This is a genomic window from Cohnella hashimotonis, assembly GCF_030014955.1.
GTDB lineage: Bacteria > Bacillota > Bacilli > Paenibacillales > Paenibacillaceae > Cohnella > Cohnella hashimotonis.
The window spans coordinates 5,530,875-5,646,217 of record NZ_JAGRPV010000001.1; the positions used below are offsets into that span (position 1 = coordinate 5,530,875).

Consider the following 115,343-nt stretch of genomic DNA (forward strand, 5'->3'; position numbering starts at 1 on the left):
CCGCCGAGCACGTTCGCGGGCCAACCCGAGTCGGCTGCCGCGGCCTTCGGCGTCATACCTGCCGGCCAACCTGCGCCAAGCAGTCCAAGCAGCATCGTGAAAGCTAATACAAGTGCGGTTTGCTTTTTCAACTTCCCGTAAATCGTCACTACACTTCATCCCTTTCGATCCGAATTTGTACGATTCCGTTTTTAATCCCAATTACTGTAAGCGCTTGCTGCCTTTCATCGCCTAAAGGACGGCTCTCCGCAGAGAGCCGCCATCGATACTAAACGCTTACGGATGCGATCAAATCCCGAATCGGAATCGTCTTGCGCTCGAGCCTCGACTGCTCGGCGGCGAATGCCATCATATGGCTCTGCACCGATACGTCGGCCGAAGACAAGCTGGCTCCATTCCCCTCCCCTCGTACGAGCCGCGTGAAGTCGCGCATGATGCCCAGATCGCCGCCGCCGTGGTTCAGCCCGGTCGATTCCAGATCGATCGTCTCTACGCGTCCCGTTTTAAAATCGGAAATCTCAATGGCGTTCTTGGCCATGTGCGCGCGCAATTGTCCGCGGGTGCCCATAATCTTGAGCGTGCGGCCCCCGTCCGTCGTGAAGGCGGTCATCGTGAACGTCGCCGTGATGCCGTTCGCGAATTCCATCGCGACGACCTGATGGTCGACGACGTCGTTGTCGCAGCGGTAGACGCATCTGCCGTAGGGACCGGTGCGCAGTGCCTCCAGCACGCCTTCCTCGCTCGTATCGTGGCTGATCGCCCCGCGAAGAATCCGCTCCGAAACCTTGTCCTCGTTGTTCAGGTAGATATCCGGCGCGTAGTACGGGCACTCGTCGCTGACCGGGCAGCCGTCCAGGCAGCGGTACGGCGCGCCTGGCGGCGCGTTTTCCGCCTTGAAGTGCCTGAGCCCGCCGAAGGAAGACAGCGTGTCGCAGTCCGCGCCGGCCAGCCACACCAGAATGTCGAGATCGTGGCAGCTTTTGGCGAGGATCATCGGGTTGGACTCGTCGGCTCTGCGCCAGCTGCCTCTGACGAAGCTGTGCGCCTGATGCCAGTACCCGACGTTTTCGATGAGGTCGATCGTGACAGGCTCGCCGATCCGCCCTTCGTCCAGCAGCCGTTTGACGGTCGAAAAGAAAGGCGTGTAACGAAGGACGTGACAGATGGCGAATACCCGGTCCGTGCGCTTGGCGTACTGGCCGAGCCTTGCGCATTCGCCCGGGTCGTTCGACATCGGCTTTTCGAGCAGCACGTGGTAGCCGAGCTCGAGCGACTTGACGGCGGGCTCGTAGTGCATCCGGTCCTGCGTGCAGATGAGGACCGCATCCGCGACGGGAGGCCCGGCGAGCAGCGCCTCCCAGCTGTCGAAGCGCCTGGACGGATCGATGCCGTGCTGGTCGGCGAACGCCTCGCGCCGGATCGGGTCGGGCTCCGCCACGGCGATAATCCGCAGCTCCCCGGGCTGATCCAGCGCGTACTGGGCGTACTCTCTGCCTCTTCCTCCGGCGCCGATGACGGCGGCCGTTACGGTTTTCATGATGTCCGGCTCCTTTTGACGCATCGATCAGCCCTTGACGGAGCCGATCATGGCGCCTTGCTCGAAGTGCTTCTGAATAAACGGATAGATGATCAGGACGGGCAAGCAGCCGAGCAGGATGATGCCGTATTTCAACGATTCGAGAATGACCTTGTGACCGTCCTTGGTCGTTGCCTCCAGCACATCGCCCGCTTGCCCGACGACGACGAGATTGCGAATGACGAGCTGCAGCGGGAACAGGTTCGGTTCGCGGATGAGCAGCAGCGCGCTCTGAAAGTCGTTCCAGATCGCAACCGTGTAGAACATGCCGATCGTCAGCAGCACCGGCTTGGACAGCGGCATCACGATGTGCGTCAGCACCGTGAAGTCCGACAAGCCGTCGATGCGGCCCGACTCCTCGACCTCGACGGGCATCCCGGAGAAAAACGTCCGCATGATGATAAGCCAGACGGTAACGACCGCGTTGGGCAGCACCATCGCCCAGATCGTGTCTATGAGTCCGTAGGAGCGCGCGACCAGGTAGAACGGAATCATTCCCCCGTGAAACATCATCGTGAACACGATGTACAGCATGATCGGCTTGTAGAAAACGAGGCCCCGGCGCGAGAGCGCATAGGCGCTAGTAATCGTCAGAGCCATCGATATAAAGAGACCCAGTACGACATAGCCGATCGAATTGCGGTAGCCGATCCACAGCCGCTTGTCTTCGAACACAGCCTGCAAGGCGTTGAACTGCAGACCTTTCGGAAAGAAGCTGATCTCGTTGCGGACGACATATTCCGGCGAGCTGATCGCGACGGAAGCCATATGCAGGAACGGGAACAGCATGGCGATCGCGACGAACAGCAGCAGCAAAAAGTTGACGACGTCGAATACGCCGATTTTCCCTGTTCTTACCATAGGCTCGTTTCCCCCACTTTGCGGCTTGCGGCATTCGTTAAATAGACGAGCAGCATGGTAACGAGACCCAGGGACAAATTAATCGCCGTCGCGTAGCTCATGCCGCCGCCGAGAATGCCGATCCGGTAGACGTAGGTCGTGATGATATCCGCGGTGTCCATATTGCCCGCATTGCCGATCAAAAACGCCTTGTCGAACGGAATATTGATAATGCCGCTGATGCTCATGATGAACATGATGACAATCGCCGGGATGATGCCGGGTATCGTCACGTGTACCGTCTGCTTCCAACGGTTCGCGCCGTCCATCCGGGCCGCTTCGTACAGCTGCGGATCGATGGCAGCCAGCGCGGCGAGGAAGATGATCGTACCGTAACCCGTCATCTGCCAGATATCCGACGCGATATAGATCGTCCGGAACCATTCGGGCCGCTGCAGGAAGTTGATCGGCTCGTAGCCGAGGGACTGAATGGCTTTGTTGATCCAGCCGGTGCTCGGGGACAGCAGCATAATCATAACGCTGGACAGTACGACGCTCGAGAGGAAATACGGCAGGTAACTGACGGACTGCACGAATCTCCTGAACTTCTTCCAGCGCATCTCGTAGAACAAAACGGCCAGCGCGATCGGCGCCGGGAAGGCGAAAATAAACTTATATAAACCCAATAAGAGCGTGTTGCGGACAATAAGCCAGGCGTCGGGATTGCTGAGAAACATCCGGTAATGCTTGAGCCCGACCCATGGGCTGTGCCAGACGCCCTTGAACAGGTTGTAGTCCATGAAGGAGACTACGATCCCGAACATCGGGACGTAGTGGAACAAAAGATAGTAAAGCAGCGTGGGTAACAAAAGCAGCAAGTAGACTTTATTGCGCTTGATGCGGTAAAAAACCGATTGCTTCATGACGCTACTCCTTCCCGGAAAAGCACGGGGCCGTGCACTGCACGTCTACGCACGGCCCCGCGGCTTGCTATCGTTGCTTACTTCGTATTCGCGAGCTGACGATCGAGCGCCGTCTGGTAAGTCGTGCGGACCTTCTCGAGATCATGCTTGCCGAGCTCCTTGATGAAGGCGTCCCACTCGGTGAGCGGTCGGTCGCCGTTGATGAACTTCGTGACTTCTCCCGTCCAGAACTTCCACAGCTGGTCGTTCGACGTCGAGAGCGCGGCCGCTTCGTCGGCGGTCAGGTTCGGACGGCTGTAGGCGACGGGGAACCGGTACTTCGGCGCCTCGACGTATGCGTACTGCTCTTCCGGCTTGACCAGCGAGAGCCAGGCGTTGAAGTCGAACCAGCCGTAGGTCGCGGCGGTCTGGATGCCGGAGATGACGCGCAGGTCGTTCGCTTCCTTGTAGTTATCGTTGAACTTGCGCTTGCCGTCCACGACCGTATACGTCTCGCCTTCCTTGCCCCAGCTCTGGATGTCCTTGCCCTTCTCGGAGAAAATGTAGTCCAGATAGCGGAAGGCCGCATCCATGTTCTTGGACGTAGAGGCGACTGCGAGGCCGTAGCCCTCTTGACCGCCCTTCGGCAGGTAAGGCTTGTCGCCGGCGCCGATCGGAGGCGCCATGAACTGCAGATGGCCGTCGGTCAGCTGGCTGTTCATGATCTCGATCTGGCCGATGAACTGTACGGTGACGAACGCCTTGTTGGTCGACATGAACTGCGTCCAAGCCTTGTAGTCCATCGTCAGCCAGTCCGGCGGGATGAGCTTTTCCTTCACAAACTTGTTGAGCCACTCGACCATCGTCTTGGCGTTCGGGTCTTCGAGACCGAACTTCATCTTGGTCGGATCGGCCGGATCCTGATAGAACTCCGGATAGATGTCGAAGGAAGGGCCGAACGTATCGAGCGTGCTCAGGCCGTGGCGGAACAGGAACGGATAGCTGTCGGGATAAATTTCCTTGAGCTTCTTGGCCACCGTGTACAGCTCGTCCCATGTCTTCGGAACCTCGAGATTGTTCTTCTTGAAGATGTCGTCGCGGTAGAACCAGACCATCTGGCTGCCTTCGCCCGCGCCGTCGTTAATAATGCTGTAAATCTCGCCGTTCGGCGACACCACGCGGGACATGACGTCCGGATGGCTGTCGAGGAACGCCTTGACGTTCGGCATCTGATCCAAATGCTTGGACAGATCTTCGAAGGCGCCTTGCGAGCCGAACTTCTGAACGTCGTTCGGGAATACGGACAGTACGTCGGGCATGTCGCCCGAAGAGACCGCCAAGGCCAGCGATTCCGGACCGGTCGCGAGCACCTGCTCGACGTCGATGTTGGTCTCTTCCTTGACCCACTTCCATACGCCCCAGTCCGGCTTGGGCGGCCAGGCTGTGTTGTTCTCGGTGAAGATGCGAATCTTCGCCGGCTCCGGCAGCGCAGCCGACGCGCTCGCCGATCCGCTCGCCGTTGCCGAGGCGGACTGGCTCGCTCCGCTTGCGTCAGATGAGCTTGCGGCCGGCTCATTGTTATTGTTGTTGCCGCATCCGCTTACGGTCAGCGCGACCGCCGCCGCGGCCGCCCATGTCCATTTCAACGATTTCATTCCGACACCCCGTCCTTTTCATAATGTAATCCTAAGTTGTCCTGCGATATGGCCTTGCGCGTTTGGCTCGCCGTTCGTTCCGGCTCCGGCATGTGCTCCGGCCGTCCTTGGGCTTGCTCTCATCGTAGGCGCTCCGGCCCGCCCGGTAAATAATCGGTTGTCTTTAAAAATTGTACTTTTTTCGAGGCATATTAAAAAAGTATTAACTTTCCGTAAAACAGGCAAAAAACAGGCTGCAAACAGGCAAAAACGGCGGCAGGACGGGCTTATTCCCGCTTCCTGCCGCCGTCCGCTTCATTCCTCCGCAGCGCCTTGCATACTCTTCCGGTAATCGCTGGGCCGAAGACCCGTATACTTCTTGAACATCCGGTTGAACGACGCGATGTTGCGATAGCCGACAGCCTCCGCCACTTCCTGGATCTTGGAACGGCCGTTTACGAGCATGGCTGCCGCTTCTTTGATTCGCGTCTCGTTCACGTACTCGACGAAGTTTTTGCCGGTCTTGTCCTTGAAGTAAGTCGACAGGTAGCCGCTGCTGAGGTTCAGCTTTTCCGCAAGCGCATCGAGATAGATTTCCTCCGACAGATGCTCGTTCACGAAGTCCATGACGAAAGTGGTCACCGTATCCTTGCGGTCCTTTTTGCCGTCGATCTCCGCCGCAGCCCGGCGTATCCAATCGAGCAGCAGAAGCTCCAGCGCCTCCACGGTGACGCATCCCTCGATGAGCTGCTCCGCATTTTTCAGGATCGCGTCCGCGGCCGGCGCGCCGAGCTGATCGGCTGCCGCGCTTCGGATTCGCTCCGTCACCGTCTCGGCGAATCCCAGCCAAGCGGCAGCCGTCAGCTCCCGGTCGCGCTGCTTCGCGAAGAAACGCTCCATGAGCCGCTCCAGCACCTCTCCGTTGCCTTCTCGCAGGTTCGCCCTGAACTCGGCCTCCTCTTCTTGAGTAAAGGCGATCTCGGCGTGCCTGCTCGAAGAGGAAAAGACGATCTGCGTCTCGTCGACGAGGCCGCGATCGTCGATCCGCTCCCGCACCTCCTTGAAGGCGGCGCTGATCTGATCGGAGCGATCGTAGATCGAAGTGACCGCGATCGTGATCGTGCCGCTGTCCCTGTCCTGATCGAACACCGTCTTCATCTCGCGCAGCAGCTCTTGCAGCGTCTCCAGCCGGTCGATGAACACCAGACTTAGAATCTGGTTGTATTCCACCTGGTTCGTCAGCGCGTCGGGGAACACGCGGTTCAGCTTGTCCTCGATAAATACCTTCATATAATAAAGCCAGCTGCTGAAAGTTCCGTCGTCCCAGCTCGCCCCCTTCTTCTCGACGACCTGGAACAGGACGAACACAAACGGCTTGTCCGTAAACTCGAGCTTCGCGGCTTCGCGGCCGCTCCCCCGGATGTCCCTGAGCAAATGGATGAACGCCCACTGCTTCATCAGCTTGTTTTTATCCTGCAGCTGGCTGCCGATCAAGTCGAACTCCCGGATACTCGACCGGTAAGGCTCCTCGTCGTTCGCGCCCCGGATCGAGTCGACCAGCTTTTTGAACGGATTGTTGATGCGGGCGGCCAGCAGCAGCGCCATGACGAGGCTGAGCAGCACAACCGCGACGACGAGCACGACGAGCGTCAGATTAAGACGCGTCTGGGAAGCGATCTGCGCGACGGGCAGCCGATGCATGTACGTCCTTCCGCTGATGCTTGTCCTGAAAAAATGATAGCGGTTGTCCATGACGAACTCGTTCCCGGTCCGCGACTTGAGACTGGCGAGCGCAGGAAATTCGCCGATGTCCGAGCGCTCGAAGATCGTCTGTCCCTCGAAATCATAGATGATGAAGTCGTCGTTCAGCGACTGGTGAAACGCCTCGTACATCCGGTTCGCGTCAAGAAAGACCGCCATATAAAAATCGCGGTTATCCGCGCGCTTGAAGATGATGGGGATATAATCGCCTACGACCTCCTGCCTGCCGGTAAATACGTCGGAATAAAAGCGGTCCGCAGGAAACGTCCGGTTGGTGTAGTTCTCTTCGAATTGCCGGTCCCAAAAGGACTTGGGATATTGATCTCCGGCCATGAACACGTCAAAAAGATTGTCCGGCGTCGTGCTCGCCGACTTGTCGATGACGAAGTTATGGGACTTGGAGTAGAATACGATGTCGGCGATATACAAATTCGAGTTCGACACTTGCGTCTGGATATCGGTAACGATCGCGCCAAAGTCCGAATAGCGCGGTTCGCGCTGCAGCTTCTGGACGCGGTCGCTGAACATGAAGAGGTACATTTGCTTGCGGATAATGTCGAAATGCTTCTCGTAATTCTCCATCGTGGTGTCCAGCATCAGCGTATTGTACTTGACGATTTCTTCGCGGACATTGCTCTTGGAGACGGACAGCGCGTACGCGGTCAGAGATACGAGGAGAATGATGATACTCAAGAAACCCGCCATCAGGCGAAGGAAGAGCGTTGTCGAGAAATTGCGAAAATAACGCAGCGGCTGGAGCTTCATGATGATCATCCTGTCTGTTTGGTCTGATCGCCCGGGCGTCTTGAAAACGCTGCCGCGGGAGCTGCCAATAATTATGTCCATCGTAACGGATTCAGCTGCCAAGCGATGTCATTTGCACGAACGAGTTGGGATAAAGTTGCGTTGATGTCGCGTTGCTAATGCCAACGACCTATGTCCATCATAATAGCCCGAGGCATTTCGAGACAAATCTTTTTTATGTCTTTATACGATTTCGTGAAGAAAGCGCAATAAAACGACAGCGGCCCGTCCGCTCTCGCCGGCATTCAATCGATAATTGATAAATAAGAAGGGAAGGATGGGAAGGACTGGTTGTGTGTCGCCTGTCGCAGGAGTTCCCGCTTGAAGGAAAAGCGTTGAAGGGGAACTCCGCGGGGCCTTGAGGCCGATTGCCGAGGTTTACGCTTTTTGTCCTGCGTATTCTTTGTTCGCCGTATCGAGCATCGTCTTCCAGTCGGCGAACTTGGTCTCCCTGGCTACATGCCGCTCCCACAGCTCTTCATGAATGTTCTTGATATCCTCGTGGGAGTAAACCTGGAAGTTGCCCTTCTCGAGAAACGCGGGGAACGATTCGAAGTTCGTGTACTTGCTCATGAACGCATCGTTGAACAGCTTATCCAGCGAGACATGGTTCGGATCCTCTTGGAACGTACGTTGGCCCTGCAAGTCTTTCAGCAATTCTTCCATGGACATTGGTTTTTGCTTTTTCAAACGACCACTCCTAATTTTTGACGATACTCCATTATTGCCGTATTCCGCCAAAGTTACAAGTGAGTAACGCTGAACCTTTCGGGATAGACGGCCTAGGGCAAGCTCATATTCAGCAAAGTCTACTGTATAGTCCCGCTCCAGCAGCCACTCTTTTTGCTGTGTCTCGCAAACCCGCCTCCTCCTAAGTTAAGAAAACCGTCGGGGCAATCGCCCGGACGGTCCGCAAAGCGCCTGCCGGTTGCTCATCCGGGAACAGTTTCGACTTGTTGGCCGATGCATCTCAGCTTGCTCTCTCTCCAGGGCTGAAGTACCTGCAAATATACATCTTTTTCCGTCTAAATTCACTCTCACTGGCTGGTTAAAAATAGATGTACAGATTTTAATCCGAATCAGTCATCGGCCGTTCTGCGATACGCTCTGGGGGAATGGCCGAAGGCGGCTTTGAACGCCCGTTCGAAATGGGGCAGCGTATTGAAGCCGGATGCGAAGCAAATCTCGGTGACGGGCAGCCGCGACACCTTGAGCAAAGCGCTTGCGAACTGAAGCCGCAGATCCTGGAGGAAGCGTTGGTACGTCATGCCGGTCAGCTCCCTGAAGCGGCGACTGAAATAGTTGGGAGACAAATGGGCTTGCGCAGCGGTCGCCTCGAGCGTCAGCGGCTCGCGGAAGTGAATCTGCATATAGGAGACGGCTTGTCTGACGGCCCGGTCGCAGCCATGGTCCTGCGACGGGCGGATCGGCTCGGAGGGAACGCGCCGGATCAGCTCGACCAGGATCCGCTCGATCGTCCCTTGGACGATCAGGCTGGCGCCCGGACGCTGCCCTTGGCGCAGCTCCGCCTCGATACGTTCGAACTCGGCGCGAATACGGACGGCATCCGCTTCTTCGAAGTGAACGACGAGGCTGTCCGTGCGAGGGGCCAACAACAGGGCTCGAAGCTCGTCGCGCAGCGCCTCGTCGGAGAAGATGAGATTGTAGTGGACGCAGGGCGGGCCGGATGGTTTGTTAATCGCGTGAAAGTCCGCCGGCGTCAGCAAAAACAGCGTGCCGGGCCGCAGCGGGGCCGACCGGCCGTTCAGCACATGCTCGCCCGCGCCGGAGACGACGAAGCCGAGCTCGAAAAACTCGTGCCAATGCACGTCGACGTCTCCCGACAACTCGTGCACATACAGACGGAACGGAAGCGCCCGGTGCATGTAATCGCGATTCGTGAGCCGATCGGGCTCGCGGGTTCGATGGACGGTCATGCCGGACGCCTCCGTTTTCTGGCGCAAGCCCGCCTGAATGCGGCTCGCCGCCTGTCTCATACGTCTTGACGCCGTATCGTTCTTAACGTCTTATACGTTGACGAACGGGCTGCCGGCGACATCCTTGCCGCGGGCGAGCCAGATCTTGAAGCCCGGATTGCGCTCCGGATAGACGCGGGCTTCGGTGGAAAAGTAGCGCATCGTATAGCCGCACCGTCTATACGGGCTCGTGTTGGGTTCGGCGCCGTGGATGATGCGCGAATCGTGGAGCGAGCACTCCCCCGGCTCCAACTCGAAGTAGACCGCCTTACTTTCGTCGATCTGACCCTTGATTTGCGTCGGGAACAAGTTGCGTCCGGTATCGATGTCCTCGTACTCGGAGAACCCGCCACGGTGGGTACCCGGAATGACGCGCATGCAGCCGTTTTCCCGGTTGCTCCGGTCGATCGCGAGCCACACGGTCACGATCTTGTCGTAGGAGCTGAGCCGTCCTTCCCAGTAAGCGGAGTCTTCATGCCATGGCGTGGCCCGCCCAACGTGCGGGTCCTTGCAGATAAAGTGGCTGGACCATAGCCCGATATTCGGACCGACGATCGGCTCGACCAAATCCAGCACCTCGTCGCTCATCAAAAACGAGAGCAGGCGTTCGTCGCGAAAGTGCGGCGTATCGAGCTCGTCGGACAGCTTCGAGCCCTTCTGCGCGAGCTGATCCTCGAAGATCTCCGTCAGCTCCGCCATGCGTGCCGGGGAGAACAGCGGCTTCTTATGCAAATAATAACCTTCGTTGCGATAAAACGCGACTTCGTTGTCGTTCAATACGGACTGCGTCATGAGCGTATTCCTCCTCGGTTCTGGTCGTTGCAGTACCGATTATAGAGTGCTTCGCCATATCCGTACTCGTCGTAAGATAACCAAAAGTATGCTTATCTTATGATGCGCCCAAAATCCGGACCTAAGCCTGCAGCATTTGCTCCGCCCACCGCCGCATTCTGGCCGCATACGGCGCGAGCTCGTGCTCGGTCGCCAGCTCGTTCAGCAGCGCCGTGACGAGGAAGCGCCGCGGCTCCTCCTTCTCCCCTTCTTCCCGGAGCAGCCCGACAATCTGCTCCAGCTCCCGCTTGCGCGCGTTGGGCACGCTCAGCTCGCGGATGGTGGAGGTCGCTTGCTCGATGACCTGAGCGCCGCATCGCTCGATCGCTTCCCGCAGCGACTCCGGCTGCTCGGACTCGAACTCCTTCATGAGGTCGGCCGAGAGCATCGGCTCCGCCTTCCGCGCGAGCAAGCCCGCAACCAGATCGTCCATCCGGTCGGCAAAGTACGCTGCCAGCGCGGAGATCGAGAGCGGCTTGGCAGACGTCTTCATCAGGTGCAGATATTCCTTCGCCATCGCGTTCAGCATCATGACCGCATCCCAGATATGCGGCTCGAGCTTCTCTCCGTAGCGACGCTGCAGCACGCCGCGATTAAAGTTGAGCAGCCTGGCGCGCTTGCGAAAGAGAAGCGGGCCGAGCTTGTCGCCCGAGATCGGCGGCTTCTCCTTGAGCGAATTGGCCACGAACAAGCCGTGATTGTAAAAGTAGTCGAGCTGATGGCGGATCTCCTCGACGAACAGCTCGCGCGGCGACAGCGACGTGCGCTCGCGAATCCGCTCGGATTCCTCCATAATGCGCGTAAAATGCACTTCCATGATCTCGATGTACAAGTCCTCCTTGGACGGAAAAAACTTGTACAGCGAGCCCTTGGCGATGCTGCAGTCGTCCGCGATATCCTGGATGGATGTCGACTCGTAGCCCTTCTCCGCGAACATCCGCTCGGCCGACTCCACGATTTTGTTTTTAAGAATACTCATAGGCCCTCCCGAAAAATAAGGATTGACAAAGATTGCTCAACGCGATACAAATAGGCCTGTAGCCTTTTAGTGACTGTTCGGTTTTTGTTAAAACTGTATAGTCAGAACGTTAACGGAAAATCACGCTTCCGTCAAGGTTCAGGTCCTTCATTTTGGAAAGGATGGAATCAACATGGCAAATTCGCGTTCGGCCTCGCCTGACGTGGCAGCGCCCTTCTCGCTGCTCAAACTGCTGCCGCCGCTCCTCGCCGTTATTATCGGCATGTTTATGGTTATCCTTGACACGACCGTCGTCAACAACGCGATTCCGACGCTGGTCGACGACTTCGGCACGACGCTGCATCATCTGCAGTGGGCCGTCACCGGCTATACGCTCGCTCTGTCGGCCGTCATCCCCCTCGCAGGCTGGTTGACCGACAAATTCGGTTCCAAGCGCGTCTTCATCGCGACGATCGTGATGTTCACGCTCGGCTCCGCGCTCTGCGCACTGGCGACGAACACGGAACAGCTCGTCGTCTTCCGCGTCATCCAGGGCATCGGCGGCGGCATGGTCGCGCCAATCGGCATGGCGCTCGTCTTCCGCATCTCGCCGCCCGAGAGGCGAGGCGCGGTCATGGGGATGCTCGGCATTCCGATCCTGCTCGCTCCGGCTCTGGGACCCGTGCTGTCCGGCTACTTTGTCGAGTACGTCTCGTGGCACTGGATCTTCCTGATCAACCTGCCGATCGGCGTCGCCGCCGTGATCGTCGCGTGGCGCTACCTGCCCGCGTTCGAACGCGGCAAGCCGCCGGCACTCGACATCCTCGGCATGATACTCGGCCCGATCGCATTCGCCATGCTGGCGTTCGGCGTCAGCGAGGGCGGCACGGACTGGGGCTCCTCCCGTACGTTGACCGGCCTGATCGTCGGCGGCGTAGCGCTCCTGCTCTTCATCTTCGTCGAGCTGAGACATCGTCAGCCGCTGCTGGAGCTGCGCGTATTCAAGAGCTTCGCCTTCACGCAAGGCATTATCTTGTCTTGGATCCTCTATGCAGCGCTGTTCGGCTCCATCATCCTGTTCCCGCTCATGCTTCAGCAGGCCAAGGGCTATACGCCGCTGGAGACCGGCCTCATCCTGCTCCCGCAGGCGCTTGGCTCCATGCTCGGCATGCCGATCGGCGGCCGCCTGTTCGACCGGTTCGGCGCGCGTCCGATCGTCATCACCGGCACGGTGTTCATCTCCGCGGCGCTGCTCATCATGTCGCAGATCACGCTTGATCGTCCGCTGTACGTTATTATGCTCAACCTGTTCCTGCTCGGCTGCGGCATGGGGCTGTCGATGATGACGATGAACACTTACATCCTCAATACGGCGCCCAAAGAATTGGTGAATCGCGTCACGCCGCTGACCAACTCGGCCCAGCAGGTCATCGTTTCCTTCGCGGTTGCCGGTCTGACGGGTTACTTGTCTACCCACAGCGACAAGGTTTTGGCAGCCTACAAAGGTCCCAACCCGCTCGAAGCGGTCGTCGGCGCGTTCGGCGACACGTTCCTGCTGACCTCGGGCTTCGCGATTGCCGGCTTCGTGCTCAGCCTGTTCATACGCCGCGTCAAGCCGGCCGCGCAGAAGAGCGGCGCAAGCGATACGCGGGCGGAGGAGAGCATGCTCGCGGGACACTGATCCCGAGCGCCCGTTCATCAAAAGAAGCAGCCGATCCGCGAGATCGGCTGCTTTATTTTGCGAGCAAACGGCGTTCAATAACGCCCTCTTGTTAGTACGATGCCGTCCGTGTACCTGACAGCCTGGAAGCCGGCAGAAATCCGGCTCTTACGATGCCGGTCATCCGATCGCCGGAGACGCTCACCTCGAACGCTAGATTCAACCGCATTGGCTTCGTGATTCGCTGCGACCAACGGAGGATATGGCCCTCAAGCGCAAGGTTAAGCAGCTCGCTTTTCTCATCTCCCTGCGTTGCCGTACCTTCCAGCTTTCCGTTTGCGGCCAAAATCAGCAGCTTGACGGCCATCTTGCCGACCGGGGTCGCGATCGTGATAGCCCATTCCCCTGCAAATGCGGATGCGGATGCGCCCGCAGCCGTGTCCGTCGGAGCGACGTCCCTCCGCTCGTCGTTCAAAACCTTATCGCTGTCTTTATCCGGCTGGGAGATGGCATTCGTTCTCGGCGCGTTGCCGAGCGCTCTCCAGACCGTCCCCCTTTTTTCGTACTCGAACAGCCGCTCCACCGCAAGCGCGATCTGCGGCCCGAGCTCGCGCTCGACCAGATGCAGGGCAACGTCAAGCCCCGAAGTGACGCCCCCGCCGGTCACCAGATCGCCGTCGTCCACGACTCTCGCCGGTATGGCGATCGCTCCGGTCGCACCGAGCAGGGCCATGCCCATATGATTAGTGACGGCATGCCGTCCTTCGAGCAGTCCCCCCATAGCCAGAATCAACGAACCTCCGCATACCGCCGCTACGACGACATCCTTTTTTCCCAATGCCTCCCTCATCATGTCCGTTAACGCCGTGTTCATCGCGCGATTCAGAATAGCCGGAACCGAGTCGGGCCCGTCTCCCGTGACATCGCCGGACGCGCCGGGTACGAGTATAATGCCGGGCCGTTCGGGATCGAGCTTTCCGCTCGCCTCGATTTTTAATCCGCTAATGCCGCTCGGCACGGCTCTGGCCCCTTCGGCAGTGACCAGCTTTACGTTAAGCGTACCGGGAGCATACATTTCCGCGGCCAAAAACACCTCGTACGCCGCAATGGCATCCATCAGATCAAAACCGTCAAACAGCACCACCTGTACGTCGAGCATCGATAAATCCTCTCCTTATCGGTCGGCTTCACATTCGCCGCTCCCTTTAAGAAAAATGATACCGGCAGATTCTCTCGATCTTGGATGCTTAATCGTCACAGAACGATTAACGATTCATCACAAAGCGATTACGCTTGTCGCTTACGAACCGCTGTGTATCTCTGCCTTTTCGTAATACACGACACAGAACACGAGCGAGATCGCGAATAACGCCGCCAATATAATCCCTCCGGGCACGGCGTACGCCGCGGCATCGATCTCCTGAAGTCCCTGACCCAGCTCCCGGACCGGCCAGTAAGGCATAAGCCACGGGAACAAAAAGCCTCTCGCCCCGTGCCCCATCTCCCCGATGAGGGTCACGAGCGCGGCTAACGCGCCGAGCACCGTGGAGGGAATGACGCTTTTGCCGACCATGCTCAGCGCCGCAGCCAGCGGCACGGTGCCGAAGGAGAGCATACAAGCAAGCAGGTTCATGCGAATCCCCGCGCCTAATGCCGCGGTATCGATGGGCTGCGCGAACGACGCGACGAGCGCGGTCGCGAGCGTCGAGACGCTGGAGAGCGCGGAAGTGACGAAGATCAGCAAGAGCGCGGTCGTAAGCTTGGCCAATAGGATGTTCACCCGCGGGATCGGGTAGGCGAACAGCTGGTTGATCGTTCGCTCCTGGTATTCGCGAGAGACGATATAGCCGATCATGAGCGCGAACATGAACGGCGCCAGGATCGTCATCGTCATGCCCTGCCGGTAGAACATATCCTGCAGGTCGATGCCCGCCGAGGCGCCGTCCGGGGTCACTCTCGGCAGAAATCCCGACCAGGTGACCAGATTGGCCGGCAATGCGCCCGCAAGCACGAGCAGGTACATTTTCGTATGCTTGAGCTTCATCAGTTCGGCAGCGATGAGCCGGTTAAACATGCTCCACGCCCCCCGTCAGCTTCAGAAAATAATCCTCGAGACTGTCTCCCGACACCGACAATTCCCGAACGCCGACGCCGCCGGCCGCCAGCGCGGCGCTGACGCGCTCCGGCTCCTCGACGAATTCGTACAGGCGCAGACCGCCCGAACCGGACACGACATAATCGGTCGTCCCAAGCTTCTGCTCCAAAATAAAAGCGGCCTTCCGCTCGTCCGTCACCTTGATCTCGAGGCAATGCCGGGTCTTCCTGCGCAGCGCCTCGCTCTCGATCTCCTCCAGCAGACGCCCGCCGTGAATGATGCCGATCTTGCTGGCCAACTGCTCGACTTCGCCGAGCAAATGGCTGGATATTAAAAACGTAATGCCGCGCTTTCGGGCGAGCTCCAGAAAAAGCTGCCGCATCTCCTTGATGCCGCCGGGATCCAGTCCGTTCGTCGGCTCGTCCAGCAGGAGGAGCTCAGGCCGGTGCAGCAAGGCGCGGGCGATGCCGAGCCGCTGCTTCATGCCGAGCGAATAGCTTCTGACCTTCTGGTGTTTGGCGCCTGTCAGGCCGACGATCGCCAGCGCCTCGTCGATGCTCTCTTTGTTGCCCATGCCCATCATGCGCCTGTGAATCTCCAGATTTTCCGCCGCGTCCAGGTTCAGGTAAAATCCCGGGTACTCGATGATGGCGCCGATGCGCGACATCGCCATGCTGCGGTTGCCCTGCAGCGCGGTCCCGAACAATTCGATATTCCCTTCCGAAGGATGGATCAGTCCCGTCAGCATCCGCAGCGTCGTCGTCTTCCCCGCTCCGTTTTGCCCCAGAAATCCGTAGATATCGCCGGCGCGGATCGTCATGTTGACGTTGTCGACGACGGTTTTGCCGCCGTAGCGTTTGGTCAGCCCTTCCGTGCGCAGGATGCAGGTCATAGGTTCGCCTCCCTGTGAAGCTTCGGATATCGGTGCAGGACGGATTCCATCGAAGCGTCCGGCTCCTGTTTAAGTCGTTGGTCTAAAAAAGTCAGCGTCGCGGCCCGGACGATGGCGAGACATTGTTCCGAGGAAGTACTCCCGTTAATCCCGATGAAGCGGCGAAACCCGGTACCGATGTACAACCCGATATCCGACATCTTCATATGCGCGCTGCCTTCGATCGAATACAGGTTGCCTGAAGCCTTCAAGGTATCGGCCAGACCCGCGATCGCCAGTCGCTGCCGTTCGTAAATCTCGGCATAGGCTTGCTGGCTGCCATAGGCCGTCGCGACGGCCTGCCTTTCATCGCCTAGCATGTCCGTCCACTTTTTCATCAGAGGCTCGCGCGCGGAGATCGCCTGAAGGTGAAACTCGTCGTTCGCCAACATAAGAAGCGGCGCGGTCGGCTTGGATGCGTCCGGCGCGATATAGACCGCGCCGTCCAGATTGACGGCGGCCTTGATCCTGGGGTCGCGCACGGCCAGATTGTAGGCCGCCGCGCCGCCAAGCGAATGGCCGACGACGCCGATCGCCTGCAGATTCAACTTACCTTTCAACAACGCGTCCGCCCCGCCGGCATTGATCTTCGCCAGCTCATCGATGACGAAACTGTCGTCGTCCGCCATGATTTGCGTGATCGCCGCGAGCGGGTCGCCTTCGTCGAACGAAGCCGTCGCGTCCCGGTCCGTCACGACGCGGCCCGGCAGCTCGGCGGCCGACGCGACGTAAGTGTGATCGACGGCCGCGACGACATACCCGTGACTGGCCAGATCCTCGCATTGCGCGGTATGCGCCTCCATCGTCGTGCCGCCGCCGTGCGAGAACAAGACGACGGGATAGCTCGCCTGCCGATCCGATACGGGCACGCCTTCCTGCGCATGCGTCTTGACAAGCGTCAGCTGCTTGAACAGGAATGCCGGCATATGATAGCCCGCTGCGAACGCTTCGACAAGCCTCGGCGAATCGTGAAAATAAGCGGCATGCGGCTTATGGGCGTCCCTCTTTGCCGGATAGTAGATTTTGACCGCCAACTGCCGCTTGGCGGAAGAGTCCTTCAAAAAAGGCTCGGCGCGCCCTTCGTCGGTCAGATAGACGTACTGCACGCCGATGTCAAAGTCGCCGGTCAGCGCGGGAAGCTGGAATACGGGGAGCGCGTGAGCGAACAGCGCGGTGAAGGCGACGCCCAGCAAAGACAAGCTGGCGACCGTACCTTTCAAAATTTTTACGAACCCTTTATCCGGTATCCGAAGCTTCGCGCTCGCCGCGGCATAGATCGCGTACAACGCGACGAATGCGTATGAAAACGTCATTTGGCCGCGAAATCCTTCGATGAAGCCGTGGACGGCAAGCGCGCCGGCGTTGGCGGCGGCGAGTCCAAGCTTTAACGAGATAGGCCGCTTGGGGCTTAACCAGGACAGACAGGCTAGCAAATTGACGACCAGCAGTACAATCTCGAATTCTCTCATGAGGCTTCCTCCTTTATGAAGCCCAGTATAACGACGCGGTCTAACGCGCCTTTCTCGAATTTCTAACGAAGTTCTTACATTTTCCGCGATTCCAGGTCGGAGGCGGCCTAATCTTTATGCAAGCTGAACGAAAACACCGTTTTCTCGCCCGGCCGGCTGGAGACGGAGATACGCCCGCCCTGCTTTTCGACCAGATTCCTCGCGATGGCCAAGCCGAGGCCCGTGCCTCGCAGAGACGCATTCCGTGAATCCTCTCCCGTATAAAACCGTTCGAACACGCGGGGCAAATCCGCCGGCGGAATGCCGCGCCCCCGATCCCATACGTCCACCGCCGCGAAGTCCTCTTCTTCCCGTACGGCAACGCCGATCTCGCCGCCATCCTTACCGTACCTTAACGCATTGGACAGCAGGTTTTCGAGAATGCGACGAACCCCTCCTCCGTCTGCCATGACATACAAGGGCGACGCCGGAAGACGAACCGACGGTTCGATCCCGGCTTTTTGAAAGTCCGGATAAAAACCGAGCAGCACCTCCTGGACGGTATCGGTCAAATTCATTGGCCGCAGATCGGGCGGCGCGTCGTCGGCCTCCAGTCTGGCCAGCTCGAAAAACGATTGCAGCCGTTCCAGAAGCGAGTTGCCTTTGTCTGCGGCGATGCAGAGAAATTCGGACCGTTCTTCCGCCGTCAGCGACGCATCGTTTCGCAAGGCCTCGATATAACCGAGAAGGGAGGTAAGCGGCGTCCGGAGATCGTGCGAGAGGCTCGCGATCATCCGTTTACGTTCGTCCTCGAGAACCAGCATGCGCTCCGTCGTTTGCTGAAAATAGTCGATCAGACGGTTAAGTTCCCCGCTTAGTTCTTCGACGAGTCTGCGAGGCGCAGGCAGGCGGTACCGCAGATTCAGATTGCCTGTCCGAATCTCCTCGGTCGTCCGCCGAACCCTCCCGAGCTCGCGAACCAAACGCCGCTGCCGGACAAAAAGGTACCCGCATGCCAAGAAGAGGAGCGCCGCGACAACGCCCGGCCACGTCATGCGCGTCCCTCGCCAAGCTTGTAGCCGAAGCCCCATACGGTTTGGATATAGAGTGGATTGGACGGATCCCGCTCGATTTTCGCACGCAGCCGGTTAATATGGACCATGACCGTGTTGTCTTCGGATAGACTCTCCTCCTGCCAGACTGCCTCGAAGATTTGGGATTTGGTAAAAACGCGCGTCGGGTTCGTCATGAACAGCTTCAGGATGGCAAATTCCTTGGCGGTCAACGACTTTTTCTCGCCCGCGGCTTCCACCTCGAACGAGCTTGCGTTGAGCGCCAAATCTCCGTGTACGATCATGCCTGCATCGCTGCCAGCCGTTTCGTCTTTAAAATCGACGTAACGGCGCAGCTGCGCCTTCGCTCTGGCGACGAGCTCCCCGATCGTAAACGGCTTCGTCATATAATCGTCGGCGCCGAGCTCCAAGCCGAGTATTTTGTCGATCTCGCTGTCCTTGGCCGACAGAATCAGGACGGGGATCGTCCCCTTCGCCCGGATGCTGCGCAGCACCTCCAGGCCGCCTGCGCGCGGCAGCATCAGGTCCAAGATGACCAGCTGATATTCATGCGCCCGGAAATGGGCGAGCGCTTCTTCGCCGTCGTAGGCGGAATCGATCTCGAAGCCTTCTTTGGCCAAATATTTGGCGACGAGCCCGTTGATCTCGGCGTCGTCTTCGACCAATAGGATTCTTTTCATCGGAAGCGACTCCTTCCTTTCTTCTAGTTAGCATCTCCGATTATAGGCGTCGCCGGCGCGCGTTTCGATGGACCTGCGTCTAGAATGAAGCGCACGCGAATGCCAATCGGAAAAGCAAAGGAACCGTCCTCGTCCCGAGGCGGTTCCTTTTACGCGTCACTCTCGCGTCACCCTATAGAAGATTAAACCGCCGGATAAGCGAAAACGACCTCGTGGACGCTCAGCTTCGCGCCCAGCATGATGCCGCCGCCGGGCCGCGCTTGCTCCCCGTGGCCGCCCTGATGGGCCCCCGGCTCGGCGCCCGCTTCCGGCTTCGGACGGGCGTGCGCGTGCGCCTGCTTGAACGCGTCGCTGTTCACCCAGCCGTCGAAGGCGGCGCGGTCTTCCCAGGTCGTGCACACCTTGAGCTCGTCGTGCTCCTCGAGCGATTCGGTCAGCAGCTCCATCCGGACGAAGCCCGGCGCGTGCTGCACGCCCTTCGGATTTTTGAAGCGCTCGGCAACTTCGGCGACATGGCCCGACTTGATCTTAATCGTATTGATCGCGACGATCATGGCGAACATCCTTCCTGTGTCAGTGTTTTATATATTGTAGCAAAGGCGGAATAGCGGCTCAAATCGGCGTCGAGTACGGGGTGCGGCGAGCGAGCTGTGGCGGGGAGTTGCGGTAATCGGCTGCGGGGAGTGGCTGTTGCGCCAGAGAGTTGGGGCGATGGGGAGTTGGGGCGATGGGGAGTTGGGGCGATGGGTAGTTGGAGCGATGGGTAGTTGGGGCGAGCGCTGCGGCGGGATTGTTGCGTGCGGATTCAGCGGGCAATTGCGTCGGGCAGCGGCGACGGAGCGTTGCGGCGTTCTGTTGCGGGGCGCGATGAGAAACAGTTGTTAAAAGGCAGCTAATTTATCGCAAAGGCTCGTATACGGACAATTAGTTGTCAGAAGGCAGCTAATTCTCTCTCCAGCGCCGCAATTCCGCGTATAGCGAAGAAATAAATGCCTTTTGACAACTATCTCCCGCTTGCCCTCGATGCCGCTCGAAATAAATGCCTTTTGACACTTATCGTCCGGATTTCCAGTTCCGATCTGCCCGCTTCGCCCCCTCACCGCTCCATCCACCCCACTCGCTCTATCTCCTTCACTCGCTCCATCTCTCTCACCCGCTCCATCCCCCACTCAATCCACTATCCCGTTTGTCGCTCTATCCGTTCCTCGCTCTGTCCCGACTAATTGCCCGACTGCCCAACCGCCTACCGACCTTTCGTGCGCGCAAATGAAAAACCCCCTGCCGATCGATCGGCAAGGGGTGCTTGTTCACGCTGCAATTCGAGCCGAATTACTTGCGAATCGTCTTCAGGCCCGTAGACCAGGAAATGACCTGATCCAGCATCTGCCCAAGAGAGGTTGCCTGCACGTCCTTCGGCTTGAAAACGGAGCCGTTCTCGAAGTCGGTGAACAGCGAGAGCGCCGGGTGCACGCGCACGTCCGCGACCGACAGCTCGCCGAGGATGCCGCGGAGATGCTCCGCCGCGCGGGCGCCGCCGACCGAGCCGTACGACACGATGCCGGCAGCTTTGTCGTTCCATTCCTTGCGCACGTAGTCCAGCGCATTCTTAAGCGCGCCCGTGATGGAGTGGTTGTACTCCTGCACGATGAATACGAACCCGTCGCAGCTGTCGACCTTCTGCGTCCACGCGGCCGCGCCGGATGCGTCCTGACCAGGCTCGCCGAGCAGCGGCAGCTTGAAATCCGCGATGTCGATGATCTCGTATTCGGCGTCGCCGCGCTTGTCGGCGAGCGCCTTCACCCATTCTCCTACTTGCGGACTGAGGCGGCCTTCGCGCGTGCTGCCCAGGATAATGCCGATCTTCAACATTAGATTTCCTCCCTTGGCCTTAAATAGAATTCAATTTATTGTATCATCTTGCTCCAGACTTATCCAAAGTCTGTCCGATTATGCCGCGGCTCCCGGATATCGCCGAATCGTGCCACGGCCGCGAGTAACTAGGTACGTGATCCGGGCGCCGCGTACGACGCTTCCGGCAGCTCGACCATCGCAGGCGATGGCGCGATCCCAAGGCAGCGGCACATGAGCGGAGCCAGCAGCAGCTGCGGCAGGGCGGACTCGCCGCGTCCCCGCTCCAGCATAAAGCGCGCGTCGCCCAGCAAATAAAGCGGGACGCTCCGCTCCTCGGCCGCCGTGCCGCCGTGCTGACCGGACGCGCTCATCCCGTGGTCGGAGGTGACGAGGATGCGGTAGCCGCGCAGCAGCCAATCCGGGACGAGCGACGCCAGCATGCCGTCCGCCGCACGCACGGCCGCTTCGTACTGCGCGCTCTCGCCGCCGAACTTATGGCCCGCGTCGTCGATGTTCATCGTATGGACGTACAGAAAATGCGGGTCGTACGCCTTGCGCAGATGCTCGGCATCCGCGAACAGATGGCTGTCGGGATAGTGGTCCTCGAAGTAAAAGACGCCATGCTGAATCGGCCTGTCCGCGTCATGCTGATGGCGGTCCGTCAAAGGGTGGAACGGTGCCGCGTTATACAGCTCGCTGACCCAATGATAAGCTGCCGCCGCCGTCCGCAGTCCGGCGTCGGTCGCCAGATGGAACACGCTCCGCTCACGGCTCAGGCGTGCGATATGGTTGGCCGCGATGCCGTTCTGCGCGGCGGGCGTGCCGGTCAGCAGCACCTCGTAGAGCGGTCGCGACAGGCTGGGCAGCTCAGACCTGACTTTATGGCAGACCGCTTCGCCCTGCTCGGTCAGATGCTCCATATAGCCAAGATAACGGCGCGCGGCGTCGTATCTTAGTCCGTCCAACACCACGACGACAAGCTTCGGGGACGATGGGTTCATGCATGCTCTCCTCCTTTAATCTCGTGGTCTCTCCTTAGATCTCCGTCTCTCTTTTAATTGGCCACCGTCCATTGCAAACGGTGCGCGCGCAGCAGCTGCGTCCACTCCCGCGGCGCGGCGACATTGCTGACGATCGTATGGACGCTCCGCAGCGGAACGATCTCCACGAAAGCTTCCTTGTTCAGCTTGGAATCGTCCGCGAGCACGATCGTCTGCCCGGCCGCTTCCGCCATTCGCCTGGACATGCCGGTCTCGCCGAGATCGTAATCGCTGATGCCACGGTTCGGCGACACGCCGCCGACCGAGATGAAAGCCTTGTCGACCCGGAACTGCGAGATCATCCGCTCGGCCATCGTGCCGGACATCGACTGCTGTTCCGGGTTCAGCTCGCCGCCGATGACGATGATCTTGCCTGTGAAACGCCCCCCGTTCAGCGACTCCATCAGATGATAGGCTACGGCAAGGGAGTTGGTCAGCACGGTGAGCCGCTCGCAGCCCGAGATCGCTTTGGCCAGCTCCAGCGTCGTCGTGCCGACGTCGATCGCGATCGTGTCGCCGGACGAGATGAGCGCGGCGGCAGCGCGGCCGATCCGTTCTTTCTCCTGCGCTTTCTCCTTCTGACGCTGCAAATAGGGAGGCTCGTAGTTGGTCGGCTTGCTCGGCACCGCGCCGCCGTACACGCGCTTCGCCAGCCCTTCGCGTTCCAGGTACAGCAGGTCGCGGCGCACCGTCTCCTCCGACACGGCGAACCGCAGCGACAGCTCGGGCACCTTGACCCGCCCGTCCAGCTTGAGCTGGTCCACGATGACGCGCTTGCGTTCTTCCGACGAGATCGACATGTTCCTTAAGCTCCTTCTTTCTCCAGATGCAGCAACTGCGACTCGTCGAGCGCCAAGAGCACGGGGCTTTGCTCCGCGAGCGGCAGCGAGCGGCCGTCGTTCAGCGCGTCGATCGTGAGCCTCACGCCGGCGGCCTCAACGGTATAACGGATAACGTTGCCGAGAATGGATACCGACCGGATCATCCCCTCGGCGATGCGCCGGTTGGGCTCGAGCGGCTCGGTCCTTCCGTTCAGAAGCACGACCGATTCCGGACGAATGGCGAAGCTGTGCGCCGTGCCCTTCACATTGCCGAACAACCGGGACGCGTCCGACCGGCTGAGCACGTTGTAGCTGCCCATGAACCGGGCGACGAATTCGGTCCGCGGCTTCGTGTACACCGTTTCCGGAGAGCCTTCCTGGACGATGCTGCCTTTGTTCATCAGGCATACGCGGTCGGACAAGGTCAGCGCCTCCTCCTGATCGTGCGTGACGAAAATCGTCGTCATGTTGAACTGCCGCTGGATCGCGCGAATCTCCGCACGGAGATTTTTGCGAATCTGCGCATCGAGCGCACTGAGCGGCTCGTCCAGCAGGAGCACCTTGGGACGGACGGCCAGGGAGCGCGCGAGCGCCACCCGCTGCTGCTGCCCGCCGGACAACTGCTGGGGATACGCGTCGCGCTTGTCTGTCAGTTCGACGATGGCGAGCAGCTCCTCGGACCTGTTTTTTCTCGCGGCCTTGTCGATGCCCCGCATCTTCAGGCCGTATTCGATATTTTGGCTGACGGTCAGGTTCGGGAACAGCGCATAAGCCTGAAACACCATGCCGATCTCCCGGCTCCGCGGCGGCAGCTTGGCGATATCCTTGCCGTCCAGCAGAATTCGGCCGCCGTCCGTATCCGCAAGTCCCGCGATGCAGCGAAGCAGCGTGCTTTTCCCGCAGCCCGAAGGACCGAGCAGCGTTACGAGCTCGCCTTCGCGAATTTGCAGGTTGACGTCGTCAAGCACGTTCGCGTTGCCGTATCGCTTGCGGATGCTTTGCAGCTCCAGATAGTCGCTCATCCTTTCATGCCTCCGTTCACTTTTTGGCCCAGCTTCATCAGCAATGCCGACAGAATCAAAATAAACACAAAGTAAGTGATGGCGATGGCGCTCGCCATATGGCCGCTCTCGCCCATTCGCTGATACAGGTACACCTGGATCGTCTGGATGCGTCCGCCGACCAGCATGTTGGTCAGCACGAACTCGCCGAACAGCACCGAAAACGAGAGCAGCGCGGAGACAAGCACGCCGGGCCAAATATTCGGCAAAATGACCGTCGCGAGTGCTCGCATCCGGCTCGCGCCGAGCAGCTCGGCGGCGGAGAGCAGCGGGCCCGCCGATACGGTCAGCAGACTGTTGCGGATGCCCTGGTACATATAAGGCAGCACGACGACGAAGTAGGCGCCAAGCAAAATATAGGCCGTGCCCGAAATATTGAGCGGACCGGAAGAATAGGCGCGGATGAGTCCGACCGCCGCCACCACGCCGGGCACTGCGTACGGAAGCACCACGATCCCTTTCATGAGAGATTCCAGTCTCGGCATGTAGATCGTAATGACGAACACCGCGGGCAGCATGACGAGCAGGCTGATCGCAACGCCGAGCAGGCATAGATAAAGCGACGTCCAGAGCGACTCCAGGAAACGAAGATCTCGGAACATGCCGCTAAACCATTCTAGCGTCCAACGTGCCGGAAGCACCGTCGTCTGCCATTCTTTGGCGAACGCGTAGATGCAGGTGGCGAGCAGAGGCAGCATCAGATAGACCATCAGCAGCAGCATTAACGAGCGATGCGCGGGACCCGCCCGCTTGGTCGAAGCGTCCATCACAGCTCCTCCTTGGCAGCGGCCGGCGCAGCTGGGGTCCAGGAACGAAGCTGACGACGGCGTTTAGGCGCAGCGTGCTGGCCGGCGCCCAGCACGGCGTCAAGTTTCCGAGTCCGCTGGGTCATTTTATGATTGAGAAAGACGGCGAGCAGCGTCGTCAGCGCGAGGATGACGGCGAGCGCATTGCCGAGCTGCGGCTGGTTGACGACGTCGCCCGCCACGAGCGAGCCGATCCGCACGGCCAGCAGGTTGTAGTTGCCGCCGACCAGCGCGTAGGCCGTCGCGTAAGCACCCATGGCGTTTGCGAACAAAATGCCCAAGGTGCCGAACACGGCCGGCGACAGCACCGGCAAGCCGACGCTCGTCCAGAACTGCCACCTGCTCGCGCCCAGCATGGACGCGGCTTCGCGCCACTGATCCCGAATGCCGTAGAAGGACGGATACAGCAGCAGCAGCGCCAGCGGCACCTGGAAGTACACATAGACCAGAACGAGTCCCGACCAGCTGTACAAGTCGAAGTCGGCGAATACGCTCCAGCCCCACTGCTTGAACAGTAGCGTGAACACCCCGTTGCTGCCCAGCAGCACGATATAAGCGAAGGCGAGCGGTACGCCCTGGAAGTTCGACGTCATATTGGAGAGCATCAGCAGGCGGTCCCGCGTACGCGCCGGAAATCTCGTGATCGCATAGGCGCAGGCCAGGCCGACGACGATGCCGATCGCGCTGGACGCGGCGGAGATAAGCAGGCTGTTTTTGATCGCTTGCATGTAGTAAGCGCTCTGTAGGATTCGCGCATAGAAGCCGAAGGAAATGCCCGAGCCTGTCGCGGGCTTCAGGCTGCCGGCCACCATGGATACGACCGGAATCAGTTGAAACAAAAGTACCATCGCCAAAAAAGGGACAAGCCCCAGCCACATCCACCGGTTGCTCCGTTTCAAATGCGCCACGCTCCTGTCGGATAAGAGAGAGGCGCCTTCGGCAAGAAAGCGAAGACGCCTCGTAAAAAAATCAGTTCATGTGGACGAGAACGCGCTCCTGCCACAGCTGGGGAATCTGCTTGGCCGTCTCTTCCCACGCCTTGTAGTCGTTAACCGGCTTCACGTTCGTGTAGGCTTCCTTCGGCAGCAGCTTGGCAGCCACGTCGTCCGGCAGCTTCACGCTGTCGCGGATCGGTCTCGCGTAGCCCTTGGCCAGGTTGATCTGGCCCTCGTCGCTCAGGATATATTCGCGAGCAAGCTTGGCCGCGTTCGGATGCGGCGCGTACTTGTTGATGATCGTGGCGTAGCCGCTCACGACGCTGCCTTCGGCAGGAATCGCCACGTCGTATTGGTCCTTGCCGAGCTGATCGCTGTAATTGAGCGCGTTGAAGTCCCAGAGCAGCGTCACTTGCACTTCGCCCTTCTCGATGTTGGCGAGGCTCGCTTCGGCGTTGGAGAGGCGGCCTTCCTTCGCCAAGCCTTCGAAGTACGCGATGCCCGGCTCGATGTTCGTCTCGCTGCCGCCGAAGGCGATTGCTGCGGCCAGCACGGCCATCTGGGCTTGCGCAGCTTTGGTGACGTCGCCGACGATGATCTTGTAGTCGCCTTTCTTCAGATCTTCCCAGCTTTTGGGCGGGTTCGCGACCAGCTTTTTGTTGGTCAGGAATCCGATCGTGCCTTGATAGCCCACGATCCAGTGACCGTCCTGATCCTTGGCCCAGGCGGGAATTTCGTCCCAGTAAGAGGTTTTATAGGCTTGCGTAACGCCCTTGTCGATCGCGACCGAGCCGAAGGCGATGCCGACGTCGCCGATATCCGCGGTCGGCTTGTCCTTTTCCGCGTCGAACTTGGCGATCTCCTCGGCGCTCGACATATCGGTATCCGTATGAGAAAGGCCGTATTTCGTCTGCAGGTCCGCCCACGTATCTTTCCAGTTCGCCCATGTGTCCGGCATGCCGACGCTAACGACGGAACCTTCTTCCTTGGCGTTCTTCTCCAGATCCGCCAACGAAATTTCCTGCGGGGCGCCGCTCGCTTCCGCGCCGTCCGCGTTTTTCTCTCCGCATGCCGCCAGCGGCAGCGCGAGCGTGGTCAAAACAAGTCCCGCAGCCAATTTTCTTTTCAATGCGTTTTTCATGGTTTCCCCTTCACTCCCGCGTGGATTATTGTGGACTATGTCTATATTCTTGTTGTTTTCTCTCCTACTAGAGTGTAGTTGGGGACTATTTACGCTGGATTATCCGAACCGGGCATGTTTGTTAAATCGTTTGGGGGATTTATCGGAGAGACGAATCTAGTATAATGTTGAAAAAGGCCATATTTTGTAAGAAGGAGATTTGCCCTTAATATGAAAAGAAAACTAGCGGGTCTCGTGCCTGCCGCGCTTGCGCTCGCCCTGGCGGCAGCTCCGATCGGCGCGTTCGCGGCCGGACCGAAGTTTCAAAGCGGGGGGCCCTCGTACACGATGAACGGCGGCTCGATCAACGATATCGCTTTTGCAGATCTGAACGGGGACGGGCATCTGGACGCGATCGTGAGCGATGTGAGCAATAACCGAATCGCGATATTTAAAGGAAACGGCGACGGGACGCTTCAGGCTACGCCCCAATACCTGGCAGTAGGCATAAGTCCGCGAGAGATTGCGGTCGCGGATGTCGACGCCGACGGCTTCCCGGATCTCGCGGTTACCAGCTATAGCGACGACAAAATAACGATTATTCTCAGGAACGCCGACGGCACGTTTAAGCCTGGTATCGCGTATGCGGCCGGAGACGGACCGTACGGAGTCGTCCCCGTCGATTTGAACAAAGACGGGCACCTGGATCTGGCGATCGCGGACAACGACAGTTTTCAAGTTTCTATCCTCTACGGCAATGGAGACGGTACCTTCCAAGCCCTTGTGTCTCGCGCTGTTGGCAATTTTCCCCGTTATATTATCGTCGGCGACTTCGACAGGGACACACTCCCCGACCTGGCCGTCTCTAACACCGGCTCGGCGAATATCAGCGTGCTGCTTAATCAGGGAGACGGGACCTTTAATCGCAGCGATTTTGGAGGCATGCTGACCCCGATGTACCTGGTGTCGGGAGAATTCAATGGCGACGGGATCGTCGATCTCGCGACCGCGGACAACGGCAACCCCGGCGGCGCGGCCGTGTTGCTCGGCGTAGGCGACGGCTCCTTCCACACGGCCGTTCTGTACCACACCGATCCGGGTACCTATCCGAACGACATTGCGGCGGGCGATTACGATGGCGACGGCCGACTCGATCTGGCCGTCAAGAACCAGGGGGTGGGCACTCTCTCTTTCTTTAACGGCAACGCGGACGGAACGTTCCAGCCGAAGTTCGATCTGGCGATTAACGGTTATTTAGCCTCGGCCGACTTGAATGAGGACGGACTGGCGGATTTGGCTTATGCGTCCGGCGCGAGCTTTACTTTGATGAACAGCCCAGCAGAAGGCGAGCTGGCGTTTTCCTCGCCGACGTTTACGGTTGCGGAAAACGGCGGGAATGCGACGGTAACCGTCAACCGTACGGGCAGCGCCTACGGCCAGACCAAGGTTCGGCTCCAGACGTCGGACGGCTCTGCCGCCGCCGGCGCCGACTATACCGCCGTCGACGCGACGATCGTCTTCGGTCACGGCGAGACGACGAAAAACGTGACGGTGCCGGTAGCGGACAATTCGGTCCACGGTACGGACCGGACGTTCGGCGTGACGATCTCCGGTCCGACCAACGGAGCGACGCTCGGCACGCAGACGAGCGCGATCGTCACCATTCAAGAGGACGACCCGGCGCCGGATACGACTGCGCCTACAATCGATGTTTCGAAGTTCGCTGCCGTCGACAACTACAGCGGCACGCAGGATCGGCTGGCCGGGGCAGCCGGCGCAGTAGGCGAGCCGGGGGCGGACGTGCGTGCCTTCCGCTGGAATGACAGCAATAGCGACGGCATCGTGGACGCAGGTGAGCTCGGATTGGAGATCGCACTGGGCACAAGCGCTGCTGATGGCTCGGTCCCAGGCGCCGACATCGGTGACCTCGGGCCGGGAACCTACAAGTACGTCGTCACCGCCGAGGACGCCGCGAGCAACGAATCGCCGCGCACCGCGGCGGCAGCGGTCTCCGTCACGCTGGCGAAGGGCATCGCCCCGGACGTGGCCGATCCGACCTGGCCGACAGGTGTGGAGCTTGTGGGTGCCAACGTCACGCGCACCGGCGTCAAGCTGTCCTGGCCCGCTGCCGTCGACGACCGCGGCGTCGACCACTACGAGCTGACGCAGGACGGCGACTTGATCGACTCGCCTGCTGCGGCGACGTTGTCTTACGACGTCGCCGGGCTGACGGCCGGCACCTCGTTCGCGTTCGAGATCGTCGCCGTGGACGCCGCGGGTAACCGCAGCGCCCCGCTTGCAGCGACGGTGGCGACGTCACCGCTTGTCGATCCGGCCAAGTTCGCGGCCGTCGACAATTACGATGGAACGCCGGATCGGCTGACCGGTGCAGCCGGTGCAATCGGGCGTTCGGGCGCGACCGTGCGCGCCTACCGCTGGACCGACGCCGACACCGACGGCGTCGTTGATGCGGGCGAGCTCGGCACGGCCATCGCGCTCGGCACAAGCGCTGCCGACGGCTCGGTCGCGGCCGCCGACCTCGACGATCTTGCGCCAGGCGCGTACAAGTTTGTCGTCACGGCCACCGACGGCGCCGGCACCGAATCGCCGCGCACGGCGGCGGCAGCGGTCTCCGTCACGCTGGCGAAGGGCATCGCCCCGGACGTGGCCGATCCTACCTGGCCGGCAGGTGCGGAGCTTGCGGATGCGAACGTCACGCGCACCGGCGTCAAGCTGTCCTGGCCCGCTGCCGCGGACGATCGCGGCGTCGACCACTACGAGCTGGCGCAGGACGGCGATCCGGTCGCCTCGCCTGCCGCGGCGACATTGTCTTACGACGTCGCCGGACTGACGGCCGGCACCTCGTACGCGTTCGAGATCGTCGCCGTCGACGCCGCGGGCAACCGCAGCGCGCCGCTCTCCGCAACGGTGGCGACCTTACCGCTTGTCGATCCGGCCAAGTTCGCGGCCGTCGACAACTACGATGGCACGCCGGACAGGCTCTCCGCCGCGGCTGACGCCATCGGTCGCGCCGGCGCGACCGTGCGCGCCTACCGCTGGACCGACGCCGACAGTGACGGCATCGCGGACGCGGGCGAGCTCGGGGCGGCCATCGCGCTCGGCACGAGCGGCGCCGACGGCTCCGTCGCCGCCGCGGATCTCGGCGATCTGTCAGCCGGAACGTACAAGTTCATCGTGACCGCAACCGACGGCGCTAACGTAGAGTCTCCGCGCAGCGCGGCCGCGGCGTTCAGCGTCACGCTGACCAAGGGCGTAGCGCCGGACATCGCCGATCCGACCTGGCCGTCCGGCGCGGAGCTCGTGGACGCCAACGTAACGCGCACCGGCGTCCGGTTGTCCTGGCCCGCTGCCGCGGACGATCGCGGCGTCGACCACTACGAGCTGGCGCAGGACGGCGATCCGGTCGCCTCGCCTGCCGCGGCGACATTGTCTTACGACGTCGGCGGGCTGACGGCCGGCACATCGTTTGCGTTCGAGATCGTCGCGGTGGACGCCGCGGGCAACCGAAGCGCGCCGCTCTCCGCGACGGTGGCGACTTCGCCGCTCGTCGATCCGGCCAAGTTCGCGGCCGTCGACAACTACGCCGGCACGCCGGACCGGCTGGCCGGCACAGCTGATGCCATCGGCCGCGCCGGCTCGACCGTGCGCGCCTACCGCTGGACCGACGCCGACACCGACGGGGTCGTCGCGCCCGGCGAGCTCGGCGCAGCCATCGCGCTCGGCACGAGCGCCGCCGACGGCTCGGTCGCAGCCGCGGACCTCGGCGACCTCGCGCCTGGCGCGTACAAGTTCGTCGTCACGGCGACAGACGGCGCCGGCACCGAATCGCCGCGCACGGCGGCAGCGGCCGTGACCGTCACGCTGATGAAGGGCATCGCGCCTGACATTGCCGCACCTGCTTGGCCTGCCGACGCGGCGCTGTCCGTCTCGGCCGTTACTTACGAGAGCCTTAGGCTCGCATGGCCTGCCGCTCAGGACGACGGCGGCGTCGACCATTACGAGCTGACGCAAGGCGCGGGAGCGCCTGTCATCCTGACCGCCGCCGCGCTTTCGCGCGATATCGATGGCTTAGCTGCTTCGACCGTGTATGAATTTTCCATCGTCGCCGTCGATGCTGCAGGCAACCGAAGCGCTGCGATGACGGTTACGGCCACAACGCTGCCTCGGCCTGAAACTGCGCAGCCGTCCGAAGCTTCGAGCGAGACCAGACTTCGGCTGCTTACGCTCGAAACCGATGCCGGCTCCGTCAGCTTGACGCCTCCCTTCGACATGAACATACTCGCCTATGAGGCAACGACCATGGAGTCGCGCATTACGCTGAATGCAGAACCTCTTTCTCCAGCCGCCGTCTTGCGGATTAACGGACAGAGCGCCCTCGGCAAGCTCCCGCTCGCGGTCGATCTCGCCCCGGGCAAAAACGTTGTACAGATCGAGGTTCAGGCAGCCAACGGCAATATCCGCACTTACGACCTGACGATCAATCGCCGGGAGAAGCCTCCGGTTGTCACTTGCTTCGGCGATATCCGCGGCCACTGGGCGGAAGCGGAAATTAACGAAGCCTGCGCGCTCGACCTGGTTAAGGGCGGGCCCGAAGGCCTCTATAGACCGGACAGCCCCGTCACTCGCGCCGAGTGGGCTGTCATGATCGCAAGATGGTTGAATTTGGACGCCAAAGGTACTGCGGTGGTCTCCGGGTACGCGGACTCGTCCAGCATTCCGGCCTGGGCCAGAGAGGCGATTGCCGGCGCGACGGACATCGGCATCCTGAACGGCTATTCTGACGGCACGTTCCGCCCCGCCGTGACGGTCAGCCGCGCGGAGATGACGGTCACCCTCGTCCGAGCCGCGAAGTGGACGACGGATCCGAAGGCCCTCACGGATTTCGCGGACGACGCGAGCATCCCGTCCTGGGCAAAGCCGTATGCCGCAGCAGCCGCGATGCACGGCATTACGAACGGCAAAAGCGGAAATCGCTTCGAGCCGGACGCGCCTACGACCCGGGCAGAAGCGGCGGCGCTCCTCGTCCGGATGTCCAAACTCTCTAACTAACTGTAATGGACAGCTTTAATTAAAAACGGGATTAGGCAGATTTGATTCCTGCCTAATCCCGTTTTTGTTTTGGCCGATCGCTGGGCATCTACTTTCCTACGACAGTTGTTTGCGCATTTCGGCGCCCGGAACCGCCCATCTACTGCCCTACGACAGTAGTTTGTATATCTCGGAGCCCGACACCGCCCATCTACTGCTCTACGGCAGTTGTTTGCGCATTTCGGCTACGAGCACCGCCATCTACTGCTCTACGACAGTAGTTTGCAAATCTCGGCGCCCAGCACTGCCCATCTACTGCTCTACGACAGTAGTTTACGTATTCCGGCATCCGGCACTGCCCATCTACTGCTCTACGACAGTAGTCTGCGTATTCCGGTGTCCGGCACCGCCCATCTACTGCTCTACGACAGTAGTTTGCGCATTTCGACGCCCGGCACCGCTCATTTACTGCTCTACGACAGTAGTTTGCGCATTCGGGCGTCCGGCACCGCCCAACTACTGCCCTACGCCATCTTCTACGCTCCTACTGCGCCCGAATCCCCTCGAACCCGCTCGTCACCAGCTGCCGCACATAATCGTCGTCAAGCGGCTCGCCGGTCACCAGCAGCCGGTAGAGGATCGGTCCGTACAGCAGGTCTACGCCGAGCCCGACATCCAGCGTTCCTTTAAGTTGTCCGCGCCGGATCCCTTTTTCCAGGATTCCCTTAGCCTCAAGCCTTCTCGGCTGAAAGTAACGCGTCCGGTACGCTTCGGCCAGGCCCTCGTCGAATTGCCCCTCGCCGACCAGCGCGGTAATGATCTTGCCTTCCCGACTCAACAAGAAGCGGGTCAAGTTCACGGCGTGAATCTGTACGTCTTCGAACGCGTCGCCCGTGTCGGGCACCGGCAGCCGTGCCGAGGCGGCGGATAAAAAGCCGTCCATGACCACTGCGGCTTTGTTCGGCCACCATTTGTAAATGGTCGCTTTGCTCACGCCCGCGCGCTCTGCGATCTTCTCCACCGTCACCGCGCCGAAGCCGACCTCCAGCAGCAAATCGTACGATGCGGACAAAATCGCCTGCTGCGTCTTCGGATCCCGGGGCCGCCCTCGCTTGCTCTGTTCTTGCATCCTCATGACCTCCTCCCTCACACGCGATCGCGTATTTGTGAACATTAAAATACAATACGTTCAGTATACGAAAAAAGATTCGAAGAAAACGAAACGCCTATTTACAAAACGCTGCGTTCAGTATATCATAAGGTCACCAATTAATAAACTGTACGTTCAGTATTTACTTGTTTATATGAACGTACCGGACGGAGGAAACAACATGCGAACGGAACAAAAAGTAATGGACGGCGGCATTTCGCGGGGATTGATGTTCCTGCTTGCAGCGGCTTGCGGCCTGATTGCAGCGAACCTCTATTATGCGCAGACGCTGGTGGGGCCGATCGGCGCTTCGACGGGACTGTCCGCCGGCGCGGCGGGCCTGATCGTCACGTTGACGCAAATCGGTTATGTGGCGGGGCTGCTGTTCATCGTGCCGCTTGGCGATATCGTCGAAAACCGCCGGCTGACGGTCGTCTCTCTCGCCGTGGCGGTCGCCGCGCTGATCGCGGCCGCCCTCGCGCCGAACGCGCCGCTGTTCCTGGCCGCGTCTCTCCTCATCGGAACGGCTTCGGTCGTCGCGCAGGTGCTCGTGCCCTTCGCCGCTTCGCTCGCATCCGAAGCCCAGCGGGGCCGCGCGGTCGGCAACGTGATGAGCGGACTGCTCCTCGGCATCATGCTCGCGCGCCCGGTCGCCAGCTTCATCGCCGGCATCTGGAGCTGGCCTTGGGTATTCGCCGCTTCGGCGGTCGCCATCGCGCTGCTGGCGGTATTGCTGTCGCGGAAGCTGCCCGAGCGGCGGCCGGCGCCAAGCGTATCCTACGGCAAGCTGATCCGCTCGCTCTTGCCGCTGCTCGCCCGCACGCCGGCCTTGCGCCGACGCGCGCTGTACCAGGCTTTTCTGTTCGGCGCCTTCAGCCTCTTCTGGACGGTCGCGCCGCTCCACTTGGCCGACACCTACGGCATGTCGCAGCAAGGCATCGCCTGGTTCGCGCTGGTCGGGGTCGGCGGCGCGGTTGCCGCGCCGATCGCCGGACGGCTGGCGGACAGAGGCTGGAGCCGGCCGCTTACCTGGCTGGCCTTAAGCGTCGCGCTGCTGTCCTGGCTGCTCCCGCACTTTTTCCACGGCCACTCGACCGTCTCGCTCGTCCTGCTCTTCATCTCCGCGATCGCGCTCGACATGGCCGTCTCCGGCAATCTGGTGCTTGGGCAGCGCGTCGTCTACGCGCTCGGCAGCGAAGCGCGCGGGCGCTTGAACGGCCTGTTCATGTCGATCTTCTTCATCGGCGGAGCCGTCGGCTCGGCGCTTGGCGGCTGGACGTACGCGCATGGCGGCTGGCAGCTCGCTTCGCTCATCGGCGCCGCGCTGCCGCTGCTGGCGATCCTCTATGCGTTTACTGAGAAGGGACGCAGAGAGATCGAAGCAAAACCTGCGATTAACTAAGCTTGGCCAGCTCTTCCATAAAAGCGGGTCGTCTTCCGTAAGCCGCCTTTAGCCGGGAGACGATCTCCGCTTGCCTGGACGCGCCGGCGATTTTTTTGTAGCGCTTGATGACGCCGCAGACGGCTCTGTAGTTTTTTCTTTCGCTTGCATTTTCCGCTTGAAGCTCGATTTGGTTTTCATAAATGCCCAGAACCTCTTCCAGGTAATCGAGAGCCAGCCGTTCGGCATGCGCTTCGATCTCTGAAGGATAGGCATGGACATATGCCATCAACTCCGGCAGATCGTTATTCTCTAGAATCAGCCGCAAGTACACGCCTTTGGAACGCTAATCGCCAGCCTTTCTCAGTTCCTCGACGATACCTCGATAGAACGCTTCTTTATTTTCCCCGGCCAAGTTCGCAAGCTCTTCATAATAAGCATATTCTCCGTCCAGCAGGAGCTCCTTGCCGAGCGCCGCCTGCTCCTGCTTGAGCGACAGTTTTTTATACGCTTCATACCGCTTGCGCTTCCACTTGGCTGCTCGTCCCGGCCAGGGCCGATCGTCCCGTTCCCCCTCCTAGGCCGCTTCGATCGCGCGGCGGTAATCCCCCGATTCCATAAGTCGGTCGATAATCAGCTCGCGGAACGAGGGATACTGAATATGCGCATAGGCAAACCGCTCCGCTTCTTCCTCCGATTCCAGAAGGAGCAGCCGATGCATGATTTTGAACAAATTTTCTTGATAAAATGCTTTATATCCATCATCCGCGCTCTCTTCCAGCTGTTTCTCAAGCAAGCCTCTCAACTTTTCCCTAGGCTGCGGCAAATCGGCGAAGGTGACGCAAATATCAAGCACCTCGATGCGGTTCGAGTCCCAACCGTCGAACATATCGCTCTCGCTCAACGTCACCAGCCGATCAAATAGCCACATACGGGCCGTCTCGCTCTCTTCACGGCTTTCGTATGCGAGCTGCCCGATTTTCCCCAGACATTCCTGGATCAGCATGCCGATGTCGCCGCCCGAATCGTCCGCATATTGCAGCGCCTCCATGCACTCTTCCAGCATTAGAGACGTCATTTCCAGCGATACAGAGCGGCTGTGCCGGTCTCCGATGATTTCGAGCAGATTCTTCAGCTCCGCAGCAAACCCGGAAACGTCCCGATAGTGAATAAATTTTTGTCTGCCGGCGTACTTGTTTACGACCGACGCGATCATTTATTTAAAAGTTTGTACTTGCCGCTTGTCCGACTTCTCTTCACCGTATTTCAACAAAAGGCTGTTTTTCAGCATGGGATCCTGTTCGCAGACCTCCGCAACGATTCGAACAAGCTCTTCCTTGGACAATCTATTCAATAGCATATCCAGCTCGGAAATTTCGGTCATGACTACACTCCTCGGCTTTTCGTCGTTCTCTTTATTGTAACGGATCATAGCGTCCGTCCGCACACCCATTATTCGCTCTCCGCTTGTTGACGCACCACCTCTTAGGAGTTATTATGGATATTCAATGTCTATAATTTAAGATAGGAGAACCATAAAGGAGGCGGCGACGATGCACAGCAAATCCGATCCCGATCAAGTAAGCCCGACAACCGAGGTAAAGCCTCCGGAAGCGATGTCCCGTCTAGGAACGGAAGTCCTCTCTCTGCTTCAGCCCGCCCCCGGGGAACGAATTCTCGACCTCGGCTGTGGAAACGGAGACCTGACGGCCCGCATCGCGGCCGCGGGAGCGATCCCGACGGGCATCGACTTGTCCGCGGAATCGGTGGCACTTGCGAGACAGCGGCATCCGGACCTTGATCTGCAAGCCGCGGACGCTAGTCTCTACCGTTCGGATACCCGTTATGACGCGGTCTTTTCCCACGCCGCGCTGCATTGGATCGGGAATGCGGAGGCCACGGCGCGCACCGTATCGATCGCTCTTCGGGAAGGCGGACGATTCGTCGCCGAATTCGCGGGCAGCGGCAATCTGGCTTCGCTGACCGATGCGATCGGGCAGGTGCTGTCTGCGCGCGGTTACGAACCGGAGGGGCGAAATCCGTGGTATCAGCCGACGATCGGCGAATATGCGAGTTTGCTGGAGCGGGCCGGTTTTCGCGTGACGTTCGCCCTGCACTTCGATCAGCCTTCGCCGTCCAAAGTCCCCTCGGGGGTCAGGGCCCTGCTGGACAGCTTCGCGGGTTATTTTTTCCCGGATATCCCGCCGGCGGAGCTCGCCTCCGTCTACGACGAAGTCGAAGCTGCGGTCAAGCCGCGTCTGTTCCGGGACGGCCAATGGATCATCGACAAAAGCCGCTTGCGTATCGCGGCCGTCAAGGCGTCCCGCTAAACCGTCGGCCGGCACGCCGTATTCATCGATCGGCGAACCGATTCCGATATAGAAAAGGGGAGGCTGAGATTATGGATATAGCGGCAATCTCGACAGGACTGGCCATGAACGATCTGCGCCAGCAAGTTAGCATCGCCGTCCTAGGCAAGGTCATGGATACCGCGCGCCAGAACAGCGAGGCGGTCGTGCAGTTGACGCAGAGCATCGCGCAGCCTCATCTGGGCGGCAACATCGACATTCGCGTTTAAGTTCCTGCAAGCGCGATGCGACGCCGGCGCAAAAAGCCGAATCGGCCTCGTAAAGGTCCGGTTCGGCTTTTTGCGCTGCCGCATATCGCGGCAGGCGCGCCGGGCAAACTACAAGCGGTCCAGCTCCCGCGCTTCGGCTTTGGGCCGGCAATCCTTGCATACGCCGATCGTCCGGCCGCTTTCGTCGATATAAAACGACAGCCGCGAATTGCGCGCGCGGCACAAAGAGCAGGGGCGTGCCTGCTCCCCTGCTGCGGATTCCCGCCTTTTCCCGGGCCGCTTGCGGGCGGCTCGAAACGGCACGACCTTGGCGCTGCGCGAGACGGCCCGCTTACGACGGCGCCGGCCTAACCAAAACGCCCCCCCTGCTCCCGCCAATAAGACGGCTGCAACAATTGCGATCAGCATGCGGTTCTCCTTTCCTGCACCGGCCAGCTCAACCGATGGCCGCGAGCAAGTCGTTGAGCGACTCGGCCATCGACGGATGCGTGAAAATCGTATCGCGGAACGCCATATAAGGCTGGCCGTCTAACTGTCCCCCGCTTCCGCCTGTCGCTGCAACGGGTCGCGGACCGTCCGCCTGAAGCTCTCGCCCCAGTCCCGCATGGCGGCGATGATCGGGGTCAGCGTCTGTCCGAACGCCGTCAGCGAGTACTCTACCTTGGGCGGCACCTGGTTGTACACCTCGCGGTGAACGACGCCGTCCTCCTCCAGCTCTCGCAGCTGCAGCGTGAGCATCCGCTGCGTGATCGTCGGGCAGATTCTGCGGAATTCGTTGAACCGCTTCGGACCGTCCATCAGATGATACAGCAGCACGCCCTTCCATTTTCCGCCGATCACGTCCAGCGTGAACTCGACCGGGCAGCCTTCCTCGTCCGGACAAAACCCGTACCCGCTCTTCCGATCCCGCACGCCGATCCGCTCCTTCGTCTCTCTCTTCCTTATTTAATGATCATAGCATTCATGCGCGGCGATTAAAATCCTTCGAGCACGACCTTGCCGACCGTGCGGCCAGTCTCCAGCATCGCATGCGCCTTGCGCAGATTGTCGGCGTTGATCGGAGCGAGCGTCTCGCTCGACGTCGTGCGGATCGCGCCCGCGTCCACGAGCCGCGCGACTTCGTCCAGCAGCCGATGCTGCTCGATCATATCCGCCGTATGATACGTCGACCGCGTGAACATGAGTTCCCACGCGAAGGTCGCGCTTTTGTTCTTGAGCAGCGTCAGGTTGAGCGGCTCGTCGGTCTCGACGATCGAGCAGATCTTGCCTTGCGGCGCGATCGCCTCAGCCATGTTCGCCCAGTGCTTCTCCGTGCTGTTCAGGCAGAGAATGTAGTCGACCTGGTCGAACCCGACCGCCTTCAGCTGCGGCAAGAACGCCTGGAAGTGGTCGATTACATAGTCCGCGCCAAGCTCTCTTGCCCAGTCGGCCGACGCGGGGCGAGAGGCCGTGCCGATGACCGTCAAGCCCGCCAGCTTCGCCAGCTGCGTTGCGATCGACCCGACGCCGCCGGCCGCGCCAATGATCAGGATCGCCTTGCCGGCATTGTCGGCCCGATCCCTAGCGACGCCCAGACGGTCATAAAGGCTCTCCCATGCCGTAATTGTCGTCAGCGGCAGCGCGGCCGCCTGAGCGAAGCTCAGCGAAGAAGGCTTCGTGCCGACGATGCGTTCGTCGACAAGATGGAACTCGCTGTTGCCGCCAGGCCTGGTGATGCTGCCGGCGTAGTATACCTCGTCGCCCGGTCTGAACAGCCCGGCCTCCGGCCCGACCTGCTCGACCACGCCCGCGACGTCCCAGCCGAGCACTCTCGGCGCGCTCTCCTCGCGGCTCTTGGGCGAGCGGACTTTGCAGTCGACCGGATTCACCGAGATCGCGCGCACCTTCACGAGCAAATCCCGGCCTGTCGGCATCGGCTTGTCGATCTCTACGTCGATCAGGCTCTCCGGATCGGCGATCGGCAAATACTTGTACAGGCCCACGGCCTTCATCGTTTCTGTCGCGGTTGCTTTAAATTCATTCGTCATGTCGGTTCGCTCCTTCGCGGGTTTGCCGTCGATTCGGCTTATACCTGCAATATAAGGCATATACGACAGCCGCGTAAGTACGCACATTTGTGTAGGATAGGCACACGAATGATACTCATTGACGCAGGGCTATTCCGCGGAAAAGACCGATACCGTTTCCGGCTCCTTCTGCGCCTCTACGTTCAGACCTTTGCGGTATGTCTTCGGGCTGACGCCGTAGACATCCTTGAACACCCGGCTGAAGTAGTGGGCCGCGCCGAAGCCGGAGACCTCCGCAATCGCGCCGATCGAGGCGTCGGTCCGCCGGAGCAGGTCGAGCGCGCGCGCAAGGCGAATCTCGGTCAACCGGCCGACGATCGTCTTGCCGGTCAGCCGCTTGTACTTGCGGGCCAGATGGTTGTAGCTGACATGCAGGGCGTCGGCGAGTCTGCGGACATTCATTTTTTCCGCGCGCTCGTCGTTCAGGTAGACCTCGATCTTGCGCAGAAACGCCGTATCTGACTGGTCGGCGCCCGCCGGCGTAACCCGTCCTTCGGGATGGCGGACCGCGGCGATCGTCAGCAGAATCTGCACGAACGTCAGTTGAACGGAAGCAAGCGAATCCGCTTCACGCGCCTCCTCGAACAGCCGCAGGATCCGTTCGCCCAGACCGTAGCGATCCTCGTAGCAGCCGAGCTGCCACTCCCGCAATCTCTCGAGCGCGGCATAGACCGAGCCTGCTCCGCCTCCGGCGGTCGGCTCCGCCGGCGCGACCGTCCATCGCAGGCAGACGCCCCGGTGAGGAGACTCCGGCAGATACTCGTGACGATGCTCGGCGCCTGCGGGGACCAGAAAGAACTCTCCCGGTCCGACGTTCAGGAGCGGCCCCCCGAAGCCCGTCTTCATGCTGCCTTCGTAGATATAGTTGCACTCGAACCACGCATGCGTGTGAGGGGGGCACGAGCGGGCTCCCCAAGGCTGCTCCTCCAGCACCTCGATGATCTCGATGACGGCGTCGTTCACCCTGACGGTTCCGTACAATTCATCCGGCATGATGCCGCTCGCCATAGACTCGTCCCCTTTCCGCAACTGATTTCTATCATAGTAGCACAAGCGAACCGGTCATTTTAGTGTAAAAACGGGATACTTCAATGAATTTACATAGACGCGCTTCAAAATGAAAATAGAAGGGAAGAGAGCGACGAACCAGAAAGGATGCATGGACTTGAAAAAGCTGCACCTCATCAGCAATGCGCACCTTGATCCCGTATGGCAGTGGGAATGGGAGGAAGGCGCGGCTGCGGCCGTATCCACGTTCAGGGCCGCCGCATCGTTTTGCAGAGAATACGACGGATACGTTTTTAATCACAATGAAGCGCTGCTGTACAAATGGATCGAGGAGTACGAGCCGAGCTTGTTCGCGGAGATTCAAAGCCTCGTTCGTCTCGGCAAGTGGCACATCATGGGCGGATGGTACCTGCAGCCCGATTGCAATATGCCTTCGGGCGAATCGCTCGTCAGGCAGATTCTGCTCGGCAGGCAGTACTTCAAGGAAAAATTCGGACAGGCGCCGACGACCTCGATCAACTTCGACTCCTTCGGGCATTCCAGGGGATTGGTGCAGATCATGCGCAAATCCGGCTTTGATTCTTATCTGTTCATGCGGCCCGAGCAAAAGACGGCGGGTCCGGCGGACGACTTCGTCTGGGTTGGCTTCGACGGCTCCGAGGTGCACGCGCATCAGATTGCGGACGGATACAATACGCTGATCGGGCAAGCGCACAAAAAGATCGCTAAATGGCTGGAGAAGTACGCGGACGACGGCGAGGACCGCCCCCGTCTGCTGCTGTGGGGCGTCGGCAATCACGGCGGCGGTCCCTCCCGTCTCGACCTCGACCGCATCGGCGAGATGATGGATGCGGGTCCGGTTGAGATCGTGCATTCGACGCCGGAGGCCTACTTCGCGGAGCTGCGCGAAGCGACCGATCTTCCCCGCCATGCGGACGATCTCAATCCGCGCTTCGTCGGCTGCTATACGTCGATGATCCGGATCAAGCAAAAGCACCGGCAGCTCGAAAGCCAGCTCTTCATGACCGAGAAAATGCTGGCGACGGCCGCGGTTCAAGGACTGCTGGCGTATCCGGCCCGCGAGCTCGGCGAAGCGTTTCACGACCTGATGGTCGCCGAGTTCCACGACATTTTGCCGGGCAGCTCGATCCAGCCCGCGGAAGAAGCGTCGCTCAGACTCATCGACCACGGCCTGGAGATCGCTTCGCGCCTGCGCGCCCGCGCGTTCTTCGCCCTGGCTGCCGGTCAGCCGCAAGCGGCGACGGGCGAGTATCCGATTCTCGTTTACAATCCGCATCCGTATCCCGTACGCGGCATTTTCGCCTGCGAGTTCATGCTGGAGGACCAGAACTGGACGGAGGAGTTCTCCATGCCGCTGGTCTACCGCGACGGCGCGCAGGTGCCGAGCCAGCCTGAAAAAGAGCATAGCGCCCTGAACCTGGACTGGCGCAAACGCGTCGTTTTCGAAGCCGAGCTCGCGCCCTCGTCCATGAACAGGTTCGACTGCCGGATCGTCAAGCTGCCGCAGAAGCCGAAGGCGCATCTGACCGAGCGCGACGGCGCGATCCGGTTCGAATCGCCGTCGCTGCAGGTCGAGATCAATACACGCACCGGGCTGATCGACAAGTATGTCGCGGAGGGCGTATCCTACCTGCGGCCGGGCGCCTTCCTCCCCGTCGTAGTCGCCGACAACGAGGATCCGTGGCGCATGGATACGGACCGGTTCGAGCCGGACGTCGGCCGATTCGAGCTGATGAGCCCCGCCCGCGGCACGGCCTTCTCCGGCGTCAAGGATGAAGTGCTGCCCGCCGTGCGGGTAATCGAGGACGGAGACGTGCGGACCGTCGTCGAAGCGCTGCTGGCCTATGGCGACTCTGCGGCCGTGCTCACCTACCTGCTGCCCAAGCAGGGCACCGAGATCGAAGTGCAGGTCCGCCTGTATTGGCAGGAGAAGGACAAGCTGCTCAAGCTGTCGATCCCGACGGCGCTCGGAGACGATCATGAATACCTGGGGCAGACGGCGTACGGCGTGCAGCGGCTGCCGCAAAACGGCGACGAGGCGGTGGCGCAAAAGTGGACGGCGATGGCCGAGTCTTCTCCCGACGGACGGGCCGTGACGCTGATCAATGACGGTGTCTATGGCTCGGACGGCGCCGACGGCACGCTGCGGCCGACGCTGGTCCGCGGCGTCGCCTACTGCGCGCACCCGATCGGCGAGCGTCCGATTCTGCCGCAGGACCGGCTCCTGCCCCGGATCGACCAGGGCGAGCGCACGTATACGTTCTGGCTCAACGCCGGCAAGCGGGAGTCGCGTCTTGCGACGATCGAACGCGAAGCGCTCGCTCTGCACGAACGTCCGTATGCGCTCTCGTTTTTCCCGAGCGGAGCCGGCGAGCTGCCGTCCCCGGGCGTCGCGCTTGAAGGCGACCGCGCGGTGCTGACCGCCTTCAAGCAGGCGGAGGACGGCGACGGTTATATCCTCCGTCTGTACGAGCCTACCGGCGTGCCGGGCTCGGCCCTCCTTCGCATCCCTTCGCTCGGCATCTCGCAGCGGGTCGAGCTCGACGGATTCGAGATCAAGACGTTCAGGACGGACGCTGCCGGAAGCGTACTTAGGACATGCACGTTGATGGAAAAAGACTAGTCTCCTCCGGTAACGACACTCGCAAATCAAAGCTCCCGCCGGTCACCGACGGGAGCTCAAGGCTTGTTTGCCGATTTCATGCAGCGAAAGTTGAGTTATTAATTGAAGTTACCTACAGTATCTATGCCATTATTAATAAAGGTATTGTTATTCTGCGTAATTGTAACGGTTGTAACGTTTTGCAGGCCTATACCATTGTTTTCAATAGTTGCACCGGTTACTACGGTATTGGTCGGATAATTGTTGTTTTGGCCGGTCTCTCCAAAACGTATTCCAACGGGGGCATTGGAGTAAGTACCGCCGGATACGGTCACACCAGTAAGCGTACCGTTGTTGGTACCGTCATTCCTGCCTTTTATTACCGCAGCCGCACCGTTTACAGGGTCGCCGTTCCCGCTGTTTGTAACAATATTGTTTATGAGGTTGACATTCTGGTAGTTGCCGTGTTTGAGGTTGATATCTATACCGGCCGCAAAACTCCCGGCTGTACCGCTGCTGTCGATCGTATTATTTGAAATAATTGCATTATTCAACGCTTCATAGTACATTCCCTTTGAAGTGTTGTTGTTGAACGTGGATTTTGAAATTTGAATGTTATTAAATATTGCCGTTCCTGAAAATACAAGCATTCCAAAGGCATTTCCGTTAAACATGCTGCTTTGGATAGTTACATTTGAAACCTGCGCGTAAGTCGGGACTCTGAATCCCGCAGTAACGTTATTGGAGAAGTTACTGCCTGTTATAATCAGATCGTTCATGACAGGAAATGAGGGACTGATATTGATACTAAAGCCGTTATCCAAATTATTCAGCAATGATACGTTAGAAAGAGTAATAAAGCTTGGCTGATTGTTTCCTATGGTTGAAATCCCCTGGGAAGCGCCGGTGACCTGCAAGTCTGATATTACCAGCCGATTTGTCGAACTCAACCCACCGTTTGAAATGGATATGCCGACTCCTGACGCCGGATGAATGATCGTTCCGCCAACGCCGCTTCCAGCACCATTTAGCGTAATCCGCCTGTCAATGGTCACGTTTTCGGGATAGCTCCCAGGCCCCGCCTGGATCATATCTCCCGGATTAGAAGCATTTACGGCCTGTTGAATCGTAGTATAGAAAGTCCCCTGGGTTTGGTTATATACCGAATTGCTTCCTATGGCGATAACTGTAAATGATACGATGGGACCTTCAATATTTTTTGTGGCTACGGTTATTACAGCAGAACCGGAATTATTTATTGAAATAACGCCGGTATTTGGGTCTACCGGAAAATCAGGATTGTCTGAACTAAAGGTAAGCGGTACATGATTCGGATTGAAAAGGTTGTCGTTTGCATTCAGAGTATGACCAACGGCTCCGGAAATAAAAGGATCAATGATACCGACAATTGATATTCTTTCATCTAACCTGGATGCTGTGGTGGATAACACCTTTGTCTGTCCAGGGCTTACTTCCGCCGATTTTTCATCCACCCAGATGCTGCTGCCGTTCAGTATTTGAAGTACGGCAAGTCCATTTGTAAATCCGGTGTTTTCAACACTGAAAGTACCAAGTATTCTTTGGCCTAACAACAGCGTATTTGACTCGTTAATCATGTAATCTCCAGATTGAGTTACTTCATTGATCATGTCGCTGTTGCAGTTACTGCTTTCCTGGTAAGTTACCTGAAGAAATGGATATAAGTTGCTGTCGGAAAAGTTCGTACTGTAACTTCCAATTATTGAATACGTATTTTCCGGGCCAATCATTGTGATACCGTTATTTGCTGCGGCATTCGCATACCATTGTTGCGCAAGCGGAGTTATATCGATACTGATAAAATTGTTTACATCTGCGTCATTAACGGTTTTAGTAATGCCCGTAGGCGCAACAGCAGGTGCATTTGAATATGTCGCCGTATTCTGGTTGAAGTCGCTTTGATTTAAATATATAGCGATAACTTCCGTACCGGGGACGTCTTTTCTGAAAATAAAAAGCTTTAATATGGCCTCAACGATGTCACTGCCTTGGGGAATAACGGACAAGTCAAATTTTAATAAAGTCCTGTAAATATCTCCTGGAGCTACATATTCACCCACATATAAAAAGGGATAACTGCCGAATACAGCTGTAGGGTAACTTGAAGCGATAAGCGTATCATCACTCGGAAGTAAACTTGCTACCGGCATGAAAATTCCTCCTTCGTATGGCGGCGTAACGCTTGACGAGTGTGCGATTAGCCTTGGGAAGCTACGCCCCAGAAAGCTTCGGGTCCGATGCGGGTAACCAACACAACGCCCGCTACGCCGGTGCTGCTGATAAAGGCTGTGTATTGAGTAAGGAGAGCTGCGGGAGCGAGCAGGTCTTGCGCGTTGAAGGAGACGATCGTGCTGGTGTTCGACTGAATCGGAAGTACGGCTGTGTAGATGATCGTGCCTTGGGCAATGGTGCCGCCGCGTACGACATTGATCGTGACTGTGGCGGGCGCAACAATGGAGAGTCCGATGGTACCGGCCAGATCGACGATCAAAGAGCCGTTGATCCCAAGTCCGTTGCCCGCTACCCCTTGGGTCTGCAAGCCGATGTCGCCGAATAGAGCCGGAGTCGTCGTTGCGGCTATCGCGATGGTCGTGTCTGTGTTCATCGAGCTTCTTTGGTCAAGAAAGGTTCCCATAGATGCTTCACCTTCTGTCTTTTTGCATTTTTATATCCTATGTACTCCTGTCTGTGGCAGTATGGACAAACCGTTTGGTGCGATCGCGGAATCTTCCCGCTGCTTCGCGGGGAGACACCGGGCATGGATATCGTGCAAGTGATATCGGACAGGTCCCTGTCGAGATTGAAGGCAAGTTCTCCAGCGTTGCAAATAAACGTCAGGGCTCATTGCCCTGACGTTTATTCGTTATGCCGGCGGAAGATTCTTATCCTTTGTTGCGTACCCGGCTTCGAAGTCGAACAACATGGCGACGTTTGCGATTGCAGAATTACTGTGCATGCATCGTAATGAACAGGCCAGCTCTTGCTCGAATCCATCGAAGCGATCGAAGCGCGGGAGGCCGGGGGCCGAAGTCTACTTGCAACGCGGGCGGTATCCGTTGCCCGGCGCGACAGATCAACTGAGCAATCCATAAGAAACGCCCCCCATCGGTCCATGATAAAATGGAGCCAAAAGGAGGCTATCGAAATGACTGACGCGAATATCGGCTCGTCCGCGCCCGGCATCGTCCCGCATCTGTGGTTCGATCGCGAGGCCAGGGAGGCTGCCGCATTTTACAGCTCCGTCTTCCCCGATTCCGCCATTAAGAGCGTGACGACGCTGCGCGATACGCCGTCGGGCGATTCCGACATCGTCTCGTTCACGGTCTGGGGCAGGCCTTTCATGGCGATCTCCGCAGGCCCGCTGTTCAAGATAAATCCGTCCGTGTCGTTTATGGTGAACTTCGATCCGTCGCTGGACGACCGCGCGGGCGAGCTGCTGGACGAGATCTGGGACAAGCTCTCCGACGGCGGCGCCCCGCTCATGCCGCTGGGCGAGTATCCGTTCAGCAAGCGATACGGCTGGATTCGGGACAAGTATGGCGTCAATTGGCAGCTCATTCTGACCAATCCCGAGGGAGAGCCCCGCCCGACGATCATTCCTTCTCTCATGTTCACCGGGGACAACGCCGGCAGAGCCGAGGAAGCGCGCGAGCTTTATCTGTCCGTGTTCGAACGTTCCCGCCCTGGCCAACTCCATCGTTACGGTCCCGGCAGAGCGCCGGATCGGGAGGGCACGGTCATGTTCAGCGACTTTATGGTGGAAAACACCTGGATGACCGCAATGGACAGCGCGCACAATCACGGCTTTACCTTCAACGAGGCGGTCTCCCTGCTCGTCCGCTGCGACACGCAGGCGCAGATCGACGCCTACTGGAGCGCCTTGTCCGCCGATCCGCAGGCCGAGCAGTGCGGCTGGCTCAAGGACAAGTTCGGCCTGTCGTGGCAGATCGCGCCTGCCGCGATGGACGACATGATGGCGAATGGCACGCCCGAGCAGATCGCGCGCGTGACCGCGGCATTTATGCCGATGAAGAAGCTCGATATCGCCAAGCTGGAGCAGGCATATCGCGGCTGAAGCGACGGGGGCCTGGAACCTCCCTGCTGCGGCGGCTTGGACAAAGAACCGCGAAGCTAGATGCTTCGCGGTTCTTTTTGTGCCGGCTTTTCATTTTTGCGTCCAGTCAGTCATTTTCCCGGTTGACGCCCTTTCTCACCCGATGCTCACGACCCTCCAGCCCATGAGCTCGCCGAACCGCTCCAGCGCGGGCTTCGCATCGCCATAGACGATGACGCCATGATGGATGCCGCCGTGCCGGCTGAAGGACGCCAGAAATTCGGACACCGGCAGCCGAGGCGCGAACCATCCGCGGATGGCCTCCGGCATCCGGTCCCACCCTTGCGTATCCAGCATCTCCACCTCGGATAGGATCAGCGTATAGCCGTCGTCCTTGGCCGGCGCCAGGCAGGCATACACCGCTTGACCGCCTCGGAATGCCGCATAGGCGGCGACGGGCGCGTCCGCGTCCGTAAAAGGAAAGGCCTTTTCCAGGAGCACGGGCTTCCCGGCGGCGGCGCGGAGATTCATCTCTCCCATATGGCTCACAAAAATTCGGTTATTCTCCCAGTCGGGACAGAACATCTCCGCGAACGAAGCGTCCGGATAGACGGAGAGCAGCGCGCCTACGAGCGCGGCGGTCAGGACATCGCCCTCGCCGGCATAACCGATGCCGCGGTCCATCGCTTTGCCGGCCTCCAGGAAAGGCATGCAGGGCAAGCCCGACGACTTCGTAATGTCCATGAAGTTCACGGTAAAAGCGGTCAGCCGGTGCTGCTCCGCCCATTGCCGCACCTTCAGGCAGGCTGCCGTCGATTGCCTGTATAGCCGCTCGTCCAGCTCGCCGATCTCGAAGCGTTCCCGGTCTGACTCGAGTTCCGCGTCGATCTGCGCGTCCGTTATTTCCGCGAACGTCGTCCGGCCGTCCGTCAAGTCGAATTCGACGGTCTCGATGCCGATCGCCTTGCGCAGCATGTCGGTCGGTACCTCGAAGTCTCCCATGCCGGCAAACGGGCGCCCCAGCCTGCCCACCTTGGCCGTTCGCATCCCATCGGCGAGGCGGGCGGCTCTTACGCCTGCAACGACCCGATCCAGCACGTCCGACCGCGACCAGTGCCCCGCTTCGATCTGGAATGCCTTGCCCCGCCGGAGCAGCAGGTTGCACATATCCTGTACGCCGTGTATGCCGTGATTGTACATAATCTCGTCCGGCAGCTGCGACGGGCCGAATTCGTATGTCGGCGTCGTGTCCAGCACGACAAGCGGAAGCTTCGTGGCCGCCAGCGCGCCGATGGATTCCAGGGAAGGCGAATATGCCAGATGCAGCGTCACGACGGCATCGACGGACTCGCTTTCGAAGCGGGCGATCGCTTCCTCGAACTCCGGTTTGACCCGGCAGAGCGGGACGGCGACGACATCGAGCCCTTTGCCGCGGAGCGCGCCGGCGATCGCGTGATGGAACGCGTCCACCCTTTCCCGAAGCTCGGGCCAATGATCGTCATATAGCCGGACGTACAGCGGCAGCAGCCCGATTTTCAGCGGCTTCGGCGGTTTCATCGGCGCCTCTCCTTCCCGATTCCGTTAACCAGGTCGAAGGCGTTGTTGTAAAAGACGTCCTCGATATCCTTCTTCCCCAAGTTCTCGGCGAGGCTCGCCTGCCGGAACGCTTCGATCTCCTCGTACATGAAAAAGGTCAACGCTTCCGCTTCCTCGCCATCGACCTCGCGCATGTTTTTATCGCCCGACACGTCGCCGTAAAGGCCCTTCGGCACCAGATTGACGTAATGGCCGTTCTCGTAAATCCGCCGCATCCGCATCCGCAGGATCGGGAAATCACTGCCGAACAGTATGCGCTTCGGCCCGACCGCCTTGATCAGCGCCCGAAAAACGGTCTCGTTCGTATTGGCGCTAATATCGAACACCATGTTTTTCGTTTCGGCCAGCACCTCGAACGCGTTCCCGAGATCCTCCGGACAATACGCTCTGCCTACATGCGCGATGATCAGCCTCAGCCCGGGATATTTCCGCTCGATCTCCAGCATTTGCATCAGATTGACGGGATCCTTCAGGCGGCCGTCTCTCGGAATATGCAGCATGGCGGCCCAGCCGCGCTTGCTCAGCACCTCCAGATGATGAGGCGGCAGGAAGTCGTAAATGCGAATCTCCTTCTCCGGAATGCAGGTGTCGGCAAAGTTCAGATACACCTTGCAGCCGAGAAATCCGCCCTTCTCGATGCCTTCTTCGAACTCGGAGGCGCTGAGTCCGGGCTTCGTGACCATAAAGGAAGGCAGCCCGTGCTTCTGCGCGCTCTCGCGGACATATTCGTTGCCGGCGTCGATATCGTATTCCAGGCTGACCTGGGAGAACAGCAGCGGCGTCACCTCTTTTCCCGGAAACATCAGGCGGTAGGTCTCGAACAGATCCTCCACCGAGTTGTCCCGGGCGACGAGCGAGGGCCAGGTCACCGCTCTTACGGGCGCGTTCGCCTCGCGAATCCGGATGCGGTCCAGCCATACATGCGTATGAATGTCGAAAATCCGCTCGGGCAGGAAGGATTGCAGCTTGCTCTCGTAAAAGGCCTTGTCCACTTCTTTGATCTGAAATAGGCTCATTTTGTCACGCTCCATTATTCAGTAGGGAATCGCCTGGCAAACGCCTCGTATTGCCGCACATAGATCTCATGCGCCTCGCGATCCGGCCGTCTCGTCAGCTTCGGAAACGCCGCTTGCTTGAAGGCTTCTCTCTCGTCGGGATACAGGCCGGCCGCCACGGTCGCCAGCAGCGCGGCTCCCGCGGCGCCGGCGCAAGATCCGTTAACCGTATGGACTTCAACGCCGAGCACGTCGGCAACGATCTGCGGCCAGGGATGCGTGTCCGAAGGTCCGCCGACCATCGTGACGGACGTAAAGCGGATGCCCGCTCGCGCGAGCCGATCGATGTGCGATTGAAGGAGATAAGCCGTGCCTGCCATTACGGCGCTTGCGAGATCGGATGCGGCAACGCCCTTCCAACGGCCGGTCCCGGCTTCGAGCAAGGGGTTGATGAGGAGGCCGCGGGCTCCCGGCGCTGCGGCGGCGGCGAGCGCGCTGAACGATTCGTACCTGTCCGGGGCATCGGAGATGTATTCGCGAACGATCCGGTCGACCGATACGGCGATTGCGGGCAGCGAGAACATCGCGCCCCAAGGACCGTTCGGCTGCAGAAACGGATCCGTCAGCATGCCGTTGCCGACCACTTGGCTTCGTTCGGACAGCGGCGTGAAGCCCACCCACGAAGTGCCGCAGGAGAGCAGCAGCCCGCCCTCGTCCAGCACGCCCGCCCCTCTCGCGGCAGCGGGGTGATCGAAGCATCCGGCGGCCACGGGCGTGCCGGCCGGCAGCCCCGTAAGCGCGGAAGCCGCGTCAGTGATGCGGCCCAGCACCGATCCCGTCGCGACCAAGCGCGGCAGCTTTTCCTCAGGTATGCCGAGCGCGCGCAGGTATGGCGCATGCCAAACCTGCGTCTGCTGGTCCTGCAAATAGAAGGTCGTTGCCTGCGACGGATCGATCGCCCACTCGCCCGTCAGCCTGTACAGCATGTATTCCGTGCTCATGCCGACCTTGGCCGACCGCTTGAGCAAATCCGGCTCATGAACGGACAGCCAGGATAGGTGGGCGAGCGGGAACGCTTTAAGGAGCGGCCAACCGGTTCGTTCGTGAACCGCCGCCGGCGTCAGCTTGCCGAGCTTGACATCCATCTCGTCCTTGACGCGCGCGTCCATCCAGCTGATCGCCGGACGCATCGGTTCGCCCCGCTCGTTCAAAAGCACGGTATTCCCGCTTGCCGAAGCCATGCATAAGCCCGCTACGCGGCCGTCCGCCGGCAGCGCAGCAGACAATTGGCGGATCGCGTCCGCAGTCAGACCGAACAAGGCTTCCGCATCGAACTCGACTCGCCCGTCCGGGTATGCGTCCAGCCGGGTTTCTGTCCTCGCCCTGGCTACGACCTCGCCCGCCGCGGACAGGAGCACGCCTTTGACCGCGGAAGTGCCAAGATCCAGTCCGATCGTATAGCGGTGCCGGTATTCGGAGCGGTCGGCATCAGAACGGATCGACATAAGCGAATCCGAGACTGTCCGCCACAGGCCGGCAAGTCACCGCTCCTTCGTAGGTGTTCAATCCGAGACGCAGATCCGGATGCTCCGCCAGCGCCGGCTTGATCCCTTTGTTCGCCAGCTTGACCAAGTACGGGAGCATCGCCGCTTCAAGCGCGAAGGTGGAGGTGCGCGGTACCGCGCCGGGCATGTTGGCGACGGAATAGTGCACGACGCCGTGCTTTTCGTAGTAGGGGTTGTCATGCGTCGTCACCCGGTCGACCGTCTCGATCGAACCGCCCTGGTCGACCGCCACGTCCACGATGACCGATCCGCGCTTCATCGTCATGACGGCGGATTCCTTCACGATTTTCGGCGCCTTGGCGCCCGGAATCAGCACCGCTCCGATGAGCAGGTCGGCCCGCTTGACGGCTTCCCCGACGTTGTAGTCGTTGCAGATCAAGGTCGTGACCTTGCCGCCGAAAATGTCGTCGAGGTAGACGAGCCGGCTCTTGTCGACGTCCAGAATCGTCACGTTCGCGCCGGCGCCGATCGCCATCTTGGCTGCGTTGGTTCCCACGACGCCCCCGCCGATAATGACGACCTCGGCGCGGTTTACGCCGGGCACGCCGCCCAGCAGGATCCCCATGCCGCCGTTGTTCTTCTGGAGCAAGGACGCTCCGATCTGAACGGACATCCGGCCGGCCACTTCGCTCATGGGCGCCAGCAAGGGAAGCTGGCCGTTTGGCAGCCGCACGGTTTCGAACGCGATGCCGGCAAGCCTTTTCTCGAGCATCATCCGTGTCAGCGGCAGATCCGCGGACAGATGCAAATACGCGAACAGCGCCTGTCCCGGCTTGAACAGCTCGTATTCCGACGCCACCGGCTCCTTCACTTTTACGATGAGATCCGCCTGCCCGAACAGCTCGGCCTTGTCTGTCATCACGATGCCGCCGGCCTGCGTATACTGCGAATCGTCAAAGCCGCTGCCTTCGCCCGCGCGCGATTCCACCAATACCTGATGCCCGTGGCCGGCCAATTCCTTGACGCCGCCCGGCGTGAGCGCCACCCGGTTTTCGTTGTTCTTGATCTCTCTGACTAAGCCGATCTTCATGTTCATCACCGTCTCCAGCAAATTATAGTCAAACCAGCCGAACTTCGATGCCGCGTTCCTTGAAGGCTTCTATCTCTTCCTTGTTGGCGTTGTGATTCGTAATGAGGCAGTCCGCCTTCTCGACGCGCTCTATCAGCGAGAAATTCGATCTGCCGATCTTCGTGTAGTCGGCGACCAGGATCGTTTTGTCCACCCTGGCGATCATATGCCGGTACAATTCCGCTTCCAGGTGATGATACGTGCTGATTCCGTAATCCGCGCTGACGCCGTCGGACGAGAGAATGAGCTTGTCGGCTTTGTACTTGTTCAATTGGCTGATGGTATCGTCGCCCGAGACGAATTGATAGGGAACGTTCAGGTTGCCGCCCAGCAGGACCACGACATGGACGTTCCGGCTGTAGCCGGCTTCCTGCGCGATCGACAGGGAGTTCGTAATAATGATCAGGTTTTTGTGGTTGATGAGTTCCCGCATCACGTATAGAGGCGTCGTTCCCGATCCGAGGATCAGCGTGTCGCCGTCCGAGATCTGAGCGGCCGCTTCGATCGCAATCCTTTTTTTCTCTTCCTTATGCGTCTCCATGCGATCCTGAAAATTCATGTTGTAGTACGATTTGTACGTGCTGATCGCGCCGCCGTGCGTGCGCTGCAGCAGCTCTTGCGCCGCCAGCTCGTCCAGATCGCTCCGGATCGTGACCTCCGACGTCCCGAACAGCTTGCTCAATTCGGCGACCTTGATTTTCCCTTCCCGGTGGAGCAGATCCAGTATTCGTTTTCTTCTCTCGTCGATATCGAGCTCTTCCATACGATGCGCACACACTCTCTTTCGTTAATTGGGATCGTTCAAGCGATGCAGGACCTCTTCCATCCGATGAACGAAGTAATCGATCATGGCAGGCGTAGCGATGACTGGCGGCTTCGTTAACGCAGCCGGCGGGCATTTCGCCTTATAGGTTTGCGCGCTGATATCGATGCAGCTCCCGTTCAGAATCGCGGTGAATTCCGTCACCTTCCCGGGCTGGCGGAAGAACAGCGTGGACAGATGACCTTTGCCCTCCACCTTCTCGATAAGCCCGCCGTGACACTCCGCGAGCCTCTGGAGCTTCTCTTCATAATAAGTGCCCATTTCCCGAATGTAATCCGCATTTTCCTCGGAAAATTTCATCGTGATCAGATAGGCCAGCGCTGCGAGCTCCTCCTGCCCGTTGGTCACCAGCGCGCCGAACTGATTGAGCGTGTCCATCGCGGCGGTGGTGATGACGCGAGATGCCGGGTATTGGCCGCCCGGGAAGCCTTTGCCGATGACGACAAAGTCCGGGTTCAAGCCGTATTCCCGGAACAGGTACATGCCGGGGTACCACATGCAGGACTGGATCTCGTCGCACATGACGGGCGTGTCGTGTTCGTGGCAAAGCGCATACGCTTTTTGCAAATAAGACGGTTCCAGCAAAATGCCCCCGTAGTTCATCAGGACGATCTCGTGCAGAAATCCCGCGACCTTGTACGGCGGTTTGTTATATTGTTCGAACTTGGCTTTAAAATCCGCGAAGTCGTTGATGCGCACGGGACAGGTCTGCATGATCTCTCCCTGCAGCTTTTCCCGGATTCCCGGCCACAGCCCCCGCATCGTCTGCGCGACGATGGTCGTGCCGTGGTAATTCGCCTGGCTTCCCCCGTCGTGGTCGGCCATGACGAGAAATACTGGCGTCCGGTCCTTATACTTGGGATCCGGGAACGTGTCATCCAGCTTGTAGAACCGCGCCAGCATCATCTTGATGGCGGCCTCGCAGGCCAACGTTCCCGTCTCGAGGTTGATGACCCGATTGAGAACATGAGGCTCGCGGGAATCCAATATCCGCCCCAGCGCGTCGGCATCCGCCTTGGCAAGGCCGTTGGCGGTGCGAACGAGCTCCCTTTCCAGCAGACGGGTGATGGAGCCGCGCGTGTTGTTGTGCGTCGCATTCGTGATGCCGAGCCGCTCCGCCTGGCCAATCAGCTTGTAGCCGGGAAAATTGTGGCCGAGCGGCGTGTGGTAATGCTCGCTCTTGGTAATGAGATACAGCTTCCCGTCCTCTCCCAACCGGAAATATCCGAGCCCCCCGAGCGGACTGGCTTTGGGGTTGGCGGCTTTCCGGAACGCATCCGTCGGAGCCCCGTCATGCGCGCCCTTCATCTCCGGCACGACCTGGCTCCCTACCTGGGATAATAAGCCATCCATTCTCCGAATGTAAGCTTCGGGCATAAATTCGATAGGCTCGCGGGCGATCTCCTGCGCTTCCGCAAGGCTCAGGTCGGTAAGAAACGCGGCTGCGGCCGTGACGGCATCCACGTATTCCTTGCCCAGCAAATCCTGCAGCGAGCTTTTAACCGGCTTCATGTTGTGCGCGTTCTGCATTTCTTGCACCTCCTGCATCTTCTGCACCTCCTGCATCTTCTGAACCTTCTGCATCTTCTGCTTGTTCTGCATCTTCTGCGTGTTCTGCACCGCTTGCCGAGGCAAGCTTTTTCTTTTCTTTTGTTTTCTTTTAACTTTTGTTTTTGTTTCGTTTAATTTGCATTATAATTCGTTTAGATTGCGTTTGGCAATGCAAAATGTAAAAATCGAGCTGTGAAAGGTGCCGCAACCGCAATCTGTCTGAATGACAAGACATCCGCAGGTGCATCGCCTCTACAGCCCTTCGGAAGAAGAAGGTTGTGTTAACTGCACATTCGATGCTCGCGTATAGGCTTGCTCGTTGCAGCGGCGACTTGCAAACGCACATCTGTCAGCCTTTTCAATGGGTCCGCGTATCGTCGCCCGTGTCGTTCTTTCGCCGCAAAGCCTGCAAATATACATCTTTTTATGCCGATGTTGGCCGTTTGTACAAAATAGATGCCAATGTGCAGTTAATTTCCATCATCAGCCCGATTTCCGGCTTGCGCTTTACATTTACCTGCACATTTGCAGGCATTTCATCAAGTACCGCACGTCGGCAGAAAATGCCTGTATAATAAGTCAATTTCATAATTAATTTGGTCATGGAGCCAAGCATGAGGCCAATGTTGGGGAAGTCCTTTTTTTTGAGGTTAAGCGGCTGGTTTTGCTTCGCGGATGCGCTTGTTTAATTTATCTATTGCAAGTTTGCATACATTGTATGTGAGACAACTTAAGTCCATATCTACGAATGCACGTCTTTTAAGCTTTCGCGTCGTGCCTAATTCCAGATAAAGTTTTAAATAGGCAAAGACACGCTCAACCGCGGTCCGCTGTTTAAATAATTGATGGAACTTTTCACTGCCTCGCCCAGGTGCAGTGTATCTACGAACATCCTCTTTTACTTGTTTTTTTATCACCTTTTGGCAGCCGTCGGCTTGAAACGGACAGGCTGCGCATTCTTTGGGTGCTACAAATTTAACAGTATCCCGAGTCGCATCATAGCTATCGTAGCGGTACGAATGACCTTGTTTGCACGTTGGGCGCAAGTGTTTATCTACACCATCCGGCAGTTTGGTGCGATGAACAAGCGGAATAAGCGAACATGCACCTACATCTCTAACTTGCTGGTAAACGGGCTCGCTATCGTATCCTTTGTCGCCTAACACGTACTTAGGCTGGAGTGTTGGGAACCGCTCTTTTAATCGTTTAAGCAGCACGATCGCCGGACGTTGGTCGTTTACGTGAGCCGAGCAGTTTACGCCAGTCACAATATACTGACTCTGGCAATCCACTAACAAATTGAGCTTGTAGCCGTACCAATATTTTACGCGTCCGCTTCCGCGGGGATCGCCTTTTGCTCCTACACTTGGATAGGTCGGCATGTCCGCGATGAGTTCCTCGTAGCTGCAAGACAACATCCCCGCAACTTCCTTTTCAAAGTGTGTTAACGAAGCTTCGTAAGCCTCGACTTGCGCACGCCACGCGGCCTCCTCGGCTTTGGGGACGCGCCCGCGTTTGGCACGCTTGGGTTTCTCGGGCTTGGGGGCTGGCTGCGGGACATGGCTGACGGCGTCCAGAAAAGCAGGCTCTTCGCTGTCTTCTACCTCCTTGGGGAGAATGGACGGGGCCGGTTTAGACGCGTCAATTTTGGGGTTTCGGTCAAAGGCTTCCACATGCGAAGAGTCCACCGCCATGCTTTCACCTTTCAGGAAGCCTTCTGTAATCGCTGCATCCACCGTAATATCGATGACCTCATGCAGGATACCGGACTGCTGAAGTTTGGTGAAAAGCCTGGAATAGGCGGCTTGGCTCGGTACCCGATCAGAGCCTGTAAAGTGACAGCGCAATCTGAATTCTGCACTGCTTTTCAGACGGTTGACCAGGTCCTTGATGAAGCGAATATGCTCGATTTTGCAAAGGATAAGCGAAAAGATCATCGCTCTGGTGTTCAAGCTTTCGGGCCGACCACGTCGTTTGAAGCTACTGATGGCGTACAAGATTTTCGCAATAGGAACTTCTTCCAAAATGAGGTCGTCTTTTGACGCCGGGGACATTTTTAGAAGGGTCTCAAAGGAAAAGAGCTCTTCTTGTCGAATTGGAATCGTAGGAGTACTTCCTTTCTTTCTCGTTTTGGTTGGCTAACCTTAATTTCGAGAATGTGGGGAGGTACTCCTCTTTGGTGCGCCAAAAAAGTCAGTCGTAGCAAGGGGTTTGAATTATGAAATTGACTTTAATTGCAGGTTTTTTGCCCGCCAAACTTCCATAAAGCGCTGGTACACCGAAAGCGCGCCTACCTTCAACTTCTAAAAAAGAAGCCTCCTCCCCCATGATTCAAGGGAAGGAGACTTCCGTTTCTCGCTTAAACGTCAGGACAATTCGCGTTTTACGATTTTCATGACAATCTTGCCGATTCTCCAGTAGTTCTGGAAGTCCTTCATGAAGTTCGAGATCGTGCTGCCCATCATCGACTGCAGGATGAACACGCCGATCGCCGCGCGGTACTCGTCCCACACCGCCCCGAGCGCATCGTCCCACTCGTAGCCGGACAGGATGAGCATCACCGTCGCCTTCATCCAGTCGCCCATGTCGTTCGTGAGCAGGTCGGCCGACTCGTGCGCGCTGAACCCGGCGCCGCGCAGCGTGCCCAGCGTCACGATGATCGCGGCCTTGTCTTCGTCGAGCGCGCGGCGTTCGACTGCGGACAGCTCTCCAAGAAACGCGGCCTGCTCGTTTTTGCTGATAACCTTAACGATGTCGTAGATTTGCTTGTTATTCGCCTCCGCGATCTGCAGCGCCTTGACGATGACGGTGAGGGAGATCTCGCCGGTATTGACCATCGCTTGGGCGATATCCTGCAGCGGCGCCATGCCGTACAGATAGTCGGGGATCCATTCGGGACGAAGTCCCGCCTTGTACACCGCCTTCACGACCTCGTTCAGATCCGTGAAGCCGCCTTGCTTCAGGTCCTGCGCGATGATCGCATAGTTATTCGACGCGCCCGACTGGACGATCGCGACCGCGATCTCCGTGGCCCCCAGGCCGGTCTGCTTCAGGTAAGCGACGGACTCCGCGCCGTAATAGACATACTTCAAATAATCCGTCAGCTTGTAGCCGTTGAGGGCGAGCAGCCGCAAACGATCGTTCCGGCTCGCGAACATGCGGCTTACGAAGCCTGCCGCGTCGTAGGCGCTGTAGCCCAGCCGCTTTAGAATGGCTTCCTCCGCGATGCTGCCGCTCAGCTCGCCCATCGCCTGCATCGCATTCTCGATCGGCAGCCGGCCGAAGCCGTAGCCCACGACCGCCAGCGCGATGTCGCTGATGGAAGCGTTCGGCAGTCCCGCACGCATGATCAGCATCATCGCAAGTACGCCCGCGGAGCTGCCGCCATAGCTCTTGTACATCAGGAAGTCCGCCATCGCGGCAGGGGTATTGACGCCGAACCGGATGAGCAGCGCGGCCTGTTCCTGGACAGTGCCTTCATTTTTAAAGCCCCTGTTGAAGGACCTGTACCGCAAATTCAAGATCGTCGCGCCGTCGTAGCCGAGCGCGGCGAGCGTATCGACCAGATAACGGTCGCTAACCTCCAGCTTGCCGTTGCGCTGCATCTCGACCGCGAGATCGCTCGCGCTGGCTCCCTGAGCCTTCATCCGGGTCAGAAGCGCGAGCACCGGATCGACGCCGTACACTTCCGCGATCTTGCCGTTGATCTGATCCGGCGAAGCGTCCACGTTGATCATCGCATCCTTGGCGCCGAGCGCGTCGAGACCGAACAGCAGCTTGAGCGCAAGCACGATGTCGGACAGCGGGAACTTCCCGGACATATAGCCGGCCAAATTGGTCGGATTGCCCGCATAGGCAGCCGGCACCCTCTGCTTCAGATACGACAGATTCGTATCGGCATAGTAGACGGCGGCGATCGCCAGCGCGATGTCTCCGGCCTGGGCGTAAGGCTTGAGCAGCTCGGTCGCGCGCGCGGCGTCTGCCTTGTAGCGGTTCTTGAGCTGCGTCGCGATGTCGGTGAGCGAATTGTTCGTTTGCTTCAGAAAAGCCACTGCGCCTTCCGCCGTCGTCACCCCGTACAACTCGAGGACATCCGACAGCAAGTCGGCCGATGTCGGTCCTTGTCCGCGCGCCTGATTCACGGCGGCTTCGATCGTTTGCGCCGTATAGACGCCAAGTCCGGACAGGATGGCCTTCGTATCCGTCTCCGATTGGGCATAACCGTTCAGGAGCGCGGACGCGATGTCCGTCGCGCCATAGCCGGCCTGCCGCAGCATGCCCGCAGCGTCCGATGCGGAACCGACGCCTACCGCGCTCAGCACCGCAGCCACGCCGGCACCGGTCAAACCTTCCGAGCCTGCGGCCAGCACATAGACGATCGTGGCCGGATCGAACAGCGCCGTACCTGCCAGAACGGCGGCAATCTCGCCGGCAGTCAGACTGTAATGACGGCTGAGCGCGCCGGCGATGTTGCTCAGCGGAATGCCTGCTTGCCATAGGAGCCTTGCGGCGGCAGCGGGATCCGTGATCTCTTCGCCGGCGGCAAGCACCGCGTCCGCATCGGCGGCCGAAGCCGGCGCATAGACGTCCGCTACGGCGGCAGCGATCAGGGATGCGCTGTCGAAGTCCAACGCCGCGAGCCCGTCGGCGGTCTGCTCGGCGGTCAAGCCGTAGTACGACCGCGATGCCGCTACGATCTCCTTAAGCGAATAGCCCATCTGCCGCAGGATCGGCGCGCCGTCCTGCAGCTTGGCGGCGCCGGCGCCGCGAAGCAGGTCTCCTGCGCTCTCCGCGAACGGCTTGCCGTAATACTCGAGCACCGCGGCCGTCACTGCATCGGCCTGGTAAGCGGAGATCGGCAGCAGCGCGCCAAGCGCCTGACCGGCGGTCAGCCGGTAGTGATCGCGCGCGGCCAACACGAGATCGTCCAGCGTCAGGTTCGCCGCTCGCAGCTCCGGAATGGCGGCTTCGAACGTCGTTGCCCCCAGCCCGTCCAGCACGGCGACCAGCGCCTGGCTCATCGTCTGTCCGTATACGGAGGCGATCGCGGCGACGACTTCGCTGCCGCTGCCGTCGAAGAAGCCCGACGCGTCAAGCGCCGTCGCCGTCTGGCCTTGCGTCAGTCCGTAGTGCTCGCGGCCGACGCGGACGATGCTCCGCAGATCGAAGTTCATCCGCAGCAGGTACGATACCGCGTCGGTCAACGTATGCATACCGCTCGCTTCGAGCGAATCGACGATGCTCGCGTCGCCGGACATGCCGTACACGCCCGCCACCGTAGCGACGACGTCCTTGTCCTTATACATGCCGAACGTGCGGAATGCCTGCAGCGCTTGTCCCGACGAAAGACCGTATTCTTCCTTCGCAAGCATCGCGCCCGTCCGCAGATCGAACCGCTGCTGCGCGTAAATATAGGCGATCGCATCGGCGAAGGACGCTTGTCCGTTCGCCGTCAGCAGCTCGTGAATCGCATGCTCGACCGTCTGGCCGTAGACGCCCGCCGCCGCATAGAGCACGACGCTGTCGCGTTCGCCGCTGTGCGCCAGCAGGGCTTGCGCCGTCCGGCCGAGCGGCGCGCCGAGGCGATCGCGGGCGATGGCGGCGATATCCTGCAGCCCGAAGCCGGCATCCCGCAAGTACGGAATCGCCGCCTCCAGCGTGGTAATGCCCTCGGCCGCAAGCGCGGCGGCCGCGACAGCCGCCTTGCTGTCGCCGTAAATGCCCGCCACCGTCTGAATGACCCTCGTCAGCTCGGACGGGTAAGCGTCGGCGAGCAGCCTGGCCGCTTCGCCCGATTCCAGCCCGTAATAGGATTTCAGGCTGCGGGCGATCTCCGCTTGCGAATACTTCGCGTTTTTAAGGAAGGCGATGCCGTCGGCCGGCGAAGCGCTGCCGGATGCGGCCAGCAGCTGCGCGACCGTCACCTGGTCTTGCGCGTACAGCGATTTGAGCACGGCGATCGTATTTTGCAGGTTCGGATTGCTCGAACGGGCGATCAGCGCCTGAATGACCTCTTCCATACCGTAGCCGCCGCGGATCAGAGCCGGACCCGATACGCTCGGATCCCGGTATTCCGTATAGCGGGATGCCAGCAGGTTGATGACCGAGCCCGCCGACGCGCCTTGCGCCTTCAGCGTCTTCACCCACAGCGCGACGGGGTTGCCGCCGAACGCCCAGGCGACCGCCGATCCGATCTCGTCCTGATCGTAGAACTGCACGGACAGCAGCGCCGCAATCGCGCCCGACTCGTCCAGTCCGTACTGCTCGCGCAGCACGAGCGCGATATCCTTGAGCGGATACGGGCGCAGACGAACGATGATCTGGTCTTCGGTCTGCCCCTTGGACTGCAAATACAAAGCCGCTTCCTTGGCCGCAATGCCGTACCGGCTGAACGCTTTGATCCAATCCCAGCCCTCGCCGTCATATACGGCTGCTAGCTCGCCGACCGGATACCCGGTACCGCTCAGAACGGCGGTGAGCGCGGACATCTGCGATTCCCGCGAATTGCCGGGGTACAGCGAGATCGTACCCTCGATAATCTGCTGCAGCGTGAATTTGCCGGTCGCGCTCATCGTCGTCGTGAGGTCGCCGACGGACGAGGCGCCGAACAGGAACTTCGCATCCTTGGCCAGCTTGGCTGCGTCGCAGGCGCAATCGGCCGTCTGCTGCCCGATCCACATCGGCATCGTCAGGCCGAACTGCGAGATCAGCGCCCTTTGATAATCGTAGAACGAATACCGTTCGCTCATGCCCGCCGCCAGGTTCGCCGGATTGGCCGGCTCGGCGGCATCGCTCGCAAAGGCGGCCCGCAGCGCGGCGAGCGCCTCCTCCGCGGAGTAGAATGCGCCGGTGGCGAACATGTCCCGGACCGCGTCCTTCATCGCATATGCCTTGCCGCCCTTCGTCACCGCATCGTGCACATACGTCAGCGACGCGGGGAGCGGGTAGCGCGCATCCTCCAGGAAGTTTTCCAGCACGGGCGCGATGCCGACATAGACGTGCTTCAGAAAGTAATCCGCTACCTCGATCGGATCATACCCGCCTTGGAGCAGCGTCGTGAACAGCCCCTTGGCATCGAAGCCCCACGGATGGAACATCGGCTCGAGCGCGTCGAATGCGGAGGCCGCATCCGCGCCGTAAACGGTGCGCAGCGTCGTCGCCGCCTGAGTCTTGCTAAAGCCGCCCTGCACGAACTGGCTTGCCGTCTCCCGCAGCGTCAGCGAGGTGCCCCATGCGCTCATCACCTGGCGGGCGATCGCTTCAGGATCCCCGCCGCGGCTCAGCAGAGCGGCGACAGCCGTCGCCGCGCCGCCGCCGGCCGCCCGGATCGCGTCCGCCACGTCGAACGTGGACATGCCTTGGCCGAGCATGGCCGAAGCTGCATCCGCTGGCGAGAAGATCGCGCCGGCTGCGGCATACAGCTCTCCCCCGGCCAGACCCGCTAGAGCGAGCGCCTGGACGGCCTCTGCCGCGTCCGCGAACGTATAGAGCTGCCGGACGGCTGCGCCGATGGCCTTCGCCGGGTAGCCGGCGCCGCTCAGCAGTCCGGCCGCGGTCGCCGCATCGGCGGCGAACAGCGTCTTGCTCGCAGCGGCGGCATCGGCCGCTGACATCCCGCCGGCCGCCAACGCCTGCACCGTCCCGGCCTCGGTCAGACCGTACGCGCTCTGCACGGCGCCTGCAGTTTCCGCAGCTCCGTACAAGATGCGCAGCTGCGTCGCCGCGCTGTCGCTCGTTTCATGGAGCGCGCGGTTCATCGTCAGCGCCGCCGTCTTCGCGGACACGCCTCCCAGTTTGAGCCCGCGAACGATATCCCGCGTCTGATAACCCACGTCGCGGAAGCTGCCCGCGAATTCCTCCGGCGCATAGCCGGCGGCAAGGAAGCCCGCGATCCACGTATCCGGCGCGTTCGGCAAATACCGCGTCGCCCGAACCGCACCGAACGCCGTTGGCGCATCCGTGTCCATCTTGTACAGCAGCCCGAGTACGGCCGCAAAATCCAGCTGATATTCCTTGCCGACGGCGGCCGCATACAGCGAGGCGGAGAACCCGCCCTCCCGCAGCAGCTTCGCGGTCTCCAGCGCCGAGCGACCGAACTGCGCGTGCAGCATCGCCGCCGGCGTATCTGCGTTCCAGCTGTCGACGTAGCTCTGCACGAGGCCGAGCTCGCTCGAGGCATTCAGCGCCGGCGTAGCGGCGAATTGCGCCAGGAACGCGCCGTTCACGCCTTTCACCCGGTTCACGCCGGTATAGGCGACGGCCAGCTCGTCGGTCGAACGGAGGAGCGATCCGCTCCAGGTCAGCTTGACCGTCGTCGCGTTGATAAAGTAGGACTTAACGCCGCTTTGCCACTGGCCGCCTATTTTCAGCGTAAATCCGGCACTGGTCTCCATCGAGACGAGCGGCGCGTCGAACGTCAGCAGCACGCTCGCGCTGTCCGCGCCCGATACCGCGCGGAGCATGACGGGCGGCTTCTTCGCGTATTGCACCGTCTGGTCGGCGCCGAGCGCGTACCCCGGCTTAGACAGCGCTAGCGTCAGCGGATAGTCGCTTGGCCACGATACGCCCACCTGATAAGTCCGGCCTCCGTCCGGCGTCGCAATCGTCAGATCGTAATAGGCGCTGGCGAAGCCTGGCTTGAACAGCTTGATATCCAGATCCGGCACCGGCTCGGACAGCACGATCGTGAAGCCCGACTCGTTCGGATTCAAGACGGTAGCCGTCACGGCGATCGGCACCTGTACCTGCGTCCCGCCGGCCGCGCCGAAGCTATAGCCCTTCTTGTTCAGCTTGAGCGTATACGTGCGTCCTTCCGTCAGCTTGGCGTCGACCGCATACTTCGCCGCCGCCTCTCCCGCGACCGCGCTGCCGACGGCGATCCGCTCTCCGTCTTCGTTCAGCAGCTCGATCTCGTCCGCGCTCAGTCCTTGAACCGCTTTGTTAAAGGCGAGCGTGAAGCCTTTCTTCGAGATGCCGGACACTTGGGCCTGAACCTGGATCGGCAAAATAACCTGCAGCGGTGCGGCCGTCGGATGCGCAGTATCGCGGACGTCGATCGTGTACGTCTCGCCTCTCGTCAATGAATAGACGACCTGGTATTGGCGTCCGGCGTTGGCCGCGCCAGATAAATCGAAGAACGAGACCGCATTCAGCTTGATCCGCGTACCGGACGCATCCGTCAGATAGACGTCGTCCGGCTTCAGATTCGGCACGGCTTCGCCGAGCTCGAGCACGAAGGCGACGTCGGAAACGCCGCTCGCCGCGAGCGCAAGCGCCGGCCGCGCCTCGCGCTGGACGGCCGGGCCGAAGTCGTAGCCGTTCGCGACGAGCTGCAGCGCGTATGTCTCATGCTCAGCCAGCTCGGCGGACGCTTGGTAGGACAGCCCGTCCTCGGATGCCGTCCAGGCGGTGATGGCGACTGCTTTTCCCGCGCTGTCCGTAAGCGTCACATTGCCTGCGGTCAATCCGGGCACCTCCCGGTTCAGCTTTATCGTAAAGCCGGTCGTCAGCAGCGCCGGCACCTCCGCCTGTACGGCCAGCGGTACGACAAACCCTGCATCGGCGCCGAAGTCGTAGCCCGCTTTGGATAGACGCAGCGTATAGCGCCGCTGCGCCTCGAGGGCAGCCTCCACCGCGTAGGCGGCGCCGCCGTCGGACGTCGTCATGGCGTCGATCGCAATCGGCTTGCCGTCCTGATCGAGCAGCGTGACGTTCGCCGCTGTAAGCCCTGGCACCGGAGCGGCCAGGCGGATCGTCAGACCGGACGTGCGAACGTCCGAATACGCGGCGGTAACCGGGATCGGAACGTTCAGCGTCATCGCGGCGCCGAAGTCGTAGCCGGCAAGCGCGATCGTCAGCGTATAGCCATTGCCGCCCGCGAGTGCTGCGCTCAGCGCATACGTGGCTCCGCCGTTCGTCGTCTTTGCGCCTGTCAGCGAGACCGCATGTCCGGTCGCATCCCGCAGCGAGAAGCTCGCCGCGGACAATCCATCCACGGCAGGAGCGAGCGACACGGTGAGACCCGTCTCGGATACCGCCGTGATCGCGGCCGTCACGGCGTCGGGAATATCCGCGGTGAGCGGATCGCCAAATTCGTAGCCGGTCTTGGCAATCGTCACTGTGTACTTCTCGCCGCCCGCATAGTCGGCGACGATCCGGTAGGTCGCTCCGCCGTCGTCGGTCGAGACCGAACCGACGGGCAGCGTCGTACCTGCCCCGCTGCGCAGTGCGAAGCTGCTCTCGTCGAGACCCGGCACGGCCGGGTTGAAGCCGATCCGGATCTCGCGCGGACTTGCGCCGGTCACGGCCGTCCGCTCGAAGATCGGCATGTTGAACGGGATCGGATCGCCGAACGCGTAGCCGTCTTTTTCCGGAATAATCGTGTAGCTTTCCGATTGCAGGAAGTCGGCGGACAGCGCGTACGTCGTGCCGCCGTCCGTCGATTCGGCCGACAGCACCGGGAGACGCCGTCCGTCGGAAGCGCGCCGCAGCACGAATTCCCCGGGACGCATGTCCGGAATCGCCGGATCGAGCGACAGACTGAAGGTGCGGCTGCCGCCTGCCCCCAGACCTGCGAAGGCCGCCTCGGCCTTCCTCACGATCAGCGGAATGCCCGGACCGTAGTCGTCGCCCGGCTTGGTGATCGTCACCGTGTAGTTGACGTCCGGCACGAGAGCCGCATCGATCTCATAGCTCAGTCCGTTATCCTTGGAGACGATGCCGCTTGTCTTGACGGCATTGCCCTGCTCGTCCATGACGACGAGTTTGAATTCGCTGCTCCAGTTCACCGCACGGTCGAAGTTCAGCCGGAAGCCGCGGACCGACGCCATATCCACCGAAGCCGCCCGTCTGTTCAGGCTGAACGGAATCGTGAACTTCACCGTATAATTCGTTTTGTCGATCGTGACGGTGTAAGTCTTGCCCGCCGTCAGCTTCGCGGACACCTGATAGGTGGCGCCGCCGTCAGCGGTGGTTGCCGACGTCACGGCCGTCGTCTGGCCGCTGCCGTCCTTGACCACGATCTCGGAGACGCCCAGGTCGGCCACGGGAGGGCTAAGGAAAAGCCTGAAGCCCTGCTGGTTCTGGAACATCGTCGTGATGCCGACCGCGATGCTGAGGCCGAACGTCAGCGGCTTGCCGAAGTCGTAGCCCGGCTTGGCGACGGTCAGCGTATACGTCTCTTGCGCGTCGAAAGCGCCGGTCAGCTTGTACGAGCCGCCGCCGAGATCGGCCATCGCGAACGATACCGGACGTCCCTTGCTGTCCCGCAGGTCGAGGCTGCTCTTAACGAGGCCGAGCTCTCCGCCTCCGTAGCTGCCGATCGCAAGCAGCAGATCCGTGCTTGTCGTCAGCGAGACGAGGACATTCGCCGGAATCGGAATATCGAACGCGAGCGGCGCGTCGAGCGCGAATTCGTCGCGCTGCACGTCGAGCGTGTATCCTGCGCCCGGCTCGACGACACCGGCGCCGACCGCGTAACGGAACTGATAGGTGAGGCCTTGATCCGTCGTCGAGAAGCTGTACAGGCTCGTATGGAGAATGCTGCCGTTTGGATCGCGCAGGACGACTTCGGAGCCCTTGAGACTCGCGACCTTCTCGCCGAACTGGAGCGTGAAGCCCGTCGACGTCACGTTTTTAATCGTCGGCGCCAGCGACTTGCGCACGGCGAACGAGACCGGCTGCGTCTGCTGATACGATGCCGGCGATTTGTACTGTACCGTGTAAAACTTCCCTGGCGTCAACGCGGCCGTGAGCGCATAGCTGCTTCCCGCGTCCTCGGTAATCGCGCCGGTAACGGGGATGGCCGTGCCCGATGCGTCGCGGACGATGAAGCCGGCGCCAGTCAGTCCGTCGACGGGCGAGATGAACCTGACCTTAAGGCCCGTTGCCGTGCCGTCCGCGGCGGAGATCACCGTCGGGAACCCGAACGTCAGCGAGGTCAGTGCGTAGTCCGCGAGCTCCGGCGCGGCTGCCGGATTCAGCGCGATGCTGTACGTATGGGCGGACGAGAAAGTCGGGAGCCGCAGCCGATAGACGGTACCGCCGCCGGCCATCGCGTATTCGTACGGATAATAATCGTTACCCGCTTCGTCCCGGGCGAACACGCCGCCGTACTGCGCCTGCGGAAGCGCGGACGAGAAGCGGACCTCGATGCGTCCGTCCAGCGTCGTCTGCGCGATCGTCGCCGACAGGAAGTAGCCGACGTGGAACGTGGCCGGCGAGGCGAAGCGGAAGAAGTCCTTGCTCAGCGTCAGCTTGTAGTCCCGTCCGCTGGTCAGGCCGACATGGACGCGGTAGCTGGCCCCGCCGTTTGCCGTGGACAGCGTCACGCCGCTCAGTCGGCTGCCGCTCGCATCGCGCAGATCGAGATCGGCCGGCAGCAAGCCGGGCACGGCGCTGTCGAACGTCAGGTCGAAGCCGTCCGCGCCGATGCGGTCGACGGCCGGAACGCCGGCATCCACCGTAGGGGCAACCTGGAACGGGACGCCCGCGTCCGGCAGATGGCCGTACAGCTGCAGCGTATAATTGCCCCCGGACAGCTCGGCCGACAGCCGATAAGTGCGGCCTTGATCGGACGTCGTCGCCGAATCGATCGTAACCGGCGTACCCGTATCCGCCTGGACAAGTCCGAAGCTGCCGGCGGTCAGACCGCTCAGCGCTTCGCTTAGTTTCACGGTGAGGCCGCTATCGGTAATTTGATCGACCGTTATGGTCGCGACGACCGGCACCGTGAAGTAGAACGAATCTTCGTCGATATCGGCATCCACCGACAGCTTGTAGTCCCCGGGCGTCAGCGCGGCCGCGAATTTGTAGCTGGCTCCATTGTCGGTCGTCTGGACGGAATCGATCCGCAGCGCGCTGCCGACTGCCGCTCCGTCCTTCACCTTGTGCAGCGAAAAGGCGTGCGCGGTATCGATCGCCGCGGGTGGATTGAGCGCCAGCGTAAACCCGGTTCCGGAAGGATCGACGATCGTATTGCGGGCATACACGTTGATCCGGTGCGGACCGCCGAAGTCGTAGCCTTCTTTGACGACGGTCACGTCGTAGCCGCGGCCCCGCACGCCTTCAAAGGTGGCGATAAATGCGTTCTGCATCGGGATGAGCGCCTTGATCGTTACCGCGGCGCCCGATGCGTCCGTAATCCGATAATTGTCCATCGTCGTCGGCACGGACGGATTGAGTCCGATAAACGCGGCCAGGTCGGCCAGCCCGCCCCAGTTGTTAATCGTCGGACGGATGATCTGCAGCGCGCCGCCGAAGTCGTAGCCCGCATGGCGCACGTCGAGCGCATAGTCGCTGTACGTCATTTGCTCCGGCACCAGCAGGTAGCTCCAGCCCCCGTCGTCCGTCGCCGCCGACGCGAGCGCATACGGCGTGCCGTCCCGGTGCGTCAGCTCGAACGCCTCGGGGGGCAGCCCCTGGACCGGGACGCTGAAATGCACGCGCAAGCCCTGATCGACGTAGTTCACCGACTCGAAGGTCGTATAGCGGCTGACGGCGATCGTCTCAGGTACATGCAGCTCTCCCGAGAACACGAGGTCCGCAAAGGCGATGCGATATCCGTAGTCGCCGGCGGCGGTCAGATCGGCCGTCACGACGGCGGACCTGCCGTCCGCCGCCAGCTGTACGCCCTGAACGGCGATTGCCGCGCCCGACGCCCCGGTCAGCGAGATCCGGTCGGCGGTCAACGCCGCGACCGGCGAGCCGAAGCGGATGGAGAAGCCCTGATACGAGACCCACTCGATCGTAGAAGGCGATTCGGTCGCCTTGACGGACAGCACCAGCGGTTCGTCGAAGGCATAACCCGGCTTGTTCAGCGACACCGTGTACGTGTCGCCCAGCGCGAGCGGCGCGTACACCTCGACGATCTTGTGCGTGGCTTCAGTCTCCAGCATATTGATGCCGACAGTCGTCTCGTCGCTGCCCTTAATCGTGAAGCTGTCCATTTCCAGCTCAGGCACCGGCTTGTCCAGCGCCAAAACGAAACCGGAGGAAGTCAGACGACTGACGCTGGGCGCGACGACTACAAGACCTGCAGGCACCGTGAAGGTCAAGCCGCTGCCGAAGCCGTAGCCCGGCTTGACGATCGTCAGCCGGTACGTCTCGCCTTCGGTCAGCGAGGCCGCGATCGCGTATGTCGCCCCGCCGTCTTCGCTGACGGCGCTCGTCACGGCCACGCTGTCTGAACCGTGCGTCAACTGGAACTGCCCGGCCGACAGATCCGGAATCGGCACGCTCAAGCCGACCGTGAATCCCGCCCCGCTGGCCGTGCCGCTCGGCGTCAGCGTGACGGCGATCTCCTCGGTCCCGTCCGCAGGCACGTCGATCGTCAGACCGCCGCCGAACCGGTAGCCCGGCTTGGCGATCGTCAGCACGTAGCGCTCGCCGGCCGTCAAGGCCGCGACGACCGCGTAGGTGGCGCCGCCGTCGGCGCTGTCGGCCGACGCGATGTCCACGGGCTGGCCGCCGTGCGTCAGCGCAAGATCTGCCGCCGCAAGGCCGGCGACCGGCCCGTTCAGCGCCAGCGTGAAGCCGGACGGCGCTGCCGCGCCGACGAGCGAGGCAGCGACGTCGATGTCCTCCGGCGGCGTGACCTGGACAGCGACGGCGAGGCCACCGCCGAAGCTGTAACCCGTCTTGGCGATCGTCAGCGTATACGTCGCGCCCTCAGTCAGCGCGGCCGCAGCCGCGTAGGTCGCGCCGCCATCAAGCGTTGCCGCGTACGTCACGGGGACGATGCCGCCCGCGGCGTCTTTTACGGCAAAGTTCGCCGCAGTCAGTCCCGGCACTGTGGGACTGAGCGCCACCTTGAAGCCGGCCGCGCGCGCCTGAACCAGCGTCGGAACGACCGTTATCGTCGTATCGACCGGCGGCGTCGGCGTCGGCGTACTCGTCGGCATCGTCGTCGGCGTAGAGGTTGGCGTAGCCGTCGGCGTAGGAGTTGGCTGCACGCCGCCGTTGCCGCCATTTCCGCCAGTGCCGCCCGACCCTCCGGCCGCGCCGCCGCGCACAGTCACTTCCACGTTCGCCGGCTGCGTCTCGAAGCGCACGTCCGCCGCATCCACCAGCGCGTGGCCGATCGTCCCGGCTCCCGAGACCTGCACGCCGCCGTGCAGCTCCGCGTTTTTCACCGCCACGCCTTCGTTCAGCTTGATCGCGGCGGACTTCACGCCTTCCCCGACCTGCAGCGCTTCGATCGTGCCCACGCTGACGGTCAGCGTCACGTCGCTGGCGACTTCGACCTTGCCGAAGCTGCCCGACAGCACGACCTCGCCGGTCGCCGTGATCGAAATGCCGGCGATCCCGCCGCCTGCCGTCGTTCCTTCCGACTCGATATTCGCGTCCGTCCGCACGTCCAACTGCTCGATGACCGTCGCGCCGCCGACGACGACCCGAATCCGGCCGTCCTTCTTCTCGACGACGACCGTCCCGAGCTGCGAATCGTCGATATGTACGCTATGCGCCCCGCCGCCCTGCAGATTCGTGCTCCCGCCCACGGCGACGCCTTTCAGGTAGACATCCCCCTCGCCGACGGCTGCGCCGACGGTCAGGCTGCCTCGGACCTTCACGTTCCGCAGCGTGATGCCCGGCGCATCGATGACGACGTCGCCGGCGACCTCGACGGTGCCCGACGCGGGACCGTAGGCGCCGGCAGCCGTCAATCGCAGCGCGGCCGGCACGATGGCGCCGTCCGCGCCCTTCGCGGACTGCGTGCGGATCCGGTCCAGCAGCACGACGGCCTCCGCGCGCGTCAGCTTGCCGACGGGACGCACCGTCCCGTCCGCGAAGCCCTGGACGAAGCCGTTCTCGACCAGCGCGCCCAGCGCGGCCTTCGCATAGGCAGGCACGTCGCTCCGGTCGCCGAACGCGCCGAGCGCATCCGCCCCGTCGCGCTCGACGACCGGGACAAGCTTCGCGAGCATGACGGCCGCCTCGGCGCGGGACAGCTGCCGATTCGGCTTAAACGTCCCGTCGGGGAAGCCGTTTATATAGCCTGCCGCCACCGCGGCTTGCACCTGGGATGCGAACCAGGCGTTCCCCGGCACGTCGGCGAACTTCAGGCTCGCGGCACCCTTGTATGCGAACAGCCGGTTCGCCAGCGCCACGAATTCAATCCGGCTGATCGCCTGGTCCGGGCGCAGCGTGCCGTCCTGGAATCCGTTGATCAGCCCCAGGCGCCGCCACTCCGTCATCGTATCGCCGGCCCAGTGCCCCACCGTGTCGGCGGACGCTCCAGCAGCGGCCAAAGCCCCGATGTCGGACGACCCGAATTCCGCGGCTTGCAAGGTTGCCGCCGCAGCCGATCCTCCTCCGAAGTTCGGCAGGATCGCGCTGCCCAGCATGCTTGTGATGAGCAGCCATACGAGCGCGCCCCCGCGCCAACTCATTCCTTTTTTCCCCACAGTACGCCAACCCCTCCCTCGCTTGCCGTGGCGCCGGGACAGGATCGACCCGATGCGGACGGACGGCGAGCATTCTAGAGCTAAGTCTACGGGACCCGAATAAAAGAATAATGAAAGAATTCGTCACGAAATGACAAAAAACCGCTTCGCATCAAGGCTTGGCGGCGTTTTGTCACGTCTATGAAAATATTATTCCGCTGTCTGTTCCATGCGCTTGTTTGTTCCATGCGCTCGACTTAGGGGTCGGTGTTTTCCGATAGCCCGCTGACGAGCGAATCGTAGAGCAGCAGCAGCTCCTTGGACGGCTTGATGCCGAGCTCTCGACCGAGCAGCTTCACATAATCCGTGTACTGCGCGGTCAGACCTTTTTTGTCGCGCTCCATCGCATGCGTGCGCATTAGCAGACTCACGACGGCCTCGTCCCAGGGATTGCGGGCATGCAGCTTTTGCAGCAGCTTCGCGGCGGCGGCCGTGTCCGGCACCTCCAGCAGCGCGGCGGCTGCCGCCCGCACGAAGGCCGCATAGCGATTCGCCAGCCGTTCCGTATGCTGGACCGCCCAGACATAGGCTTTGGCGCCGAATAAGTCGCCCGTATACAGCCGTTCGACGTCCAGCGCATCCGCTGCGTTGCCGGCATGGAGCTTGCCGAGCCTGGCCGTCTCCCGTTCGAACCGCTCGTAATCGACCGCCGCGTCTTCAAGCTCGAGCGCGTACCCGTCATTTTCGGAGCGAACCGACTCGCGCAGGCCGATCGGCTCCAGCGATTTGCGCAGCTGGTAGACCGCCGTGTTCAAATACTTTTCCGCGTTCGCTACCGTCATCCCGGCGAAAATCTCGGCGATCAGGCGATGGCGCGAGATCCGCTTCCCCCGGCTCAGCAGCAAGTATGCGAACAGCTCGGCGCTCTTGCCCGACATCCACTTCACCCGCCCCCTTTCGCTCTGCACGGCGAAGTCACCGAGCACGGACACGTTCACCCTGCCCCCGGTCTGCGCAGGCGCGTCCGCAGGCTTCGCGGTTCCCAGCGCCTTGCGGCTCTCCAGCGCGCGATGGACCGTCCGCTCCAGCCGCTCCTGCGTCACCGGCTTCACGAGATAATCGAGCGCGGACAGCTCGAACGCGTTCACGGCAAAGTCCTTGTGCGACGTGACGAATACGATCTGCGGCCTTCCGCCTTCCTGATCGACCTTGGCGGCGAAGGACAGACCGCTGCCGCCGGGCATGGAGATGTCCACGAAGGCCAGGTCCACATCCTCGCGTTCGGTCAGGAAAGCGGCTGCCGACGACGCGTCCGCGAACGTGCCGACGACCTCGAGACCCGGATATTTCTCCAGCATTTTTCTCATGATGAGGTGCATGACGGGCTCGTCGTCAACCAGCATCACTTTCATATGCGCTCACCGCCCATCCGTCTTTATCCGCCAGTGCATCCCCGCCGGCATTCCCCGGCAGCGTGAACCAGAACGTCGTGCCCCGTCCCGAGGAGCTCTCGAACCGGAGACTGCCTCCGTGCATGCGGAGAAACTCGCGCGTAAGCACGAGTCCGAACCGCATCTCTCCGCCGCCGTCCGCGCTCGCGAAGCCGGGCTCCTTGAAGTACATCTCGTCGCGCCGGAGCAGCTTGGCCGTCTCCTCGTCGATCCCGCGCCCGTCGTCGCTCACGGACACGCTCACCTCGCCGCCCTTGGCGGTTGCGCTCACCGCGATTTGGCCGCCGACGTCGGTGTACTTGATCGCGTTCGCCAGCAGGTTGCGCAAGATGAGATCGAGCATTTCCTTGTCCGCGTTCACGGTGAGCCGGTCGTCGATCCGCTCCGCGATCCGGATATGCTTGGCGGCGGCTCTCGCGCCGGCCAGCGACATCGCCTGGCGGACGACCTGCTGCAAATTCCACGCCTGCGGGCGAAACGCGATCGTGCCGTTCTGACTGCGGTACCAGTCGAGCAGATTGTCCACGAGCTGATAGGTGCCGCGTACCTGCCGTTTGATCTCGGGCAGCACCTCGGCCTTCGCCCGATCCGGCTCTTCCGGCTCCGCCTCCAGCAGCTCGGTCAAGCTGACGAGCAGCGCGATCGGATCGCGGATATCATGGGCCATCACTGTGAACAGCTTGTCCTTGAAGGCGTTGAGCTGCGTAAGCCGCTCCGACTTCTCCCGCAGTCGCTCCTCGTTTTCCCGCAGCGCCGTGACGTCGCTCAGCATGATCATTTTTCCGATAGGGGCCGTGCCCGTGTCGTAAATGTGAGTGATGCTGCATATGTAATGCCGCGTCCGGTCCCCTAGCGCGCGCGCCAGCGGGAAGCGCTCGTCCAAATGTGCCGCCGACGCCAATCGGTCCAGCAGCGCCGGACTATCCGCGAGCAGCGTGCGGGCCGGAATCGGTCCTTTTTTCGCCGCGTGCAGCCCGGGATACGCCTCCGTCGCGGCATCGTTGTGGCTCACGACCTGATTGTCGTAGTCGAGCAGGATGACGCCGTCCCGGATCGTATCGAACATCTTGGCATAAGCGAGCGGCGTCAGCCGCAGCAGCCGGAAGCGGAAGATGCCCCAGGCGTACACCAGGCCGGACAATGCGAAGCCGAGCGGCGTGAAGTCGATCTCCTTGTTGAACATGTAAGCGATATTGAACAGAATCGGACCCGCCGCTCCCACGATCAGCACGACGATCTGCTTGCGGACGATCGGGACCGCTCTGAGATACATCGGGAGGAACAGCAGAATGCCGAACAGAAGGATCGTATAGTTGTAGATGGCGTGAATCGGATACCAGGGACCTTTGATCGTATTGTAAACGGGAACGAGTCCCTCCGCGTTCGGGATGAAAGCTTGATAGAGGAGATGGTGCCAGTCGTTGGTAAGGTGCAGCAGGAAGGTAACGGTCGGAATCAGGAAAATCCCGATGGCAGCCGGCCTCCGGCGCCTGGCGGCAAACCCGGTAAATTGAAAAACCAGCAGCAGCCAAAACGCCGAAACGAAAGGAATGCCGACATACTCCAGCTGGTACGAAAGCTTGACCTCGCGCAGGCTCTCGCTCACGATCTCGAACGCGTAGCCCATCGCATAGCAGGAGGCCGTCGCCATCATCCATATCATCGTGCGCGCCATCGGCTGCTGGCGCTTCAGGTAAGACAGACAGGCCACGAACAGCATGAGCGCCGTCGCGAGACATAACAGCACCGACATCCATTGCCTCGTATCCACAGCGCTCGCCTCCCGTCTTCTCTCGTGTATCACTGAGATTCGACAAGCTGCCGCAAAATCCTTTGTTCGCAACGCTAGCCCGGCGGCCTGTCATTCGGTGAACGTCTAGTTGCCGTCCAGCCGCACTTCCGCTCCGATCCGGGCCGATTCGTAGATGGCGCCAAGTACCCCGATCAAGTCCGCGCCGCTTGCGGGATCGCTGATCGGCTCCGCGACGCCGCGCGCGCAGTCGATGAAGTGATGGATGTTGCGCCAATGGGGCAGGCCGTCATCCTTGCCGAAGCGCGGCACGATGTCGCAGAGCACGCCTTCGAGCTCAGTCAGCAGCTTCACCTCGCCGTTATGGAGGCTGCAGCCCGCCTTTGTCCCGCGGAGCTCGACATACTTCGGTCCGTCCTCCGCATTCGCGGCCCAACTGAACTCAATCTGCAGCGTAGCCCCACCTTCGAAGCGGATGAAGCCGGTAGCTAGATCCTCCACGTCGAAGACGCCGCCCTCCTTCACCGCGCCGATCCGGCTGTCCGTCAGGCCAGGGAGCGGCGCATCGGCGAACTTCGTATAGGCGGCTCCGCTGACCGCGACCGGGCGTGGATTGCCCATCAGCCAGACGGCCAGATCGATCATATGAATGCCCAGATCGATGAGGGGACCGCCGCCGGACATCGCCTTCGTCGTGAACCATCCGCCCCGGCCCGGGATGCCCCGACGGCGGATCCAGCCTGCCCGCCCCGTGTAGATCTCGCCCATCGCGCCGCTGTCGATGTAGCGCTTCAGGAATTGCGACTGCGGGGTGAAGCGGTTGTTGCGCATCACCATCAACACCTTGCCGGCTTGCCTGGCGGCATCCGCCATCCGCCAAGCTTCGGCGGGATTCACCGCGTCCGGCTTCTCGGAGAAGACGTGCAGTCCCCGCTCCAGCGCAGCGATCGCCACCTCGGAGTGATACACATTCGGCGCGCAGATGCCGACCGCGTCCAGCTTCTCGCGCTCCATCATTTCGACATAATCGGTGTACACGTCGCTTACGCCGAGCCTTAACGCCTGCGCCTCCGCTGCAGGCTTGTAGGCGTCGCACAATGCGGCGATCTCGACGCCCGGATAAGACTTCCACGCGGGCGCATGCGCGTGTTCGAATATTTTGCCGGTGCCGACGATGCCGACTCTGAAGGTACCGCTCATGCTTCGACCGCCCCTTTCGGTCGGATGGCTTCCAGGGCAGGGACGGCCTTGCCGAACCGCAGCGGCTCCCGCTTCGTCGGGGCCGCCCAGTGGACCGCGTTGGAGATGACACGCAGGACATTGGCGTCATGATAGGTCGGGTACAGCTCGTGGCCGGGCTGGAAGTAAAAAATTTTCCCCTGCCCCCGGTTGAAGCAGCAGCCGCTGCGGAAGACGTTGCCACCCTCGTACCAGCTCGTAAACACGACCTCGTCCGGCGACGGTATGTCGAAAAACTCGCCGTACATTTCCTCGCGCTCCAGCTCGAAGTACGGTCCGACGCCCTCCGCGATCGGATGTCCCGGCGCCGTCACCCACAGCCGTTCCCGCTCCCCTTCGTCGCGGTAGAGCAGCGAGCAGGTCGTGCCCATCAGTTTGCGGAACACCTTGGAGTAGTGGGCCGAATGAAGCGCGATAAGACCCATGCCCTGCAGCACGCGGGCGGCGACGCGATCGACGATGTCGTCCCGCACCTCCTTGTGGGCGACATGCCCCCACCAGACGAGCACGTCCGTATCCGCCAGCACCGCCTCGCCGAGTCCGTGCTCGGGCTCATCCAGCGTCGCCGTGCGGATCGCGAAGTTCCCTTCCAGTCCTTCGGCAATCGCCCGATGCATGCCCTGAGGGTAGATCGCGCGCACATTCGGCTTGTCCAGCTCATGCCGGTATTCGTTCCAGACGGTCACCTTGATCGGTTCTCTCGTTTTGCCTGTCGTTTCTCTCGTTTCGCCCATGGAAAGCTCCCCCGTTCGTCCATTTTTTCGTCCAATGACGGTCAGCCCTTGACCGCCCCGATCGTGAGGCCTTTGACAAAGTATTTTTGCAGGAAGCCGAACAAAAACATGACCGGCAGCGAAGTCAGCACCATCATGGCGTACATCATGGCGTCCGACGGCACATCCGAAGCGCTGACCGGCTGGCCGCTCGGATCGACACCGCCGTTTTTCACCATCTCGATATAGGTCGTAATATTTTTGAGTACGAGCTGAATCGGATATTGAGCCGTATGGTCGATAAACAGAATGGCGTTAAACGTCTCGTTCCAGTAATGCAAGGTCATCATGAGCGCCACCGTCGCCAACGCAGGCTTCGACAGCGGCAGAACGATGCTCAGGTACGTCCTCACATCCGAGGCGCCATCAAGCTTGGCCGATTCGATCAGCGCAGGTGGGATCTCCTGGAAAAAGACGCGCAGCATAAAAATTTGAAACGGCGCCGCAAAAGCGGGCACGATCAACGAGATCAGCATGTTTTTCCAATCCAGGTACTGCACGATCAGAATGTATAGCGGCACCGTGCCACCGCTGAATATCATCGTGACGAAAATATAAAAGGAAATCTGGCCGCGATACTGAAAATCGCGCCGCGCCAGCGAATAAGCGACCATGGAGGTTACCAGCAGATTGCCGAGCGTGCCGACGATGACGATCAGCAGCGAATTTTTGTACCCGGCCAGGAGCGTGCTAGGTTCCATGAAAATATAGGTGTAGGCTTGCAGGGAAAATCGGCTTGGAATGAGCTGGTAGCCGTACTTCTGAATGACGGAGCCGTCCGTGAGCGAGATCGACACCGTCAGCACCATCGGCAGCAGACACATCGCGCAAAACAGGATCAGGCAAAGATGGACGACCAACTGATGATACGTTTTGTTTTTGTACATGTCTGGTCACATCCGCCCTAGAATAGTCCGTACTCTTTGTTGAAGAGCTTGGCCAGTCGGTTCGTCCCGAGGATCAGCACAAATCCGACGATCGATTGAAACACCCCGACAGCCGCGCTCATGGCAAAATCGCCATTGACGGTCAGCGCCCGGAAGACGTACGTGTCCAGAACGTCGGTGACGGGGTACAGCGCGCTTACATTGCGGGGGACGAAGTAGAAAAGTCCGAAGTCTGCTCGCATAATATGACCGATCGCCAAAATCGTCAGCATCACCATCATCGGCAGCAGGAAGGGAATCGAGATATGACGGATCGACTGCGCTTTGGAAGCGCCGTCAATTTCGGCAGCTTCAAAGAGCTCTTTATCGATGCTCATAAGCGCCGAATAATAGATGAGACTGTTGAAGCCGGTTCCCTTCCAGATGGCCACCAGCGGGAGAATAATGAGCCAGTACCAGGCTTTGGAGTAGAAAGCCACCTCGTGGCCGGTAAGCTCGCGAATCAGCGTGGTCAGCATGCCCGTAGCCGGATTCAACAGCGTCGTGAGCATCAGACCGACCAGCACCCAGGAGAAGAAATACGGAAAAAACATAACGGACTGATACACCTTCAGCATTTTTTTGGTCGTCACTTCGTAGAGGAGCAGGGCGAAAAAGACGCCGGACAGCAGCTCGACGACGATCAGCATCGCGTTCAATCCGAGCGTATTCCGAAGTATTTTCCAGGCATCCGCCGATTGAAAGAAAAAAGCGAAGTTGTCGAAACCGTTCCAGGCGCTCCCCATAATCCCTTTCACCGGCACATAGTCCTTAAACGCCATGACGATCCCGATCATGGGAAGATAAGAGAAAATAAAAATTTTGACGATCGCCGGCAAAGACATAAGCATCAACTGCCAATTTTTCGCGATCGGCTTTCGCCTCTTCCGCAGCGCTTCCGTTCTCATTTGCACTTGCACTCCTTTTCTGCGTGATCCGTCGCGTCTCATTGACTCGACGGCCTCAGTATAAGCGGTTGCAGAAAGGGCGCCTACTGCAAATCTGTCCGAAAAGGCTTCAAATCCGGCTATTCGTTACGATCGGAGCCGGATTCCAGACTCGTCAAGCTTCTGAACTCATTTGGCGTAATTCCGTTATACTTTTTGAACAACGTGTAGAAGTAGTTGATATTCGCAAAGCCGCTCCGAAGGGCCGCTTCCTGAACCGTAACTTCCGCGCTGTCGAGCAGACCCTTGGCCTGTTCCAATCGGTAGCGGGTGATGTATTCGCCAAGCGACTCTCCCGATGCCTTCATGTACAACGTCCTTAAATACCGGGCGGACAAGTCGAACTGCTCTGCAATAAGCTCCGGACTCAAGTTCGGATTGGCATACTCGCGCTCTACGAACGCCTGCACATCCTTCATAATGCCGCTATACCGCTCGTACTTTTTGACGGATTTCTGCGAGCGGAGGACGACGTCCAGCAGGCCGGCAAACAGCTCGTCGAGCTTGCCCGCGATCTCGTCCACCGTCTCGAAGCTTGTTATGCGATTAGCCAAATCGATAAAGGGTCCATAGTGAAGCTCATCCGCCAGTACAGGATACTTCTGCATGCCCTCTCTCATGGCGATGGCAAGCCGAAGCAAGGTCGTCTGCAGGGAGGCGACCGAATGCCCTCGCGTGCTCTCGATCAATCGCGCGCAGCTCTGCCTGACGGCTTCGCCGTCCCCCGCAAGCAGCGCTTCGATAATTTGCGTGACGACCTGAGCGGGAAAAACAATTTCTTTTTTCTTGAGCTCCTTGATGCCCGATACATATATAAGCGACCGCGGTCCGTAGAAGAGCTTGTAGTCCAGCGCCTCCTTGCACAGGCTCACGCTGCCCGGAATCTCCTCGATCTCCTCCAGTCCCTCGCCTAACGAAGCGGATAGAGATAGTCCGAGATATTGCGATGTTTTCTCCTGAACGTCCTTGACCAGCCCTTCCGTTCTGTCCGCGAATTCCTCGCCGTCGATGACGTCCGTATTGAGAAGCAGACCAAGGCAGCCTTCGCCGAGGTCGACCGCTTCATGCGTGAAGACCGGAGCCGCCAACTCGCCGATGATGTTAATGATGCCGTATGAAAGCAGTGCACGGTCTTCCGGCGAATACTGCTCGCAATAGCGTTCGTATCGGTCGATCTTGAACACGACGGTCATAAACCCGGTATCCAGCCGAAAGTTTATGCCGTAGCGCGCAAGCCTTTTGCGCAAAATGCCCTCTTCAATTTTCCCGGCAGCCAGCATGCGCAAAAACTGCTGTTTTTTTTCGAAGCCCGCATTTTTCTCGTCGTCGAATTTACGTTCCATCTCACGAAGCTTGCTGCTGAACAGCCCGTACACGAACCTTGAGATGAATAAAACGGCCAGCACGGAGAGAAAAGTCACGACGAGGAAGATGATCAACGTCCAGGACAGCAGTTGCTTGAGCTTGCCGGATACGGCTTCGTATGGCGTAAACCGGATAAACTTCCAGTTTAGAATCGGGGACGATACATACGTAATCAAATATTTCGTCCGATCGATCGTCTTGACGGAATAGCCGGACGATTCTCCCCGATCCAGAATAGAGCCGAACTCGGGATATTTCTCAGACGCGCGATCCAGATAACGATATCGCTCGTTGCCAAGGGCGATCAGACCCGCCGAATCGACAATGACCGTATCGCCGCTCGTCCGGGGTCCCATGGAGTCGATTGTATTTTTGAGCCAGCTTTGAGAAACGTTGAGTACAATCGCATTGTCGATCTGATTGGACTTGCTGTCGTAGAAAACAAACGAATACACGTCGTCGTACTGCGCATCGTCGGGAACGGTGCTGGTGTAGTTGCCCGGAGACTGGATGCGGCGAGCGATCGGCCGCAGGTTGTCGATGGTGCCGCTTTCCAGACGCCGAATCATATCCTGATCCGGAAAAGAAGTATCCGGAAACGCCTTTCCGTCGAAATACATACGATGCGCACGGTTGTTGTAAATATAAATGGAGTTAACGAACGGGAGGTTGATATTCACCAGCCCGACCTGGCTGAGCAAGGAAGCTGTCTCCAGCTCTCCGAGGTCCGTCTGATTCATCAGCTTCAGAACGGCAGGATTCGAATACAGCTGCAGCAGCGTCATCTTGGCCGCTTCGAACATAAAATTTGTGCTGTAGCTGATCTGAGACAGCTCCTCGGCGCTGTAGATCTGTACGAGCTTGGCGGAATGACGCTCTGAATTCACGTACATCGAAGAAGACGTGACGATATTCGCCGCCATCACGATGGCGACGAATAAAAGGAAAATTTTAACGTAGCTCAGAAGGGCTACTCGTTTTTTGCGGCCGATAAAGGTGAACATCGCGCACCCCTTTGTGTCCGAGAGCATGGTCTGACGCAGCTGCAACAAAAGGAAATCCAAATCATCTCCAAGATGACGCTCCATCTTCAAGATGATTTGGATGGCGTTTCTATGGCAAAGCCGATTGTTACAAAGCGAAGTTGCTATTTAGCGGCGATGAACGCGTCCACTTGTTTTTGCTTTTCTGCAATCAGCTTGTCGACGCCGGCCGTCTTCAGCTTGGCCAGAAACTCATTGTACTTCTTTTCCGTATCGCTGCCGTACATGCCCGTATTGAAGGCGGCCTTATATTCATTAACGATGGCCGCACAATTCGCGCTCTCAGCCTTGACATTGTCGGGATTGAAGTTGAAGCCGAACAGCGTCGATACTTTTGCCGATTCATTCAACGCCTTCGTCTGCGCCCACACATCGTCCGGCTGACTGCCGCTCACATAAGCATTGAATTGATTGCCGAACATCCACCCGTAGGCAGGTCCGTATGTGGCGCCTGGCAGCGACTCGACGCGGTTGTCGCCGACCTTCTTGTAATCGACGCCTTCACGGCCCCACACCATCAGGTTGTACAAATCCTTGTCCGTGTTGAACGCTTCGATCACCATGAGCGCCCGCTCCGGATGCTTGGAGGTCGACGAGACGGCCGTCATTGTGGCGATCGCGTTAGGCGACGTCAGAATCGGATCTCCCAGCGGGATGATCACCTGGTCGGCTTTATATGTCGTCTTGAGCGTTTCCTCAATGCCCGGCATCAGCGTTGCGATCGAATTGGCGGCGTACTTGGCGGGATCGAAGGTCGGTCTGGTCAACGCATCCTTCGCAATGTATCCCTTCCTTTGGTACTCGCTCATCGTCATGACAAAATCCTTAAACTCCGGCGTATCGTACTCGTTGAACACCGTCGGGTGCTCCTCGGTGGAATCGGCAACCCCCGGCACATCCGTACCGCCGATCGTTTCCCATTCATAATAAGGGAAGAAGTAGCTGAACACCTGGTTTTTCATCTGCGCGTTATAAAGCTGATCCGTTTGCTCAACCGGCTCGCCCGCCTTCACCTTCTCAAGGAAGGGCAGGAGATCGGACAACTTCTTGACGCCGGAGACGTCGAAGCCGTACTTGTCGACGAGCGGTTTGGAAAGGCTCAAGCCCGACTGGCGCGCGAAAATCTGTTGATTGATGGCGGCGTATATTTTGCCGTTTACTTTGGCGGCGTTCCAGATTTCCGGCTTCAACTCCGCATACGTCTTCGGTGCATATTGGGGTAATAGCTCTGTGAGGTCAACGAACGAACCCTTCGCCGCATTGGAGAAATAATCCAGATAGTTCGGAGAGGTGAAGGCCAGATCGAACGCCTCCTGCGCGTTCACCATAACCGACATTTTTTGCGTATAATCCCCGTTCGGAACCTTGACGAATTCGATCGTCGTATTGATCTTTTCCTTGAGTCTTTTGTTGATCTCGTCGTAGACGGCCGCATCGCCCGGCTTCGCTGCACCGAAAAAATAATACTTCAGCTTAACCGGCTCAAGCGCTTCCTGCGTGGAGGCGCCGCCTTCCGACGCAGACGCAGAACTTGGCGAAGCCGAAGTACCCTTAGCGTCCGCATCCTTCGGATCGGAACTCGAACAGCCTGCTGCGACGATCATCGCCGACAGCAAGGGGACAATCGCGGCAAGACGGGTATAGTTTCTCATTTTGTTGCTGACCCCATTTCATCCATGGAATGTTCCAGCCTCGGTATAGCGCTTACATCAAGTGAAGCCCGTAAACGCTCCGCCTCGGCTCGACGAGTTGAATATATAATGGGAGCCGCGTCAGAAAAACTGCAATATCGTCCAAAAGGCTTTAAATACGGCGCATTTTCACCTATTATCCGATTTTGAAGTCCATATGACAATAACGAAGCCGCTGCCGCAGCGAATGCGATGCGCGTACGAGCGCGATGCCCCCGATAAATTTATAAAACCGTGCCTAGATCGTTAAGGATCTGAGGCACGGCCCGCTGTATATCCAAGGCTTATAAATGTTTGAAAAGAAAATTGATCGGTTGATCGCCCGGATTGAACTCGTGAGCGCCGTCAAAGACGGCAGCTTCGAATCGATCCTCCAATCCGAGACGCTCAAAATAAGTTCGCGCGCTCTCGCTCGTTTTTCGGAAGCCTCCGACTGCAAAAAGCTCGTCCCGGATCCCCGCCTCGACGTACAGCGGCCTGGGACAGATAAGACCGCATATCTCCGCGTCCAGGAACGTGTTGCCGGCGTTGAACCAAGTCCAGTCTGACCAATCGTATGCGTAGCGATCGTTCACGAAGCATGAGGAGACGACGACGCGAATACGAGTGTCCGCCGCGGCAGCGAACAGCGTGTAGAAACCGCCGTACGACAGGCCGACCATCCCGACCCGATTCTCATCGATATCCGGCCGGCGCAGCAAACGGTCCAGACTCCGCTGCAGCTTATACACCTCGACTGCCGTTATGGAGCCGCCTAACTGCTTTAGCTGAATATCCATTTTTCTGCGGTCATGCTTCGGCCCGAAGCGTTCGGCCTCCCACAGCAGCAGTTGGGGAGCGAATACGGCCGCCCCGCGCCGAAGGATTCTGCGCGTCATGTCATTGTAGTTGTCCGATCCGAAAAATCCGGCGGTCAGTTCTGGCGTGCCCTGGCCTCCATGCTGAGAGATGACGAGCGGGAAGGGACCTTCGCCTGACGGGCGAAAAAATAATCCATAAGTGTTCAGGCCCTCGCGTACCGGAAGGATCACCCTGAAAATCTCGCCAAGCTCGTCCTCCGCGACGGGAATATATTCAGCCGCTGTTTCCGTCTCCGCCGAGACCGGCTCCTGCGCCGATAGAGGCATGCCCAGCATGCCCGCAAAGTCCTGCCGATAGCGCTCGATGCTGCGCGCATAGGACCCGATGTCGGTGAAGTCGGGCGAAAAATAAGCCCGCCTCTTTTCTCTCGATTGACGACGCAAACCGAGGATCAAGTCCTCCAACTCGTCATGCTGCCGCTGGCGATAAGAATTCCCCGCATCCTCCTCCTCTTGATACAGACGCGGGGCGCCGTTCAGCCTTTCGAACGCTTCCTCAGCTTCCTTACCCATGTCCTTCACCACGTTCCTTCTTCAGGGTGTTACCGGCTCGGCAATCAGATCGTTGTAAGAATAGGCGCCGGTTCGGGTATTCCAGAGCACGTACTCCGCACGCGAGAAATTGGCGGCAGCAACGTTCTGCATCGACTGGCTCGGCAGCGCCCACGCCCGATTCGCGCCGGACAGCTCTTTGATCTGTACGGACACCGTGTGCGCGTCGAAATCGAGATTGAGCGTCACCTGATACCATATATCCGACAGCAATTGCCCGCTCGTTACCACGGTATTGTCGGAGGCCAGCTTCACGTGCAGCGTGTCGTCGACAATTACCGTCGCAATCACTTTTCCGCTCTTGTCCCTCAGATTGACGAAGCTTTGCGGACTGGCGACGCCGCTCTCCTTTTTCACCTGATAGGACACGCGCACCTTCCCCGCTATGCCTGCAGAGCTGTATATCTTGGTGAGCGTGGACGAAGAGGTGTCGTTTGTCGTCGTTTTGTAGAGATGCAGGCTCTTGTCTGCAGAAGTGGGCGATTCCTGAATCGTAAAGTAGCCCAGATTGGTCGGCGTTACGATGTAGCCGGAGGCGCCGCTGATGTTGCCGGCCGCATAGCCGTCAAAGGTTTCGTAAATGCCGCCCGTAACCGGGGCCGACACGGCGATCGACTTGGCCGTCGGCGCAGTATCGACCTCATCTTCATTCATATCCGTCAGTCGGACCGCGGACAGTTCGATGGCGGAGGAAGCTGCCGCCGACTTGGCTTTGAAGGTCGCTGCGAACAGCTTCTTCTCCACAAAACCGCCGAGCGAGGTTCCCGTTCCCGAGAAGGCCAGCTCTACCGTACCGTAAACAGCCTCGCTCGCACTGACCGTCACGCCAGGCGCCAGCGACGAGATCGCCTCAAATTCGAACGCAGCGGGATCGTAGGCGATCTCGGCTCCGTTCAATGTCAGCGCGCTATTGGGGACGATCGCCCCGGTCAGCGTTACATTCCGGTCGACGGTTGCCGTGCCGACGCCCGAGAGCGAAGCTTCCGGCGCATCGGGAATCGGCCATTCGTCCTCGCCTGGCAGGCCCAGAGCGGTCTCACCAAGCGTCATGCTGCCGGAGCGGGCGTACAAACCGAAGTAACCGTCTCCTGCGATACGGTCCGGGCTCGTATCTAGATACGTGAATACGTTTTGCCCGTCCACGTTTAATATGATCCGTACGCCGCCGCTCTCATTTACCGCGCCGGCCTGGACGAAATGCGTCTCGTGGAACGGTATCGACGAATTCGGGTACGAGGCTGCGCCCAGGCTGTCAAAGCCGGCGATTTCTCCGAAAAAGACGGTCCGTTCGCCTCCCGAAAACCGGTGGAGCTCGATGATATCCGGTTTGAAGCAAATCATGTACAAGCTGTTGTCGGCTGCGGTAAAATCCTTGTCCAGCTTCTGGCTGCGCAGCACGATCGAAGGCCAGCCGCCCGTCGCGTTGATTTTTATATTCATCGATAACAGCTCGTCGCCAAATGTCTTCTCCTCATACAAAGCGTAGCCGCTGCCCGGCGTATTGACTTCCAGCGTGCCTGCCCCCGGCGTAATTGTGCCGCTGCTCAGTTTCGAGTACCAGCCGCCCGGATCCCGAATCAGTTCGTTGATCGAATAGGCAGGAACATCCAGGCTGTCCTCATCGCTGTAATCGACGACATCGATGCCGATCTCCTTGGTGACCGTAACGCCGTTCAGCGAGGTGGAGACCGAAATATTCGCCGTGCCGGGCGTATGCGTCGTCAACAGACCGTATACGGCTGTCGCCACGGACGGATCGCTGCTTCCGAACGTTACCTCCGTGCCGCCGATGGTTTGACCGTAGTTCGTCACCCCCCGCGCAACCAGTTGCCGAACGGTGCCGGGAACGAAGGTCATGGATGCAGGCACGACATGCTTCACGTTTTCCAACGCGTAATATACTTCGATATCGTCAAGCACATCGTCGACATAGACAGGCACCGTCTTCTTGACCAAGCTGCCGTTCCAAAATAGATGCAGCACGATATCGACCCTGCCTGCGCTGATGGCAGTAACCGTTCCGCTTGCATCCACCGTCGCGACCGCAGGATCGCTGCTGGTGAAGTACGCTTGCGCAGCGCTTATGTCCACCGGCGTCCCGCGTCCGGTCTCTGCCTCCGGTACGATCTGGAACGTCTGCGCCGCAGTCGAGCTCAGATTGACCGCGTCCGGCACCTTCAAATTCTCGATCGTCCCCAAGGCAATGTCCTGATAGGCCGGCTCAAGACCCGCGTTGGCGATGATCGCCTGGGCTGCCGCCGGCCAGTTGCCTTCCGGATAGATATGGTCGTTCGTCTTAATAATGGAGTCCGAGGAACTTTTATTCCAGAAAGCGCTCGTCGTGCTGTAGTTGCCGTCGAGACGGATGTCATGCGTGTTGATATTGGCGAACGCCCAGTAGGTATCGTAAATATCGTCCCAGATCGGCTCGTCCCGCAGATCGACGACATTATTCTCGATCTTCCAGAAGTCCGACGACTGATCCATATAAATGGTCGCATAGCGATTCATCTGGTTTTTAATATAATTGCCGGAGATCAGGTTGGGATTGGCCGTCGTGCCCCCCGTCACGCCGAAGGCATAAATGGCGCCCCCGTCGAAGATTCCGTCGCCCATCAGATCATGGACGAAATTATCCTCCACCCGCGCGTTTTTGGTCGTAGTCACGGGCGCGTAGACGCTGCCGAAGAAGCTGATGCCCGAGTATGGGATATTGAATATCTCGTTGTGGGAGATGTCGATATCCATCGGAAAAGCGACCGTGACGGCTGTCGCGCTCTTGTATTCGACGCCGATGTCGTGGATGTAGTTGTTGACGATATCGTTGTTTTTCAAAATCATCCGCGCATCTGAAGGGTTATAGACCGATGCGCTTGTCTTGGATGTCTGGCCGGCGTTCACGGCCGAGCCCGAAATATCGAAGAAGCGGCCGCCTTCGATCAGATGGTTCTGTACGCCCTTCAGCAGATTGATGCCCGTGCCGCCCATTTTGGAAAAATCGCAGCGTTCGAACGCAATATCATGCGCGTATTGTACGTTGACGGCGGCTTGCGGCATCTCAAGCGTGCCAACCTTGTAGTTGTTCTGCTCATCGTTCCAGCCGCCTTCGTCGGTCGGCTGCATCCACGTCGTATACGCAAAGCCGATCCCTTCAAAACGGATATTGCCCGCCTGTGCATCCACGCTGCTTCCCTCGATGTTGACCAGATTCTCAAGGACAGGTGCGGTTACGCGGGCGGTTGCCATGTTTTCGCCCGGCCTCGGTTTGTAATATATGGTCTCGTTCTGATCATCCAAATACCACTCGCCAGCTTGATCGATAAACTCGTAGGCATTCTCCAAGTACCACTGCTCCAGATGAGAACGGTTCATCACCGCGCTCCAGAGCGCGGAATTCAGCGCAATCGCCGCCTTCCCGCTTTGATTGGTAATGCCTGTGACGCGAATTCTCGGGCTCGTCCACGCCGCATTGAATACGGCCTCCACTTCTTTCGGCCGCGCAAGATCCGTCAACCACGCGTCGTCGCTCGTATACCCTGAAGTCGTCTTGACCGCATTGTTCAACGGCGCTTCCATCCTTGCCCGGACCGCCCGAATACCGTTGACATAGAGTTGCCTCGTCCGCAGATCGGCCGCCGGCGCGGCATAAATATGGTTCGCCGCGTCGTACAGCGTCCATCCGGTCAGGTCGCGGCCGCCCTCGACGACCGGCATCTCATTGCCGTAAGCGGCGAAGATCACTGAATGCCCCTCCGTGCCGGAATCCTCCTCGTCCAGCGCAAGCGGAGCCGACAGCACGTAGCTGCCTCCACGCAAATAGACGACGATATCTCCGGTCATCGCGTCGTTTGCGCCGCGGACCGCCTCCTGCGCTTTTTGCAGGGTGGCGAAGGGCAGCGCTTCGGAGCCGGGGTTGTCGTCGTCGCCGTCCGGCGAAACATAAAAAGCGGCCTGCACGGGATCCGCCGGCGTAGCCGGCTCGTCCCCGTAGACGGGACCTGCCGAAAAGATAGCCATCCACACAGCCAATAGTCCTGTTGCCGCCCGCTTTAACTTCTTCCTCATTACGAGACCTCCTCAGAATTTGGAATCGCTTTCAAATATGAGTCAGCATGAGTATAGCGGGGAGTGCGCCCCAGAAAATACTGCAACATCAGCCGATCGGACTTCAAAATCGGCCGATGCCGCGCCAGCGTTCGATTTTAGATCAAATTACGGTTAAACGATGCGTACTTATCCGCATGCTCATTTGAAAAAGGCGAAAGACTCGAAGTTTATCTCGTGCACGACAATCCGCGGGCTCATCGCCACGACGCATGCAATGACGTCCGCCACGTCGGCAGCCGTCATGAACTTGTCTCGCGGCACCTGACGATCGCCCCAGAATTGCGTATCGGTCGCGCCTGGATTCACCGTCGTCACGCGGATACGGCGCTCGATCAACTGCAGCGCGAGCCCCTGCGACAGCATGTTCACCGCAGCCTTCGCCGAGCAGTACAACGGTGCCCCGGCATTCGCCCGCTTGGCCGCCATCGAGCCGGTATGCACGATGAGCCCGCCCCGCTCCCGGTCCACGCAGGGAATGAAGTGCTTTGCGCATAGGAAGCTCCCTTTCACATTGACGTCGAAGGTCCGGCTGTAGTCCTCCTCCGGCATCTCCGACAGCTGCGCGGGAATGCTGAGTCCCGCCGCGTTCACCAGCACATCCAGCTCCCCGAACGCCTCTTGCGCCCACGCGAAAAAGGAACGCACCTCCGCCTCTTTGGTCACGTCGACCGTACGGTATGCGGCGCTGGCTCCGCTGGCCGCGAGCGTCTCCGTGAGCTCGCGCAGCGCCGGCTCGCCCCGGGAGCCAAGCGCGAGGCTGGCTCCCTGCGCCGCCAGCGCCCTGGCCGTCGCCTGCCCGATGCCGCCTCCGGCCCCGACGATCGCGACCGTCCGTCCCTGCAACGGATTCATTTCCATTTTTGCAGCTCCTTCCTGTCATTTTTTAATTGAAGCCGATCAATATTTTGCCGTTGCTGCGTCCTTCCTTCATCGCATGAATGGACGCTTCCAGCTCTTCGACGGCGCAGATGTCCGTGATGAGACGTTCGATGCCAAGCGCCGGATCGGCGGTCATCCGACCTAGCAGCTTCACGGTCGCCCGGAAATCGTCGAATGTATAAACGCGACTTCCGATGAAGGTCAGCTCCTTGAAGATCCCCTGAAGCACATTTACCTGCGGCTGCTTCGACGGAAAGCCGACGAACACGACCTTGCCACGAATGCGGCAAACCTCCGTCGCAAGCTGCATTCCAGCCTGGGAGCCGGACACCTCGATGACGATGTCGAAGCCTTCTCCGCCGGTCAGCTCCCCGGCCCGTTCCGCTGGATCTTCCGTCGCTGGCCGGATCGAGTCCTCGAACCCGAACGAGCGGACCTGCTCGAGCCGGGCCGGATTAATCTCCGAGAACGCGACCATGGACGCGCCTCTCTCGCGCGCGACGAGCCCCACGATCAGGCCGATCGGTCCTCCGCCGATGATCAGCACGCGGTCGCCCCGGCCCGTTCCGGCCCGCCTGTTCACGTGGTAACCCACCGCGAACGGCTCGGCCATCGCCGCGATCGTGTCCGGTAGACGATCGTCCACGCGAATGACCTTGTCCAGCGACGCCTTCACGTACTCGCCGAATGCGCCGTTCGTATGAATGCCGAGCAGCTTGAGGCTGCGGCAGACGTGGGGGGTCCCTTCGCGGCACGCCTCGCAAGCGCCGCAGCTGATCAGCGGCTCCGCGACGACCCGATCTCCTTCGCGCAGGTCCGTCGGAAGCGACGCGCGTATCCGCTCGATCGTTCCGACGAACTCATGACCGGGAATGAGCGGCGGCGTCGCCGTCGGATGATGCCCCTCATAAATGTGAAGGTCCGTCCCGCAAATGCCTGCATACTTCACCTTGATCAACACTTCGTTGTCGCCGAGCTCCGGCATCGAAACGTCCCGGAGTTCGATGCTTCCCCATTGCTCCATGACGGCCGCTTTCATCGCGTTATCCTCCTTAACTCCCTTGGCGTTGTATATCCGGCGCCCAAGTCCGGCGATCAGAAGTAGCCGCCCTTGCGCACGACCTCCGTAGGGGTCAATCCGTCCAGCACCATCTGCTTGATCGCCTTTTCGTTTTCTTTGACGTGCTCGGCTTTAAGCAGCACCTCGTATGCCAGCTCCCGCGGAACGACGATCACGCCGTCGATATCGCCGAACACGACGTCGCCCGGATAAATAAAGACGCCGCCGATCTGGACGGGCTGCTGCCAGCCGATCATCCGGAAGCGGCCGAGCATCCCGTTCGAGGTCCGGTATTTGCAGAATACCGGAAAATCCTGCTCGAGCACTTTGTCCGTATCGCGAACGCCTCCGTCGACGATCGCCCCCCTGCACCCTCGCCGCTTGGACGCCATCGTCATGATCTCGCCCCACTGCGCGGACTCGTCGTCGCCGCTCGTGTCCCATACGACGACGCTGCCCGTGCCGATCTCCTCCAGCATGCGCGCGCGCTGCTCCATCTCGCTCTCAAGCGTCAGGTTTTTGGATCCCTTCACGGTAAATGCGATTCCGCATACCCGCATATGATCGCGAAGCGGCATAATGCCGGCCGGAAGCACCTGGCCGAGCAATCCCCGCTCGCGCAGCACATCGTTGACCGCCGCCGTGAACGTCCGCTCGTACCGTTCGCACAGCACGTCCTCCGGAATCGGCAGCGGGGCCGGGACCTTCTTTCCCCTGTCCGCCTTCAACTGTTCCAGATCCATTCGAGTCCCCCCATTCTTTTTTTGCACAAAGTGATGAATTCGTCCGGTATAATGATTGATGAATCAAGCCAAAAAGGAGCGATCGAGCGTGAACGAGTCGTCCGCCAGGCCCGACTATGACTTCGATATTGCGGCTATCGCCCACATGACCGACAGGACCGCGAATCCGGACTGGAAACTAACCGAAGTCAGCTATCCGAATCTGGACGTGCTCGCGTTCTGCCGGAGCGGCGAAGCGATATACGATATAGGCGGAATCCGGCATCGCATCCAGGCAGGTGACCTGCTGTTGCTGCCCAAGGGATTGGTACGATCCGCTTATGCGAACCCGGAATCTCCCTGGTCGTTCTGTTCGGTCTCGTTCGAGCTACGGTTCCTCAACAACGATACGAGCCGGCTCTTCGACAGCTTCGAGACCGTCATCCGCAGCCCTCGACTCTACCGCATGCCGGCTTTGTTCGCCGAGCTGCTGCAGGTATGGACCGGCAAGCGCAGCGGCTACACAGTCAAGTGCAAGAGCGTCATCATGGATATTCTCTACGCCCTGATCAAAGAGCGGGACCGCGCCAACTACGGCACAGCCCATTACAGCGCGATCGAACGGACGGCCGACCTGTTGATGGAGAACTACAAACAGCATTACTCCATCGAAGAGCTCGCGGCGCATGCGGGGCTAAGCCCCTCCCACTATCGGCTGTTGTTCAAGAAAATAACGGGCATGACCGCCGTCCAGTATCAAAATCACGTCCGCATCAGCATCGCCAAGGACTTGATCGCGAGCGGCGAATGCAACGTGACGGAAGCGGCGCTGGCTGTCGGCTATCAGGACATCTATTACTTCAGCCGCCTTTTCAAGAAGCTCGTCCGCGAGTCCCCGTCCCGCTACGCGAAGGGCTGACCGGCAGACGCAATGCGCTAGACGACAGACAGACGGCCGTCGCGGTCGATTCGGTACGCCTTGCCTGCCGAGCGATCGCTCACGATGAGCGCCTCGTCCTCCGCGAGCTCCAATGCGCAGCCACCGTCCTTTGCCGGGGGCTCCACGTAGAAATGCCGGGCTGCCAGCAGGACGATATGCCACTTGCGAACAGCCTCGGTATCGTCCAGCGCCGCGGCGTAGACGACCGTGTGGCTGCAGCGGTACAACTCGCTCGTATAGCGGCAGAGCTGCGGGCCGGTCTCCGCCTCCGGGTCCCGTTCGGAGTCATGGCCGCGCGATAGACGGCACTCGTTCGCCTCGTCGCCGGAGACCGACAGCACCTGGAAAAACTTCATGCCGGCCCCGCCGCTCCGGATGACGAGCTTCGTCTCGGCAGCCGTCTTCACCGCCACACGGTCGCCGTCGGCGCCGAACAAAAACGTGCTCTCCGTCCTGACGGGCTTCACCGCCTCGATCCGGTCGACGATAAAAAACGCATGCGGCGCGAATACAATCCAGGTTCGCTCCGCCCGAACGATCGGAGTTCCGTACTGCGCCGCGGCCTCGGTACGGAACATCCGAATGCCGTTGCGCTTCAGCTCCGCGCTGACGCCGTCCGGGTCCGCCGCTTCTGTCCATGCCCTCGGCTCCGCCCGTACGGGCGGCTTCTCGTTGCGTTTACCGATTCGGTTCGGCACGCCTGCGGACGTTTCCATCAGAAAACGCATCTCGCTTCGAAACGGGATCGGCACGCCCTCAAGCCTCCCGCGATAGCTGGTAAATTCCATTGCGATACGCCTCCGTCAGTGCCAGCATCAGCGGCCCGAAGCTGTGAAGCTCGTCGCGGCGCGGCAGCCTCAAGGTTACGTATGCCTTGACTGTCCCCTTCTCCTCGCCTTCGCCCGGGCAAAGACAACCGGGACAACTCAGTTCCGTCGAGAAATCGTCGTTGATGCAATACGCGCTCAAGCCGCAAATCCCCAGACGGAATGCGGGTTCATACGTTTCCCTGTCGAGCAATCCCATCCGCAAGCCGACGCCCATTCCATACAGAATTAGTCCGGTGCCGGAAGATTCTTCGTAGGAATGATCGAACGGAATCTCCTGCCTCCACAGGCCCCGTTTCGACTGATGGGGCAAGAGTGCCGATGACAGCGCCTTGAAGTAACGCTCCGCCTTCGGCCGGTGCGGGGAAGCCGGAGGCAGCAGGCGCACAAGCTCGGCGAGCGGAAGGTAGCCCCAACCGTTGCCTCTGCTCCAGTGATCCTCGGAATGCCGCCCCGGCCCGCTGAAGTTTTTACATTGATGGAGCAGCCCGTTGGACGCGTCGAGCAATTCCTCGTACATGAGAAACGTCTGCCGGGCCGCCTCTTCCACGTAGCGTTCGTCGCCGAGCGCAAGCCCCGCATAAAGTAGATAAGGCGTGACCGCCGTGGCGACGTCGATCCATATCTTCTCCTGCTCCGGTTCGTATCGGTAGGACATGATTCCGTTCCGGTCGCGAGGCGCCGTCAGCATCTCCTCCGCGTATTCCCGGACCTGCGCCTCCGCCTCCGGCATCCACCCTCTCAAGAGCGCATACGCCTTGGGAATGCCTCCGATCGCATAACTCGGAAAGTTGTATGCGGGATGCCCGATTCGTTCGGGAAAGCGGGATAAAAGCGCCCGCCCCTTATCCAGGAGCATGGCATCCTGCTTTTCCTCGGCTGTCTGGAGCAGTCCGAAGATCGCAAGCAAGCCGTAATAATGCTTGACCTCCTCGATGTGCGCGTAGCGCTCGAACAGCTTCTGCGCCATGTACAGCGGATTCATTTCGCATCCGCCTCCTTTCCTCGATTTATAAGATTCGCTTGAGCGGCATCGGATCTCTTTTTGCCGCGCACCTTTATCTTATGGAATGCCTCCGCTTACCTACATGAAGGAAACAATCATTATTTATCCGATCTGCCGGAATCGCTAATTCGCCGAGAGGCCCCCCATGCTAATCGTTTTGTGCAAAAGTTGGTCATATCCTCAATGGCGATCCGCTAGAGCGAGCCGGTACAATGCAATTAAAAGGCAAGCATGAAGCGATCGGAGGCAGCGCATATGCATTCCAGTTTTAATCCCGAAGCAGGAGTCAAAGCTTCATTTTTACGGCCGATTCCCGTCCAAGACCGCTGGTGCGTGCACAGCTACTATACCGTCAGCCCGTATGCGCCGGACGGTTCCGGCAGGCTGCTGATTGCGGGCGGCGATCTCGCGGGAGGAACAGGCGAAGCGCTCGTGTTGGACGCGGAAAGGCGGGTTATCGACCGGTTCGGCCGTACGCCGCTTCATTCGGGCTTTTACCATACGGGGCTATGGCAGACGTGGAGCCCCGACGGGCAATACGTATATTATCAATCCGGCTCGCTGGAACGGCCGCGGATCGTTCGCCGCCATCTGCGTTCGGGAGAGGAGCTCGCGATCGACGGCGATATGGAAGGCGCACCGCCCTTGGGCGAGCCGCTGATTTCCGGCCTGATGGGCATGCTGTATGCTGCGGGCTACGGCTATGGCCGCTTTCAGCCAGCGCTTGCGCCGGTACCTTTTTTGCATCGCCGCGAGCATGGGCTTTTCCGCTACGCGTTCGAGCCCAAGCAAGCCGCTCTGGCGCTGAGCGTCGCGGACGTGCTGGACCGGCACCCGGAACGTGCGCGAATCCTGGAGAGCGAGCGAGAGCTGCAACGGCGGCTTGGCTTCGAAGAAGGCTTGACGCTGATGTGCTATTGCGTGCGTTGGAGCCCGGGTGGCGGCAGACTGCTGTTCTACTTCGGCAATCACTGCGTTAATAGCGGCCGCGGAGAGCCTAGACTGGCTTACATCTTTACGGCCGACCGCGAGCTCCGCGACGTGCGGCTGGCCATCGATCTGAGCTATGAACGCTCCGGCGTCCACTGGTCCTGGCATCCGGACGGCGAACGCCTCGTCGGTTACGGACCGGACCCGGCCGACCCGACGCGCATGTGCCTGGCCGAGGTGCGCTACGACGGAAGCGGCTATCGGAAAATCAGCGAGCATCACAGCGGCGGACATCCGAGCGTCTCGCCTGCCGACCGCAATCTGCTCGTCACCGACGAGAGCGGCATTCCGGGCACCGTACTGTTCATCGACGTTCGCACGGGCGGGGTCATCCGCCGCTTGTCGCTTCCCCGCGTGTTCGGGGACACGGAGCCTCGCGGCAGGAATCGCTACCGCGTCTGCCATCATCCCGTATTTTCGCCCGACGGCCGCAAGCTGCTCGTCAACACGCTGCCGGGCGACCTTGCCGCGGTTTGCGAAGTCGACGTAGCCGAGGCGTTGGCATGAGCTGGTGGACGCTAATCGACGGCGGTTACAGCATGCCTGCCAGACGCACTTTGGGGCAACGCCTCGCATGCCGCGCCGGACATTGGTTGGCGTCCCGCCATTCCGGAGCGACCGTTCATCCGACCTGCCTGATCAGCCCGGAAGCGCGCATCCATCCGCGCGAGGGCGTCATAAGCATCGGCGAGCAATCGTCGATCGCGCTTGGCGTCCTGCTGCAGGGCAGCGTCACCATCGGCCGGCGTTGCTCGGTTCAAGCCTATTCGAACATCGTCGGCTACGGGACGGCGGACCGTCCCGACGGCCTGATCACGATCGGCGACGACGTGCGGATCGCCTCGCACGCGGTCATCGTCGCCGGCAACCACCGGTTCGAGGACTCGGATCGGCCGATTAGGACGCAGGGTATCGAATTTGCGCCGATCACAATCGAGAATGACGTCTGGATAGCGGGACGCGTGAATATCACGGCAGGCGTGACGGTCGGACGCGGCTCCGTGATCGGAGGCGGGTCCGTCGTCACCAGGGATATCCCGCCTTACAGCATCGCCGTGGGCGTACCGGCCAGGGTGATCGGACACCGCTCCGCGCAAGAACAGCCCGACTCCGGGCATAAATAAGAGGCCGCCAGCGTCTTCATAGAGTCTCCTCCCTCGTTTGCTGATGGAGGGGACTTTTTCGTTGTCGGGAGGCTTCGCGATGTGGTTAGATCCGTGAGGAAACGATCAGTCAGTTCCAAGAAGCCGCTCAGCATCGACTAGGACTTATGTAATAATTTACATAGGTATAAAAGATTAATATGCTGAAAATTTAAGTAAAAATTAAGCAAATCTATTACTTTTGGCTTTTTTAATTTCGATAAAAGATTGTCGGTAACTTGGATAAGGAGGGAATTTTATACGCGAAAGGCAATCATTGAGCGGCGATTGCGACCATAGACGTAGGTCCTAGAAAAAGAAACGCAATCGAGCCGAAACGGACCCAGATGCAAATTATACAACAGGAGCGGAGTTTAGTGAAGAAACTGCTTAAAATGTCCTTTTTCTCCAAAAACTTAATTTTGTCCTTTATTAACATTATCCTCATCGGAGCGGCGCTGATCACCTCCGCATACATGGTTGAAAAGAACATTCTGATCGACCAGCTGCGCGGCCAAATCAAGGTCGTCACGGAAAACTGGGCCAAGGGCATCGAAGCGGACAAGATCCGGCAGGCGATGGCCGAAAAAAGCTATAAAGACCCCGTTCAAACGGAACTGACCGCTTATCTGGACCAGGTCAACAAAAACAATCCGAACATCGCCCAAGCATACGTCTTTGGCACCGAACTGACGAACGGCAACCAAACGTCGATCGCCGCGATGCCGACCAGCCTCGTGACGGCGTTCGAAGAAGCGAAGCTGAACGTCGGGGACATGTACGAGCAGCCGAAGATCGTCGCCGACGCGCTCTCCCATATGCTTCACACCGGGAAGCCCACCTTCACGACCATCTATTCCGACAGCTTCGGCACCTGGACGACGATCGCATATCCGATCAAAGACGCCGACGGAAGCACCTTCGCTTATTTCGCCGTCGACGTGGATGCCAGCGCAGTCTCCAAAGGCCTTGGCAAGCTGCTGACCTACGGCATCACCATCCTTCTCATTCTGCTCGCCGTCATTCTGTTGATCCAGTTCATCGTCGCCCGCCGCATGATGAGACCGATCAAGGAATTGATCCGGGGCATCGAGCAAGTGAGCCAGGGCAATCTGGACGTGAAGCTGCAGGCGGGAAAGAGCGATCTCGGCATGCTGAACGACAAGTTCAACGATATGGTCGGCCGGATCAACGATACGATCGCAAAGGTCCAGCAAACGTCCCTCGCGTTGACCTCCTCCGCCAGATCGCTTCACGCCGTCTCGGAGCAAAATGATGCCAGCATGAACACGATGACCGCCAACATGCAGGAAATTACCGTAAGCGTCGTGACCCAGGAGCAGGCCGCAAGCGACGGGGCCAAGGCGATGGCCGAGATGGCCAACGTGATCCAAAACATCGCCGCCAACTCCTCCCAGGTCGCGGACGAAGCGACCGAGATGGAGAAGCTCTCCCTCGAGGGCAACAAGGTCGTCCGGCAGGTGTCCGATCAAATGGGGCAAATCGAGCAATTCGTCTCTCGTACGACGAATGCGGTCCAGCTGCTGGAGGGCCGGTCCCAGGAAATCGAGAACATCGTCGCGATCATCACGGGCATCTCGAGCCAGACCAACCTGCTCGCGCTCAATGCGGCTATCGAAGCGGCACGGGTCGGCGAGTACGGCGCGGGCTTCGCCGTCGTAGCGCACGAAGTCCGCAAGCTCGCGGAGGCCTCGGCGCAGTCGGCCAACCAGATCACCGAGCTGATCAAGGAAATCCAGACCGAGATCGCCGTTGCCGCCGCCGCCATGGAGCAAGGCACGAACGAGGTCCGGATCGGCAAGGAGGTCGCCTCCGACGCGGAGCGGATGTTCGCCGGCATTCTGAACGCCACGAACAACGTCGCGCTCCAAATCCAGGAGGTGTCCAGCTCGACCGAGCAGATGTCTGCCGGCACTGAGGAATTGACCGCCACCTCGGCGGAGCTGTCGGCATCCGCCGGCAAGACCGCTGCGAACAGCGCCAAAATCAACGAATCGATCGCCGACCAGAAGGAATCGATGCGGGCCATCGTCGAATCCTCGACGGGGTTGGCCGCGATGTCCGCCGAGCTGCAGCAGTTGGTCGAACGCTTCAAGGTTCAACGTTAAAACGTTTCGTTTTCGACAGCTTCATATACGCACTCTTCCGGATCCAACCGAGACGCACTCAATTCTCTGGGATGGGGTGCGTCTCCATTCTAGCAATGGAGGCAACAAAAAAATGGCTTTGAATCGTTCTGCAATCGACCGGTCTCCCACGCGCCAATCGCAACCGCCGGTTCTCTTGCTGCCGATGGACTTCTCCCGTCATACCCGCACTTATGCTTACGCTACGACCGTGTACGTTTTAAACGAACCATTAACCCGGATGCTCCGGGAATCAAGAAGGGAGGGAAATCACGATATCGCCTTGCTTGCGGCCGTCTACTTCGCATGGATCTGCCGCCTGTCGGGCGAGCGGGAGATTGCGGCGGATATCGCGACGGCGGCGGGCGACGCGCCCGTGCTCGTCGACGCGGCTGCGGCCAGGACGTTCGGCGATCTGCGCGACGCCGTTCACCGCAGCTTGATCGCGCCGGAGCCGCCGTTCGACGGCAAATGCGAGTCCCGCTTTTCCGTCGGCTTCCCGCTTCGCGCGGAGCATGAGCTGCTTAATTGGCAGCTCCGCGAGCGCGAAGACGGCTGGGTCGTCATCGTCGAATACGATACGTCTCTCTTCCGCGAAGCGACGGTCGGCCGCTACATCCGGTACTATGCGGCCCTGCTGGAAGCTGCGCTTGCGGACTCGTCAGCGAGCTTCGCAGGGGTCGACCTGCTGACGGAGGAAGATGCCGCGGTCTATGCGGCGCTGAACGCGACGGAGGCCAATTACGATCGGGACGCGACCATTCACGGCATGATCGAGAAGGCAGCGGCACGCTATCCGGACAAGACGGCGGTCTCCTCGGCAGAAGGCAAATGGACGTACCGGCAGTTGAACGAGCAGGCGAACCGAACGGCCCGCATGCTGATGGACCGCGGCCTTCGCAAAGGCGAATTCGTCACGATCCTGATGGAGCGCAGCGCGGAGCTGATCGCGAGCCTGCTCGGCATCCTGAAGGCCGGCGGCGTATACGTCCCCGTCGATCCCGAGCATCCCGAAGAGCGGAATCGTTATATCGTGGAGGATACGGGGTCGGCGTTCGTGCTGACAAAAGGCAAATACCTGTCTGTCGCGGAACGGTTGTGCGGGGGCATCGGGACGGTCAAGGCCATCGTGGACGTCGAGGCGGGATTTCCTGCATATGACGGCACGGCCAATCCAGAAGCGGGCGCCGGCCCGCACGATCTCGCGTACGTCATTTATACGTCGGGCTCGACAGGCCGGCCGAAGGGCGCGCTCATCGCGCACGAAGGCGTCGTCAACCTGGGGGAATCGGTCCGCAAGGATTGCCGGATCGGGCCTGACGACGTGCTGACCCAATTTGCGACGTACAGCTTCGACGCTTCCGTATGGGATACGATCGGCGCGTTATTTTACGGTGCCGAGCTGTACCTGCTGTCCCCTGCCGAGCGGATGTCGGTCGAAGACTTCGCCGAGGCGGTCGAGCGGACGGGGACGACGATCGTCGCGATATTGCCGACGGTGTTTTTCAATCAGCTGTCCGCTTATTTGTCCGAAGAGGGTTACCGAAAGCTGTCCCGCGTCCACTTGATCACGGTAGCCGGCGAAGCGCTGTACGGGGAGCAGGTGCGCGCCTTCCAGAGAAAATTCAAAGACGCTATCGCGATCGTGAACGTGTACGGGCCGACCGAGTGCACCGTCTGCACGACGACCCATACGATCAAGGATTACATCCCGGACGATCTGGCGAACGTGCCGATCGGACGGCCGATCGGCAATTACAAGGTTTACATCGTCAACGAAGAGAATCGGCTGTGCCCGGTCAACGTCCACGGGGAAGTGCTTATCTCCACCGTGGGCCTGGCGAAGGGCTACCTGAATCAGCCGGACAAGACCAGGGAAGCGTTCGTCCCGAATCCGTTCGAGCCGGGCAAGCTGATCTATAAGTCCGGGGACTTCGCAAAACTGCTGCCGGACGGCACGATCGAGTATGTCGGCCGCCGGGATTCGCAGATCAAGATTCGCGGGCACCGGATCGAGATCGGGGAGATCGAGGATGCTTTTGCCAAGATTCCGAACGTACAGAACATTGCCGTCGTGCCGAAAAAAGAGAAGGACGGCCAGAACATGCTCGTCGGCTTCTTCACCTCAAAGGACGGAGAACGGGTGTTCGCCGCCGACATCAAGCATCTGCTAGGCGAAAAGCTGCCTGCCTACTTCGTGCCGAAGCAGATCGTCCAGCTGACGGACATGCCGCTGTCTCCGACCGGCAAGATCGACCGCAAGAAGCTCGCCGGATACGAGCTGCAGGAAGAATCGAAGCGCGACGACGAAAGCTTTGCGCCGCCGGTCAACGAAACCCAGGCCGCCATCGCGGCCGCCTGGCAGGATGCGCTCGGCCTGGGCAGAGTCGGCATCCGCGACGATTTCTTCGAGATCGGCGGCGATTCCCTGGCGATTATCCGGGTGCTCGTCCCGCTTAAGCCGCGGTTCCCGGATATCGGCATCAACGACTTTTTTGAATGCCGGACGATCGAGAAGCTGGCCGAACGCGCGGATCGAATGAGCGCCGGCGGCGGCGCACCCCGCAAGGCGTACGTCGGGGGCGAGGTCGTCCCGCTGGTGGAGCATCCCGCCGTTTTGGGGCAACCGTCTGCGGTGCCGGCATACGAACGGCGTCATGAGCGGCCGTCTGCCATATTGCTGACCGGAGCGACCGGTTATCTCGGCGCCTATCTGCTCTACGAACTGCTCGTCCAGAGCGAGGCCAAGGTGATCTGCCTCGCACGCTCGAGCGGCGCGGACTCGGCGCAGTTCCGCATTCAGAAGACGCTTGTGCATTATTTCGGCGACTCGGCGCTCGATCTGCTAGACGGTCGCGTCTATGTCGTGGAGGGAGACCTGTCGCAGCCCGGGCTGGGGCTGTCGCCGGCGGACGCGCATTTCGTCGGCGAGAATGTGGACGCAATCCTGCACAGCGCCGCGGACGTGCGGCATTTCGGGGACGCGGATCAGTTCGACAAATCGAACGTCCTCGCGACCCGCCATTTGATCGAGCTGGCCGAGGGATCGGACCGCAGCGTGAGGTTTCACCATATCTCGACCCTCGGCATTCCGGAAGATCTGGCGCTGAGCGGGCAGTGGGAAGAACAGCTTGGGCGTACCGCGTTCGAAGCGGGTCTGAAGGTCGACAATCTGTACACGCAGAGCAAGCTCGAAGCGGAACGGTGGCTCATGGCCGCGGCGGACCGCGGTCTGGCAGTCAGCATCTACCGGGCGGGCAACCTGTCCTGCCATGCGGAGAGCGGCAGATTCCAGCAGAATATCGACAACAACGCGTTCTACCGCATGATCAAAGCGATGCTGCTGCTTAGCAAAGCGCCGAAAGCGCACTGGGACGTCGACTTCACCCCGATCGATTATGCGGGCAAGTCCATCGTGCATCTGGTGCTGCGTCCCGACACCGCGGGACGGCTGTTCCACATCTGCAATCCGGAACCGATTCGCTACGACCGGATGATCGGGATGCTGGCGGCGCTCGGTTACCCGGTGGAGACGCTCGACTTCGCGGATTATTCGAAGTGGCTGTTCGATACGGCAATACCCAAGGATCCGGAAGCCGTGAAGCTGGCGATCGCCCAGTTGGAGGGCGACGGCGCCAAGGATTCCGATTACCGTTACGGCTGCCCGGCCACCTCCTCGTTCCTGGACGGGACGGACATCCGCTGCGCGCCGGCGGATGAGCGCTATCTTCGCAAGATGATCGATTATGCCGTTTCGATCGGCTATTTTCCGGCGCCGAAGACGCTCCTGCAAACGGAGCTGCAAGGCGGGACGGCGGGGGTTTAGCTGCCCATAGATTAGAAAAAGGGTTACCCTTAACCAGCGCGGTTTGCTGGCGGGGGTAACCCTTTAGATATGTCATGCCCGTTTTAATTGCTATAATAGGTGTGATCCCAAGCTTGGGAGAGTCATTTTTGAGAAAGGGGATATGTAATGGACCGCGCAGAAGTCTGGGCTCTCATTTCATTATTAATATCCATTATTCTGATGATCAGACTCATCGGCCTGCACGCCCGCTTGAATGAGCTCAAATACGATATTGCCCGTCTGGAAGGCAGACCGGAGGCATATCCCGCTGCCAAGCAGGCTGCCGTCGATTCCCCCGCCTCGCCCCCCTTAAGTCCGATGGAGCTAACCTCCGAGTTGGAGGAGCGGCTGCAGCATTTGGTGACAGGCGGCAAGCGGATCGAGGCAATCAAGGTATTGCGGGAAGCTACAGGTCTCTCGCTGAAGGGTGCCAAAGATTACGTTGATACGATGCGACCGTAGCGTTCCCTTCACTCCGCATCGAAATGATGCGCCGCGACGACGAAAGCCAATCATCTCGCCGGAGCGCAACCGGAGAAGGCTCCCAGGTTGCCGCCTGAACGCACAACGGACCGCGCCCCCCTCGGGAGCCCCGCAGGAGCGATGTGCGATCGGACGACGCTCCCCCCGTGCGAGATTTGCCTACTTGAGGCATAACAAACGAAAACCTGCAAATTTACATCCTTTTTCGTGTATGACAAACCTTGATCGAGAAAAGATGCGAATCTGCAGGCTTTTCTCTCTTTTCCTTTGGAATTTCGGGCTTCACAGTTAAATGCCTGCTGATTTGCAGGCATTTCCGCTTAAGCTCGTCAAACCGGCTAAAAGCCTGCACGTATGCAGGCTTTTATTTAGGAATGCCGCGATTAAAGTACACGACGCGCGGTCACGTAGTGCGTCGACCAGAAGCCCGAGTTGATCGAGCTGATCAGGAGCCCGTCGACGGACGGAGTGTCGTGGATGACCTGGCCGTTGCCCATGTAGATGCCGACGTGATTAATGACGCCGTTATTGCTGCCGATCGTATCGAAGAATACGAGATCGCCCTTGGCCAAGTTGCTCCTGCTCACGAACGAACCGGCAGTCTTCTGCGACTTCGTGCCCCACTTCAGATCGACGCCGATCTTGGCAAAGACGAACTGGGTGAAGGCCGAGCAGTCGAAGATCAACTTGGATGGATTGCGCGTGCCGTAATCGTAGCTGACGCGGCCCATGTAGCTCTTCGCGATAGCGATGACCTGATCGGCCTTCGCGCTTCCGCCTCCGCCGGCTGAAGGGGCCGTGCCTCCGCCGCTGCTGCCGCCTCCAACATAATTCGTATATTCGCTGCTGGACGAGATATAACCGGAGTTACCTTTCTGATCGAATACATGCAGCCAGTAGCTGTTCGCTTGACCGACGACATGGACCGATTCGCCTTTGCCGATCATCCGGATCACGCCGGAACCAGCCGACGCACTAACCCGCAGGTTAACGCCATATTTGATCTTCGTATTATAGTAGGTGGCGGCGGACGCCTTGGGTGCGGATACAGCTTGTCCGGCCGTAACGACTCCCAGGCCGATCGCGGCGCAAAGGCCGACAGCGATTACCCGACGCATAAATGCAGGCTTGGTTTTAGACATGTGAGTTCCTCCCGAGATGTATGTATGTTTGTGTGTGCCTCGGAACCCACGATATCACATTTGAAACAGCCTAAAGTTTACCACGAAGGAAAAAAACGCCGATGTATCATAAAATTTCGTTATTTATTAAAATATGTTGAGAAATTTCTCATCAACCTACCTCTATATCCATATTATTCTCATGCATGACCATCGCTCAACCCGGCAACTCGTCCGCTTCTGCCCCCCACATACGAATATAGCGCAGTCTTGGGCTATATTCGCAGGTCTCGAGCCCCCCGCTCGCTCGCCGCTTCCCCTGCACACGGAAATAACTCAATTTTGCGCTATACTCGCAGGTCTCGAACCACCCACTCGCCCGCCGCTTTCTCCCGCACACGGAAATAACTCAATTTTGCGCTATACTCGCAGGTCTCGAGCCCCCCGCCCTCTCTTTAGATGGTCAAAAAAAGTGAAAGGGTATACGGTCGCGGTTGAGCGAATACTTTCGAATTTTACGATGCTCAGCGTTTATGGGCGAGATGAACTGCTTGTCTACGAGCAACCTGAGGTACTTACCCGCAGTATTTTTGCTCACGCCGGCGGCGGGAGCTACCTGCGAAGGTCCGAATCCCCCCGTCATTCTGGATATGCAGGCAAGTATCCTTTGTTCGGTCGCACATAGTTGGTTGAAGAGCTCGATATGAGCGCCGCCCGCGCTGCCGAGCAACTGCTGCAGCAGTTGCTCGCATTTTCGCGGTTTGTCTCGGAGCATTAGAAAAGGGAACCGCAGGACGAGCCAGTGGTCGAGCACAAGGTAATTCTGACGCATAAGCTCGTCCTCGAATTCGTCGGCGGAGAGGTGAAGCCGATGGGGGCCGCGCCCGTCCAGCTCAATGGCGATGCGAAGTCCGTTCGTTATATAAACGAAGTCAATATAGCGATATCCATCCTTATAATCGACGATTTCATACTCGGGGATAAGTCCCGTCAGCGAGCGGAAAGCAGGCCACCACACGAAGCGGAGAAAGAACAACGAAGCGTGCGATAAACCGCCGGCAAGCCTGATGCGACAGCGACTCGAGGTTTTCCTGAGAACCTGTCTCCACCACGTCGCAAAAGCTGCCTCGAAAGCAAGTTGACTATGCGCATCCAGTTCGCCTGCGGCAGCGTTAATTGAAAGCTGTTGCAGCATGGCGCTCACTGCGCTAAGACGGCGCGAGGATACTTTTCCCATCTCCAATTCCCCCTTAAAAATATAAAAAGCCGCCCGAGCCGCGAATCTCTAGATTCGCTGCACGAACGGCGTGTGCTTCACACCTATATGAATTTACTCTAGCGGATCGAGGAGAAATACGCAAGTTTCTCGCTTCAACCGAAGCATGCGAAAATACGCAATTTGCGATATAGGGGAAGCGGCGGGCAGTCAATGCAAGCGCAGCTGCAGCAGACGGTCCACCATGACAGCCGCCTGCGCCCGGTTGGCGGTGCCGCGGGGTGCGAAACTGCCGTCGGGCATTCCGTCAACGACGCCCTTGCGATGCAGCGCAGCGACAGCTTCCATGGCGTAGTCTGCGATCGCGCTACCGTCCGCGAAGCCAGGGGTCTCTCCGTCAGCTGCGCCGAGATCGTAGCCGGCTGCGAGCAGCGCCCGGTGCGTCATGACCGCCATATCCTGGCGGTTGATCTTGTCCTGGCCGCCGAAGGTGCCGTCGCTTTTGCCAAGGACGATGCCTGCTTGATAAGCTGCCGCAGCGGCGTTTGCATACCAGGCATCCGTCTTGATGTCGGTAAAAGGCGATCCGACAGAGGCATCTCCAGGCTTCAGATCGAGCGCCCGCACGAGCATCTGTGCGAACTCGGCACGCGTGACCGCTCGCTTCGGCGCGAAGAAAACTTCAGAAGCGCCTGCTGCGTCGCTCGAGACATTCGGGTCGCTTAAGGCACTCGAGCCGCTAGCGTCGTTGCCATTGCGGCCATTTGCGCCGTTCACGATGCCCCGCGCCGCCAGCGCGAGAATGCTGTCCGTCGCCCAAGGCGCCAGACGTTCGTCGGCGAAGCGTACCTGTACCGGCGCTGCAGCATACAGGCTGAAATGGCTTGCATCGAACGTAACGTTGCCCGCGGCCGGATCGTAGCGGCCGTTCTTGATAACTTCAAGTTCGCCGTTATCGGATACAGCATAGATCACGACCTGGCCTGGACGGATGCCGGGCTCCTGCGCATAAGGTATCGCTACCCGAACTTTCCTGTCCGCGCCGAACGCGGCGATTCGCGTCCCGGCTGCACGCAGCGTGAAGTCGTAAATCGGCCGTTCGCCGATCTTCCCGCGGACTTCCCCGGACAGCGCGGCGGCATCCTTCAGACTCACGCTCAGCTCGACGTCCCCTGCGAGGCCCGCTTCTTCGAACAACGAGAGCGGCAGCGTAAAGTCGGCAAGTCCCGTGTTTATCCGAATTTCTCGCACGCCTGCCTCGTCCGCGGATTTCACCTGTGCGAGCGGCAATTGGACGGCCATGCTCTTCGTGCCGGCCGGCATTCGAACGTTGAACGCGATGCGTCCTTCCTTCACGTCCTTCAGCGCTTCCGCAAATGCCGCCGCGCTTACGCTCGCCGTCGCATTGCCGTTGGCATCCGTCGTCACGGCGATCGGATCGGCGCCGGTCTGCGTTCCCGGATTCGTCCCCGTCACCGGTCCGTTCGTACCGTCATCCGGCTTGGGCCCGGCGGTCTCCGCGAGCTTCAGGACGCCGAGTCTGGAGGTGTTCGCGTAGGACTGTCCGGTCGGGTCGTTCCAGGTGAATACGCTGTCCCGCGTCCCGCCGTCCTGATCGTTATTGACCTGCAGATCGAAGCCGATCAACGTGCCTGGGGCAGGCGATATCGTGTCAAGGGCGATCGCAGCCTCCACGGCATATCCGCCCTCCACAAGCTTCGTGGCAGAGATATAGTTGTCGTCTCTCGCATGCCCGCCGACCGTTTTCGCATTTTTGTAGCTGATGCGATACTGACCGTCGTCATCTTCGTAAGCAGCCGTCTTGCCATTATTTTGATCGACGAAAATCTCCAGCGAATCCTGTTCCCAGGCGTTCGCGATGACATCGCTCAGCTGAGCGTCCGTCACGACCGCGTAAACGTACAAGTACTGCGCATCCCACAGCGTGCGGAACTCGGCCTTCGCGGCCGCGCCGCCCTGCTGCTCGACGACGACGTCCGTCCGGTAGGCGGGCGCCGCGGACCAGATGCCGTCGGGTTCGCCGTCGATGACGGGCGTGCCGCGCAGCGCCGTGCCGATCCGGGTGGCCTCGATATACGTCAGCACGCCGTAGCCCAGGCTGTCGCCGTCCTGCGAGCTGCGCGGATCGCTCCAGGAGACGATCACCCCGTTGCCGCCCTGCTCCGTACCATCGTTAATCCCCTTGTCGGTCACGCGCACGTCGAATTTCACCTGTTTACCAAGCGCTCCATCCACTGGAATCGCCGTCTCCAGCACGTATCCGTCAGCAGTCTCCACGATGGACGAATGACCGCGCGGGAAGGCTAGCTTGCGGATGCGGCCGTCGTCGACGAACAGCTCGACCTGATCCGTCGGCGTATCGGTAAGGTCCCGGACCGCAACGCGAACGTACAGTTGCTGCGCGTCCCATAGCGTCTTCACCTCGGCGTCCAGCGTACCGAGGCTCTCCGTATACATCGCCGGAACGGTCTGCCACGCTTGATCAGCGGTGTTCGCAGGCGAGCCCTGCGCCGTGTTCGCGGCTTTTGCCGTGAGCGGCAGCTTGGACGGATTCAGCGTTTTCACCGCTTCGATCATGCCCCAGTAAGCATACTTGGCCTGATGCCGCTTATCGAACGGGAAAGGCGCGTCCTGACGGGTCGTACCGCGATTATGCAGCCACGTATAGTCGTCCGCGACGCCCCACAGCGTTACGTTGCTGATCCAGCCCTCGGGATTGCCCGCGGCCTTGCCCGCCTCGTCGAGCTGGACCAGCTCCTTGAACAGCTCCTTGTAACGGTAGCCCTGCTTGACCAGAATATCCTCCGGAATCGGCTCGTAGCTCGTGCTGTTGTTCGTGTAAACCGATACGTCCAGCTCGGTCAGCTGGTTGTCGAAGCCGGCTTCGGCGAACTTGCGGATCGAATCGGAAATCTGCTGGACTGACGGCCCGCTGATGTTAATGTGCGTCTGATGCCCGACGCCGTCGATCGGAACGCCTTCAGCTCTCAGCGTCGTCGCCAGGCTGTAGAGAAAGTCCCGCTTTTTCGGATCGTGCGTGTTGTAGTCGTTAATGTACAGCTTGGCGTCCGGAAGCTCGCGGCGCGCGACGGTAAATGCCGTCTTGATAAAATCCGTGCCGGTCAGCCGGAACCACTCGCTCCGCCGCATGCCGTCCGGCTGGCCTTCGTCGATCACTTCGTTGACCACGTCGACGGACTGGATCTGAACGCCGAGCGCTTTGAAATGCCGCGCTACCGTCTCGATATAGGTCGTCAGCCGGTTTAACACGAGCGTCTTGTTCTCCGGGGTCGCGGCCAGCGGCTGGCCTGCCTCGTCCTTGAACATCCACTCGGCGGCCTGCGAATGCCAGGCGAGCGTATGCAAGCGGAAGTCCAGGCCGTGATCCTTGGCATACAGCGCGATCTTGTCCGCCGAAGTCCAGTTCCAAACGCCCTCGGACGGGTCCAACGATGCGGGCTTCGTGGAGTTCTCGGCCACGATCGAGCTGTAGTGGAAATCGACCAGCGCCTTGGCGTCGCCCTCGATCTGCGCCGGCTCCACCGCCGCGCCTATCTTGAACGAATCCGCGTAGACGTTCTTCAGCGCGTCGATATCCGTCTGGATCGGCAGCGGTCCGGCCACCGGCCCGATGTAGGTCAGCGCAAAGTCGTCGAGGTAAAAGGAACGTTCGCCGCCGATATTGTCGGCCGCTTCGACGTAAGCCCGCAGCACGGACGGCGTCGTCGCCACCGTAAACGTGCCGCTTAGCTGCGTCCAGCCGTCCGCGGTCACGTTAGCGTTGGCGGAGACGTTCGTGAACGCGCTGTCGCCGGACTGCACGGAAATCCGCAGTGCCGTCGGCGACTGCCCCGGCGCCATGCGCACCCAGGCAGACAAGTTATATTTATAGCCCTTGTGCATCTTGCCCATCACGTCCAGCAGCGGGCCGTCGTACTGTTGGGAGACGGTCGTGAGCAGGCTGCGCGAGCCGCCTTCCGTATGGTTGGCCGCATCGGTCGCGGCGATATTTCCGTCGCCGAACCGGCGTACCCAATCGCCTTGACCGTCCTCGAAGTCGGCCAGCACGCCGCTCTGATCGAGCTCGCCTTCACCAGGCTCGCCCTCGCCGGGCGTGACGTCTTTTACGACGACCTCGTCGATATAGAAATCCGCTACGGATGTGGAGCTCGTCGCCGATTCGATCCAAATGCGCAGCTCAGACGTATTCGCCGGCACCTCGAAGCTTTTCACCTCGAAAGTCGTCCAGCCTTCGGCGCTTACGTCCCGGTCCCCCGCAAGCCACGGATACTGATTATCCAACAGCGGCGATGCGACCTTGGACGCGAGATGCAGCGTATCGGTTCCCTCGCCCAGCTTCACCTTCAGCGACAGGTCGTACGTACGCCCGGACTGCATAAGGCTCGTCAGATTCAACGTCGGGCTGCTTGCCCGCGATCCGCGTCCGCTGAACTTGAGCGCATGCGTCCCGTCCGACGCCGTATCCGCGGACACGCCGATCGTCCCGGTGCCGCCCCAGCTCAGATTTTCCCAGCCGCCCGGCTGCCCGTCCTCGAAGCTCTGGGACAGCACGACGGTGCCCGATACCGGTCCAGGCTCCGCCGGCGGCGTCGGTCCGCCGATCTTGGACGCGAACGTCGCGAGCGTGTCGCCCGCCAGCACCATCTCGCGTCCAAGCGCGAGCTTGTCGTCGGACGGCCGCGTGATGCCGTCGCCCACCTTGAACGCCAGCTCGATACCCGCGTCCGCCGCCGCCTGCGCGACATCCGCGTTGAAGGCGCCGTTCGGGTAAGCGAGCAGACGCGGCTTTTCGCCCGTCAGACTCTCCAGAAACGCGCCTCCTGCCGCGATATCGGCCTGCGCAGCCGCTTTGTCCATTTTGGTCAGATCGCCGTGCGTCTTCGTGTGGTTTTCCAGGTCAAGATTGGAATCCGCCGCGAGCGCGGCTAATTGCGCGTTCGTCATCCCGTATTTGCCTTCGCCGATCCAATCGGCCACGATGAAGAGCGTCGCCTTCATGCCGTATTGTTTCAGAACAGGCCAAGCATTGCTATAAAAATCGGGCGTGCCGTCGTCGAAGGTCAGCAGGACGGGCCGCTCCGGGGGCGCCAGGTCGCCGCGGATCATCTCTTCGTACTGCTGCGCGGACAGCGTCGTATAGCCGTTGTCAGACAGGTACTTCATCTGCTTTTTGAAAAGGTCGAGCGTCGTCTGGTAATCGTTGCCCGATTCGGCGATCGCGTTCACCTTGTGGTAGAGAACGACGGGGATCTTCGCCGACGGCGCCGGCTCCCCGGCCGGCAGCGACACGAGCTTGACCGCAAAAGTGTCCACATAATAGTCGACCGTCGCGCTGTCGGTAGACTGCACGTACACCTGGTAGCCGGAGGCGCGCGCGTCGACCGTCATCCGGCCCTGAAGCGGCACCCAATCCGCAGCCGTAACCGGCTTGGCGTCGATTTTGGCATAGGCGCCGGCGTCGCCTTGCGGCAGTCCCTGCTGGTTAATCGTCAGCTCGACCGTCGCCGATCCTGCCGGCGTATCCTCCTTTAGCTTGGCGTAGATGGAAAAGTCGTACGTCGCGCCGGGCACGAGCGCGTTCGCGTTGACGCCCGGTCCGTTCCACGTCGCCGAGCGGCCGGTCGCGAGCAGGCTGCCCGCTCCGCTCTGCGCGGCCGCCGTCGACTGCGCGACGGTCTCGGTCCCGCGCTTGAACCAGCCGTCCGTGCCCGTATCGAAGCCGGCGCTCATCACCGTGTCTCCCACGGCGGCCGCGGCCGCTTGGCCTGCGCCCAAGCCGGTCGGCACCGCGATCGCGATGCCGAGCAGCAGGGCGAGAACGGGCTTGACTCTTATTTTCCACATCCAGGCATTCCCCCTTGAACGTTGTTCCGGATTCGCAAGCGGTACATGTACGGCCGGCAGCATCAACGAAGAAAACCGGCCTCGCAATGTAAGCGCTTCATAGTCGCTTGCGTTTCTTCATTATGCAATTTCCGCCAGCAGGGTCGTACCCGGCAAACTATGGGATTTACTATGAAAAATAAAGATTCTCGCCTTTACGCGAATCGTCACTTAAATACAAACCAGCCGCCTCCTTGCTGCGGCAAGTTCAATAAATCGTCCGGCCGCGAGCGTCCGGAATGCCGGATTTGCGGTAAAAGTAGCTGTTGAGCTGATCCCGCCATTCCTGCGCATGCTCGGCTTGGCAGGCGAGACGCTCGCGGACTTCCACGTAGACACGCGCGGGGAGCCGGTCTGCGATGCTGTCCCAGGATGTCAGCAGTCCGGCCGCCCGTTCGGCGCCCTCGAAGCGCGTATCGTAAATGTGTTGAATGACCGTTTTACCGCTCTTGAGGCGCATGTCGTAGGAAACATGGTGAAAAAAGAGCAGCAGCTCGTCCGGACATGTCTGCGGGGTTTCGTACATGGCCGCGGCAAAAGCGGGATACTGTCCCGCATAGCCGGTTCCGGTCGCGACGCTCCGGTCCACGCCGATGCCGTACCGGTCCGCGTAATGATACGTGCCCCAGGGGCTGTATTCGTACCCGTCGACGTTCGGCCCGTAATGATGGTTCGGATTGACCATCCAGCCGACGCCAAGCGGCGCCGTGTACGATTCGTAAATGGCGTGCGAGTCCATGAGCATCCGGATGACGGTCTCCTCGACGGTCGGGTCCAGCCCCAACGCCATTCGGATCCACTCTCGTCCGATGGCTTCAGCCGAAGCCGACGGGTTCCAGGCGAGACGGCCGAAGCCGTACCAGTTCGCCTGCGCGAGCAGATGGCCGGTCCAATTGAGGTCGGTGCCGACATTGGCTACGGCAGCCAGGCCGCCGCGCCACTCTCTCCGCTCATCCGCCCCTCCGCCTCGCGCCTCCAAACCAGCCTCGCGCTTGAGCCCGCCCGCCGCATCCGCCACCGTGCGCCCGTCGCCGCCATCGAAGTCCAGCACCTCCTTCCACATCGGAAGAAGGTAGCAAAGATGACGCTGCTGTCCCGTGTACTCCTGCGTAACCTGCAGCTCCAGCGCGATCTGCGTGCGCCGGAGGCCGAGCAGCAGCGGCGAGACGGGCTCCCGCACCTGAAAGTCCATCGGTCCGTGCTTGATCTGCAGCACGACATTGTCATGGAACGCGCCGTCGAGCGGCATGAAGTGGTCGTGCGCGGCACACGCGCGGTCGGTCCGCCGGTCCCGCCAATCCTGCTTGCAATCGTACACGAAGCAGCGCCAGATGACCGTGCCGCCATGCGGGGCGAGCGCGTCCGCCAGCATATTGGCGCCGTCCGCATGATCCCGTCCGTAAGTGAACGGTCCCGGCCGATGCTCCGAATCTGCCTTGACGACGTAGCCGCCGAAGCCCGGGATGCGCCGGCACACCTCATCCGTCGTATCGCGCCACCAGGCCGCGACGGCCGTGTCCAGCGGATCGGCCGTAACGAGCCCGCCGAGCTCGATCGGCGCGGCGAAGTTGACGCTCAGATAAAGCGCGATCCCGTACTCGCGCAGGACGTCGGCCACCCGCGCCACGTCGGCCAGTCGTTCGGGCGCCAGCAGCCGCGTCTCTTCGGCGTGAACGTTGACGTTGTTGACGGCCACCGCATTGATGCCGATTGAAGCCGTAAGACGCGCGTAATCGCGAATTCTGTCCATCCGTTCGCCCAGCCGTCCATCATTAAAAAACAAACTTCCGCCCGCATAGCCCCGTTCGACGGAACCGTCCGCATTGTCCCAATGGTCGATCATCCGCAGCGGATAAGCGGGCCGCTCTACCGTTTGGAGGCCGCGAATGTCGCCGCCCGTCTGCAGAAGGCGGATGAACCCGAATGCTGCGTACAGGACGCCTTTCTCGCCGCCTCCGAGCAGATAAACGCTTCCGTCATTGCCGGATCGGATCGCATAGTCCTCGTCGCCGAACGTGCCAATGTCGGACATTTCCGTCGCTCCTGCTCCTGCTCCTGCTCCTGCATGCATACCCGCCGCACCTGACGCCGATTTAACCCATATGTCACGTACCGCATCCGCCAGTCCGACGACAATGGCCGGCCCTGCCGCCCCTTCATCTCCGACACCGGCTTCGGCCTCCGCCGACAAGTCGACCGGCTCGCAGCCCAGCAAGCCCTTGATCGCGCGACGCAGCTCCAGCCGCGCCGAAGCCAGCCCAGCGCCTTCGCCGACCACGATCAACCTGCCGCATACCGCCGCATACCGGGCGCGCAGCGCCTCGTCCTCCAACCGCCTGTAACCCAACCACGCTTGCTCATACGCCTCATGTCCGGCTTTAACGGCGATCATCATTCATGCGCCCCTTCCGTGCAAATAAAAAGAGTCTCCTGCAACAGAGACTCCTGTTCTAACCGCTAACTTCATGCACCCTGCCGACCGCCGCGCCTAGGCCGCTGGCATCCAGATCCGGTACCGTCCGCTCAGCGCCAGCAGCGCGAACATGTACAGGCAATTGTCGTAATAGCGCCGCTCGCCCTCGCGCACCGGCGTCCGCCAGAACAGCGCGACGGCCTCGCGCGCATGCGGGCTGTCCGGCGCGGCGAGCGCCGCGCAGGCGTTGGTCGCGATCAGGCCGACCGGGTGCAGCGCCGGCTCCTCGAACGGCGTCCCGTCGATCCGGTAGCGCCGGAAGTCGGCCGGGTCCTTGTCCGCGAAGAAGCGCAGAATCGCCTCCGCCTCGCGCGTCATCCACGGCGTCGCGCCGAACCAGGCCGCTTCGAGGCCTACATTGGCGGCGACCCGGTACGAGTCGCTGTAGAAATGCCCGTAGCCGCGCTCGTCGTTAGGCGCGCCGTCGTAGTAGGCGTATTCCGGCGCCAGCCCCGTCTCCGGATGGCAGGCGAGCGGCAGATACGCCCGGCTCGCCGCGGCCGCTTCCCGCCAGAACGGCCGGTCCGCCTCGTCCGCCCACAGCGCGAACAGCTCGTAAAAATGCGGCAAATGATACGAAGGATCACTGTACGCGCACTCCGGGACGAACTTGATGAGCCGGTTGTCCCGGTTCCACATCGGATAACCCGGCCCCTGCTCGCCGTTGTGCAGGCAGGCCCGCAAAATATCCCTCGCCTTGGCCGCATAATCCAGCGGCGGCTCGCCTTCGCCCCAGCGGTGCGACGCGAAGAACAGGGCCAGCGCGAAGTACTCCTCGCCGTCCGGCGCCGGCCCCGACGAATTCCGCGTCCCGTCGGGCGCGCACGACCATGCGAAGTAACCCGCATGCACGCCGTCCTTCATATGCATGTACGTCCACGTCCAGCGCCACAGCCGGTCGAACAGCGCCTTGTCGTCCATCTGCACGGCCATCATCATGCCGTAGGACATGCCTTCCGTCCGCACGTCGAGATTGCCGGTATCAAGCATATACCCCATATCGTCGCCGGACGGATAATAGATCCGGGTACGCTCGTCGTCGCCGAACAGCCGCCGCCACGCATCCGCCAGTCTGGCCTCGATCTCCTCCGGCGCATAGCCGTACCGTTCGAGCAGGTTCGGATACTGCCCGGTGACGAATGCTCCCTTGCCGTTATCCATCGTGCCATCGCTTTCCGCGTCCGTCGGCCCTTTTTTCGAATTCATCGCGCTAGTCTCTCCCTCCCGATACCGCAGGCGCTCGCGCCTTTCCTCTCCTGGCTTTTTCCCTTCCTATTCCTCCGCCAACCTTATCCCTTCACGCCGCCTACCGTCATGCCCTTCACGAAGTACTTCTGCAGAAACGGGTACACGACGATCATCGGGACGGCCGCCACGATCGTCATCGTCGCCCGGATCGAGAGCGGAGACACCTTGATCGAGGCGCCGGAATTCGAATTCGCGAACGCCGTCTCGGCGCTGGAGGTCGTGTTCGAATTTTGCAAAATTTTCTGCAGCTCGTATTGCAGCGTGCTCAGCTTGACGTTGGAGGAGTTGTACAGGAACACGTCGAACCACGAATTCCATTGGTACACCGCGGTGAAAAGCGCCACCGTCGCCAGCACGGGCAGGCATAGCGGGAACACGATGTTGATAAACGTCCGGAAGTCCCCCGCCCCGTCGATGCGCGCCGACTCGATCACGCTCTCCGGCAGCTGCTCGATGAAGGAGCGGATGATGATCAGATTGAACACGCCGATAATGCCCGGCAGAATGTATACCCAGAAGCTGTTGATCAGTCCCAAATCCCGGATGAGCAGATAGTTCGGGATCAGGCCGCCGTTGATGTACATCGTAATGATAAAGGCGACCGTGACGACCTTGCGCAGCACATACTCCTGTCGGCTGATCGTATAGGCGACCATCGCGGACGCGAACACCGTGACGATTGTGCCGATGACGGTGCGCAGCACCGAGATCAGCGTCGCATTGTAGATCGTCGCTTCGCCGAAGACGAATCTGTAGTTCTCGCCGGAAAACTGGCGGGGCCACAGATGGATGCCGCCTTTGATGGAATCGCTGGCGGCGTTGAGCGACACGGCGAGCGTGTTCAGGAACGGGTACAGCGTCACGACCATGAGCAGGGTGAGAAAAACGTAGTTCAAAGTATCGAACACCCGGTCGCCGACCGAGGAATGCCGTCGCGAGCCGCGAGCCCGCCGCGACTTCGCCATCGCGTTCGCCATAGGGACCATCTCCTTTTTAGAACAGTCTGTCTTGTCCCAATCGCTTGGCGATATGGTTGGCCGAGAACAGCAGGATGAAGCTGACGACCGTCTTGAACATGCCTGCCGCGGTCGCGAGCGGGAAGTTGAACTGCTGGAGGCCGTACTTGAGCACGAATATGTCAATGTTCTCGGAATAATCGACGTTCATACCGTTGCCGAGCAGGTACTGCGGCTCGAATCCCGATTCCAGCAAATAGCCGATGTTCATGATGAGCAGCACGATAATGACCGGTTTGATGCCCGGCAGCGTGATATACCACATCCGTCTCAGGCGGCCCGCGCCGTCCATCTCCGCCGCCTCGTACTGCGCGGGATCGATGGAGCTGATGGCGGCCAGATAGACGATCGTATTCCAGCCTACGTCCTTCCACACGGAGCTTGCGCCGAAAATGCCCCAGAACCATTCCGCCTTGCCGAGGAACAGGTATTCCTGCCCCTTCTCGATCACGCCGAACATCTTGAGCAGTTCATTGACGACGCCGTCCGGCGCCAGCATCGTCTGGATGATGCCCGCGGCGACGACCCAGGAGATGAAGTGAGGCAAATAGCTGACGGTCTGCACGACGCGCTTGAACGCGACCTTGCGGACCTCGTTCAAGAGCAAGGCGAGCGACACGGCCGTTACGAATCCGAGCACGAGATTGATGCCGCTCATCGCGAGCGTATTGCGCAGGGCGATCAGGAAGCGGTCCTCCGAGAAGAGCGACCGGAAATGCGAAAAGCCGACCCACTGCTGGTCTTTGAAGGCCAGCGAAGGCTGATAATCCTGGAACGCGATCGTCCATCCCCATACCGGTACGTATTTGAAAACGAACAGCCAGATGACAAAGGGGACGGACATCAGGACCAGCATGCGCTGGGA

77 protein-coding genes (2 of these 77 cut by a window edge) are annotated in these 115,343 nt (G+C 60.0%); 13 read left to right on the forward strand and 64 right to left on the reverse strand.

Going from position 1 to position 115,343, the window contains the following annotated elements; translation table 11 throughout:
• From KB449_RS22400 to KB449_RS22445, 10 genes are all read right to left on the reverse strand, one after another.
• Positions 1-149, reverse strand: the beginning of a protein-coding gene (locus tag KB449_RS22400; protein ID WP_282910469.1) for a fibronectin type III domain-containing protein. The gene continues 6,481 nt to the left of window position 1, outside the view; 149 of the gene's 6,630 nt are visible here — the first part of the coding sequence; its start codon is at positions 147-149; the stop codon falls past the left edge of the window.
• Between the two features lie 119 nt (positions 150-268).
• Positions 269-1,537 (reverse strand): Gfo/Idh/MocA family protein, encoded by a 1,269-nt coding sequence (locus tag KB449_RS22405; protein WP_282910470.1) that lies wholly within the window; start codon positions 1,535-1,537, stop codon positions 269-271.
• 27 nt (positions 1,538-1,564) lie between these two features.
• The gene (locus KB449_RS22410; protein ID WP_282910471.1) at positions 1,565-2,437 is read right to left on the reverse strand and encodes a carbohydrate ABC transporter permease; all 873 of its coding nucleotides are present in this window, start codon (positions 2,435-2,437) and stop codon (positions 1,565-1,567) included.
• Positions 2,431-3,339: an ABC transporter permease gene (locus KB449_RS22415; protein WP_282910472.1), complete on the reverse strand. Its 909-nt coding sequence runs from the start codon at positions 3,337-3,339 to the stop codon at positions 2,431-2,433. The genes KB449_RS22410 and KB449_RS22415 overlap by 7 nt, the downstream gene beginning before the upstream one ends.
• 77 nt (positions 3,340-3,416) lie before the next feature.
• Positions 3,417-4,973 carry an extracellular solute-binding protein gene (locus tag KB449_RS22420; protein WP_282910473.1) on the reverse strand — a complete coding sequence of 519 codons (1,557 nt, stop codon included), beginning with the start codon at positions 4,971-4,973 and terminating at the stop codon, positions 3,417-3,419.
• Between the two features lie 294 nt (positions 4,974-5,267).
• Complete coding sequence (locus tag KB449_RS22425; RefSeq protein WP_282910474.1) at positions 5,268-7,478, reverse strand: helix-turn-helix domain-containing protein; 2,211 nt, start codon at positions 7,476-7,478, stop codon at positions 5,268-5,270.
• 417 nt (positions 7,479-7,895) lie between these two features.
• The gene (locus KB449_RS22430) at positions 7,896-8,189 is read right to left on the reverse strand and encodes a hypothetical protein (RefSeq protein ID WP_282912887.1); all 294 of its coding nucleotides are present in this window, start codon (positions 8,187-8,189) and stop codon (positions 7,896-7,898) included.
• 407 nt (positions 8,190-8,596) lie between these two features.
• Positions 8,597-9,454 (reverse strand): AraC family transcriptional regulator, encoded by an 858-nt coding sequence (locus tag KB449_RS22435; protein WP_282910475.1) that lies wholly within the window; start codon positions 9,452-9,454, stop codon positions 8,597-8,599.
• 90 nt (positions 9,455-9,544) lie between these two features.
• Positions 9,545-10,285 carry a phytanoyl-CoA dioxygenase family protein gene (locus KB449_RS22440; RefSeq protein WP_282910476.1) on the reverse strand — a complete coding sequence of 247 codons (741 nt, stop codon included), beginning with the start codon at positions 10,283-10,285 and terminating at the stop codon, positions 9,545-9,547.
• A 121-nt stretch (positions 10,286-10,406) separates the two neighbouring features.
• Positions 10,407-11,303, reverse strand: a complete 897-nt coding sequence (locus tag KB449_RS22445) for a TetR/AcrR family transcriptional regulator (protein ID WP_282910477.1) — start codon at positions 11,301-11,303, stop codon at positions 10,407-10,409.
• Between the two features lie 172 nt (positions 11,304-11,475).
• Between KB449_RS22445 and KB449_RS22450 the strand changes: the two genes are divergently transcribed.
• The gene (locus tag KB449_RS22450; protein ID WP_282910478.1) at positions 11,476-12,963 is read left to right on the forward strand and encodes an MDR family MFS transporter; all 1,488 of its coding nucleotides are present in this window, start codon (positions 11,476-11,478) and stop codon (positions 12,961-12,963) included.
• A gap of 91 nt (positions 12,964-13,054) precedes the next feature.
• On the opposite strand, the gene KB449_RS22455 is transcribed toward KB449_RS22450, so the two are convergent.
• The 14 genes from KB449_RS22455 to KB449_RS22520 all read right to left on the reverse strand — a co-directional run bounded on the left by KB449_RS22455 (position 13,055) and on the right by KB449_RS22520 (position 26,824).
• A complete protein-coding gene (locus tag KB449_RS22455; protein WP_282910479.1) occupies positions 13,055-14,101 on the reverse strand; it encodes a DJ-1/PfpI family protein in 1,047 nt (348 codons plus the stop codon).
• Between the two features lie 141 nt (positions 14,102-14,242).
• Entirely contained in the window at positions 14,243-15,016 is a 774-nt protein-coding gene (locus tag KB449_RS22460; RefSeq protein WP_282910480.1) for an ABC transporter permease, read from the reverse strand.
• Complete coding sequence (locus KB449_RS22465; RefSeq protein ID WP_282910481.1) at positions 15,009-15,929, reverse strand: ABC transporter ATP-binding protein; 921 nt, start codon at positions 15,927-15,929, stop codon at positions 15,009-15,011. The genes KB449_RS22460 and KB449_RS22465 overlap by 8 nt, the downstream gene beginning before the upstream one ends.
• Positions 15,926-17,437, reverse strand: a complete 1,512-nt coding sequence (locus tag KB449_RS22470; protein ID WP_282910482.1) for an alpha/beta hydrolase family protein — start codon at positions 17,435-17,437, stop codon at positions 15,926-15,928. Before KB449_RS22470 ends, KB449_RS22465 begins: the two co-directional genes overlap by 4 nt.
• Before the next feature lie 107 nt (positions 17,438-17,544).
• Positions 17,545-18,471 (reverse strand): sensor histidine kinase, encoded by a 927-nt coding sequence (locus KB449_RS22475; RefSeq protein WP_282910483.1) that lies wholly within the window; start codon positions 18,469-18,471, stop codon positions 17,545-17,547.
• The gene (locus KB449_RS22480; protein ID WP_282910484.1) at positions 18,468-19,169 is read right to left on the reverse strand and encodes a response regulator transcription factor; all 702 of its coding nucleotides are present in this window, start codon (positions 19,167-19,169) and stop codon (positions 18,468-18,470) included. The genes KB449_RS22475 and KB449_RS22480 overlap by 4 nt, the downstream gene beginning before the upstream one ends.
• Before the next feature lie 182 nt (positions 19,170-19,351).
• Positions 19,352-19,723 (reverse strand): antibiotic biosynthesis monooxygenase, encoded by a 372-nt coding sequence (locus tag KB449_RS22485; protein ID WP_282910485.1) that lies wholly within the window; start codon positions 19,721-19,723, stop codon positions 19,352-19,354.
• 775 nt (positions 19,724-20,498) lie between these two features.
• Positions 20,499-21,038 carry an NADPH-dependent FMN reductase gene (locus tag KB449_RS22490; protein WP_282910486.1) on the reverse strand — a complete coding sequence of 180 codons (540 nt, stop codon included), beginning with the start codon at positions 21,036-21,038 and terminating at the stop codon, positions 20,499-20,501.
• 128 nt (positions 21,039-21,166) lie between these two features.
• The gene (locus tag KB449_RS22495) at positions 21,167-22,021 is read right to left on the reverse strand and encodes an alkaline phosphatase family protein (protein ID WP_282910487.1); all 855 of its coding nucleotides are present in this window, start codon (positions 22,019-22,021) and stop codon (positions 21,167-21,169) included.
• Between the two features lie 53 nt (positions 22,022-22,074).
• Positions 22,075-22,860 (reverse strand): DeoR/GlpR family DNA-binding transcription regulator, encoded by a 786-nt coding sequence (locus KB449_RS22500; protein WP_282910488.1) that lies wholly within the window; start codon positions 22,858-22,860, stop codon positions 22,075-22,077.
• 5 nt (positions 22,861-22,865) lie between these two features.
• Entirely contained in the window at positions 22,866-23,903 is a 1,038-nt protein-coding gene (locus tag KB449_RS22505; RefSeq protein WP_282910489.1) for an ABC transporter ATP-binding protein, read from the reverse strand.
• Positions 23,900-24,709, reverse strand: coding sequence for an ABC transporter permease (locus KB449_RS22510; RefSeq protein ID WP_282910490.1), 810 nt, complete (start codon positions 24,707-24,709; stop codon positions 23,900-23,902). Before KB449_RS22510 ends, KB449_RS22505 begins: the two co-directional genes overlap by 4 nt.
• Positions 24,709-25,647, reverse strand: coding sequence for an ABC transporter permease (locus tag KB449_RS22515; RefSeq protein ID WP_282910491.1), 939 nt, complete (start codon positions 25,645-25,647; stop codon positions 24,709-24,711). Before KB449_RS22515 ends, KB449_RS22510 begins: the two co-directional genes overlap by 1 nt.
• 70 nt (positions 25,648-25,717) lie before the next feature.
• Positions 25,718-26,824, reverse strand: coding sequence for an ABC transporter substrate-binding protein (locus KB449_RS22520; protein ID WP_282910492.1), 1,107 nt, complete (start codon positions 26,822-26,824; stop codon positions 25,718-25,720).
• A gap of 210 nt (positions 26,825-27,034) precedes the next feature.
• Between KB449_RS22520 and KB449_RS22525 the strand changes: the two genes are divergently transcribed.
• Positions 27,035-31,873, forward strand: a complete 4,839-nt coding sequence (locus tag KB449_RS22525) for an FG-GAP-like repeat-containing protein (protein ID WP_282910493.1) — start codon at positions 27,035-27,037, stop codon at positions 31,871-31,873.
• 523 nt (positions 31,874-32,396) lie between these two features.
• Here KB449_RS22525 and KB449_RS22530 read toward each other — a convergent pair.
• Entirely contained in the window at positions 32,397-32,981 is a 585-nt protein-coding gene (locus KB449_RS22530) for a TetR/AcrR family transcriptional regulator (RefSeq protein WP_282910494.1), read from the reverse strand.
• Between the two features lie 202 nt (positions 32,982-33,183).
• On the opposite strand from KB449_RS22530, the gene KB449_RS22535 reads away from it, so the two are divergent.
• Positions 33,184-34,404 carry an MFS transporter gene (locus tag KB449_RS22535; RefSeq protein WP_282910495.1) on the forward strand — a complete coding sequence of 407 codons (1,221 nt, stop codon included), beginning with the start codon at positions 33,184-33,186 and terminating at the stop codon, positions 34,402-34,404.
• On the opposite strand, the gene KB449_RS22540 is transcribed toward KB449_RS22535, so the two are convergent.
• The 3 genes from KB449_RS22540 to KB449_RS22550 all read right to left on the reverse strand — a co-directional run bounded on the left by KB449_RS22540 (position 34,397) and on the right by KB449_RS22550 (position 35,767).
• Entirely contained in the window at positions 34,397-34,711 is a 315-nt protein-coding gene (locus KB449_RS22540) for a hypothetical protein (RefSeq protein ID WP_282910496.1), read from the reverse strand. The genes KB449_RS22535 and KB449_RS22540 overlap by 8 nt on opposite strands.
• Positions 34,712-34,960: 249 nt before the next feature.
• Complete coding sequence (locus KB449_RS22545; RefSeq protein WP_282910497.1) at positions 34,961-35,599, reverse strand: hypothetical protein; 639 nt, start codon at positions 35,597-35,599, stop codon at positions 34,961-34,963.
• Positions 35,600-35,767, reverse strand: a complete 168-nt coding sequence (locus KB449_RS22550) for a hypothetical protein (protein ID WP_282910498.1) — start codon at positions 35,765-35,767, stop codon at positions 35,600-35,602.
• Between the two features lie 232 nt (positions 35,768-35,999).
• Between KB449_RS22550 and KB449_RS22555 the strand changes: the two genes are divergently transcribed.
• Together KB449_RS22555 and KB449_RS22560 are read left to right on the forward strand one after the other, a co-directional pair.
• A complete protein-coding gene (locus tag KB449_RS22555; RefSeq protein ID WP_434082562.1) occupies positions 36,000-36,713 on the forward strand; it encodes a class I SAM-dependent methyltransferase in 714 nt (237 codons plus the stop codon).
• A gap of 71 nt (positions 36,714-36,784) precedes the next feature.
• Positions 36,785-36,961: a YjfB family protein gene (locus KB449_RS22560; RefSeq protein WP_282910500.1), complete on the forward strand. Its 177-nt coding sequence runs from the start codon at positions 36,785-36,787 to the stop codon at positions 36,959-36,961.
• 108 nt (positions 36,962-37,069) lie between these two features.
• Here KB449_RS22560 and KB449_RS22565 read toward each other — a convergent pair whose 3' ends face one another.
• From KB449_RS22565 to KB449_RS22580, 4 genes are all read right to left on the reverse strand, one after another.
• Complete coding sequence (locus tag KB449_RS22565; RefSeq protein WP_282910501.1) at positions 37,070-37,369, reverse strand: hypothetical protein; 300 nt, start codon at positions 37,367-37,369, stop codon at positions 37,070-37,072.
• Between the two features lie 120 nt (positions 37,370-37,489).
• The gene (locus KB449_RS22570) at positions 37,490-37,873 is read right to left on the reverse strand and encodes a winged helix-turn-helix transcriptional regulator (protein WP_282910502.1); all 384 of its coding nucleotides are present in this window, start codon (positions 37,871-37,873) and stop codon (positions 37,490-37,492) included.
• A 62-nt stretch (positions 37,874-37,935) separates the two neighbouring features.
• Entirely contained in the window at positions 37,936-38,988 is a 1,053-nt protein-coding gene (locus KB449_RS22575) for a zinc-binding alcohol dehydrogenase family protein (RefSeq protein WP_282910503.1), read from the reverse strand.
• Between the two features lie 129 nt (positions 38,989-39,117).
• Positions 39,118-40,035 (reverse strand): AraC family transcriptional regulator, encoded by a 918-nt coding sequence (locus tag KB449_RS22580; RefSeq protein ID WP_282910504.1) that lies wholly within the window; start codon positions 40,033-40,035, stop codon positions 39,118-39,120.
• 157 nt (positions 40,036-40,192) lie between these two features.
• On the opposite strand from KB449_RS22580, the gene KB449_RS22585 reads away from it, so the two are divergent.
• Positions 40,193-42,679, forward strand: a complete 2,487-nt coding sequence (locus KB449_RS22585; protein ID WP_282910505.1) for a glycoside hydrolase family 38 N-terminal domain-containing protein — start codon at positions 40,193-40,195, stop codon at positions 42,677-42,679.
• A 98-nt stretch (positions 42,680-42,777) separates the two neighbouring features.
• Here the strand turns inward: KB449_RS22585 and KB449_RS22590 are convergent, their stop codons facing one another.
• Positions 42,778-44,847, reverse strand: coding sequence for a DNRLRE domain-containing protein (locus KB449_RS22590; RefSeq protein ID WP_282910506.1), 2,070 nt, complete (start codon positions 44,845-44,847; stop codon positions 42,778-42,780).
• A gap of 47 nt (positions 44,848-44,894) precedes the next feature.
• Entirely contained in the window at positions 44,895-45,332 is a 438-nt protein-coding gene (locus KB449_RS22595; RefSeq protein ID WP_282910507.1) for a hypothetical protein, read from the reverse strand.
• Positions 45,333-45,842: 510 nt separating this feature from the next.
• Between KB449_RS22595 and KB449_RS22600 the strand changes: the two genes are divergently transcribed.
• Positions 45,843-46,772 carry a VOC family protein gene (locus tag KB449_RS22600; protein WP_282910508.1) on the forward strand — a complete coding sequence of 310 codons (930 nt, stop codon included), beginning with the start codon at positions 45,843-45,845 and terminating at the stop codon, positions 46,770-46,772.
• A gap of 135 nt (positions 46,773-46,907) precedes the next feature.
• Here the strand turns inward: KB449_RS22600 and KB449_RS22605 are convergent, their stop codons facing one another.
• The 21 genes from KB449_RS22605 to KB449_RS22705 all read right to left on the reverse strand — a co-directional run bounded on the left by KB449_RS22605 (position 46,908) and on the right by KB449_RS22705 (position 90,118).
• On the reverse strand, positions 46,908-48,308 hold the full coding sequence (locus tag KB449_RS22605; protein WP_282910509.1) for an L-arabinose isomerase family protein: 1,401 nt from the start codon (positions 48,306-48,308) through the stop codon (positions 46,908-46,910).
• Entirely contained in the window at positions 48,305-49,363 is a 1,059-nt protein-coding gene (locus tag KB449_RS22610; RefSeq protein WP_282910510.1) for an amidohydrolase family protein, read from the reverse strand. The genes KB449_RS22605 and KB449_RS22610 overlap by 4 nt, the downstream gene beginning before the upstream one ends.
• Positions 49,364-49,377: 14 nt before the next feature.
• A complete protein-coding gene (locus tag KB449_RS22615) occupies positions 49,378-50,847 on the reverse strand; it encodes a xylulokinase (protein ID WP_282910511.1) in 1,470 nt (489 codons plus the stop codon).
• Positions 50,831-51,937 (reverse strand): alanine dehydrogenase, encoded by a 1,107-nt coding sequence (gene ald, locus KB449_RS22620; protein ID WP_282910512.1) that lies wholly within the window; start codon positions 51,935-51,937, stop codon positions 50,831-50,833. Before ald ends, KB449_RS22615 begins: the two co-directional genes overlap by 17 nt.
• A gap of 28 nt (positions 51,938-51,965) precedes the next feature.
• Positions 51,966-52,739, reverse strand: a complete 774-nt coding sequence (locus KB449_RS22625) for a DeoR/GlpR family DNA-binding transcription regulator (RefSeq protein ID WP_282910513.1) — start codon at positions 52,737-52,739, stop codon at positions 51,966-51,968.
• Positions 52,740-52,763: 24 nt separating this feature from the next.
• Complete coding sequence (locus KB449_RS22630; protein ID WP_282910514.1) at positions 52,764-54,434, reverse strand: aminotransferase class III-fold pyridoxal phosphate-dependent enzyme; 1,671 nt, start codon at positions 54,432-54,434, stop codon at positions 52,764-52,766.
• Between the two features lie 566 nt (positions 54,435-55,000).
• A complete protein-coding gene (locus KB449_RS22635; protein WP_434082518.1) occupies positions 55,001-56,404 on the reverse strand; it encodes a transposase in 1,404 nt (467 codons plus the stop codon).
• Between the two features lie 312 nt (positions 56,405-56,716).
• Positions 56,717-70,738, reverse strand: a complete 14,022-nt coding sequence (locus KB449_RS22640; RefSeq protein ID WP_282910516.1) for an S-layer homology domain-containing protein — start codon at positions 70,736-70,738, stop codon at positions 56,717-56,719.
• A 251-nt stretch (positions 70,739-70,989) separates the two neighbouring features.
• Positions 70,990-72,144, reverse strand: a complete 1,155-nt coding sequence (locus KB449_RS22645; protein WP_282910517.1) for a response regulator — start codon at positions 72,142-72,144, stop codon at positions 70,990-70,992.
• Positions 72,125-73,954: a sensor histidine kinase gene (locus KB449_RS22650; protein WP_282910518.1), complete on the reverse strand. Its 1,830-nt coding sequence runs from the start codon at positions 73,952-73,954 to the stop codon at positions 72,125-72,127. Before KB449_RS22650 ends, KB449_RS22645 begins: the two co-directional genes overlap by 20 nt.
• Before the next feature lie 105 nt (positions 73,955-74,059).
• Complete coding sequence (locus KB449_RS22655; RefSeq protein ID WP_282910519.1) at positions 74,060-75,133, reverse strand: Gfo/Idh/MocA family protein; 1,074 nt, start codon at positions 75,131-75,133, stop codon at positions 74,060-74,062.
• On the reverse strand, positions 75,130-75,906 hold the full coding sequence (locus tag KB449_RS22660; protein WP_282910520.1) for a ThuA domain-containing protein: 777 nt from the start codon (positions 75,904-75,906) through the stop codon (positions 75,130-75,132). Before KB449_RS22660 ends, KB449_RS22655 begins: the two co-directional genes overlap by 4 nt.
• 41 nt (positions 75,907-75,947) lie before the next feature.
• The gene (locus KB449_RS22665) at positions 75,948-76,832 is read right to left on the reverse strand and encodes a carbohydrate ABC transporter permease (protein WP_282910521.1); all 885 of its coding nucleotides are present in this window, start codon (positions 76,830-76,832) and stop codon (positions 75,948-75,950) included.
• Positions 76,833-76,849: 17 nt separating this feature from the next.
• Complete coding sequence (locus KB449_RS22670) at positions 76,850-77,779, reverse strand: ABC transporter permease (RefSeq protein ID WP_282910522.1); 930 nt, start codon at positions 77,777-77,779, stop codon at positions 76,850-76,852.
• 119 nt (positions 77,780-77,898) lie between these two features.
• The gene (locus KB449_RS22675; protein ID WP_282910523.1) at positions 77,899-80,187 is read right to left on the reverse strand and encodes an AraC family transcriptional regulator; all 2,289 of its coding nucleotides are present in this window, start codon (positions 80,185-80,187) and stop codon (positions 77,899-77,901) included.
• 143 nt (positions 80,188-80,330) lie between these two features.
• Positions 80,331-81,878, reverse strand: a complete 1,548-nt coding sequence (locus KB449_RS22680; RefSeq protein ID WP_282910524.1) for an ABC transporter substrate-binding protein — start codon at positions 81,876-81,878, stop codon at positions 80,331-80,333.
• A 323-nt stretch (positions 81,879-82,201) separates the two neighbouring features.
• Positions 82,202-83,290, reverse strand: coding sequence for an alpha/beta hydrolase family protein (locus KB449_RS22685; RefSeq protein ID WP_282912888.1), 1,089 nt, complete (start codon positions 83,288-83,290; stop codon positions 82,202-82,204).
• Between the two features lie 21 nt (positions 83,291-83,311).
• On the reverse strand, positions 83,312-87,394 hold the full coding sequence (locus KB449_RS22690) for an Ig-like domain-containing protein (RefSeq protein WP_282910525.1): 4,083 nt from the start codon (positions 87,392-87,394) through the stop codon (positions 83,312-83,314).
• A gap of 180 nt (positions 87,395-87,574) precedes the next feature.
• Positions 87,575-88,294, reverse strand: a complete 720-nt coding sequence (locus KB449_RS22695; protein WP_282910526.1) for an SDR family oxidoreductase — start codon at positions 88,292-88,294, stop codon at positions 87,575-87,577.
• 25 nt (positions 88,295-88,319) lie between these two features.
• The gene (locus KB449_RS22700; RefSeq protein WP_282910527.1) at positions 88,320-89,354 is read right to left on the reverse strand and encodes a zinc-dependent alcohol dehydrogenase; all 1,035 of its coding nucleotides are present in this window, start codon (positions 89,352-89,354) and stop codon (positions 88,320-88,322) included.
• A gap of 56 nt (positions 89,355-89,410) precedes the next feature.
• A complete protein-coding gene (locus KB449_RS22705) occupies positions 89,411-90,118 on the reverse strand; it encodes an RraA family protein (protein ID WP_282910528.1) in 708 nt (235 codons plus the stop codon).
• An 88-nt stretch (positions 90,119-90,206) separates the two neighbouring features.
• On the opposite strand from KB449_RS22705, the gene KB449_RS22710 reads away from it, so the two are divergent.
• Positions 90,207-91,016: an AraC family transcriptional regulator gene (locus KB449_RS22710; RefSeq protein ID WP_282910529.1), complete on the forward strand. Its 810-nt coding sequence runs from the start codon at positions 90,207-90,209 to the stop codon at positions 91,014-91,016.
• Between the two features lie 17 nt (positions 91,017-91,033).
• Here KB449_RS22710 and KB449_RS22715 read toward each other — a convergent pair whose 3' ends face one another.
• Together KB449_RS22715 and KB449_RS22720 are read right to left on the reverse strand one after the other, a co-directional pair.
• Positions 91,034-91,825, reverse strand: coding sequence for a hypothetical protein (locus KB449_RS22715; protein ID WP_282910530.1), 792 nt, complete (start codon positions 91,823-91,825; stop codon positions 91,034-91,036).
• Entirely contained in the window at positions 91,794-92,849 is a 1,056-nt protein-coding gene (locus tag KB449_RS22720) for a glycoside hydrolase family 88 protein (protein ID WP_282910531.1), read from the reverse strand. The genes KB449_RS22715 and KB449_RS22720 overlap by 32 nt, the downstream gene beginning before the upstream one ends.
• A 276-nt stretch (positions 92,850-93,125) precedes the next feature.
• Here KB449_RS22720 and KB449_RS22725 point away from each other — a divergent pair, with 276 nt between their 5' ends.
• The 5 genes from KB449_RS22725 (at position 93,126) to KB449_RS22745 (ending at position 101,458) form a co-directional block, all read left to right on the forward strand.
• Positions 93,126-94,367, forward strand: coding sequence for a hypothetical protein (locus KB449_RS22725; RefSeq protein WP_282910532.1), 1,242 nt, complete (start codon positions 93,126-93,128; stop codon positions 94,365-94,367).
• Positions 94,364-94,984, forward strand: coding sequence for an acyltransferase (locus tag KB449_RS36575; protein WP_350356240.1), 621 nt, complete (start codon positions 94,364-94,366; stop codon positions 94,982-94,984). Before KB449_RS22725 ends, KB449_RS36575 begins: the two co-directional genes overlap by 4 nt.
• Before the next feature lie 395 nt (positions 94,985-95,379).
• On the forward strand, positions 95,380-97,131 hold the full coding sequence (locus tag KB449_RS22735; RefSeq protein ID WP_282910533.1) for a methyl-accepting chemotaxis protein: 1,752 nt from the start codon (positions 95,380-95,382) through the stop codon (positions 97,129-97,131).
• 112 nt (positions 97,132-97,243) lie between these two features.
• Positions 97,244-100,975, forward strand: coding sequence for a non-ribosomal peptide synthetase (locus KB449_RS22740; protein WP_282910534.1), 3,732 nt, complete (start codon positions 97,244-97,246; stop codon positions 100,973-100,975).
• Positions 100,976-101,122: 147 nt separating this feature from the next.
• Positions 101,123-101,458 carry a ribosomal protein L7/L12 gene (locus tag KB449_RS22745; RefSeq protein WP_282910535.1) on the forward strand — a complete coding sequence of 112 codons (336 nt, stop codon included), beginning with the start codon at positions 101,123-101,125 and terminating at the stop codon, positions 101,456-101,458.
• Positions 101,459-101,862: 404 nt separating this feature from the next.
• Here the strand turns inward: KB449_RS22745 and KB449_RS22750 are convergent, their stop codons facing one another.
• The 7 genes from KB449_RS22750 to KB449_RS22780 form a co-directional block, all read right to left on the reverse strand.
• Positions 101,863-102,621, reverse strand: coding sequence for a C40 family peptidase (locus KB449_RS22750; protein ID WP_282910536.1), 759 nt, complete (start codon positions 102,619-102,621; stop codon positions 101,863-101,865).
• A gap of 442 nt (positions 102,622-103,063) precedes the next feature.
• Entirely contained in the window at positions 103,064-103,837 is a 774-nt protein-coding gene (locus tag KB449_RS22755) for a DNA-binding response regulator (protein ID WP_282910537.1), read from the reverse strand.
• Positions 103,838-104,026: 189 nt separating this feature from the next.
• Entirely contained in the window at positions 104,027-109,702 is a 5,676-nt protein-coding gene (locus KB449_RS22760) for an endo-1,4-beta-xylanase (RefSeq protein ID WP_282910538.1), read from the reverse strand.
• A 247-nt stretch (positions 109,703-109,949) separates the two neighbouring features.
• Positions 109,950-112,133, reverse strand: coding sequence for an alpha-glucuronidase family glycosyl hydrolase (locus KB449_RS22765; RefSeq protein ID WP_282910539.1), 2,184 nt, complete (start codon positions 112,131-112,133; stop codon positions 109,950-109,952).
• Positions 112,134-112,229: 96 nt separating this feature from the next.
• On the reverse strand, positions 112,230-113,420 hold the full coding sequence (locus KB449_RS22770; protein ID WP_434082519.1) for a family 8 glycosyl hydrolase: 1,191 nt from the start codon (positions 113,418-113,420) through the stop codon (positions 112,230-112,232).
• Between the two features lie 83 nt (positions 113,421-113,503).
• On the reverse strand, positions 113,504-114,427 hold the full coding sequence (locus KB449_RS22775) for a carbohydrate ABC transporter permease (protein ID WP_282912890.1): 924 nt from the start codon (positions 114,425-114,427) through the stop codon (positions 113,504-113,506).
• Between the two features lie 28 nt (positions 114,428-114,455).
• Positions 114,456-115,343, reverse strand: the 3' portion of a protein-coding gene (locus KB449_RS22780; protein WP_282910540.1) for an ABC transporter permease. Its footprint extends 87 nt past the window's final position; the window shows 888 of its 975 coding nt (coding positions 88-975); the start codon falls outside the window, past its right edge; it ends in the stop codon at positions 114,456-114,458.

Bases quoted from the DNA above. Each gene is read 5' to 3' on its own strand.
- KB449_RS22405 (WP_282910470.1), bottom strand. From the start codon at position 1,537: ATGAAAACCGTAACGGCCGCCGTCATCGGCGCCGGAGGAAGAGGCAGA.
- KB449_RS22410 (WP_282910471.1), bottom strand. From the start codon at position 2,437: ATGGTAAGAACAGGGAAAATCGGCGTATTCGACGTCGTCAACTTTTTG.
- KB449_RS22415 (WP_282910472.1), bottom strand. From the start codon at position 3,339: ATGAAGCAATCGGTTTTTTACCGCATCAAGCGCAATAAAGTCTACTTG.
- KB449_RS22420 (WP_282910473.1), bottom strand. From the start codon at position 4,973: ATGAAATCGTTGAAATGGACATGGGCGGCCGCGGCGGCGGTCGCGCTG.
- KB449_RS22425 (WP_282910474.1), bottom strand. From the start codon at position 7,478: ATGAAGCTCCAGCCGCTGCGTTATTTTCGCAATTTCTCGACAACGCTC.
- KB449_RS22430 (WP_282912887.1), bottom strand. From the start codon at position 8,189: ATGTCCATGGAAGAATTGCTGAAAGACTTGCAGGGCCAACGTACGTTC.
- KB449_RS22435 (WP_282910475.1), bottom strand. From the start codon at position 9,454: ATGACCGTCCATCGAACCCGCGAGCCCGATCGGCTCACGAATCGCGAT.
- KB449_RS22440 (WP_282910476.1), bottom strand. From the start codon at position 10,285: ATGACGCAGTCCGTATTGAACGACAACGAAGTCGCGTTTTATCGCAAC.
- KB449_RS22445 (WP_282910477.1), bottom strand. From the start codon at position 11,303: ATGAGTATTCTTAAAAACAAAATCGTGGAGTCGGCCGAGCGGATGTTC.
- KB449_RS22450 (WP_282910478.1), top strand. From the start codon at position 11,476: ATGGCAAATTCGCGTTCGGCCTCGCCTGACGTGGCAGCGCCCTTCTCG.
- KB449_RS22455 (WP_282910479.1), bottom strand. From the start codon at position 14,101: ATGCTCGACGTACAGGTGGTGCTGTTTGACGGTTTTGATCTGATGGAT.
- KB449_RS22460 (WP_282910480.1), bottom strand. From the start codon at position 15,016: ATGTTTAACCGGCTCATCGCTGCCGAACTGATGAAGCTCAAGCATACG.
- KB449_RS22465 (WP_282910481.1), bottom strand. From the start codon at position 15,929: ATGACCTGCATCCTGCGCACGGAAGGGCTGACCAAACGCTACGGCGGC.
- KB449_RS22470 (WP_282910482.1), bottom strand. From the start codon at position 17,437: ATGAGAGAATTCGAGATTGTACTGCTGGTCGTCAATTTGCTAGCCTGT.
- KB449_RS22475 (WP_282910483.1), bottom strand. From the start codon at position 18,471: ATGACGTGGCCGGGCGTTGTCGCGGCGCTCCTCTTCTTGGCATGCGGG.
- KB449_RS22480 (WP_282910484.1), bottom strand. From the start codon at position 19,169: ATGAAAAGAATCCTATTGGTCGAAGACGACGCCGAGATCAACGGGCTC.
- KB449_RS22485 (WP_282910485.1), bottom strand. From the start codon at position 19,723: ATGATCGTCGCGATCAATACGATTAAGATCAAGTCGGGCCATGTCGCC.
- KB449_RS22490 (WP_282910486.1), bottom strand. From the start codon at position 21,038: ATGTTGAAGATCGGCATTATCCTGGGCAGCACGCGCGAAGGCCGCCTC.
- KB449_RS22495 (WP_282910487.1), bottom strand. From the start codon at position 22,021: ATGAACCCATCGTCCCCGAAGCTTGTCGTCGTGGTGTTGGACGGACTA.
- KB449_RS22500 (WP_282910488.1), bottom strand. From the start codon at position 22,860: ATGTCGATCTCGTCGGAAGAACGCAAGCGCGTCATCGTGGACCAGCTC.
- KB449_RS22505 (WP_282910489.1), bottom strand. From the start codon at position 23,903: ATGAGCGACTATCTGGAGCTGCAAAGCATCCGCAAGCGATACGGCAAC.
- KB449_RS22510 (WP_282910490.1), bottom strand. From the start codon at position 24,709: ATGGACGCTTCGACCAAGCGGGCGGGTCCCGCGCATCGCTCGTTAATG.
- KB449_RS22520 (WP_282910492.1), bottom strand. From the start codon at position 26,824: ATGAAAAACGCATTGAAAAGAAAATTGGCTGCGGGACTTGTTTTGACC.
- KB449_RS22525 (WP_282910493.1), top strand. From the start codon at position 27,035: ATGAAAAGAAAACTAGCGGGTCTCGTGCCTGCCGCGCTTGCGCTCGCC.
- KB449_RS22530 (WP_282910494.1), bottom strand. From the start codon at position 32,981: ATGCAAGAACAGAGCAAGCGAGGGCGGCCCCGGGATCCGAAGACGCAG.
- KB449_RS22535 (WP_282910495.1), top strand. From the start codon at position 33,184: ATGCGAACGGAACAAAAAGTAATGGACGGCGGCATTTCGCGGGGATTG.
- KB449_RS22545 (WP_282910497.1), bottom strand. From the start codon at position 35,599: ATGATCGCGTCGGTCGTAAACAAGTACGCCGGCAGACAAAAATTTATT.
- KB449_RS22550 (WP_282910498.1), bottom strand. From the start codon at position 35,767: ATGACCGAAATTTCCGAGCTGGATATGCTATTGAATAGATTGTCCAAG.
- KB449_RS22555 (WP_434082562.1), top strand. From the start codon at position 36,000: ATGTCCCGTCTAGGAACGGAAGTCCTCTCTCTGCTTCAGCCCGCCCCC.
- KB449_RS22560 (WP_282910500.1), top strand. From the start codon at position 36,785: ATGGATATAGCGGCAATCTCGACAGGACTGGCCATGAACGATCTGCGC.
- KB449_RS22565 (WP_282910501.1), bottom strand. From the start codon at position 37,369: ATGCTGATCGCAATTGTTGCAGCCGTCTTATTGGCGGGAGCAGGGGGG.
- KB449_RS22575 (WP_282910503.1), bottom strand. From the start codon at position 38,988: ATGACGAATGAATTTAAAGCAACCGCGACAGAAACGATGAAGGCCGTG.
- KB449_RS22580 (WP_282910504.1), bottom strand. From the start codon at position 40,035: ATGGCGAGCGGCATCATGCCGGATGAATTGTACGGAACCGTCAGGGTG.
- KB449_RS22590 (WP_282910506.1), bottom strand. From the start codon at position 44,847: ATGCCGGTAGCAAGTTTACTTCCGAGTGATGATACGCTTATCGCTTCA.
- KB449_RS22595 (WP_282910507.1), bottom strand. From the start codon at position 45,332: ATGGGAACCTTTCTTGACCAAAGAAGCTCGATGAACACAGACACGACC.
- KB449_RS22600 (WP_282910508.1), top strand. From the start codon at position 45,843: ATGACTGACGCGAATATCGGCTCGTCCGCGCCCGGCATCGTCCCGCAT.
- KB449_RS22605 (WP_282910509.1), bottom strand. From the start codon at position 48,308: ATGAAACCGCCGAAGCCGCTGAAAATCGGGCTGCTGCCGCTGTACGTC.
- KB449_RS22610 (WP_282910510.1), bottom strand. From the start codon at position 49,363: ATGAGCCTATTTCAGATCAAAGAAGTGGACAAGGCCTTTTACGAGAGC.
- KB449_RS22615 (WP_282910511.1), bottom strand. From the start codon at position 50,847: ATGTCGATCCGTTCTGATGCCGACCGCTCCGAATACCGGCACCGCTAT.
- ald (WP_282910512.1), bottom strand. From the start codon at position 51,937: ATGAAGATCGGCTTAGTCAGAGAGATCAAGAACAACGAAAACCGGGTG.
- KB449_RS22625 (WP_282910513.1), bottom strand. From the start codon at position 52,739: ATGGAAGAGCTCGATATCGACGAGAGAAGAAAACGAATACTGGATCTG.
- KB449_RS22635 (WP_434082518.1), bottom strand. From the start codon at position 56,404: ATGTCCCCGGCGTCAAAAGACGACCTCATTTTGGAAGAAGTTCCTATT.
- KB449_RS22640 (WP_282910516.1), bottom strand. From the start codon at position 70,738: ATGAGTTGGCGCGGGGGCGCGCTCGTATGGCTGCTCATCACAAGCATG.
- KB449_RS22645 (WP_282910517.1), bottom strand. From the start codon at position 72,144: ATGAAAGTGATGCTGGTTGACGACGAGCCCGTCATGCACCTCATCATG.
- KB449_RS22655 (WP_282910519.1), bottom strand. From the start codon at position 75,133: ATGAGCGGTACCTTCAGAGTCGGCATCGTCGGCACCGGCAAAATATTC.
- KB449_RS22660 (WP_282910520.1), bottom strand. From the start codon at position 75,906: ATGGGCGAAACGAGAGAAACGACAGGCAAAACGAGAGAACCGATCAAG.
- KB449_RS22665 (WP_282910521.1), bottom strand. From the start codon at position 76,832: ATGTACAAAAACAAAACGTATCATCAGTTGGTCGTCCATCTTTGCCTG.
- KB449_RS22670 (WP_282910522.1), bottom strand. From the start codon at position 77,779: ATGAGAACGGAAGCGCTGCGGAAGAGGCGAAAGCCGATCGCGAAAAAT.
- KB449_RS22675 (WP_282910523.1), bottom strand. From the start codon at position 80,187: ATGTTCACCTTTATCGGCCGCAAAAAACGAGTAGCCCTTCTGAGCTAC.
- KB449_RS22680 (WP_282910524.1), bottom strand. From the start codon at position 81,878: ATGAGAAACTATACCCGTCTTGCCGCGATTGTCCCCTTGCTGTCGGCG.
- KB449_RS22685 (WP_282912888.1), bottom strand. From the start codon at position 83,290: ATGGGTAAGGAAGCTGAGGAAGCGTTCGAAAGGCTGAACGGCGCCCCG.
- KB449_RS22690 (WP_282910525.1), bottom strand. From the start codon at position 87,394: ATGAGGAAGAAGTTAAAGCGGGCGGCAACAGGACTATTGGCTGTGTGG.
- KB449_RS22695 (WP_282910526.1), bottom strand. From the start codon at position 88,294: ATGGAAATGAATCCGTTGCAGGGACGGACGGTCGCGATCGTCGGGGCC.
- KB449_RS22700 (WP_282910527.1), bottom strand. From the start codon at position 89,354: ATGAAAGCGGCCGTCATGGAGCAATGGGGAAGCATCGAACTCCGGGAC.
- KB449_RS22705 (WP_282910528.1), bottom strand. From the start codon at position 90,118: ATGGATCTGGAACAGTTGAAGGCGGACAGGGGAAAGAAGGTCCCGGCC.
- KB449_RS22715 (WP_282910530.1), bottom strand. From the start codon at position 91,825: ATGGAATTTACCAGCTATCGCGGGAGGCTTGAGGGCGTGCCGATCCCG.
- KB449_RS22720 (WP_282910531.1), bottom strand. From the start codon at position 92,849: ATGAATCCGCTGTACATGGCGCAGAAGCTGTTCGAGCGCTACGCGCAC.
- KB449_RS22725 (WP_282910532.1), top strand. From the start codon at position 93,126: ATGCATTCCAGTTTTAATCCCGAAGCAGGAGTCAAAGCTTCATTTTTA.
- KB449_RS36575 (WP_350356240.1), top strand. From the start codon at position 94,364: ATGAGCTGGTGGACGCTAATCGACGGCGGTTACAGCATGCCTGCCAGA.
- KB449_RS22740 (WP_282910534.1), top strand. From the start codon at position 97,244: ATGGCTTTGAATCGTTCTGCAATCGACCGGTCTCCCACGCGCCAATCG.
- KB449_RS22745 (WP_282910535.1), top strand. From the start codon at position 101,123: ATGGACCGCGCAGAAGTCTGGGCTCTCATTTCATTATTAATATCCATT.
- KB449_RS22750 (WP_282910536.1), bottom strand. From the start codon at position 102,621: ATGTCTAAAACCAAGCCTGCATTTATGCGTCGGGTAATCGCTGTCGGC.
- KB449_RS22755 (WP_282910537.1), bottom strand. From the start codon at position 103,837: ATGGGAAAAGTATCCTCGCGCCGTCTTAGCGCAGTGAGCGCCATGCTG.
- KB449_RS22760 (WP_282910538.1), bottom strand. From the start codon at position 109,702: ATGTGGAAAATAAGAGTCAAGCCCGTTCTCGCCCTGCTGCTCGGCATC.
- KB449_RS22765 (WP_282910539.1), bottom strand. From the start codon at position 112,133: ATGATCGCCGTTAAAGCCGGACATGAGGCGTATGAGCAAGCGTGGTTG.
- KB449_RS22770 (WP_434082519.1), bottom strand. From the start codon at position 113,420: ATGAATTCGAAAAAAGGGCCGACGGACGCGGAAAGCGATGGCACGATG.
- KB449_RS22775 (WP_282912890.1), bottom strand. From the start codon at position 114,427: ATGGCGAAGTCGCGGCGGGCTCGCGGCTCGCGACGGCATTCCTCGGTC.